Here is a 114,395-nt window from a genome sequence, read left to right as displayed (position 1 = left end):
CCTTCCTGATTAGCGGTGCCACCATCGGCGCGGCCTCCGCCCAGGTTGAAATCGGCCTGAAGGTTTCCCCCTCCATTACCAGTCTGCGTGCCGACTCTCCCACCGCCTATGGCTTCCAGAGCGAGTCGTCTAAACTGGGGTTGGGAGGCGGCCTCATCATTGATTATTTCTTTGGCCAGAACTACGCCTTCAGCACTGGCCTGGAGCTAACGGGAAAAGGCGGCACTATCAGCTACTTCGACCAAACCCTTAACCGCCGCCAGGAGCAAAAAATCGGGCTGCAATACCTGCAGGTGCCCGTTACGGTGAAGCTGTTCACCAACGATGTGGCCACGGACACGAAGCTGTATTTTCAGCTGGGCGGCTCCCTGAATGCCGCTATTGCGGGCCGCGTTAATGGAGACAAGCGCTACGTAGACCCAGCTACAACCCAAGAAACCAAGGCTTCTAAGCACGTCATCATCCCGGATGCGTCGTTGCGGGGTGGCTTCGGGGTGGAGTACCAGCTAGGCCAAAGCACCAAGGTGCTGGCAGGCGTTAGCTACCACCGCGGCTTGTTCAACATCGACAGATATTTCGAGAACGAGCGGGATTTCAAAGAAGTGGAGCTGAAAAACTCTGAATTCGCGTTGGATCTGGGCATCAAGTTTTAACTCAGCTTCCCAGTAACCAGTAAAGGCCCGCGTACAAAAGTGTACGCGGGCCTTTGGTTTGCTGATCGGCTGGTATTGCCAGCCCCGGTTTCTGGCCGGGAGCGGGCACCTACCGGGTGCCGGTAGGCGCTGTCAGTTCCTTGGGTAACTCCTGGAGGGCCCGGCGGATCTGGCTTACTACGTGGCTTACGGCGGTAGTGCTGGCAGCCTCCGGCTGACCCGTGGGCGGAACATGCTGCTCGAGCTGCTGCATAGCGGGTAACACTCCCTGAATGCCCAAGGACTCAACGCTGGGCTTTACGTGGTGAATCAGGGCGGCCACCTGGGGCCAGTTGTTGCTGGCGGCGGCGGCTTCCAACTCAACCAGGCTCGCGGGCATGTTCGTTAGAAACGACTGGATGATTTTGTCCACGAAAGCGGCGCGGCCGCGGGCCATGGCCTGCAGCTTGGTCAGGTCGTAGCTCGCCACAGGGGTAGGAGGAGCGGGCTGCATCAGGGCTTCCAGGTGCCGGTATAAGTCCTGCTCTTCGAAGGGCTTGGTCAGGCAAGCATTCATGCCAGCGGCTAAATACCGGGCATTATCGGCCCGGAAGGCATTGGCCGTTAGGGCCAGAATGGGAATGTTGGCCAGCGCCGGATCGGGTAGTTTACGAATAATAGCGGTAGCCTCCAGCCCGCTCATCCCGGGCATCTGGATGTCCATTAGAACGGCGTCGTAGGTGCGGTGCTGGAGCATTTCGAGGCCAATTTGGCCGTTTTCGGCTTCGTCAACTTCTACTCTCCACTCCTCCAGCAGCATGCGGGCTACGTCGCGGTTGATTTCGTTGTCTTCTACCAGCAGCACGCGCCGCCCACGCAAGGCGCCCGTATCAAAGGCGGAGGGTACGGGGGCTTGCGTTACGGCGGGCGTACGGGGGAAATCCAGCACAAACCGGAAACGGCTACCCTTTCCCAGTTCGCTTTCCACCATTAGGCTACCGCCCAGCTGCTCCACAATGGCGCGGGAAATACTCAACCCCAGCCCCGTGCCCCCGAAGCGCCGGGTAGTATCGGCATACGCCTGGGTGAAGCCTTCAAAAATGCGCGTCTGCTGCTCCGGCGGAATCCCAATTCCGGTGTCGGCCACCACAAACTCCACGGTAAGGGTATCGGCGGTAGAGGCCAGCTGTCGGCTGCTGACGGTAATGTGGCCCCCGGGCTCCGTGAATTTAATGGCGTTGGCTACCAAATTTATCATTACCTGGTTAATGCGGTACGGGTCGGCGCTAACCCAGGGCAGGGGGCACGTGTCGCGCAGGGGCATAGCTGTTACAGTCAGCCCTTTTTCCACGGCTTGCATCACCAGCGGCTGCAACGATTCGCCCAGGGAATCGCAGAGGTTGAAAGCGGTTTGCTCAAACTCCAGCTTCCCCGACGTGATTTTGGCCATGTCCAGCACGTCATTGATAATCATGAGCAGATGCTGGCCTGAGCTGCGGATGATGCGCACGAACTCCTGCTGACGGGCGTCGAGGCGGGTTTTGGCTAGCTGCCCAGCCATACCCAGCACCCCGTTCATGGGCGTGCGAATTTCGTGGCTCATGTTGGCCAAAAAATTCTCCCGGGCACGCACGGCAGCCTCGGCCTCATCTTTGGCCCGGTTCAGCTCCTGCTCTGCCAGGATGCGCTTCGTGATATTAACCAGATACAGGTTGGCGTACCCTTCCTCAGCGAAAGGAGCCACGAAAACGGCATAAAACCCCTCCCCTACGGCTATATCTACCTGCCAAGGCTGGCTGTGCTCCAGGGCGGTAGCCGCCAGCCCCTGGGCTTTGGCCAGCAACCGGTTCTGGTCGGCTTCACTCAGGGATTTGAACAGTGAATTAGCCGCTTGGTTGGTATAAAGCAGTTGTCCCGCTTCATCCAGACGAAAAATAGGATTCGGGTTTTGCCCGGGGATACTAGCCACAGCCCGCAGCCGATCCGTGGCCTGGTGATACTCCGTCACGTCGCGCAACCGAATCAGCACGTTGCTGCCAGTGCCGGTAGCAGCGGGAATGGGCATGAAGTCCCGCTCCAGCACCCGGCCGTCCGCCAGCTCTACGGGGTCGTTGAACACCGGGGCTCCTTGCTGGCGCTTGCTGTGCACGGCTTGCGCAAAGCTCCCAGGGTCCATGGTAAGCGGCATCAGAATGGTAGTCAAATCCTGCCAGGGTCTGCCCAACCAATAGCTGGCGGACTCCTCCAGCTCCCACAGCTCACAGAACCGGTCGTTAATTAACGCTATGTGTCCCGCCTCATCCGTCAGCAGCACCCCTTCCTGGAGGTGACTGACCAGCTGGTCCAGCCGGTGCTGGGCGGCAGCGGCGTCGGCAGCCGCTGTTTGCAAGGCTGCTTCCAGCGCCTGAATTCGCAGTTGAGCCTGTTCCAGATCCAAAGGCGAGTTGGCAGCAGTAGCAGAAGTAGAGAGCATAGCGGAAAAAAGGGCGTCCCCGAAAATACTAGCTACCCCGCTCAACGGTTCTTACCTCTGGCTGAATAGCTGGTTTTACTCTACCAACATCTCCTTAAGGCAAGCGAAGTGCTTTGAACGTAGCTCGTGACTAACCTGCCGTGCTTGCCTACAACCAAAAAGCCCGCGCTGCTTTCCAGCAACACGGGCTTTCCTTCTATCAGGAGGAGTTTTCTCGCAGAAAAAATCCGTCAGTCAGTTATTTCCAATTCCCGGTCCTGCAACCGGCTCATGGCCGCCGCGGCCGAGTGCAGCTCGATTTCCTCGCCGTGCTCGTCCTCGATGCGGTACTCGGTGAGGCCCAGACTCGTGTCCTTCATCACCTTTACCCACTTATAATACTTCAGGTACCATTTCATCTGCCGGCTTACCAAGCCTTTGGTATAGTAAGCATGCAGGAAAGGATGCACCGAAAGTGTAATACCCGACTGGTTTTGAGCTACCAGCAGGTCGTCAATGCTGTTGTCGATTTCGTCCGTCACGAGGATGGAAGCCGAAATCTTGCCCGTGCCACCGCAGGTAGGGCACACCTCACCGGTTACAATGGCTTCGGCCGGCCGCACGCGCTGCCGGGTAATCTGAAGCAGGCCAAACTTGGTAATCGGGAGAATGGTGTAGCGGGCCTTGTCCTGCTTCATGATGCTGTGCACCGCGTCTTCCACCTTTTTTCGGCTCTCGCCCGACTTCATATCAATGAAATCGACGACGATGATGCCGCCCATGTCGCGCAGCCGAAGCTGGCGGGCTACCTCTTTGGCGGCCGCGAGGTTCACGTGCAGGGCCGTGGCCTCCTGGTCGCCTTCCTGGTTGCTCTTGTTGCCGGAGTTTACGTCGATGACGTGCAGGGCCTCCGTGTGTTCAATGACGAGGTAACCGCCGCCGGGCACCGTTACGGTTTTGCCAAACAGCGTTTTCAGCTGCTTTTCAATCCCGTGCTGCTCGAAGACTTTCACCTTGCCGGTGTGCAGCTTCAGGAGCCCCAGCTTGTCAGGCGCAATCTGCTGCAGGTAGCTGCGCATTTCCTCGTACATCGGTGTCGAGTCCACGGTAATGGCATCGAACGACTCGTTGAGCATGTCGCGCAGCATGGAACTCGTGCGGCCCAGCTCGCCCAGTACCTTGTCATTGGGCTTGCCCGTGCGCAGGTTCTGGAAGAGCGTTTCCCACTTGCTCACCATGCTTTGCATATCCTTGTCGAGCTCGGCCACCTCACGGCCTTCGGCCACGGTGCGGATAATCACGCCAAAGTTGTCGGGCTTGATGGAGGCAATGAGCCGCTTGAGCCGCTCCCGCTCCGTCTTGCTGACAATCTTCTTGGATACGCTGATGGTATTCGAAAACGGAACCAGCACTAGGTAGCGGCCGGCCATGGAAATATCCGTGGACAGGCGTGGGCCCTTGGTGGAAATTGGCTCCTTCACAATCTGAACCAGCAGCTGCTGGCCCTTCTTGAGCGTGTTGTCGATTTTACCGACTTTGTCGAGCGTCCCGTCAAACTGGAAGGTTTTCAGGGGGCCAACGGTAATTTTCTGCGATTGTACGCCTTTGCCCCACTTCACCAAGGAAGGAAAATTCTCCCCCAGGTCACCGTAGTGCAGAAAGGCATCTTTTTGGTACCCGATGTCAATGAACGCGGCGTTCAGACCGGGCATAACTTTCTTGACCGTACCCAGGAAAATGTCACCAACCGAGTAGGCGGTGTCGTTGCGGTCGAAATGGTATTCGATGAGCCGCTTGTCCTGTAGCAGGGCAATCCGTTCTCCGTCCTGAGTAGAATTAATGATTAATTCGTTACTCAATGGATTAAGCGGTTAGAGTAGCATCTGAGGGGAGTAGCTGCCCTACCTCCCCGAAACCTGTAAAGGGAAGCCAGTGCATAACAGCACCGGCTTCCCTTCCAAGCCAGGGGGAAAGCAAATAGCTAGCCACTCTCCGAGATACTAAGTGAGAGATAGACGAGGACGTTTTCCGAAGAAATTCCACGCCAGCAAACCCCGGAAGGGCTTACTTCTTCTTGTGACGGTTCTTGCGCAGACGCTTCTTCCGCTTGTGAGTGGCAATCTTATGACGCTTTCTCTTTTTACCGCAGGGCATGAGTTGAGATGGTTAAGGGTTGTAAAAAATACTTAGTTCAGCTTTTGCAGTTGCTCATCCACCGAAGCCGCTAGGGAGGGGTCGGTGCTGAGACTCTTGGCCTTCTGGAAGGCTTTCCGGGCTTCCTCCTTCGCCCCGGTCTGGGCTAACGAGACACCAAGATAGAACTGTCCGTTGACGTTTTCAGCGTTAACGCTGGTCAGCTCCCGAAAACGCTCTACGGCTTTGTCGTACTGGCTGCTCTGAATAGCCAGTAAACCAAGGTTATACAGCGCCTTTTCGTTGCGGGGGTCTGCGGCCAGAACTTCCCGGAGCAGCGTGATACCCTGCACCGGATTGTCGCTGGCCATGTAGGCCATGCCCAAGTTGGTTTTGGCGTCGAGGTTGTCGGGGTTGTTTTTCAACACTTTCCCGTACAGCTCCTGACACTTGGCCCCCAGCAGTTTCTGCCGCTCCTCCGTGGCCGCGAAGCTGTAGGCCTCGAAGTACTCATCGGCGGCCCGCTTCCAGGCTTGCTCCCCAGGTCGTGCTATGGCTACCTGCTCAAAGTAGTAGCCGGCGCTGTCAAACTTCTCGACAGCCTTGTACTTGGCGGCCAATTCCTGAGCCAGCCGCAGCCGGCCCGTGAGGTCGGCTCCCGAGGCCTTGTACTTGGCTAGTAGCCCGTTGATTTCCTGACGCTGGGCAGTGGGCACTGTCATGTGGGGCTGCTCTGGGCCGATGGTCGTTGGCTGCTGGCCCGATGAGGCCACGGCCTTGGAGCCGTTGGTAGCCTGCCCGCCACCGTCGCGGGTGGCAGTCTGGGCCGCATCCTGGGCCAGTTCCCCGCGTCCTTCCTTCGGCTTTACGATTACCTTCGGCAACAAAAACAAACCGGCCACCAGCGCAACCGCCAGGGCCAGAATTAGAAGTTGGTGCTTGGAAGAATTGGTAGTCATCAGCAGGAAAAAAAGCCGGCCGCCGGGGTTCCGAAACTGGAATTCCCGGCGGCTCAGCCGGCAATATTACAACAAGTGCGGGTTAGGCGTTGGCCGTCTCCTTGATCTTCTTGCTGTTTTTGATTTTGCCGATGAAGGTTTTCGACGGCTTGAAGCTCGGAATGAAGTGCTCGTCGATGATGATCGACGTGTTTTTCGAGATGTTACGGGCTACTTTCTTCGCGCGCTTTTTGTTCACGAAGGAGCCAAAGCCGCGCACGTAGATGTTGTTGCCGTCGGCCATGGAATCCTTCACAACTTTAAAGAAGGCTTCTACGGTAGCCGAAACGTCTGCCTTTTCAATGCCAGTTTTGTCGGCAATTTCGGCGATTACTTCTGCTTTAGTCACGCTGGTAAGTGTACTAGGGAGTGAAAAATATTGTGTTGGCAAAATGATGCCGTCCTCAAAACGTAAGCACTTGCCCGGTAAGAGTTTGCCTACGTTTTGAGGGGCACAAAGGTAGCCCCCTTTTTCGGTTTTACAAATGGTTTTCGTGCAATCCGCTCTGCTTCCCCGGTTGCATCCAACTTATTCTTTCTCAAAGCCTTGACATTTTCTTCAACCGCTCCTGATCAAGTATGGTTTGCTGGGGCCCTGTTAAACTGGTACCCGCGCCACCGTCGCGACCTGCCCTGGCGCCACACCCGCGACCCGTACGCCATCTGGTTATCGGAGGTGATTCTGCAGCAAACCCGGGTGAAACAGGGGCTCCCCTACTACCTCGATTTCATCACCAGTTACCCCACCGTGCACGATTTGGCCGCCGCGCCGCAGGATGAGGTGCTGCGCCACTGGCAGGGCTTGGGCTATTACTCCCGGGCCCGCAACATGCACCATACGGCCCAGCAGGTAGTACAGGAGTACGGCGGGCAGTTTCCGGGCTCTTACGCGGAGCTGCTGAAGCTGCGCGGCGTGGGCCAGTACACGGCCGCCGCCATTGCCTCATTTGCTTATGATGAGCAGGTAGCGGTACTTGATGGCAACGTCTACCGGGTTCTGGCCCGGGTGTTTGGCCTCACCCAGGACATTGCCGCGCCGGCCAGTCGGAAGGTGTTTCAGCAACTGGCCGACACACTGATTCCGGCGGAGCACCCGGCGGAATTTAATCAGGCCATTATGGAATTTGGGGCCATTCAGTGTACTCCGCTGAAGCCGGACTGCCTGTTTTGCCCGTTGCAGAGCCAGTGCTACGCCTTCCAGCACGGTATGGTGCAGGAGCTACCCGTAAAAAGTAAGGCCAAAGCAGCCCGGACCCGTTACTTTCACTACCTCGTGCTGCGCCACGAGAATACCCTGTATCTGCGTAAGCGCGGCCCCAAGGACATTTGGGAAGGCCTGTATGACTTTGCTCTGCACGAGGACGATACGGCTGAGCTACCCGCCACGGCGCTAGTGGAAGCGGTAGGAAAGCTGGGCGGTAAGCTGGCTACTAACCGGGCCGAAGAGCCGGTGCGCAGTCTGCGGCACGTGCTGAGCCATCAAAAAGTAGAAGCCAAGTTTCATCCGGTGTGGTTGGCTGAGCCGTTGCCCTCCGCAGCTCTGTCAAGTACGGGTCTGCAGCCTTACCAAGCGGCTGAAATAGAGGAGCTACCCAAACCCATGCTTATAGCTAACTACATTAGCAATATCAGTATTTAACCAGCTAAATTATTTGGAATCATAAATAGTGATTCGTATATTTATAACAGAAAATACATCCTCATTCACATCAATAACCAATTGACTACCAATAGCATGGCAGGCGTAAACAAAGTTATTCTAGTCGGCAACTTAGGCAAAGATCCAGAAGTACGGCACCTAGAAGGCGGTAGCAGCGTGGCCCATTTCACGCTGGCTACCAATGAGTATTATAAGGACAAGCAGGGCAACCGCGTAGAGCGCACTGAGTGGCACAACATTGCCGCGTGGCGGGGCTTGGCGGAGCTAGCGGAGAAGTATCTGCGCAAAGGCCAGCAGGTGTACGTGGAAGGCAAAATCCGGACCCGGCAGTACCAGGACAAGGACAACCAGACGCGCTACATCACGGAAATCATTGCCGATGAAATTTCCATGCTGGGCGGCCGGCCCCAGGGCAGCGAGGGCACCGCACCTCAACCAGCCGCTGCGGAGGCTCCTACTACCTTCCGGCAGGAACCAGAGCTGGATCAGCTGCCGTTCTAACCCCGTGCAGTTTTAACCTTAGCCCAAGCCCCGGTTTCTGCCGGGGCTTTTTTCGTTTCAATGCCAGTACTTTGCCAGAAGCGGAAACGGTGAACTTCTGCGCGGCTTTCTTAGCTACCTTTGATTACTCATTTGCTTTTGCTTCGCATGGCCGTTTATCCAATGCTGCGTGCCGGGGGTGCAGTTCTCGCTTTGCTGGCCCTGGCTGCCGGCTGCACCTCTACCCCTGATTTCACGCCCAAGCCGAAAGGCTACAACCGCATCGACCTGCCCCCGCATGCCTACCAGCAGCTGGGGCCCGGCCACCCGTACCGGTTCGAGTACTCGCGCTACGCCAAGATATTGCGCGACTCCTCCTACCTGGCTCAGCCACACTGGATCAACGTGTACTACCCCTCGTTGCAAGCCAACGTGCAGGTAACTTACGCTAGCCTCACGGGCAAACCCCAACTCTACAGCAAGCTGCTGGAAGATGCCCGCAAGCTTACCAGCAAGCACGAGATTAAGGCCACGGCCATCGACGAGAACGTGCTCAAAACGCCCCACGGCATGCGCGTATCCGTGTTTGAGCTGCAGGGCGAGGTACCCAGCCAGTTTCAGTTTTATACCACCGACAGCACCAAGCACTTTTTCCGGGGCGCCCTCTACTTCCGGACTGCTACCGCCAACGACTCCCTGGCGCCGGTAATCGAGTACGTCAAGCAAGACATTGTGCGCATGCTGAACACGCTGCAATTCACTCAATAAGCCACTAGCGTATAGCTGCTGGCGGTTAGCTTTGTTCTGACAGCGTTTACAGCCACAGGCATCAATAAAAGCTAACAGCTAACGGCCAGCAGCTAACAGCTGATTAGAATGAGCAACTTTTTTCAGACTAAGATTGAATTTCTGCGCGGCGTGGGGCTGCAGCGGGCTCAGCTTCTGCAGAAAGAGCTGGGCTTGTTTACCTACGGCGACCTGATTCAGCGCTACCCCTTCCGTTACCTCGACCGCACCCAGTTCTACAACATCTGCGACCTGCACGATGACCTGCCTTACGTGCAGGTAAAAGGTATTCTGCGCGGCCGGGAGGTAGTAGGCGAAGGGCCAAAAAAGCGCATGGTAGCCAAATTGGCCGACGCCAGCGGCGAGCTGGAGCTGGTGTGGTTCAAGGGCGTGAACTACCTGGAGAAGATTGTCAAGAATCATCAGGAGTACATTGTCTTTGGCAAGCCGACCATGTTCAACGGCCGCCCCCAGATGGCCCATCCTGAGCTGGAGGAAGTTACGGAAGCCAAAGCGGGCCAGAGCTACCTGCAGCCGGTCTACAACACCACCGAAAAGCTCAAGAACTACCACCGCGTTGATAGCAAGGCCATTGCGCGCATGGTGGCCGATCTGCTTAAGCTTGCCCTACCCCAGGTCCACGAAACCTTGTCGCCGGACCTGATTCAGCAATACGGGCTGATGGACAAGGCCATGGCGCTCCAGCAGATTCACTTCCCGCAAAGCACCGAGCTGCTCCAGACGGCCCGGTTTCGGCTCAAGTTTGAGGAGCTATTTTACGTACAGCTGAAGCTGCTGCGCCAGAAGGATCAGCGCAAAGTCACGCTGGCCGGGCAGATTTTTAAAGAGGTGCCGACCCTGGTCCACTTCTACAAAAACGTAATGCCCTTCGACCTGACGGGCGCCCAAAAGCGGGTTATCCACGACATCTACAAGGATTTTTGTTCGGGCCAGCAGATGAACCGCCTGCTGCAGGGCGACGTGGGCTCGGGCAAAACCATTGTGGCCTTTATCAGCATGCTCATGGCCGCCGACAACGGCGCGCAAAGCTGCCTGATGGCGCCTACCGAAATTCTGGCCGACCAGCACTACGTGGGGCTAAAGCACTTTGCCGACATGCTGGGACTGAAAATTGGGAAGCTTACGGGCAGCACCCGCACCGCCGAGCGCCGGGTGCTGCACGAGCAGCTCCGCTCCGGCGAGATGCACATGCTGGTGGGCACCCACGCCCTGCTGGAAGACGTGGTCCAGTTCCGGAACCTGGGCCTGACGGTGATGGACGAGCAGCACCGCTTCGGGGTAGCGCAGCGCTCCAAGCTCTGGCAGAAAAATCCCCACGTAATTCCGCACGTGCTGGTGATGACGGCCACGCCCATTCCCCGCACCCTAGCCATGACCCTGTACGGCGACCTGGACGTGTCGGTGATTGACGAGTTGCCAGCCGGCCGCAAGCCCATTGTCACGGTGCACCGCTTCGACTCCAACCGGCTGAAGGTGTTTGGTTTCCTGCGCGACCAGATCAAGCTGGGCCGCCAGGTGTACATCGTGTATCCGCTGATTGAGGAAAGCGAAACCATGGCCGACTACAAGGACCTGATGGACGGGTACGAGAGTGTAGCGCGCGCCTTCCCGGAGTTCCAGATCAGCATTGTGCACGGGCGCATGAGTGCCGCCGAAAAGGATGCCGAAATGCAGCGCTTCGTGAAAAACGAAACCCAGATTATGGTGGCTACTACCGTAATTGAGGTAGGCGTGAACGTGCCCAACGCCTCCGTAATGGTGATTGAGAGCACCGAGCGGTTCGGCCTTTCCCAACTGCACCAGCTACGAGGCCGGGTGGGCCGCGGCGCCGACCAGAGCTACTGCATTCTGATGAGCGGCTACAAGCTCAGCAAGGATTCGCGCACCCGCATTGAGACGATGGTACGGACCAACAACGGTTTTGAAATTGCCGACATCGACTTGAAGCTGCGCGGCCCCGGCGACCTGATGGGCACCCAGCAAAGCGGCGTGCTGGACTTGCTGATTGCCGATCTGGCCAAGGACGGGCGCATCTTGACCGAAAGCCGGGCGGCGGCTCAGCAGCTCATTAACGAGGATCCTGGCCTGAACAAGCCGGAAAACCTAGCCATCCGCCGCCATATAGAAAGCTTGCCCGCCACGGCCGTTAACTGGAGCCGGATTAGCTAAGTAGAGCGCAGCAGCAACCTAAGAACAAAGAAAAGCCGGGCCGCCTGATGAAGTAGTACTTCATCAGGCGGCCCGGCTTTTTAACGGAACGGGCACAAAAAAAGCGACTTCTAAAAAAGTCGCTTACCGGTAGCTGAACTATTCAAGAGTGTTGGCAGTCGTTGTGGGAGCTGTGGTCTGCCAAAAGCGAGAGCCACCTCCCTGAATCTGTCGCTTGACCAAATTCTGCCCCTCCGACAAGGAAGCATTCTGGACGGGAACCTGCCAGCTGCTGCGCACTGCCTTGGCGGCAACCGGAGCGGTTGACTGCTGGCTTAGTTTGCCGAGGATGACAAGGGAAATCATGAGAGAAAAACGAAGTAAAGATTTCATAGCGTATTGCCGATTTAGAGCGGCCCGAGGACTTACAAACTTCGAGCCAGACTAGCCTGGGTTAAAAGATTTGAGTAGCGAAAGAAAAAACAACTTGCAAGTTAAGCAACTGATCTAGTGGCAGAAACAGCGAGAATTACACAACTTTTGACTCACCGTTTCCACCACGATTTTCGGTTACCCCTACTGGGCTTTTCCGTTATCAGGTGCAAAGATCAACTATTCCCCTGGCTTTTTACTACCCCCCTGGATTAAGCCTACATGAATATTCCAGAATTGAACGAGGCCAGGCTCAGCTGCTACAACATGTGGGAGAGTGCCGCCGAAGTTGGATATCTTTGGAAGATATAATTCTCACTTTTCGCGTTTTCGCTTACCTAATCCCCTTTTCCGTGCGTTTTTCCTTTGTACTCGCAGCTGGGTTTTCACTGGCTAGCCTGCTAACGAATCTGACCCCGGCGGTGGGACAACGGGTGAAATCAGCGCCCTTTAGCTACGTGCCGGAACGCGCTGACGACCGATACAACCAGCGCGTGACCCGCAAAACCCTGGCCCTACCCTCGGGTGGCTTCGTGATACTGGCGCATAAATCAGCCACAGAGTACGCCGTGGAACGCTACGACGCGGACCTGAAGCGTCTCTGGAGCACGTCCCTGCCCCTGGCCGCCGGCGAAGCAATAGATGGATTCGCGCGCAGCAATGGGCAAGCCTTGGTAGTGACGCACGCCACCGGCGCGGCCCAGCAGCTCTCGGCCTACAGCCTGGACCTAAGCAACGGCCAGAAAAGCCCGGTTAAAAAGCTGATTGAAGCCGGCCCGCGCGACCGGCGCCCGGGCGTGGCCTTCTCCCCCGATGGCACCAAGCTAGTGGTGTGGCGCTACCTCACCCGCAACGAACAAATCCGGGCCATTAGCGCAACCGTCTACGATGAGAAGCTGCTGAAACTCAAGGACCGCACTTATGACTTCCATGACCAGGGCGGCTTCTTTTCCACTACCGTGGAGGTCGGCAACGATGGTTCCCAGTTCGTGACCCTTGTCAGTGACGGAATGAAGAAGCTAACCGTCCGCCGCTACCGCAACGATTCGCCGGAAGTCAAGGTAATGTCAGTGTCGGTAGGCGGCACGTTCGGGGGCAAGGAAGTCAACGTTTTCGACTCGCGGTTTTCCCTGCAGCCCGACAATACTCTGTACGCCGCCGCCATTTGCAACGAGCGGGAAAGTGGCTTGTATCATAGCCTGAAAGTGGTGAAGTTTGACTTCTCGGGCGAGGGCGACATGAAATTTGCCCCCGAGGTGAAATTTGGTCCCGAATACCTGACAGAAGCTAACAAAGCCACGGGCACAACAGCCAAGCGCCTGGAAGACATCTACCTCACGGACCTGCTGCTCACCAACGAAAAGCAGCTGGTAGTGGTGGGCGAAAAGAAGTACGAGGAAGGCGGCGACGACTCGCCCGGCCACACCCGGGAGCTGCACCTGTTCGGCTACAACGAGTTCCAAACGCCTTCCTGGCGCCGCATCATCGCCAAAGACCAGGTAGCACCCGCGGCCGAAGGCTTCAGCAGCATCGGTTACCGGGCCACTGTGTTCGGGCCTGATATTCAGGTCGTGACCTGGGAAAAAATCAAAAACAAATCCGACCTGTACTTGCGCCGCGTGAACGCGCAAACGGGCGCCGTACAGGAGCCCAAAGGCCTCGGACTCAACGTGGCGGCCGACCAAAACCCGTCGTACGTGAAGGATTTTACGACTTGGCTAGACGGCAAAACAATTATTGGCGTCAGCCGGCCCAGCAAAAAATCCGCGTCTTTGATGCTAAATAAAATTGCCATCAAGTAGGCGTTACCTCCACGGTAAAAACCCGGTGGCTTCATCACTAAACAGGCCGCTTCCAATACTGGAAGCGGCCTGTTTGGCTTACTTAGGCTGTGTGGATAGCAGAAAATTTTGAGTCAAAATAGCCCGTCATGCAGAGTGCAGCGAAGCATCTCGCTTGGGCTAACTTTTGAATAGTATGGCAGCCTCAGCCCGCAAGATGCTTCGCTGCGCTCTGCATGACGGCCTTCTAATTCACGGTTCACACCGCTTGGCACTGACCGACGGTTACGGGAAGATGCCCAGCGACTGGTAGCTAACTCCAATCTTCTCGATGGCGCTGTAGAAGGCCGCCGTGCGTAAGTCCGCAATGCCGGGCACCTCGTCCATCACTTTGCGGATGTTCTGGTAGGCGGTAATCATGGTGTCCTCCAGGCCGGACCGCACCAAGTCAATTTCGTCGGCTCCGTGCACAATGAGCTGGCGCTCCTCAGGGGTAATAGTTTTACCTGTGGTGCGTTCAATGGTGGCTACCAGGCGGCGCATGGCTCCTTCCTCAGCGCGCTTCCCCATCCGGCCGAAGCGCACGTTAGAAAGGTTTTTCAGCCATTCGAAGTACGACACGGTTACGCCGCCGGCATTGAGGTAAAGGTCAGGCAGAATCACGACGCCGCGCTCCAGCAGGATCTTCTCGGCGCTCTGGGTGGTAGGACCGTTTGCGCCCTCGGCAATAATTTTAGCTTTGATGTTGGCTGCGTTGCCCTCGTGTATCTGGTTTTCTAGGGCCGCCGGCAGCAGCACGTCGCACTCCCGCTCCAGCAAGTCCAGCGAATTTTCTACGTCTTCCGCGCCCGCGAAGCCCAGGATAGAGCCCGTAGCCTCCCGGTGTTTGAACACGGCTGCTACGTCCAGCCCATTGGCGCTAAAAATACCTCCTTCCCGCTCGGCAATACCTGTAATCAAGGCCCCAGCCTCCTGGCAGAAGTGGGCGGCGTAAAACCCCACGTTGCCTAGGCCCTGCACAATGATGCGCTTGCCAGCAATGCCGCTACTCAGCCCTATTTTCTTAAGCATGGGCTCGTCTAGCAGCAGTTCGCGCAGCCCGTAGAACACACCCAGGCCCGTTGCTTCCGTCCGGCCCCGAATGCCACCCTGGCCCACCGGCTTGCCCGTTACGCAGCCTAGGGCGTTGGTGTCGCCGTATTTAAAGGTCATATAGGTATCGGCAATCCAGGCCATTTCGCGGCTACCCGTGCCGTAGTCGGGAGCGGGTACATCCATGCCGGGGCCAATCAGGTTTTTCTTGATTAGCTCACTGGCGTAACGGCGCGTGACGCGTTCCAGGATGTGCACCGGGGTAGTCCGCGGATTGATTTTCACGCCCCCCTTTGCCCCACCAAACGGCACATCAACCAGAGCGCACTTGAAGGTCATCAGGGTAGCCAAGGCCATTACCTCTTCCTCATCTACGTACACGCTGTAGCGGATGCCACCCTTGCTGGGCAGCTTATGGTGGCTGTGCTGCACCCGAATGCCTTCGAATACCTGCACGCGCCCATCTACCTCCACCGGGAAGTTCACCTTGTAGATGCTGTTGCACACCCGAATCTGGGCAATGATACCGGGGTCCAGTTTCGAGAAACTGGCTGCATGGTCATAAAAACGCAGCACACTCTCGTAAAAGTCCTTGCCTTTTACTTGCTCGTTGGCGTTGCTCATAAGAAGTGGGAGGTTAACGGTGGGTAGTGCATCATGCAACGGTTGGGATAAGCCCCGCGTTGCGTCAGGGCAATCCATTCCCAACACCGAGTTGTCTGGCAGGTGAAGTGAACTGGCCAACAAAAAAGCCACCCCCAAAATTGGGAGTGGCTTTTTACGCACCGGGAACCTGGGCCAGAGAGCCGCCTGCCAGCAGCCCTACCCCTTCCGTGTACCCGATAAAGCAGTGGTTTAGTATACGTACTCGTTGGCGGCAATCAGCACGTCGGCGATGCGGCGGCGGGCGTCTTTGGCGTTGTAGAGGTCGGCTTTGGTGAAGCGCTTCAGGCCCATGGCCAGCAGGCGCTGCTCGTCGCCTTCCGTCATGGAGGCAATGGCATCCTTACCGAACTTGTTTACCAGGTCCACCGTGTCGTAGAGGTACACGCGGGCAATGTCAATTTGAGTGGCCAACGCCTCCTCGCCTTTCACGCCCGCTTCTTTCTCCACGCGCAGCAGCGTGCTTTCAGCGGTGTACACCTTGATGGCCATATCGGCAATGTTCATCAGTACCTCCTGCTCTTTGGCCAGGGAGTTCATGTACTTCTGCACGGCCGTGCCCGCTACCATCAGGATGGCCTTCTTCAGCTTCTGGATGGTCTTTTTCTCGGCGGCAAACAGGCCGGTTTCTTCTTCCAGGTTAAAGTCCGGAATGGCCATCAACTCTTGCTGAACCGCTTGGGCCGGGCCCATCAAATCCAGCTCGCCTTTCATGGCCTTTTTCAGGATCATGTCCACGGCCAGCATGCGGTTGATTTCGTTGGTGCCCTCGAAGATGCGGTTGATGCGCGAGTCACGGTAGGCGCGGTCCATGGGGTAGTCGGCCGAGAAGCCGTAGCCGCCGTACACCTGCACGCCTTCGTCCACTACGTAGTCCAGCACCTCGGAGCCTTCTACCTTCAGAATGGCGCACTCCACGGCAAATTCGCGGGCGGCACCCAGCAGGGCCTCGTTGTGGCTCTGGCCTTTGGCCAGCAGCTCCTGCTCCATGCGGGCAATGTCCATGCCGGCGCGGTAAATAGCCGACTCGACGGCGTAGATGCGCACGGCCTGCTGGGCCAGCTTGTACTTAATAGCGCCGAACTTGCTGATGGGCAGCTTGAACTGTACCCGCTCGTTGGCATATTTCACGCTCAGCGTGGCCGCCATTTTGGTAGCGCCCAAGCAAGCCGCCGCCAGCTTAATGCGGCCAATGTTCAGGATGTTGAAAGCAATGAGGTGGCCCTTGCCAATCTCGCCCAGCACGGCCGACTTCGGCACTTTCACATCCGAGAGGAACACCTGACGGGTCGAGGAGCCTTTGATGCCCATCTTGTGCTCCTCGTTGCCGAGGCTCAAGCCGGGCGTGTTGCGCTCTACAATGAAGCCCGTAAACTTGTCGCCGTCTACCTGCGCAAACACAATGAATACGTCGGCAAAACCACCGTTCGTAATCCACATTTTCTGGCCGTTGAGCACGTAATGCTCGCCGTCCTCAGTAGGCATGGCTTTGGTTTTGGCCCCCAGCGCATCGGAACCGGAGCCGGGCTCGGTGAGGCAGTAGGCACCCATCAGCTCCCCGCTAGTCAGGCCGGGCAGATACTTAGCCTTCTGATCCTCGTTACCGAAGTACAGAATAGGTAGCATGGCAATGCCCGTATGGGCCGCGAAGGCCACCGGGAACGAGTGGCCGCCGCCCACGCCTTCCGTCACGCGCAGGGAGGTAGTAAAGTCCATGTCCAGCCCGCCGTACTGCTCCGGAATGCTCACCCCGAACAGGCCCAGCTCGCCGGCTTTTTCCATCAGGCCGCGCATGAGGCCTTCTTCGTGGTTATCGAGGCGCTCCAGCAAAGGCTGCACTTCCTTTTCCACGAAGTCCAGGGCCGTCTGGTGCATCATGTTCTGCTCCTCCGAAAAATCGGCGGGGGTGAATACGTCCTGCGCAGCGGTTTCCTTGATAATGAACTCGCCGCCTTTCACAAGCTTGTTGGTTACTTCCATGGCTAGGATGAGGTATTGATGTGGGAGATTTAAAGTCGAAAACGAAGACAAACTACTCGGCAAGCCGAGTATTATGAGCCAAAGCAGCCCAGTGGTTTGTCGTACGGAAAGATAAGAAAATTTGGTATGCTTGCCGAGTACTTAGCCGAAAGAAAACCCCGACTGCTACGGGGTTTTCTTTCGGCATGCAACGCGCAGTTTCACTTCGCGGCTACGGAGGTTGTAATCGTTCTTGTGGTCTCGAAGTGAAACTGCGCGTTACATTATTTCAGTAGCTCGTAGATGCCGGCTACGCCTTGGCCGCCGCCTACGCAGGCGGTTACCATGCCGTACTTCTTACCCCGCTCGCGCAACTCATGGAACAGCTGAATGCTGAGCTTAGCGCCGGAGCAGCCCAGCGGGTGACCGAGGGCAATGGCGCCGCCGTTCACGTTCAGTTTGCTCTCGTCGATGTTCAGCTCGCGGGTAATGGCAATGGACTGGGAGGCGAAGGCCTCGTTTAGCTCAATCAGGTCAATGTCGTCGAGCTTCATGCCGGCCTGCTTCAGAGCCTTCGGAATGGCCTTGATCGGGCCCATACCCATGATGCGCGGGTCGATGCCCTCGGTGGCGTAGGTAATCATGCGGGCAATGGGCTCCAGGTTCAGCTCCTTCACCATGCGCTCCGACATCACCAGCACGAAAGCCGCACCGTCGGAGGTCTGCGAGGAGTTACCAGCCGTTACGGAGCCATTGGCAGCGAATACCGGACGCAGCTTGGCTAGGGCTTCCAAGGAGGTATCCGCACGGGGACCTTCGTCGGTGTCCACTACGTAGGAGCGGGTTTTCTTTTTGCCGGTGGCCTGGTCGAGGTAGGTTTCCTCTACCGTGATGGGCACAATCTGCTCCTTGAACTTGCCGGCCTGAATGGCCTTGATGGCCTTCTGGTGGGAGTTGTAGGCAAACTGGTCCTGGTCCTCGCGCGACACTTTGTAATCCTGCGCTACGGCTTCGGCCGTGAGGCCCATGCCGAGGTAGTAATCGGGGTGCTGCTGGGCCAGTTTATAATTCGGCACCGTTTTCCAGCCTACGGTGGGCACCATGCTCATGCTCTCGGTGCCACCGGCCACGATGCAGTCGGCCATGCCGGCCGTGATTTTGCTGGCGGCCATGGCAATGGTTTCCACGCCGGAGCCGCAGTAGCGGTTCACAATGAGGCCCGAGACGTTCATGGGCAGAGCCAGGAGCGAAATCAGGCGGCCCATTTGCAGGCCTTGCTCGGCTTCCGGCACGGCGTTGCCCACCATCACATCATCGATGCGCGAAGGGTCGAGGGCAGGCACGGAAGCTACCAGGTGCTTGATAACGTCGGCGGCGAGGTCATCGGGGCGGGTGAAGCGGAAACCGCCGCGGGTGGCTTTGCCCACGGCCGTGCGGTAACCAGCTACGATATATGCGTTCATGTTTTTAGAAGTTAGAGGTGAGAACTTAGAGCTTAGACTCTGGTGGTTAGTTCTCAGGTTGAAGACTTTTTTGAAAGCCGTAGAGCATCTTTTGTAGTTCTACTAACTCACTTACCGCAGCTTGCAGTCGAATTTCATCCAGGTAGCCGAACTCAGCAGCTAATAGAAACTGTGTCTCTAACTCGTAAGCCGAACCGGTGGCAATTGAGAGAAACTGACTGAAATCCTTGGCCGAGCCGCGTCCTGCTCCTTCAGCAATGTTGGAAGGGATAGAAACAGCTGCCCGACGCATCTGCGACGTTAGCCCAAACCGTTCATCGGGCGGAAACATGGCGCAGCATTGGTAAGTGAGCTTGGTAATCAGCATCGCCTTCTGCCAGATTTTTAAATCCCGAAACCGATGCCGACTTACCATACAGAACAACTCTAAGTTCTAAGCTCTCAATTCTCAGTTCTAATTACGAAGCGGTTTGCCAGTGGTGAGAATGCTCTGGATACGCTCCAGTGTTTTTCGCTCGCCGGTGAGGCTGAGGAAAGCTTCGCGCTCCAGGTCCAGCAGGTACTGCTCCGATACTTCGGTGGGGCTGCTCAGGTCGCCGCCGCACATGATGTAGGCCAGTTTGTTGGCAATTTTTACGTCGTGGTCGGAGATATAGCGGCCTTCCTTCATGGCGTGCACGCCGGTCAGGAACATGCCGAGGGCGCCCTTGCCTTGCACCTTGATGTTGGTTTTCTGCACTGGCTGAGTATAGCCATCCTCGGCTAGCTCAATAGCAGCGGCTTTGGCTTGCGCAATCACGCGGTTGCTGTTTACCACTACCTCGTCGCCGCGGCGCAGAAAGCCCAGGTCGAAGGCCTCGGCCGCCGAGGTCGACACCTTGGCCGTGCTGATGGTCATGAAGGTGTTACGGAGCAGGTTGTACTCGGGCTCCCCTTCTTCGTACTTGGCCGCGGTGCGCAAGGTCATTTCCTTGGTGCCGCCGCCGCCTGGAATCAAGCCGACGCCGAATTCTACGAGGCCCATGTAGGTTTCGGCAGCCGCTACTACCCGGTCGCAGTGCAGGTTCAGCTCGCAGCCGCCGCCCAAAGCCAGGCCGTGCGGGGCACCCACCACCGGAATGGAGCTGTAACGCATGCGCATCATGGCCTGCTGGAACTGGGCAATCATCAGGTTCAGCTCGTCGTACTCCTGGTCCAGCGCGAACATATACACCAGGCCCAGGTTGGCCCCGGCCGAGAAGTTCGGTGCGTCGTTGCCAACTACCAGGCCGCGGAAGTCCTTTTCCGCCAGCTCTACGCCTTTCAGCAAGCCCTGAATGACATCGGACCCCAGCGCGTTCATCTTGCTGTGGAACTCCACGTTCAGAATACCGTCGCCGAGGTCCACTACCGAAGCCCCGGCGTTTTTCCACAGCACTTTGCCGGTAGCGCGCAGGTTGTCGAGGATGATGAAGTTCTCTACCCCCGGAATAGCCTTGTAAGCTTTGCTCTCGATGTCGTAGAACTGCTTCACCCCCTGCTCGCTCACCTTGTAGAAGGTAGCGTTGCCAGCGGCCAGCATTTCCTCTACCCAGGGCGCTACTGTCTTACCTTCGGCCTGGGCCAGTTCCAAGCCTTTCTGCACGCCCAGCGCGTCCCAGGTTTCAAACGGACCCATTTCCCAGCCGAAGCCGGCGCGCAGGGCGTCGTCAATCTTGTAGAGCGAGTCGGTGATTTCCGGAATCCGGTTGCTCACGTAGGCAAACAGGCCCGCGAAGGTTTTGCGGTAGAAGTCGGCGGCTTTGTCTTTGCCGGCTACGAGCACCTTGAACCGGTCGGCCAGTTTTTCAATCGGCTTGGTGGTTTCCAGGGTAGCAAACTTCACCTTGGCGCTGGGCTTGTATTCCAACGTAGCGAGGTCAAGCGCCTGGATTTCCGACTTGCCGCCCTCGCCTTTTACTTTCTTGTAGAAACCCTGGCCGGTTTTGTCGCCCAGCCACTTGTTTTCCGCCATCTTCTTGATGAAGTCCGGCAATTGGAACACGGCTTTGGCTTCGTCATTCGGTAGGTTTTGAGCCAGACCGTTAGCAACGTTGATCATCGTATCCAGACCGACCACGTCGGAAGTGCGGAACGTGGCCGACTTGGCGTGGCCGATAACCGGGCCGGTGAGCTTGTCGACTTCCTCCACCGACAGACCCAGCTGGCTCATTACCTGCACCACGTCCATGATGGCGAAAACGCCCACGCGGTTAGCAATGAAGGCGGGCGTGTCCTTGGCCAGCACCGTGGTTTTACCCAGGTACAGGTCGCCGTAGTGCATCAGGAAATCCACTACCGCTTGGTCCGTGTCCGGGCTCGGGATGATTTCGAGCAGCTTCAGGTAGCGCGGCGGGTTGAAGAAGTGAGTGCCGCAGAAAAACTTCTTGAAGTCGTCGGAGCGGCCCTCCGTCATCATATGGATCGGGATACCCGAGGTGTTCGAGGTAATGAGCGTGCCGGGCTTGCGGTACTGCTCTACGCGCTCAAACAGGCTCTTTTTAATATCGAGGCGCTCTACTACTACCTCAATTGTCCAGTCGCAGGTGGCAATGTCCTTGAGGTTGTCGTCGAAGTTGCCGGTTTTGATGCGGCTGGCGTCAGTTTTGCGGTAGAGCGGCGAGGGGTTGCTGGCAATGGCCGCCTGCAAGGAGCTGTTGACAATGCGGTTTTTCACCGCGGGGTTGTCCAGCTTCAGGCCCTTGGCTTCTTCGGCGGGTAGCAATTCCTTGGGCGCGATGTCGAGCAGCAATACCTGCACGCCGATATTGGCGAAGTGGCACGCAATGCGCGAGCCCATCACACCGGAGCCCAGTACGGCTACTTTTTTGATGGTACGATTCATTCGTGGGGTGAATGAGTGGGTGAGAGATAAGTTATTAGGTGTCAGTTGAACGTTGCCGGCCAAGCAGGCAAACTACTCGTCATGCCGAATTTTTAAAACCGCGCACGCCCGACGAGTTGCTGGGCGGCGACAAACTAAGTGCTCCGGGCCGCCCGGCTAAGCCGGCGACTCGGAGCGTAACGGTTTCGGTTTGAAATCCTCGTAAAGAGTTTTGCTCTCAATCATGCCCGTAATCTGGGCTACTACCTTGAAAAACACGTTCAACTCGTTCTGCGGGATTTTCTCCCGGACTTTCAGGTTGAAGTGACGCACGGTTTGGCGGGAAATTTCCTTGCCCCGCAGGCCTTCCTCCGTCAGGAAAATGCGCACGGAGCGCTTGTCCTGGGTGTCAGCCTGCTTGTAGATGAGGCCCTTTTCCTCCATGCTGCGTAGAATGCGCGTCAGGGAACGGGTTTCCAGGCCCAGCAACGGGGCTATCTTGGTAGCGGGCGTGCCGTTTTCCTGATCAATGTTCAGCAGCACAAAGCCGATGCTGGTGGTAATGTCGTGCTTGGCAGCCTGCGTGTTATACATCCGCGAAATGGCGTGCCAGGCAACCTTTATGTTATAATCAACGGTTTCTTCGGGAGTCATGGGGTAGTACGGCAAGTCCGGTAAACATACAGAAATATGTTATGCTTGCATACTAAGTTAACTAAAAAAAGTTTGGGGTTTGACTGAGCGTTATGCCCTTATCAAACCCCAACCTGTTAGCAATTTATAGGTTCTACTTACCTACGGAACGATGAACGCCACCGTGTTAGAGGCTGCGCCCAGACCGGTGTACACGATTCGGCCGGTAGTAGGGTCAGTATATGAACTTGCAGTATTTGGCAAGCCGTACACAACAACATAAGCCGCGCGGCCCGAAGGCAGGCCTGCTGCATTTAGCGCCGCGCGGGTCAAAGCTTGCGACACATAGGAACTGCTTGTACCGTAGGTAGTATTGGCATAGAGCGTTCCGGTTTCAGCGGTTACGTTGGGAGTAGCCCCCACGTACATGTGGTAGCGGTAGAACGAACCCGACGGCATGACTGCATTGGCTAGGGTAAACTGCAGGGTAGCCGTGCCGGAGAGGGAATTGCTCGATACGGTGGGGTTGAGGATGCGGGTTGAAGAAGGCTGGGTAAGGAAAGAAGTGAAGGCAAAAGTGGGCTGGTTGCCCCCAACGTGTCCTACACTCACGCGCCGGTAGGTTCCTAGGTCAGGGCGGGAGTAGGTCAGGTTGTACGTGCCCGCTTTCAGGTTAGCAAATTCATAGCGGCCATTCGCGTCGGTGGTAACGGTAGCGGCGGGGGTTACGCCATCCAAGGTCACCGTCACGCCACTTTTAGCGGCCGGACTGCCTAGCTCGTCTAGTGGGTTAACGAAGCCGTACAGGTTGCCGGTCAGGCTGGGAGTTGCCTCGTCGTCGTCGCTCTTAGTACAACCCGTTAGCAGTGAGGCAGCACAGATGGAGGAGAATAGAAGTGAAGTAAATTTTTGCATAAAGAACTGTTGCGTTTAATACTGCGCTAAAGGTACTGTAGCAGATAGGATTATTCGTTGTAACCTGGAATTAATGCATAAAAAAAGGCCCCGCTACTTGTTGTAGCGGGGCCAGCTGCTTAGTGCTTCTCGGCGTGCTGATAAAGGCTTTCGATTATTGCCTTGTTGTTTTCGGTAATGGCCTTGCGCTTAACTTTCATGGTGGGCGTCATTTCGCCGGTTTCAACGGTCCAGAGCTGGGGTAGCAGCACCACTTTTTTTACCTGCTCCCACTGCGCGAAGTTGGTGTTGTACTTGTGCACGAGGTCCTCGTACATCTTCACCACTTTTTCATTTTTGATCAGTTCCTCGTTGGAGCAGTCGCAGTTCACGTTGTTGCGCTTGCACCAGCCTTTCAGGGCGTCGAAGGAGGGAATCAGCAGGGCCGAGGGAAACTTCTGGCCGTCGCCGACCACCATGCACTGCTCCACAAGCGGCGACTCCTTGAGTTTGCCTTCTATCACCTGCGGGGCAATGTACTTGCCGCCCGAGGTTTTAAACATTTCCTTTTTGCGGTCCGTGATTTTGAGAAACTTGCCTTCAACCAGCTCGCCAATGTCGCCGGTGTGGAACCAGCCGTCCGCGTCAAACTCCTTGGCCGTTAGCTCCGGCTTGTTGTAGTAGCCCTTCATCACCGACTCCGACTTGGTCAGGATTTCGCCATCAGGGGCAATTTTCACTTCGGTGTTGTCAATCACGGGGCCTACGGTGCCAATCATGTTGTTTTCGGGCTCGTAGCCACCCACGGCAATAACTGGGGAGGTTTCCGTTAGGCCGTAGCCTTCCATTACCCGAATGCCGCCGGCCCAGAACACCCGCGCCAGCCGGGGCTGCAGGGCCCCGCCCCCGCTCACAATGCAGCGCAGGTTGCCGCCCAGGGCCTCGCGCCACTTGCTGAAGATGAGCTTATTGGCCAGGGCCAGCTGCGTGTTATACAGGAAGCCGCCATCCTTCTGGTTGTCGTATTTCAACCCCAGGTCCAGGGCCCAGAAGAACAGGCTTTTCTTGACGCCGGTTTGCTCGTGGCCCTTGGCCACAATCTTGTCGTACACCTTTTCCAGCAGGCGCGGCACGGTAGTAAAGATTTCCGGCTTCACCTCGCGCAGGTTGTCGGCAATGGTTTCCATGCTCTCGGCGTAGTAAATGCTCACGCCGTTGATGAGGTAGAGGTGGGTTACCATCCGCTCGAAAATGTGGCAGAGCGGCAGAAAGCTCAGGGCTTTATCGTCCTTGGTTACGGGCACAAAACGCTGGGCATTCCGGCAGTTGCTGAGGATGTTGTTGTGCGTCAGCATAACGCCCTTGGGCTGCCCGGTGGTGCCGGAGGTATAAATCAGGGTGAGCAGGTCATCGGGCTGCACGGCGGCTTTGAGCGGCTCCAGGTCGGCGGGGTTACCCTGCTTGCCTAACTCCAACAGCTCAGAAAAGTGGCGGGCGCCCTCAATTTTGTCGAAGGTGAAGATGTTGTCCGCCGGAATGTTGAGCCCCTGCGTGGCTTCCTGCACCTTGTCGAGCAGCTTTTTATCCGACACAAATACGGCTTTCACCCCGGCATCGGAGAAGATGTACTTATAGTCTTCTACCGTGATGCTCGGGTACATCGGCACGCTGGTAGCACCTAGTTGGGCAATGCCAAAATCGGCGAACATCCACTCGGGGCGGTTCATCGAAATAATGGCAACTTTATCGTCTTTACCAATGCCTAGGCGGCGCAGCCCCAGGCTTACCTGATTGACCTGCTCCACGGCCGCATCGGTGCTGATGGGCGTGTATTGGCCATTTATTTTAACAGCAAAGCAGTCAGGCTTATTGTACTTCTGCTGGAGATGTGGCAGAATATCGAACGTACGGCGAATGTCCATGCGGCGGGAAAGCACTAAGGTGGGGTTAGTGAACAGAAAAGGCTTGCTGCCGACAGCTGCGGTGTCGTCGCAGAAGCCGAACAGGAAAGGCTGCTTAAATAACTACTTTTTTCGCGGGAAAGCTTCTATACTCGACAGAAAGCAGGCAGGCTGTGGCCGGCTTTTGCGTAGCTTTGTCGGAGTCTGCTACGGCGCGCACGATGAATCTGGCCATCTTTTTTGATCCGCTCCCCGAAGAGCTGGCCGGTCCGGCCACAGTCCCGACCACGCTGGCCGCTTATGCTACGCCCTTTCTGGACACGTTTCCCGACTGGCGAGGTGCCGACTTGGCGCTGATTGGCCTGAATGAATGGCGCGGTAGCGCTGCGGGCGCTCCTGCCACCCAGGGCGCGGATGCCGTTCGGCGCCGCTTCTACCAGCTTCAGAAAGGCACCGGGCCGATGCGACTAGTAGACCTAGGAAATCTGCGGCCGGGCCTGACGCTGGAGGATACCTACCAACGGCTGCGAGAAATTATTGCGGCTCTGCTGGAGCAGAACACCGTCCCGATTCTGCTGGGCGGCTCCCATGACCTGGATTACGGGCAGTTCCTGGCCTACGAAACCCTGGACCGGGCCGTCAGCTTTGCCACCGTGGATGCGCGCGTGGACATGGCCGAGGTAGACGGTGCTGCCCCCGAAGACAGCCACCTGCGCCGCATGTTGCTGCACGAGCCGAGCTTCCTGTTCAACTTCGCCCAATTGGCTCACCAGCAGTACCTGGTGGCTCCCGATGTGCTGGCCGCGCTGGAAAAGCTGCACTTTGAAACCCTGCGCCTCGGAGCCATCCACGCCGATGTGCGCCAGGCGGAACCCCTGCTTCGCCAGGCCGATTTCGTTAGCTTTGATGTGGCCGCTCTGCGCTGGAATGACGCGCCGTCCTACTGGCCTGCCAACCCCTTCGGGCTAACCAATGAGGAAGCCGCTCAGCTGGCCTGGTATGCCGGCCACAACGACACGCTGACCTCCTTTGGGCTCTACGGCTACCGCCCGGAGTACGACCCCCACGGCTTGGCCGCCGCTACCCTAGCTACCATGCTGTGGTACTTTGTAGAGGGCTACTACCACCGCCGCCAGGAAACCGATTTTCAAAGCCGCCGCTTCATGCGCTACGCTGTGGGCTTGCCCGGCACGCCCGCCAAGCTGGTGTTCTATAAAAGTAAGCGCACGGAAAAGTGGTGGTTGGAGGTGGAAAGCCTCGCCGACAGCGACGTCAAGCGCATTGTGCCCTGCAGCTACCAGGACTACCTCCGCGCGGCCCAGGGAGACTTGCCGAACCGCTGGATCTTAACCCAGGCCCTGCTAGGGTAGGCTGCCCGGAGTTACTAGGCTGATTACTGAAAAAACTTGAACCTTCCCTATGAGCCTGATTGCTGACCCACATAATACGCTGGCTACCTATACCACGGCGCAGCTAGCCCTGCGCAACGGTCAGGATCGGGACGAAATTTGGGTGGGGTACCAGGGGCTTATTTACGACGTGAGCCGCTCGCGCCTGTGGCGCCGTGGCAACCACTATGAGCACTGGGCCGGCCAGGACCTAACCCGGGAACTGGACAAAGATGCGCCCCACACTCCCAACGTCTTCGACAACTTTCCCGTTGTGGGCAAACTAGCGTAAGCCCCGCCCTGAAGGCAGGGCGGGAGCAGGCGGCGTAGCGCCGTTGCCTACCCGCTACGGCCTGGTATTACTTCTCTTCTCCTTTCCATGAGCACCACCGAAAGCCCCTCCCTGTTCAATAACCTCGAAACCCTTTCCACGCAGGAGCTGCTTGCCGGCCTGAACAGCGTCGACCAAACGGTGCCGCTGGCGGTAGCGAAGGCCTTGCCCCAGATTGAGCGTTTGGTAGAAGCCACCGTGGCTCGTTTGGGGGCCGGGGGGCGGCTGTTTTACATTGGGGCTGGCACCAGCGGGCGGCTGGGCATTCTGGATGCCTCCGAGTGCCCGCCCACCTTCGGGGTCCCGCACGGGGTAGTAGTTGGCCTGATTGCGGGGGGTGATACGGCCATCCGCAAAGCGGTAGAAAACGCGGAAGATGACGCCGAGCAGGCTTGGCAGGACTTGCTGGCCCATGACATTACCAGCCAGGATATTGTGGTAGGTATTGCCGCTTCCGGCCGGACACCCTACGTCATCGGAGGCTTGCAACAGGCTCGCAGCCGCGGCATTGCTACCGGTTGCATTGTGTGTAACGCCGGCTCCGTGGTGGCTGCTACCGCCGAGTTTCCCGTGGAGGTTGTCACGGGGCCGGAATTTGTGACGGGCAGCACCCGGCTGAAAGCAGGCACAGCCCAGAAACTCGTTCTCAACATGCTCACAACGGCCACGTTCATTCGACTGGGTCGGGTGAAGGGCAACAAGATGGTGGACATGCAGCTGTCTAATGCTAAACTAGTAGACCGGGGCGAAAAAATGCTGATGGACGAGCTTAGCATTGACCACAAAGAGGCTGCCGCACTCCTGCACCAGCACGGCTCAGTGCGCGCGGCCCTGGAAGCACATAAAGCGTGAGCTGGCGGTAGGTTCATGTGGTAGACAAACCTGCGGCTGTTTTAGGGCCGGCAGTAGTGCTTGGCTAACTCAGAGCGAACAGACAGCGGGTGTTCCGCGTTAGGGCAATACAAGCCGGCCCGCCTTCTGCCAGATGAGGGACTTGGCGCTAACTCGTCATCAGCATGCACACCATCGAGCCGCATTACGCGTGGTTGGAGCAGTACTCCGCCACTGAAGACCCTCGCTCTCCTCTGTACGAGGCTGAAAATAGCCTCGACGCCTACGTCAATACCATCTACGGGTACTACATCCATCCGCAGTGGGACAGCCTTGACTCGGATACCTTGTATCTGAAGATTCTATTTGTGGATTATGATCAAGGTATCAGCGTCATCGAGTTTATCGGGGAATGGAATGACGCCATCGAAAACGACGTGATGCACCTCAAGCGCAATATCATTGATGTGATGACGCACGAGGGCATCCATAAATTTATTCTCATTGGCGAAAACGTCTTCAACTTCCACGGCTCCGATGACTCGTACTACGAAGAATGGTTCGAGGACGTAGAAGACGGCTGGATTGCGGGCATCAACTTCCAGGAGCATGTCATCCGGGAAATGCGCCAGTACAACCTCGACAGCTACATTAACTTCGGCGGCCAACTAGATGAGCTGCCCTGGCGAACGTACCAGCCGCGCAAGCTCTTTGAGGTGGTAGATGGCCTGCTGCAGCGCCGGCTGGGCTAACCGGAGCCTCTTCTCGGAATACTCTCTCAAAAAAGGCCGCCCCGAGGGGTGGCCTTTTGTTGTTTTTAGCTCGTCAGTTTACTCGGCCTGAACTGAATCGGTCGAGTTTTCCAGGGCGGCCGTTCTGGCGTCAGCGGAGTCACGGACGGCATTTGCTTTTTCCTCCATGGCGTCAAGTTGCGCGTCACCGGAAGACTCTACGTTTTCAACGGACTGCGCAGCACCGGGTTTTTTGTCGTTACAGGCAGCAAACAGCAAAGCAATAGCAGCCAGCGCGAAAAAGGACACTTTTTTCATGGTGGAGTTGGTAAGGAAGAAGTGGAATCAGGACTGGCCTACCCTTTTTATGGCATGCCTGGGCTACAGCAGAGCTGGCAACAAATAAGTTTGCCAACGTACGTACTTCACAACGTATTACGACTTGCTACCACATAAAAAAAGGCCGCCCGGTAGGAGCGGCCTTTTTCTTGGCACCGGTCGGTGCGTCAGCTTACTTAGCGTCGGTCGAGTCAGCAGCGTTTTCGATGGCGTCAGCCTGAGCTTCGGTAGCGTTTTCTACCGAGTCAGCACCAGCCTCGTTGCCAGCGTTTTCCATAGCGTCAGCCTTAGCTTCGCCACCTTCTTCTACTTGCTCAGCCTGAGCTTCAGCAGCGTTTTCAGTTTTGCTGTCGCAAGAAGCGAAAGAGAAAGAAACAGCAGCCAGAGCAAGGAACAGTACTTTTTTCATGGTAAGGGAAAATGAGAAATTGAATTTCAGATGAAGGGTGATTACCCGGTTTCTAGCCGGTAATCGAGGCTTTATATCAGATTCAACCGAAGGTAACCCGACAATGGAAAAAACATTTTACTTTTTTTTCATTTGCCCGAGTACGGCTGTGCTTACTTCTTCCGGAAAACGATACCAATGGGTACCCCCGTAAAGTCGAAGTGTTCCCGCAGGCGGTTTTCGAGGTAGCGGGTGTAGCTTTCTTTTACGTACTGCGGCAGGTTGCAGAAAAAGGCGAATACCGGGTTATGGGTGGGCAGTTGCGTTGCGTACTTAATGCGCACCAGCTTCCCTTTCTGAATGGGCGGCGGGTACTTCTCGATTTCTTTGAGCATTACTTCGTTCAGCTCGGAAGTCGGGATTTTGCGACGCTTGTTCTCGTACACCTGCACGGCGGTTTCAATGGCCTTGTGCACGCGCTGCTTGGTGAGCACCGAAGTGAAAATGATGGGCGGGTAACTGATAGGCGCAATCTTCTCCCTGATTTTCTCCTCGAACTCCTTGGCCGTATTGGTTTCCTTGTTCTCGATTAGGTCCCACTTGTTGACCAGTATCACAATACCCTTGCGGTTTTTGTCGGCCAGGCCAATGATGTTCAGGTCCTGGGCTTCAATGCCGCGGGTAGCGTCCAGAATCACGATGCACACGTCCGATTCCTCCAGGGCCCGCAAGGAGCGGAGCACCGAGTAGAACTCCACGTCTTCGTGCACCTTGGTTTTGCGGCGCAGTCCGGCCGTATCTACCAGAATGAACTCGTGACCAAAGGCATTGTAGCGGGCCTGAATAGAGTCGCGGGTGGTGCCGGCAATGTCCGTTACAATGCTCCGGTCGGTGCCCAGCAGCAGGTTCACAAACGAGGACTTGCCCACGTTCGGGCGACCTACTACGGCAATTTTGGGTACGCCGGCATCGGGCTCTTCTACCCCTTCCTCTTCAAAGTGGCTAATGACAGCATCCAGCAAATCACCGGTGCCCGAGCCGCTCTGGGAGCTGATGGGGTAGATTTCGCCGTCGCCGAGGCCAAGTGAGTAGAACTCGCCGGCGGCGTGGGCGCGGGTGTTGGTGTCGGCCTTGTTAGCGACTACATAAATGGGCTTTTTGCCCTGGTAGCGCCGCAGTACGTTGGCAAATTCTTCGTCGAGGTGGTGCAAACCGGCGTCTACATCCACCATAAACAGCACTACGTCGGCCTCGTCAATAGCCAGCTTTACCTGCTTGTTGATTTCGCCCTCGAAGATATCGTCGGAGTTGTGTACGTACCCACCGGTGTCAATCACGGTGTAGTACTTGCCGGTCCAGTCGCCGTAGCCGTAGTGCCGGTCGCGCGTCACGCCGGACTCGTTGTCCATGATGGCTTTGCGCTGGCCTACTAGGCGGTTAAATAGCGTGGATTTGCCCACGTTTGGGCGGCCCACAATGGCAATGGTATTTTTCATGTTGTCTGACTCCAGCCGCCGGCCCGACCAGTTTCGGCAGTGCCCGGAGTAGTTAAGTGAAGAGTGGTCGGAAGAGGTGAACTGGTGAACTGTGAAATAGTGAGTTCTATGTCCTAACTGCGCAGGCAGAGCTTGCAGAACGACAAACTCACCATTTCACCAACTCACTATTTCGCTACTGCTGGTACCCGAACCGGTTCAGGGCTTTAGGGTCGGTGCGCCAATTTTCGTTGACTTTGACGTGGATTTCGAGGAAAACTTTTTTCTGAAAGAACTTCTCCATTTCCTCGCGGGCCCAGGTGCCCACCTTTTTAAGGGCAATGCCTTGTTGCCCAATGATAATGCCTTTTTGGCTGGCTCGCTCCACATAAATGATGGAACGCATCCGGATGATGTCTTCTTCTTCCTTAAACTCCTCTATTTCTACCTCACAGGAGTAAGGCACTTCTTTTTTGTAGAGCTTGAAGATTTTTTCGCGGATCATCTCGGCGGCGAAAAACCGCTCGGGCTTATCCGTTAGCTCATCCTTAGGGTAGTACGGGGGGTGAACCGGCAAGTAGCCTAAAACCAAATCCAGTAGCTCTCCGGTTCCAAACTTCTCCAGGGCCGAAATGGGTAGCACTCGAGCTGCATTCGGCAGGTGCCCGCGCCAGTACTCTACTTTGGCTTCCACCTCGGTTTGGTCGGCCTGGTCGATTTTGTTAACCAGCAGCAGAATGGGCGTGTCCTGCATTTTGCGCAGGCGCTCCACCACCGGCTCCTCGTCGTGCTTTTCGTAGATGTCCGTTACGAACAGGATAACGTCGGCATCTTCCAAGGATGAGTACACGAACGACATCATGGCGTTGTGCAGCTCGTACTTGGGCTGAATAATGCCCGGCGTATCAGAATACACCAGCTGAAAATCGTCGCCGTTCAGAATGCCCAGAATGCGGTGGCGCGTGGTCTGGGCCTTGCTGGTCACAATGCTGAGCCGCTCACCCATCAGGGCGTTCATGAGCGTGGACTTACCCACGTTGGGCTTGCCGATAATGCTCACAAAGCCAGCGCGGTGCGGAGTTGGTTCGGTATTCACTTCAGAATCTGAAAATTGGCCTGCAAAGGTACAACTTTTAGCCCGCCGGGCCGCCGGCTGGTGAAACATCAGTTACCGGAAGATTGTCTGTAGCTCGAACAGCAAGAACATGCGCTGGTAGTTTTACTTGGCGCACCGTTGTGCGACCTTTGTAGCCGCGAGCCGGTAACTACTTACCGCAACATGTTCTTACGACTCGTCACGTACTAGTATTTTATGCCCTCCACTCCCACCGCATCCAAAGGCCGCATTGGCGTCCTGCTCGTCAACCTTGGCACGCCGGACTCGCCCCAAACCAGCGACGTGCGCCGCTACCTCAACGAATTCCTGACCGACGGCCGCGTGATTGACATGCCGGCCGCCGTGCGTTACCCGCTGTTTCAGGGGCTTATTGTGCCACTACGGGCCCCGAAGTCGGCCAAGATTTACCAGCAGCTCTGGACCGAGCGGGGCTCCCCCCTACTCTACCACGGCCTAGATTTGCAAAAGCTGGTGCAGGAGCAGTTGGGCAAAGACTACCTCGTGGCCTTTGGCATGCGCTACCAAAACCCCAGCATCGAGAGTGCCCTGCAGCAGCTGCGCGACGCGGCCGTGGAGCGCATTATTGTGCTGCCCTTGTTCCCGCAGTACGCGGCGGCCAGCACGGGCTCGGTGCAGGAGAAGGTGATGGAGCTGGTGAGCAAGTGGTGGGTAGTACCTAGCATCAGCTTTATCAGCACTTTCGTTGATGACCCCGGCTTTATCGGCAGCTTTGCTACCCTGGGCAAAGCAGAAATGGCCAAGCATGAGTACGACCACGTAGTATTCAGCTACCACGGCATTCCGGAGCGCCACGTGCTCAAGGGCAGCCACAAGGGCTACTGCAAGCTGGGCAACTGCTGCAACAATTACAACAAGAATAACCGCTACTGCTACCGGGCCCAGTGCTTTGAAACGTCGCGGCAGCTGGCCCAGGCCCTGGGCCTTGCGCCCGAGCGCTACACTACCTCTTTCCAGAGCCGACTGCAAAGCCGCCTGCGCGACCCGTGGCTGCAGCCCTACACCGACGAAGTGCTCAAGGAAATGCCCGCCAAAGGCATCAAAAACGTGCTGGCCTTCTCTCCTGCCTTCGTGGCCGATTGCCTAGAAACCACTATTGAGGTAGGCGAAGAATTCAAGGAAATGTTTGAGGAAGCCGGCGGCAGCCACTGGCAACTGGTTCCCTCGCTCAATTCCAACCCGGAATGGGTACAGGCCGTCACCAACATGATCCGGCGGAACTAGCCAAGGTCAGCTAAGTAGCAGTAAACAGAGCAGGGGCCGTTTTCTTTCAAGAAAACGGCCCCTGCTCTGTTTACTGCTACCGCGGCAATTTATTCCAGCCGGCGGCGCTGGTAAAAGGCGTGGTCATCGTAGCCGGGCTGGCTGTAGAAGTCAGCCGTGGTGGCTTGGGTTAAGGGAAGATTTAGGGCCCGGAGCATGGCTTCTTCATACTGACGGCTGATCTGGATTTCAACGTAGGGCGGATACTCCAGCACCGAGCGGGCCGTGAGTGAGGGCACAAATACATTGTCGGCTTCTTCATCGAGGGCAGCCACGCCAATGGGTAGGAGGATGTGCCGGTCCCGCTCGTTGATGTTCAGCCTTTCGTCCAGCTCTACATCTAAGTAGCGGACTTTGAGGGCATCCGTATCTACTATCAGCTCATGCACCTGACCAAACTGCTGGCCATCGGCGCCACGGACGGCCCACCCCCGCACATCGGGGTTGCCATCTGCCACTTCAAAATCAGACAAGTCATGCAGACGGCGCAGGTGCAGGCCCTGGCCGGAAGGCACAGAATCAGTAATGGGTTCCATAGGAGAATAAGGTACAGTTGGGCTGTTTAACGGGTGGGAGGCTGATGTAATGCCTTGACCACGCTGGCAGCCCGGGTGAGGTAGGCGCGCAGTTGTTCCTGATCCTGAGCCGTAGCCGACCGGCCGCTAAGGGTAGCGGCTTGGCTAGTTAACTGGTTGATTTCAGACTCTAGCTCTGGGTAGCCTTTCCGTTGCATGGCCTGCAACAGCGCCGTAGCGGCCACGTACCCCGGCCGTAAGCTGGTACCCGCTTCGCCGAGCCGAGCCGTGGCGCTGGTCAGTTCGTCGCGCTGGGTGGCAATGGCTGACTCCCGAAAATCGTCCCGGTCAACTAAGTCAACGAGGGCGGCTGTAAGCAGCCGCAGGCCTTCGCGGCCGTACTGGGGCTGGGTGGCATCACTTTGGGCAAAAGAAGCCAGAACTTCCGGCGTAACGGGCGCCGCTTCCGCTGCCATATCGCCCACAGCATCCCGACCAGATGGGCGGGGGCCCGTTTCGGCCCCTGTGCTGCTATCTGGCGGCGCGGGCACTCCAGCCTCTGCTTTGGCCGGCACAGAAGCCGGGGCGGCGGGCGTTGCGGAATCGGCGCGCAATAAGAAGTAGGCGCCCAGGGCCACTACCGCCAGCACCAGCAGGATAAGGAGCCAAGGGCTAGGCGAAGACTTTTTACGCTGAATGTTGATGTCGGCCATAGGGAGGTAAACAGGTTTGGGAGTTCCATACGAAGCAAGCTCCTAATATGATACCCGCCACAGCCTTGCCACCACGCTACGGCTACAGTATTAGGCAAAATTTCGAAATACAAGTAAGCCAACAGCGCTTCCCTACGTATAGTCGATTTTACTACCTACCGCTTATGCACCGGAGTCTCGCGCTTACAGTACCTGCCCCTATTACTGAACCCTTATCCCAAAAGCTACTTGAGATTGAGGATGTTATCAGCGTAAGTGTCCAAATTGGCGCCTCTCGTAAACCAGTCGGCGACATTATTACGGTGCAAGTGCTTAACCGCGGCGCCGATGAAGTGCTGCGCCAAGCCCGGGCAGCCGTAGCTACACCAGAGGAGCTGTCCATCTCAACGGCCGAGCTGAGCAGCATAATTGACCCAGCTCATGGCGAGCAGGTTCTCAACGACCGAGACGAGGCCATTTGGGAAGAAGTGGAAGCCGGGTTACGCCACCAAGGCCGTCCGACTCCTAATTATGCTGCTCTTATGGCCCTAGGCGGCGTTATGGCGGCCGTGGGCCTTGTCTCCGAACCGGTACCGCAGGCAGTAGCCTTTATTGCCGCCAGCATTATTTCACCTGGGTTTGAACCCATTGCTGCCATTCCAATGGGGGTAATACTGCGGCGGTGGCAGGTGGTGGGCCGGGGCTTACGGTCGGTGCTCATTGGCTATTCCCTGTTTATGCTAACGGCCGGACTTACCATGCTTTGGTTGGTAGGAGCTGGGGAAACTACTGCATCAGCCCTCATGAACAATCCGGAGGTGCATAACATTTCCAACCCTTCTCTGAAGGAGCTGCTGGTATCTGCCTGTGGCGCAGCAGCCGGCATTGTTATCATTGCCGCCTATCGTCGGAGCGTTATTGCCGGCGCCCTGATTGCGCTTATTCTGATGCCCGCCGCGGCGTTGGTAGGCTCCGGTATTGCCCTTGGTCAGTCCCATCTGGCACTCGAAGGCCTTACCCGCTTCGGCATTGATGTAGGCTTCGTGCTCGGGCTGGGTCTGCTGATTTTCTACATAAAGCAGCGGGTAGTACACCGCCGCGAGTCGCTGGAGTAGCCTTGTTATCAGCTATAAAAAAGGGGCCGCTGTGCAAGGCAGCGGCCCCTTTTTTATAGCTGATAAACTCAACCTGTGAAATCAGATTTTCAGGGGCTGCCGGCGGTACATTTTGGCGAGTTGCTCCACGGCGTAGTCTACCTCCTCAGCGGTATTGTACTTGCTCATCGAGAAGCGAATCGTGCCCCGGTCCGGGTCGGCGTTGAGGGCGCTGAGTACGTGCGAACCAGCGTTGGCCCCGCTAGTGCAGGCAGATCCGCCCGACACGGACACCTTGTTGATATCGAGGTTAAACAGCAGCATTTCGTTTAGCTCGGAAGGCGGCAGGCTCACGCTCAGCACGGTGTACAGGCTCTTATCCGCCTCGGCGGAGGTGCCGTTGAATTCTACCCCGTCAATTTCCGTCCGCAGCTTTTCAATGAACCGGTCTTTCAGGCCTTGAATGTGGCGCTGATGCGTGGCCATGTCACGGTAGGCAATTTCCAGCGCTTTGGCCAAGCCGATAATGCCGTACACGTTTTCCGTGCCCGCCCGCTGGTTGCGCTCCTGCGAGCCACCATGAATTAGGGCGTCCACCAGCAATCCAGACCGGCGGTACAGAAAGCCAATGCCTTTCGGACCGTGAAATTTATGCGCTGAGCCAACCAAGAAGTTGGCCTTAAGCTGCTGCACATTGTGAGGGTAGTGGCCCATCGTCTGCACCGTATCCGTGTGGAATACGGCATTGTATTGGGCACACAGTTCCCCGATGGCCACAATGTCGTTGAGGTTGCCAATTTCGTTGTTGGCGTGCATTAAGCTTACGAAAGTACGTGGATGGGTAGCTAGAAGCTCCTCCAGATGAGCCAAATCAAACCGGCCTTGCGCATCGTGGCGCACGTAGCTGAGCTGAATGTCACCGGCCTTTTGCAGAGCCTGCAAGGTGTGCAGCACCGCGTGGTGCTCCAGCGGCGAGGTAATGGCGTGCGTAAGCCCCAGCGTCCGGACGCTGCCAAAGGCGGCGTAGTTGTCGGCTTCCGTCCCGCAGGAGGTAAACACGATTTCGGCGGGAGCGGCATTAATGAGGTGGGCAATCGTCTTGCGGGCGTTTTCGATGGCCGCCCGCACCTGCCGGCCGTGCCCATGGATGCTGCTGGGGTTACCAAAATGGTCCCGCATGAAGGGCAGCATGGCATCCAGCACTTCGGGATCTAGCGGCGTGGTCGCGGCATTATCGAAATACACGTTCATGGGCAGGGCAAGCGTAATCGTGGATACTTAGAAAGGAAAGGCCCGGCAAAAATACAGGATTCCGCCGGGGTAGCCGGAATTCTGTACATCGCCTACCCCAGTGTGCCTTCTGCAAGTAATGGAAACAGCCTGCTTCAAACCGCAATTCGGCTTGAAGCAGGCTGTTTCCATGGGCGTAGCAGCTACTGCTTATTTGCTGATGATTTCCTTGATGTCGCCAATGATTTTATTGGCTAAATGATCCGCAGTGGCGTTTGAGTCCGACTCAGCATAGATGCGGATAATCGGCTCGGTGTTCGATTTGCGCAGGTGTACCCACTCTTTGTCGAACTCAATCTTAACCCCGTCAATCGTGTTGATTGGCTGCTTGGCGTAGCGCTCTTCCATGCGCACCAGCACCTCGTCGGTGTTGATTTCCGGCGTCAACTCAATCTTATTTTTTGAAATGAAGTAATTCGGGTAGGAAGCCCGCAGGCGGGTCATGGTCATGCCCGTCTTAGCTAAGTGGCTCAGGAAAAGCGCAATGCCTACCAACGAGTCGCGGCCGTAGTGCAACTCTGGGTAAATGATGCCGCCGTTGCCTTCGCCCCCAATGATGGCGCCGGTTTCCTTCATTTTGTTGACTACGTTCACTTCGCCTACGGCGGCCGCGGCGTAGCTACCGCCCTGCTTTTCGGTTACATCGCGCAGGGCGCGGGTGCTGCTCAGGTTGCTGACGGTGTTGCCGCCCCCACTCTGCTGCAGCACGTAATCGGCTACAGCTACTAAGGTGTACTCCTCCCCGAACATGGTCCCGTCTTCATTCACTAGCGCCAGGCGGTCCACGTCCGGGTCAACCACAATACCGAGGTCAAAAGAGCCTTTTTCGAGCACCCGGGCAATGTCGCGCAGGTTCTCGGGCAAAGGTTCTGGATTATGAGCAAAGTCGCCGGTAGGCTCACAGAACAGCTTTTCGATTACCTCTACCCCCAACTGCTGAAGCAACATAGGCACCGCGAAGCCTCCCGTGGAGTTAACGGCATCCACAACTACCCGGAAATTTTTAGCCTTAATGGCTTGCTTGTCTACCAACGGTAGGGCCAGAATAGCGTTGATGTGTTCCTGCAGGAAGGTATCGTCGGTGGTGTACTTGCCGAGTTTGGTGACCGGGGCAAAATCAAACGCTTCGGTGTCGCCGAGGGCCAGCACTTGCTTGCCATCCTCGTCAGAAATAAACTCACCAGCCGCATTAAGCAATTTCAGCGCGTTCCACTGCTTGGGGTTGTGCGAGGCCGTAAGAATGATACCACCTCCCGCGTTTTTAGCGGGTACGGCCATTTCTACTGTTGGAGTAGTACTTAACCCCAAGTCAATTACGTTAATACCAAGTCCTTGGAGGGTGGCTGATACCAACCGGCTAACCATATCCCCCGACAAGCGGGCGTCGCGGCCGATGACGATGGTGTTATTCTGCGTTTTGCCTAACACCCACGTGCCGAAGGCAGCGGCGTATTTAACCACATCAATGGGAGTGAGACCATCGCCGGCCGCCCCCCCAATGGTTCCTCGTATGCCCGAAATTGATTTAATAAGTGCCACTGTGCTGTCCGTATGTTGAAGTACTCTGTAATCAGAAGGAAGAAGGGGCAAAAGTAGGCAACTGCCCCTGCTTTCCCTACGTGGAAATCAGTCCGACGGGCAATCAGGCACTGTCTGCCAGCCGCGTATGCACAATCGATGATCTTGCTCCTTGTATATTTGACCTAATGGAAGATACTACTGCCGCCCGCCGCTCGGCCCAGCTAGAGGCCTTCGGACGCCTGCTTGATGTACTAGACCGCCTCCGGGCTGAGTGTCCCTGGGATAAAAAGCAGACGCTGGAAAGCTTGCGTCACCTTACTATTGAGGAGACCTACGAACTCAGCGACGCCATTATTCGAGGTGACTTAGCCGACCTGAAGAAGGAATTGGGGGATGTTATGCTTCACCTTACTTTCTACGCAAAAATTGCCAGCGAACAAGGTGCCTTCGACATTGCCGATGTGCTGAATGCACAGTGTGAGAAGCTTATTTTTCGCCATCCCCACATCTACGGCAGCACAAAAGCCGACAGCGAAGAGGAGGTGAAACGGAACTGGGAGCAACTGAAACTGCAGGAAAAAGGGAACTCGTCAGTCCTGGGCGGCGTACCTACCTCACTACCGGCCTTGGTAAAAGCCATGCGCATCCAGGAAAAAGCCAGAGGCGCTGGCTTCGACTGGGAGCGGCCCGAGCAAGTTTGGGAGAAGGTGCAGGAAGAACTGCAGGAGTTTCAGGCAGAGTTTACTACCCCAGAACCCACCCAGGCAAGTCAGGAACGGGCTGCCGCTGAATTCGGCGACTTGTTGTTTTCCCTCATCAACTTTGCCCGCCACGCTGGCATCAACCCCGAAGAAGCGCTTGAACGCACTAACCGTAAGTTCATTACCCGCTTTCAGTTCTTGGAAACGGCAGCGGCTCAGGATGGTCATCAGCTCCGCGACCTAACGCTTACTCAGATGGATAGCTACTGGGAAGAAGCCAAAAAACGACCCGACACTGCCCCCCAAACCCAGCGTTAGAAATAGCCTTTTTTGGGGGCGCGCATTGTTTTAAAGCGTTTAAACCCATTTTTCATTTGGCGACACACAGGTTTTTAATTAGGTTTGCCAAGGCTAGATCTATTTTCGAACCACGCCCCGCACACGAGCAGACCCACGCTATCCAGACTTTTCAAAGTTATGCGTGCGGGTGAGCGGGGTTTCCCCGTCTATAGGCTAGCCACTTATTTCCACTTTTTTTACTCGTACTTCAACCTTTCACCAACAACCCCCTAATTCTCCGGAACAATGGAACAAAAGAATGCCATGAACAAGCCCGCGGCTCGGCCCGCCGCTGCTGCAGCGCCGAAAGGCGAAGCGAAGGGCGGTGGTTCGTCCCTGTTTGCCATTCTCGCCATCGTATTGGCGTTTATTGTAAGCGTGATCATCTACAAATTCGTCCTAGGTGATGCCAGCCACTTCCAAGGTGGTAACAATGAAAACAACCCCATTGGTGGTGACTACTTCGGCGTAGTATACAAAGGTGGTCCTATCGTACCGCTACTGATGACGATGTTCCTGTGCGTAATCATCTTCTCGATTGAGCGGGCACTCACGATCAGCCGCGCTAAAGGCAGCAAGAGCATTGAATCTTTCGTGCGCACTATTCGCCAGAAGCTGAACGTAAACGATATCACCGGTGCTATTGCCGCCTGCGACCAGCAGAAGGGCTCGGTAGCTAACGTGGTAAAAGCTGGCCTGGGCAAATACCAGGAGATGGCTCGTGAGCGTAACTTGGAGAAAGACCAGAAAATCCTGGCTATCCAGAAAGAAATTGAAGAGTCAACGGCTCTGGAGCTGCCCATGCTGGAGAAAAACCTCGTTATTCTATCCACCCTGGCTTCTATTGCCACGCTGGTAGGTCTGCTGGGTACGGTATTCGGTATGATCAAGGCCTTCTCGGCACTGGCTCAAGGTGGTGCTCCTGACGCAGTAGGTCTGGCTAACGGTATCTCGGAAGCTCTGATCAACACGGCTCTGGGTATCGGTACTTCGGCCATTGCCATCGTAGCCTACAACTTCTTCACCAGCAAAATTGACGAGCTGACTTACAGCATCGACGAAGCTGGCTTCAGCATCATTCAGACCTTCGCTGCTCAGCACGGCGAAACCGAACACCACACTGCTTAATTTTAGGGCGGCAACGCACTAAAGCATAGGTTACTTCGTTTCTGAATTACGCTAACTAACAACACCAGCAATGCCCAAAGTAAAGCCTCATAGAACGTCACCGTCGCTGGATATGACCCCGATGGTGGACTTGGCCTTCCTGCTGGTGACTTTCTTCATGCTCACCACCAAGTTTGCCCCGGAAGAGGCAGTGGTGGTAGATACGCCTTCATCCACCTCGGAAATTCGCTTGCCCGAATCGCACGTAATTACAATTGCGGTAGACAAAGACAAGCGCGTATTCTTCGGAGTAGATGATGACGCTATCAAGTCGGATTTGCTGACGCAAGTTGGAGCTAAGTACGGAGTAAGCTTTACTCCTTCTCAGATCCAAGCCTTCAAGGGCGTTGCTTCAAGCTTTGGCACTCCCATCGAAAAACTGCCCGCGCTGCTTAGCTTGGACAGTGAACAACGGAAGTTGGTGAAGCAGGAAGGCATTCCTGCTGACTCCGTCAACAACCAGTTCATCGAGTGGGTACAAACCGCCCAGGCTTTGAGCCGCAAGTCAGCTTATGGTAAGCCTTCCTACGTGGCTATCAAAGGCGACGGCAATGCCGACGTACCGACGGTGAAAAGAGTCATCAAGCTGATGCAGGATAAGAACATTAACCGGTTCAACCTGATTACCGACCTGGAAACCAAACCAGTAGCCGGTAACTAACCCGCACAGACATGGCAGAAATACAACAACAAGCCGACTCCGGTAAAGGAGGTAAGAAGAGAGCCAAGAAAATGTCGACCAAAATCGACATGACCCCAATGGTTGACTTGGCGTTCCTGCTGCTTACCTTCTTTATGCTCACGACTACCTTTAGCAAACCTACTGTTATGGAGGTTGCTATGCCGGTAAAACCCAAACCGGGTGAAGAGCAGCCGCCTATCAAGGCGTCGAATGCACTGACTCTGCTGTTAGGCGAGAACAACAAGCTGTACTATTACGATGGCTTGTTGGATGGTACTACCAAGCCGGAGTTGAAGCTTTCCAACTACGGTGCTGATGGGATTCGCAAGGTGCTGCTTCAGCACAAAAGCAACCCGCAGCTCGTTGTGCTGATCAAGCCGGACGATAAATCGGCTTACAAGAATATGGTTGATATTCTTGACGAGATGAACATCACGGAAACCAAGAAGTATGCTCTGGTGGACATCTCCAAGCCTGATCAAGAACTGATTAAAACTTCTGGATTATGATGGACAACTCGCAATTGGCCAAAGCATCCCTCGATGACATCGTCTTCGAGGGGCGCAATAAGGCCTATGGAGCCTACGTGATCCGGCGGGTGTATGGAAAGCACGTAACCCGGGCAGTTCTCATTGCCGTTGCTCTCTTTGCTCTCATGATTGCCTTCCCCTTGGTGGCACGCATGATGAAGAAAGATGAGGTAGTGGAGGATGAGAAAATGCTGAAGGTAAACGTGCTGGAGGCACCACCGCTGGATGCGACTAAGCCGCCACCGCCACCGCCACCGCCACCAGACGCGCCACCACCGCCGCCACCAAAGCTTTCCACGATTAAGTTTGTGCCCCCCGTCGTAAAGAAAGATGAGGAAGTACAGAAGCAGGAAGAAATTCCGGATCAGGAGGAGCTAAAGGATAAAGTGGTAGCCAACGAAACCGTGAAGGGCAACACCGATAATCCGGCCGACTTGGCTGGTTTGGAACCCGGTGAAGGCACTAAAGCGGTGGAGGAGGTAGTGGAAACCAAGCCTTACACCTACGTTGAACAGATGCCGGTTTTCCCCGGCGGACAAGAAGCGCTACTGCAGTACATTGCCAAGAACATCAAGTATCCGGCAATGGCACTACGCAACCAGGTTGAAGGCCGCGTTTTCATTAAGTTCGTAGTTGGTCCCGACGGAGCCGTTACGAACGCTGAAGTGCAGAAAGGCATTGGTGCTGGTTGCGACGAAGAGTCGCTCCGAGTTATCAAGAACCTGCCGCGCTTTACTCCTGGTAAGCAGAATGGTCGGGCCGTATCCGTGTACTACACGGTTCCCGTGACCTTCGCTATCAAGTAAATTTGGTTGTTACTGGCCTTGCCAGTGCACATAAACCCGAATCAGACTCCGGTCAGATTCGGGTTTTTTGTTTGTATTCACATTCATAAAAATATATAGTCGGCACGCATACTAACCTATCAGCTATGACCGTTGAAAGAGGTGAAAGCCAGGTAGTAGCGTGAGTTGAGGTAATAGATAGTGGCTTGAAAGTTTAGGTGTGTATTAGTCCATTATTCACTTAATTATATATACCATGACCACAGCCCCGCACACCTCCCTCCTATCCCTTGATGACATTGTCTTTGAGGGGCGCAACAAAGCCTACGGTGCTTATGTCTTGCGAAAAGCCTATGGTCGGCACGTGACAACTGCTATTGTTATTGCTACTGCTTTAGCCGCTTTGCTCATTGCCATACCCCTACTGGTGCAGCGGCTATGGCCTGCTGTTACTGAAGGCCCTGTTGACGTTTCCAAGGGCCCGATAATCGATATTTTGCCCCCACCAACCATTTTACAGAAAATCACTCCTCCCCCAGCGGGTGGTGCAGTTACCGTCCGGCCGCCGGCACCGGCTACTCCAACCCGGGTAGTACGCGACGAACTGGTTAAAACTCCTCCCGTTGATGTGGAAGTACAGGCCATAGATGGTCCGGCTATTTCTGGGCCCATTGCTGCGGAAGGCGATGGCACGACTACCATACCTGGCGGGGGTGTTGGTGGTAGTGACACAGTTACGAAGCCGGCAGCTGCGGCTATAACCGAGCCGTTCGTGCACGTAGAGAACATGCCGGAATTCATGGGTGGCGAGGCAGCTTTGGCCAAATACTTTCAGCGCCATCTACGCTACCCCCCGCAGGCGCTGCGTGCTGGCGTAGAAGGCAAGGTGTACATTTCCTTTACGGTGAATTCCGACGGCACCATCACGGATGTATCGGTTCTGAAAGGACTGGGTTATGGAACTGACGAGGAGGCTTCCCGCGTAATCCGGCAAATGCCCGCCTGGAAACCGGGCTATCAGAATCATCGTGCTGTTCCAGTACGCTACAACCTGCCTATCACATTTAAATACGAATAAGTAGCTTCTTGCTATATATTCGTATTTAGATTGACATTTAGACGCCCAAAGTCGCTCGGTTACGTACAAACCGGACGCCTTTGGGCGTTTTTGCCGCTGATTTCATGCTTGGTCAGAGCCCCATCTTTCTCAAAACGAACAAATAAGACTTTGTTTGGCGTTTAGCTGATATACACCGATTTAGTTTCTCATGCTTGACCTGCCCACCACTGAAGAGAGAATAGGTAACCATAAACAACAATCCTGGGTCCGTTACTTCACCTTGTTAATGTCGGTGGTGTACACAGTTCTGGGGCTGTACTTATGGTTTGCTCCTACTGGAGCCCTCACGCTAGGAGACACCCCGCGCCGTTTGTTGGCGGCTGTCTTTGTATTTTACGGAATTATTAGATTTGTCCGCACCTACCAGCAACACTTCAAAAAGAACAAGGATGACGCGCGTTAACTATTGGGTTTTAGGAGTAGCCCTATGCACGAGCATGGGAATGGCCAGCTGCGGTAACGATGCTGGCAGCACCCAGGCTACTGACACTCCCACCAGCGGGTCTATCCGGATTGGGGTTGACGAAACGTTTGAGCCCATTCTAAAGTCTCAGGTAGATACATTCCAGAAGCTGTACACTAACGCCCATATTAACGCAGCTTATCAGCCAGAGCTGGATGTGATGCGGGCCTTTATGGCGGACAGCATTCGACTGGCTGTAGTATCCAGGGAACTGACGGCAGATGAGAAAACAACCCTAAAGCGTCTCAAGCTGGAACCATATTCTGTTCGTATCGGGGTAGATGGGGTAGCCATCATCATGCACCCAAGCAACCGCGACAGTTTGTTAACCACAGCCCAGTTGAAAGGCATCTTTACCGGTCAGTTAGCGCAGTGGAGCCAGATCAGCCCAGGTAACAAACTAGGTGCTATTACGGCCGTATTTGACAATAACAACTCCAGCACCGCCCGCTACGTGCAGGACTCTGTCAATAATGGCGCAGCGTTGGCCAAAGGTGTTTTTGCTTCAAAATCGAACCCAGCACTTATTGATTACGTTGCAACTCATCCGAATGCAATTGGGGTAATTGGCATCAATTGGATCAGTGACCGGGACGACCCTAATGTTCCGAAATTTTTAAAACGGATACGAGTTGCTGGCATAAGCCCCAAAGCCACGGGTTCTACTTCATCAGACTACGTGCAGCCCTATCAAGCGTACTTGGCTCAGAAGCTTTACCCTTTGCGTCGTAATCTGTACGTTATCAGCCGCGAAGCGCGCACCGGACTTGGCACCGGTTTTGCAACCTTTGTAGCAGGTAACAAAGGACAACTTATCATGCTGAAGTCGGGATTGATGCCTGCGAAGGGCCAAATCCGGATGATGGATGTTAAGCCCTCTTTATAGCCCTCCTTGTCTCCTTTCCACCGCATTTTCACTAAACCTTTTGCTCATGAATCTCAAGCCCTGGAAGCTCACGCTCCTCGCTGCTTTGTCTGTTTCGGGTTCTGCTGCCCTAGCCCAATCTTCGGGCGCCCAAAAAGCCATTGAGCTGGAGCGTTACAGCGAAGCCCGCGCCGCTTTGCTGCGGCAAGGCCAATCGAATGAAACGTCGTTCGAACTTGGCCGTTTATATCAATTGCGCGATATGCCCGATTCAGCGGCATATTACTTTAACCGCATTGCCCTGAACCCGAAAGACGCCATGACCCAGATAGCTGCCGGCCGCGCCGCGCTGGCTCAGGGAAAGACGGCCGAAGCGGAGATTCAGTTTGACAATGCTGTGAAGTCCTCGAAGGGCAAAGACCCTAAGGTGTACACAATGATTGCCCAGGCCTACGCCGAGTCGAACGTAAAAGACGTTACTAAAGCTTTGACCTACGTTAGCGCTGGTGAGAAGCTGGGCAAAGGCAAGGACGATCCGGCCCTGATGATTGCTCGTGGCGACTTGTACCTGAAAACGGAGCAAGGCGGTGGTGAGGCCATGAACAGCTACGAGCGTGCTACCCTGGCTGACCCGAACAACGTGAAAGCCTACGTTCGGAAAGGTCAGCTGAACATGCGGGCTCGCACCTACAACGAAGCCAAAACGAACTTCGACAAAGCCATTAGCCTCGATCCGAACTACGCTCCGGCTTACAATGCCCTAGCCGAGACGTATTATTTCGCAGGTCGTTACGATGATGCGCTGGCCCAGTTCCAGAAGTACTCTTCGCTGGCAGAAAAGTCGCCGGACACGGACGCGAAATACGCTTCGTTCCTGTATCTGACCAAGAAGTACCCGGAGGCCCTGGTTGAGGTGGATAAAGTTCTGGCGAAAGACCCGAACAACCTCACCATGAACCGTCTGCGGGCTTACTCTCTGTATGAGACTGGTAAGAATGATGAGGCTTTGGCTGCCATGCAGAAATACATGCAGCTTGCCAGCGCCGGCAACAAAGTAATTACCGAAGACAACGTGTACTACGGTAAGATGCTGATTAAAGGTGGCAAGACTACGGAAGGCGCAGCCATCATCAAGAAGGCAATTGATGCTGACCCGAAGAAAGCTGCTGATCTGCAGAATGAGCTGGCGCAGGCGTACATGGCAGCCAAAGACTACCCCAACGCTATTTCTACGCTCAAGGCGCGAATGGTAGCCAACAAGGGCGGTGAATTGACTGACAAGGTATATCTGGGCCGGGCTTACGAGCTGAACAGCCAGTATGCGCAGGCTGACAGCCTCTACGGCTTGGTGGTAGCAGAACGTCCGAACTACGTTCCGGGCTACCAGATGCGGGCTCGCGCTAACGCTAACATCGACAAAGACTCGAAGCAAGGCTTGGCTAAGCCTTACTACGAGAAGTACATCGAGGTAGCTGGTGCTTCGGCTGATGCGGCCAAGTACAAGAGCGGTCTGCTAGAGGCCAACAAATACCTGGGGTATTACCACTACCAGAAAGGCGACAAGACCACGGCCCTGCCCTACTGGCAGCAGGCCCTGGCCCTGGACCCCAACGACCAGCAGGCCAAAACAGCAATAGCTGAGATTACGAAGCCCAAGACGGCGGCTAAACCCGCAGTAAAGCGCAAATAGTAAGCGCTTATATCAGAAAAGGCTCCTTACCATTGGTAGGGAGCCTTTTCTGTTTTTAGGAATATCCTTCGCGCCCTTGCCCTACCCTGCCGTAGTGGCGTACTCTTCCCATTTCGTCAGCAGCTCTTGAAAGTCGGTGGGCAGTTCAGCCTCGAAGTGTAAGTGCTCGTGCGTGGTTGGATGCTCAAAGCCCAGTGACTTGGCGTGCAGGGCTTGGCGGGGCATCAAGGCCAGCATCTTTTCAGCGAAGACCTTGTAAGCGCCTGTGCGCTGCCCGTACACTATCTTATCCCCACCGTAGGTAGCATCGCCGAACAACGGGTGGCCAATGTGCTTCATATGCGCCCGTATTTGGTGCGTACGGCCGGTTTCCAGGTTGCACTGCAGCAAAGCTACTTTGCCACCAAAGGCCTGCAGCACTTTATAGTGCGTTACGGCGTGCTTGCCATGCTCACCATCGGGGAAAACGGCCTGGACCTTTCGGTCCTTTAGGCTGCGCCCAATATGCCCCCGGATGGTGGCTTCTGCCTCTTTGGGTACGCCCCACACGAGTGCCAAATAAGTGCGCTCAATGGTATGGTGAAAAAACTGGTTGGAAAGGTGGGTCATGGCCCACTCCGTTTTTCCTACCACCAGCAAGCCCGACGTATCCTTGTCAATCCGATGCACGAGACCCGGACGAATTTCGCCGTTGCGGCCCGTTGGTAAGTTCTGGAGGTGATACGCTAGCCCGTTGACCAGAGTACCGTTCCAGTTGCCATACGCCGGATGCACAACTAACCCAGCGGGCTTGTTCACTAGCAGCAGCTCGGCATCCTCGTAGCGGATGTCCAGGTCCATGGGCTCGGGCAGGACCTTGAATTCCCGCGGCGGCTCGGGTAGGGTAATGGTTATAACATCTAGCGGCTTTACGCGGTAGTTCGACTTCACCGGCCGATCATTTACTTGCACCGCTTCGGCCCGAATGGCATTCTGAATGCGGGTTCGGGAAGTACTGGGCAAGCGGTTCAGCAGAAACTTATCTAGCCGGAGCAGCTCCTGCCGGCGGTCGGCCCGGATGCGGTGGTGTTCGTATAGTTCGTCTCCCGCTTCGTCATCCTCCTCGGCTAGTTCGTCCGCGCCCAAAGGCAGGCTGCTGGGGCTATCCTCTGTGTATTCTTCTTCCGGCTCGGGCATCGTAAAAGGCAATGAATTAACGGGTGCTACTGCCTACCCCCTTACGCACTGGGCAGGTAGCCATATAACAACACCGCCGAAGCAGAAGCCCCGGCGGTGTTGTTGGTAAGCCAGTGAAGTACAGGCCTGATACGCCTTACTTCTTCGTCTTGGTTTTCGTCTTGGTAGCAGTGGGAGCCGCCGCCTGGGTAGAAGCAGCAGCCGGCGAAGCTACTTTCGGAGCCGCCGCCGCAGCACCAGGGGTAATCCCCATTTTCTTCAAAATCAGGTCCGATACATCCCCATCCTTCGGGCCGTGCAACAGCAGGGGGCTGTCCCCATCGGAGTTCAGAATGTAGGTGTAACCGTTCTCGTCAGCTACGGCGTCAATGTTCTTCTGGAGCTTGTCCAAAGCTGGCTTCAGTAGAGTCTGCTGCTTTTGCTGCAACGATACTTCGGCATTCTGCTGAAACTCCTGAATCGACTGCTGCAGGTTCTGCAACTCCTTTTCCTTATCGGCCTTTACTACATCCGTCATGGTAGCGCCACCTTTCTGGTAGGCCTCTACCTTGGTGCGGAACTCCGTGCTTTTGGCATCCAGCTGGCTCTTGAGCTGGGTGCTGTAGTCCTTCAACTGGGACTCAATCTGCTTGCTCTCGGGCATCTGGCTCAGTACGTACTGAACGCTGGTGTAACCGATCTTCAGCGGTGCGGCCGTCTGTGCCATCGAAGCCGTAGCCGTAGTGAAGGTAAGGGCGGCAGCAGCCAGTGCAACGCGGAATTTGTTCATGGTGGTCATTAAAAAGAGAAGTGTCAGAGAGTTAGATGCGCAAAGTTAATTTTTTCGGGTTGCCGGCCGTGTAGTAGCTCGGGTCGGCTGTTTGGGCCGAGTAGCAGCGGGTTCTTCCTCCACCGCAGCCTCGCCCGCCGGAGCCTGCGGCGTGGTTACTGACCGCACGGCGCCTTTCTGGCCGGGCTGATTCCGTTCCTCCGAAGCCAGACCTAGTTCCTCCATCACAAACTCCGTGTAATCGTGCACTGGGTTGGTATAGAGCATAGTCAGGTCACCGGATTTATCGAACACAATAGCGAGCTGTTTCTTCTTCGCTACCTTCTCAATGGCCTCAAATACTTGGTCTTGTACCGGTTTGGTAAGCTCCTGCCGCTTTTTGAAGAGCTGCCCCTCGAAACCGAAGATCTTGTTGGAGTAAGCCTTAATGTCCTGCTCCTTCTTCAGAATCTCGTCCTGGCGCTTCTTCTTCATCGGCTCAGTTAGAACGACTTCTTCGGCCTGATAATTCCGATAAAGCTTATCCAGGTCCTTTTTTTGCGTCTCGATATCTTTCTGCCAGTTAGCGGAAAGCGTATTGAGTTCCTGCTGAGCCTGCGCGTAGGCCGGCATCTTGCCCATGATAAACTCGGAGTCGACATAGCCGAATTTCTGAGCCAGCGCTGTTTGAGGCAAGGACCCGACCAACAGGAGTGCGAGGGCCGCTACCCACGAAAACATCTTGTTCATATGGTAAAATAAGATGAAGTGTTGACGGCCGCGCCGCCGGGCTTAGCGGAGCTGCTGGCCGATGATGAAGTGGAACATGCCCTTATCCTGCTTCTGACCGGGAGTATAAATCGGCACTTTGTCGAAGCCCCAACCGTAGTCGAAGCCTAGCAAACCAAATGCCGACATGAAGATGCGGGCCCCTACCCCAGCCGAGCGGTACAACTTATAAGGGTTGTACTCAGAATAGCGTTCAAAAGCATTGCCGGCTTCCGCAAAGCTGAGCACGTACACGGTAGCGGCCGGGTTCAGGCTAACCGGATAACGCATTTCCATAACGAACTTATTATATACCACGCCCCCACTAGAGCCATTTACCCCGCTTATGGAAGTCGGCAAAGGAGAAGTACTGGCATCCCCCGGATCGGCGTAGCCTCTCAGGCCAATGTATTCGGTGCCAGCTATGAAGTTTGCGGACCCACCGTAGCCCAGACCCGAGCCCCCTAGTTTGAAGCGCTCAAAGGGCCCGATTGGGCGGCTGCTGTTGTAGGTACCAATGAAGCCGAAGTGGGCGCGGGTATTGAGAACCAGCTTGCCTACCACCGGCGAAAACCAAGAGGCGTCAAACATCCACTTGTGAAACTCTACCCACTCACCTACACTGGGGCTGGAACCCGGGAACAAGGAGTAAGGCGGCGTCAGGTTCACGCTCAGCGCCAGCGAAGAGCCCCGGCGCGTGAAGGTGGGGTTGTCGATGCTGTTTCGGGAAAGGGTCGTGTTAAACGTGATGTTGTTTGCGTTACCCGTACCGTTCGGGAAGAACTCAGAGCCTAACGCCGTGTAGTTGTTCAGCTTGTACTGGGTAATGGACAAGGCATTGCTCAGCGTAAAATAGTCATCGGGCCAGCGCAAACGGCGGCCCAGGCTTACACTGGCCCCGTTTGTTTTGAGGAAGCTACCCGTTTCGGCATCGAAGCTGGTTCCTAACCGGTAGATGGTTTTAGTCAGGCTTACGGAGAGGGAGTTGGGCTTGCGGCCACCCAACCACGGCTCGGTAAACGAGAAGGAATAGGCTTGGTACTGCAAGCCGTTGGCCTGCACGTTCAGCGACAGGCGCTGGCCGTCACCGGCCGGCACTGGCGTCCAGTTGCGCAAGGTACCGGCTTTGCGCAGGGAGAAGTTGTTGAAAACCAGCCCTACGGTCCCGATAAAGCCAGCGTAACCGCCCCAGCCACCTGAGAGGGTAATCTGGTCGGAAGGCTTTTCCTCCACCGTATAGTTGATGTCTACCGTGCCGTCGGCCTGGTTAGGCACAGGGTTCAAGCCAATCTTTTCCGGGTCAAAATAGCCCAGGGTAGCTATTTCGCGCTGGCTGCGGATGAGCTGTTCCCGGCTGAATTTGTCGCCGGGCAGCGTGTAGAGGGAGCGGCGCACTACGTGGTCGGAAGTTTTTGTGTTTCCGGCAATGTTCACGTCCTTAATGCGCGCTTGCACGCCCTCCGTAAGGCGCATCTCAATATCAATTGAGTCGCCTTCTACTTTGGTTTCTACCGGCTCAATCTGAAAGAACAGGTAGCCATCGTTCATGTAGAGCGAGGTAACATCCTGGCCCGTGGGGTTGTAGTTCAGGCGTTTATCCAGCGTCTCTTTGCTGTACACGCTACCTTCCTTGATGCCCAGTACCGAGGCCAGTGTCTTGTCGTCGTAGAGGTAGTTGCCCTTCCAGGTGATATTGCGGAAGTAGTACTTGGGCCCCTCATCCACTTTGATGGTGAGACGCAGGGCGTCGCCTACCCGCTCCAGCGTATCGGAAACCACTACGGCGTCGCGGTAGCCTTCGCTGTTATAGAATTCCAACAGCTTGGTTTTATCCTCCTCAAACTCCTTGCTCTGAAACTTACCGGAGTTGAAGAGCTTGGGAAACTTCTTCTCCTTGGTTTTTTTGAGTTTTCCCTTCAGCTTGCCATCGGTAAAGGCCGTGTTGCCCTCAAATTGAATATCATTGATTTTGACTTTCGAGCCCTTATCAACTTTAATATTCAATACAACGCTGTTGGACAGGGAGGAATCCGGTACCTGGGTAATGGTAACCTTGCTGTCCAGAAAGCCTTTGTTGGTATAGAACTTCCGGACCTGGGTGCGGGTGTTGCTCAGCAACGCATCCGTTACCACCTTGCCACGGATCAGTTTGATCTTGTTTTTGAGTTCATCAGCTTGGCTTTTGCCGATGCCCGAAAACTCAAACTTGGACAGCCGCGGCCGCTCCTTTAGGTTAAAATCAAGAAAGATGCGGCTGCCCTCCGTGCGCGCAATGCTCACGCTCACGTCGCCCAGAATTCCTTGGTCCCAGAGCCGACGGATAGCTTTGCCAATTTCTTCACCCGGAATCGTAATCGGGTCCCCTATCTTCAACCCAGTCAGGCCAATTAGCGTATTAGGGTCCAGGTAGCGGGCACCGCTCACGGTAATACCACCCAGGGTATAGCGCTGGGGCTGCTCGCCGGCCGAAGCAGCCGGAGCCTGGATTTGGGCAACCGCTGTGCTTACGGGTACTGCACCCAGAGATAAAGCCAGCGCGGCAGCCGGAATAAGTTTATGGTAGGAAGAACTCATGTTCTGTAATTACGAAACGGTTAGCTGCTCACTGGTTTTTCCGAACCGACGTTCGCGCTGCTGGTAGGCCCGCAGCGCATCGTAAAAATGCTCCCGCCGGAAATCAGGCCACAGCAAATCGGTGATAAACAGTTCCGTATAGGCCAGCTGCCACAACAAAAAGTTACTAATGCGCTGCTCGCCACTGGTGCGAATCAGCAACTCAGGATCCGGAATGCCGGCTGTCGAAAGAAAGCTAGCCACCGTTTGCTCTGTAATTTGCTCCGGCTGCAGCCGACCAGCGGCTACTTCTTGCGCCATGCGCCGTGCGGCCTGTGTCAGGTCCCACCGTCCGCTGTAGCTCAAGGCCAGAAGCAAGGTAGTCCGGGAGCCGTCCTTGGTCAGTTCAATGGCCTCGGCCAATTCCTTTTGGCAGGAATTAGGCAAATTCTCAATCTGCCCAATTGCCTGCAGGCGGATGCCGTTCTTCAGCAGCGTAGGAGTTTCCTGCCGAATAGTGTGGACTAGCAACTGCATGAGCGCCATTACCTCGTGCGCCGGCCGCGACCAGTTTTCGGTCGAGAAGGCGTATAGGGTTAAGTAGCGCACCCCTGCTTCCGCGGCCGCCTCTACTGTTTCGCGCACGGCCGTAATGGCGCTCTGGTGCCCGAAAATGCGTAAGCCCCCCTTCTGCTTGGCCCAGCGGCCATTACCATCCATGATGACGGCTACGTGAGCGGGTATATTCTGGGAATCTATCTCGGACCGGACGGCCATCAGTACTTTTTACGTAAAGAGGCTGCAAGTTACGCAAATGGTTGCATTCGCCTCTGTTCAATAACAAGTTGTGCTCAAGGGCTTTCATACGAACAGCCCCCGGCATCTAGTATGTCGGGGGCTGTTCGTATGAATATTACTAGCCGATTGCCGAGCGGCCCGTGGTTAGTCCTTCTTACCCTTTTCCTGGCTGGGGTCAGGGCAACGAATCTTGTAGAAGGTATAGGAAATGCTCAGGCCATTGTAGAAGTACCAGTCCTGATCGTGCGGGTTGCCTATACGATCATCTTGCCCACGGGATTTACCATTGATGTGATCCAGCTCATCCGTAAAGGTTTTGCGCGCTCCAGCTTCTAAGCCCAAGTTCCAGTGATCCGAAAGCGCATACTTGAAGCCCAGGCCCGCCGGAATAGCTACGTTAAGCATACCGGCCTTGCGGTCAAGCTGCGGGTTGGTGCTGCTAGCCGTTTGGGTACTGGCGTAAAACCCGGCCAGCCCAACGAACACGTACGGGGTGAAGTGGACTTTGTCGTGCCGGTCGTGGTAGTCAAAGAAATTATATTCTACTACCCCAGATGCTTCCAGCAAACTACCCTTCATGTTGGCGTTGCGGTACTCGGCTAATGGGGCTACTCTTCTGTTAACCCCTCGCACATTACCATCGTCCGCCCGCAGCAAGCCGGCAGTAAACCCCGCTCGTAACGTTATAGGAGCTGAAACGTCTTTGCGGTAGAAAGCAGTCAGCGCGGGGCGGTTGTTGCGGAACTGATAGTGGGGCGACAATTCACCTTTGTAGGTTAAACCACCCAACCCTACTCCTATTTCGCTGGTATTTTGGGCAGTTGCCGCGTAGGCAAAAAAAACACTCCCTACCGGCAATACGCCCGTAAGGAGTGTTTTAAAGAGCTTCGACTGGGTCATTAGACTGGCTGTTGGTGAAAAGTGACAGCCAGTTTACTGGCTATCGGAATTTGGGGCTTCTTACTCGGGGAGCAAGGATATAGTTTACTGACACGCCCAAAGTGGTGTACCAGTCCTTTTCAGAGCTTTTGCCACGCATTTGGCCACCTTGAATTGCCTCGGTGTACGTGCCAGGAACCTCTTTCGTGATATCCCAACCGAAGTATTGAGCCGCAGGGGAAGAAAGAGCAGCCCGGTTAGCTACGTAGTTGCCGCTTACGTCGTCAAGGTAATCAGTAAACGTTTTACGGAAGCCTAGCTCCAGACCGATGTCGAACTGCTTGTTCAGCTTGTAACGAGCGCCGGCACCGAAAGGAATAACGAATTGACCCAAGGAATAGCCTTCCGACTGTCCTTCAGTTCTCAACGCTTGCAGAGCAACATAATTGCCATCGGCATCCAAACCTTTCGGATTATGACGGATTACGCCAACACCACCAAACACATACGGCACGAAGTCAGGACGCTTGATGTAGTTGTTACGGTTCTCGATCAGATCGAACATGCCTACCGCTGCAAACTCCAGAATGTCGTTGCGGAAGTTCATGTTGCGGTTGAAGCGGTACTTGGCATCACCGTCGTTCTGATCGGCAGCTTTCGAGTCGTCACCGGTGATACGGCCGTAGGCCAACGAGGCGCGGCCCGAGAGGCGCGGGGAGAAACGACGAGTGAACGTCAGACCAAGGTTAGGGCGAGTAGCGCCGGCACGGAAGCTAGGAATGCTAGGCTTAGGGGTAATATCCCCGAAGTAGTTCATGGCATTCAGGCTCACGCCCACGGAGTTGTACTGCTTCCGCTTGCTGAATTGCTGCGCACTTGCTTCCGTCGCTACCAGTGCGAGGACTAGCAGCAAGGCCGTAGTGTAGGTGAAGAGTTGCTTCATATTAAGCGAAGGTTAGAAAATATTCAAGTTCAAGAATGCGGAAATTGTACAAGCATGGTCGCAGTCAGCGACAAAAGTAGAGGATGGCGGGAACTTTAAAAATTATTAGCGGAAAATCTCTATGCTTAAATAGGTATCCCAGCAGGGTTCCGACGGTCCAAACCCCAGTTCAATTTATTGCGCAAGGTACTCAGGAAGTTAACATGGTTAAGCTTTACCAGGCGAGCATTAAAGTTTTCTCGGCGAACAGCAATCTGAATTCCGGCTTCAACGGTTTCGGAGCGGGAGTCGAGCGAAAGCAAAAAATTGTTGCTTCGGCCTTCGATTTCAAAGGAAATCACACTCCGATCCGATACAATTAAGGGCCGTACGTTCAGATTGTGGGGACATACGGGCGCAATAATAAAATTGTTTGTTTGCGGCAGCATAACTGGCCCGCCGCAGCTCAAGGAATACCCGGTGGAGCCGGTGGGGGTAGCGACAATCAGGCCATCTGCCCAATAGGAGTTCAGGTATTCCCCATCGATGTAAGTGTGCACCACAATCATGGAGGAGGTGTCCCGCTTTAGGATACTGAACTCGTTGAGGCCGAAGTTGATAGCACCAAACGTATCCGGGTCCGTGTCCACCCGAATCAGGCTCCGGTCTTCCAGCACGAAGTGCCCTTTGAACAAAGAGTCCAGCGCGGGGCCAATTTTATCGGGAGAAATGGTAGCCAAAAATCCTAGCCGGCCGGTATTGATGCCTAAAATCGGGATTTGCAGGGCCCCGACGTAGGTAACGGTATCCAGCAGGGTACCGTCGCCCCCAATGCTAAGCACGAACCGCATGCCCTGCAGGGAGTCGCCGCGGCGGAACGTGGTGATGCTGCTGGGCAGGTTAACCCGCTCGCTGAGGTAGGCGTGAAACGACTCCAGCACGCATACTTCGGCCTGGCGACGCGTTAGCTCTTCCACCATTTCGCGCATGAAAGGCGTTAGCTCCTCACTGAACGGCTTACCTAGAATGGCAATTTTCATAACAAAAGCTTAACCTGACTTCTCATCGGTAGGAAGATCAGATGGGAAACTGCGTGCGGAAAAAGAAGCCTCCCTCCCGCTCCCGGGTCCGGGCGTATTCCAGCGTGAACACCCAATCGTAGTACGTGACTAAGTGCAAGGCGACGCCGGTGGAAGCCAGCAACTTATTGGGTAACCGATTCGTGGGCCGCGGCACAGGCGTCCGCACATAGCCTACATCGGCAAAAGTATTCAAATAAAACACGAGGGGGATGGTGTTGAACTTAGTAGTGCGCACCCCATTGAGCCGAAGCTGTCCTACATCGAGCAACCGATAGGTAAGCCCTTGCTGCACGAGGCCGTAGTGGCGGCCGTCTATTACGTAGGCATCATAGCCCCGCACTAAGACATCATACCCAAATGCTCGGTTATCGGCGTAGCCAACAGACCGAGCCAGACGCACCTGCGCGGCCGTTCCGATGCTGTAATAAAATGAGCCGCCCAAGGCCAGGTAGCGGGCGTAGCGCCCCCGTAGCGTGAGTATATCCGCGATGCCCGGCGTAAGGAACGTGCGGTAGGTCAGGGCGAGTTGAGCGTACTGCCCGGTTAGCGGGTAGGCAAACGTGTTGCGCTGATTCAGAGTACTGACTAACCCAAGCTCTAGGTATTCCCGACGGGCTCCGTGCAAGTAGTAGGATGGGTTGTAGTAAAGGACTGAGTCGGAAACCTGCTCGCGGTGGTAGGATACATCCAGGGCCGTGAGGTGCTGCACGGTCCGACGCCAGCGCAACCCCAGGCTGGCGTATTGCCGCTCAATGGGAAAGTCATTCTCCTGCCGCAGATTGACGAGCCTGTCCCGCACAGTAGCGTAATCTAGGGAGTGGCTGCGGTAATAGGAAAGCCCTGCTCCCAGCCCAACTCGGCGGCGCCGGCCGTAGCCCGGAGCTTCGTAAAACACCTCATACTTGCGGTTGAATCCTAACTGCACGTTACCCAGCAGCTGCTCGTTGCGGCCCCGGAAGTTACGGCGTACCAGATGCAGACCATAGTCAACGCGCTGCCAGCGGTCCGAGCGGTCGAGCCAGGAGCGGAAGTTTCGGTCGGCGAGGGAAAAGATGGGTACGGGAAAGGTATACCACCGCTCTTGCACACTATAGAGGATGGTAACTTCGCCATCACGGCAGACCGCCTGCACCAACACTTGATGGAAAAGCTGCAGATTAAACACGCGGCGGCGGTTGGCTTCTAATCTTTTGCCGAAAGTAGCAGCCCGCAAGGTGTCTCCCTCCTGGAAGTCTAGTTCGGCCCGCAGTACCGGCTCCTTGGTTACGTTATTGCCGACGAACAGTACGCTGGCAACCCGCAAGGTGGGGTAGCCGGGACACTGCACGCTAACCAAGCTGTCGGTTGCCGCGCGGCGCAGGGAGTCGGGAAGGACTGCGGAAGAGCAGGCGACTGGCGTGGCAGTCGGGGCCGACGGCAGCAGGCCCAGCAGCAACGTCAATACAATAGCCAGCACCTCTCCTACCTGCTCAGATGTTCAGGTAACGCAGCAGGGCATCGTAGCGCTGCTGCTCGTCTTCACTTACTTCCTCCGTACCGCTGAACTGGGCCGTAATGGAATAGCCAAACCGCTCCAGGGTAGCAATAATGCGGGTAATGTTAGGCGTGTTTAGTTTTAGAGTAAGCCGAATCCGGTACGGGTCGTGCTCATCCTGGGCTACGTGGGCGCTGATGATTTTGGCGTTATTCTCCTCTACATACCGGCTGATCTGAGTCAGCGAGTAGTCCCGCTCCTCCATGGCCAGCACAATAATGCCCTGCTGGTTGCTGGCCACCGGCACTTTGCCAAAGGCTGCCAGTGTGTCGCTCACGGTTACTACTCCTAGGTATTCCCGCTGCTCATCGAGCACGGGTACTAGCTGCACCTTGTTTTGAACGGCTAGCTCAATGATGTTATAGAAGTGCTGGTCGCGCTGGACGTGCACATCGGCATAGTTGAGAGCAATATCACTGAGCAGCTGCTTGTCGGCATCCTGGTCCATTAGGTCCGATTCGGTTACTAGCCCGAGGTACAGCCGATTATCGAGCACGGGCAGTTGGCCCACGTGAAATTCCTCTAGCCAACGGGCCGCCTTTTCCATAGAGTCCGTCACCTTCAGGGGCGGAATCATCTGATTCAGTAAATCCTCAGCGATAATGGAGTTCATGGGATGGAACTAGGAACGGAGATATAGGTAGAGGACACTACCAAAGAAAAGGATTCCAGCCATACATACGTACGCGGCTGGCTAAAAGAGCGGTACTACCAGACTAACAGTTGCATTTAGTTGGCGAAAGCTCCCTTACCGAGCTACTGGAACAGCAGTACGAGCTAAAAATTGGTGCAGTAGCTGGTTGAAGGCGTCCGGCCGCTCCATCATGGGAGCGTGACCGCAGTGGTCCAGGAAGCGCAGCTCAGAGCCGCGAATCAAGCGGTTGAACTCGTGCGCTACTACCGGCGGCGTTATCGTATCGTTCAGCCCCCAGACCAGCAGGGTAGGCACGCGAATGTGCTGCAGCTCCTTGGCCAGATTATGCCGCTGAGCCGAGCGGGCAATGCTGATGATGCGCAAGCATTTCGCGTTGGAGTTGGTTACGCTGAACACTTCATCAACCAGTTCTTGGGTAGCAATGGCGGGGTCATAGAAGGTATATCCCACCCGCTCCTGCACGTAGGCATAGTTACCGCGCTTGGGAAACGAGCCGCCCATGCTGTCCTCGAACAGGCCGCTGCTTCCCGTCAAGACCAGCCGGCTCACGCGGCCAGTGTTGCGCAGGGTGTATACCAGGGCAATATGTCCGCCGAGGGAGTTGCCCAGCACCGTGCAGGGCTCGGGCAAATTTACTTCTGCCAGAAAATCCTCGACAAAGCTTACCAGGCCGGGCACACCCGCCTTGGTAAGCGGCATGTCGTAAATCGGCAGAAGCGGAATTACTACGCGGTACTGGGTGCTAAACTCGGCTACTACGTCTTGCCAGTTGCTCAGGGCTCCAAACAGGCCATGCAGCAGCAGCAGCACTTCACCGGTGCCTTCGTCTACGTAATGAAATCCATTCTTTTCCTTGATCTGCAACGCCATCTTCTCAGGGAATATAGTGCCGGGCTCAGGACGCCGGGGCAGGTTGTGCAATGATACAATTCTTGACCCAATTGCCTAGCAGGGCCAGACCATTGGGCGTTAGGAGAGCTTCCGGATGAAACTGCACCCCGTACAAAGGCAGTGTACGGTGGCGCAGGGCCATAATTTCCTGCTCGGTGGTAGTAGTACGGGCCAGCGCCTCCAACGACGGGGGCAGCTGGTCTAGTACGAGGGAATGGTAGCGCGTAACGGGCATCCGGAGCGGGAGCCCGGCGCTCAGCGGGCTTGGGGCCAGCCACGCTACCTCCGATACTTTGCCGTGCATGGGCCGGGCCGCCCGGCTTACCTGAGCCCCGAAAAACTCGCCGAGCGCCTGGTGGCCCAAACACACTCCGAGCATGGGCAGCTGCTGGTGATAGGCCTCGATGACGGCCGGCATTACGCCCGCCGCGGCCGGAGTGCCCGGTCCCGGCGACAAGACGATACCATCGAAAGAAAGGGCTTGCAACTCCGCCAGGGGCACGTTGTTACGCCGTACCAGCACCTCACAGCCCAGCTGCCGCAGGTAATCCAGCAGGTTATAAGTGAAGGAGTCGAAGTTATCGAGCAGCAACAAACGCATGGGCAAAGGTAGGGGTAGGTGTACTAACCAAGCAGCCGGCTAGTAGTTCCGCCCACCGCCTACATTCGGTGCAGAATGGCCCTAAAACACTTCGCGCAGCTTATCCAGCAGAGAGCCGGCAAAGGGTAATACGAAGCCCACAATGCTCAGGGCCAGTGGCGTAGCTTCCCGCACAACGGGCAGCACCTGCGAATCGGCCAGGAGTTGGGGCGAAATCAGCTGCAGACCCGCCATACCCACTCCGTGCAGCAGCAGGCTCAGGCCGAGCACCCATTTTAACATGCCACTCACCGCGCCGCCCAGGCTGTCCAGCACGCCTAGCGGGGTCAGGTGCACGGCGGTCCGGATCACGCCACTCAGCAGGTGCACGCCCCAGCCGATGGCCGCAAACACCAGCACAAACGACACCAGCGGCAGCAGCCCGAACGCCTCGCCTACATAGTGGCGCACCAGCGGAATGGCGTCGCTGAGCAACATCAAACCACCTACTACCCCCAGCACCAGCGCCAGCAACGAGGCTACCTCCAGCAACAACCCGCGCCGGTAACCTTTCACCGCGCCAATGCCAAGCGGGATAAGCAGCAGAATATCAAGGGCGGACATAGGATGGAGGGCTCCAGGACTTAGGGCCCTGGATGAGGCTCTACATCTACAACAGAGTTCTTGTTTGGCAGAACCTCATCCTAGACCCCTAGCCCCCAAGACCACTTACAGGTTCGTGTTGTTGAGCAGGTTGTTTACTACTTGCGAAATCTGGCGGCCATCGGCCTGACCCGCTAGCTCACGGGCTGCCACGCCCATTACCTTGCCCAAGTCAGACGGGCCGGTGGCTCCTACGCGCTGGATAATATCCACGAGCTTTTCTACCAGATCAGCCTCTGACAGCTGCTGGGGCAGGTATTCTTCGATGATGGCTAGCTCCGCCAGCTCAATTTCTTCCAGGTCGGAGCGGAACTGCTTCTGGTACATTTCGGCGGCTTCGCGGCGCTGTTTAGCCGACTTGGTCAGCAGCTTGGTTTCGGCCTCAGCCGTGAGGGCCGCGCCGTGCTGGCCTTCGGCCGTTTCGGCCAGCAGAATCTGGGATTTAATGCTGCGCAGAGCCGTCAGACGAACTTTGTCTTTGGCCAGCATAGCCTTCTTAATATCAGCGTCGATGATTTCTTTCAGAGCCATGGCAAGGAGGGTAAGGAAGATGCAAGATTACGGGTTATTCCCGACAACGGGGGTAGCAAAGGCGTTTTTGGCCAGTACCATGCGGCTGGTCAGGGCGGTAATGAAGGCCGCGGGCTGATCTAAGTACAAGGCCAGGTATTGAGCTTGCCGATGGCTTCCATACGGCCCGCTTAGGGTCATCGGCTCTGTAAACGAAATCCACACGTTAGGCGGTGTGAGCAGGAAGCGGGCACTGTTTAGCATTTGAGGCCCCACTACCACGGGCAACTGCGAAATACTACGGACCTCGGCTACGGCCGATAATGGCACCCGCAGCTGCCAGAGAAACCCTACCCGCACTACCACCTGCTGCTGGCCTGTAAGCAGGGTTGGCCGCAGCCGGATAGCCCGGATGTGACCCAGCAGAAAAAGCAGGCCATATACGTGCAAAACCAGGGCAGGCATGGTCAGGGCCGGCCACCAGTGCGCTAACAGCATGTGCGCGGCTCCCATTTCCAGCACCCATAATAAGCCTATCGTAGCTAGTAGCGCGGTAGTTCCGGAGTCTTGGTAATTCGTGAAAGCCTGATCTGTGGCCCTAGCTTCCGGGGTAGTGCGCCAGCTACACAGCGCGTAATACAGCATGCCTATTTCGGCTACTACGGGGGCTAAGGACCGGCCGAGTACCGTGTTGAATGCAGCCGTAAGCGCTTCTAGGTAATCGGGCTCCGTTGCTCGTCGCCCGCTAAATGCGCGACGGATACGGCTTAGATTGAGCAACAGTACCCCTGCCGTTAGCACTTCCGCGCCGGCTAGTGCGTAGCTGGTCCAGCCCAAATAGTGCTGCTGCGCGCTGGGCAGCAAGGCGTAAGCCAAGGCTACGGCCGCACTGAAAGCAGCCACTACGGTGCCCTTGGGCAACTGGTAGGGGCGTACCACCTGCCAGTAGAACAGTAGGGGAAGCATCGTCAGCAAATCAAAGCAGACTGCCGCTGGCAGCGCGGGGCGCAGGCTGAAGTCGGGGCGGCGGATGATGAGTATTTCTACCCCAATCAGGGTCAGGCTTAGCCCGCCAAACAGCAGGGCGGGGCGGTAACGAAACGTTGGAGTTAGCAGCATGACCGGAAACGGAAAGCGAGGTGGGCTGTTTGCGGTTGTATCTTTGACCACGTACTTCCCGTCCAGCCTACCCTATTATGACGAAGCTCAGCGTAAACATAAATAAAATAGCCACCCTGCGGAACGCCCGCGGCCACAACCGCCCAGACCTGCTGCAGGTAGCCCGCGACTGTGAGCGGTTTGGGGCCCAGGGAATTACGGTGCACCCGCGGCCGGATGAGCGTCACATTCGCTACCAGGATGTGCACGACCTGAAGCCCCTGGTTACCACGGAGTTGAACGTGGAAGGCAACCCCACACCAGACTTTCTGGCCCTGGTGCGCGCCGTGCGCCCAGAGCAGGTGACGCTGGTACCGGACGCGCCCGATGCCATTACTTCCAACGCCGGCTGGGATACGGTCCGGCACCAGGAATATCTGCAGGATGTGGTAGCGGAGCTCAAGAGCTTCGGGGCCCGCGTCAGCATCTTCCTGGACCCCGTAGTGGAGCTAGTGCACGCGGCAGCCAGCACGGGCACCGACCGGATTGAGTTGTACACCGAAGACTACGCCCGCCGCTACCACACCGACCGGGAAGCCGCTATTCGCCCTTACCGCGAAGCGGCCGAAGCGGCCCGGCAACTCGGCCTCGGCCTCAATGCCGGCCACGACCTGGACCTTGACAACCTGGCCTACCTGCACCAGAACCTGCCGGGCCTGGCGGAGGTAAGCATCGGTCACGCCCTGATCTGCGACGCGCTATACTTGGGCCTGGAGAATACCATTCAGCTCTACCGGCGCCAGTTGGTATAAGCACTGGACGAGTGCGAATGCGGCTTTGAAGAACCTAATCTGTTTCCCATTGCCCGCTGCCGCGCTGGTCAACTCCTGGTCCGTGTCGGCAGAAACACCTTTTGTACTGTCCTTCCGAGCGGAGCAAAGAATCCGGGTTATGCTCCGGCGGCTTAATCCAGATTCTTCGCTCCGCGCGGAATGCCAACTGGCTGTTTTCGGTTTTGCTGGCACAGCGTAACTCTTCCGCTTTAATTCAATACCATGCCCCGTTTGTCCCTGTCCGACTTCCTGCAAGGCCCAGCTGAAGCACCTATTCTTGATGTGCGCGCGCCGGTGGAGTACGCCCAGGGCCACATTCCCGGGGCCGTGAGCTTTCCACTGTTTTCGGATGAGGAGCGGGCCCGCATTGGTACTACCTATAAGCAGATGAGCCAGGAAAAGGCCGTGCTGCTGGGCCTCGACTTCTTCGGTCCCCGCATGAGCCACATGGTTCGGCTGGCCCAAAAGCTTGCGCCCCACAAGCAGGTGCGCGTGCACTGCTGGCGTGGGGGCATGCGCAGCGGAGCGGTGCAGTGGCTGCTGGAGTTGGCCGGGTTTCAGGTTCAGCTGCTGAACAAGGGGTACAAAGACTACCGGCACTGGGCCCTGGCTGAGTTCGGGCAGCCGCGGTCCTTGCTAGTACTCGGCGGCCTGACTGGTTCGGGCAAGACCGATGTGCTGCAGGCCCTGGCCGCTGCTGAGCAGCCCGTGCTCGATCTGGAAGGACTGGCCAGCCACAAGGGGTCGGCTTTCGGCAGCATCGGGCAGCCGCCCCAGCCCACTCAGGAGCAGTTCGAGAATGAGTTGGCGGCGGTGCTGGCTACCCTGCCGGCCCAGGTTCCTACTTGGGTCGAGGACGAAAGCCGCACCATTGGCAGCATGCACGTGCCCCCCCCCCTGTTCGCCCAACTGCGCACGGCCCCGCTGATTCTGCTGGAAATTCCCCGCGACGTACGGGTGCGCAAGCTGGCTGAGGAGTACGGCCGCCACGACCCGGCGGCCCTGGCCACCAGCATCCTCCGCATCCGGAAGCGCCTGGGCGGCCTGGCGACCAAAGAAGCCCTGGCCGCCATTGGCGAAGACGACATGGAAAAAATGGTGAGCCTGGTGCTCGACTACTACGACCGGACCTATACTCACGGGCTGGCCGACCGCCCACTGGTGCGAGTAGTTTCCGATACCTGCGACCCGGCCGTGAATGCCGACCTGGTGCAGCGAGCCGCCCAGGAAGCCGGTTTTCTGCCTACCCTCCGGCCCGCCCCCCATGGTGCCTAAGCTGCGCGTGGCCCGCCCTACCGATCAGCTGGCCGCCGTCGTACGATTTTACCGCGACGGGCTAGGTTTGCAGGAGCTGGGCTCATTTACGGGCCACAATGGCTTTGATGGGGTAATGCTGGGGCAGCCGCAGGCACCTTACCACCTTGAGTTTACTTCTCGGCCGGGGCAGCTTGTTGGGCGGGCCCCAACAACGGACCATCTGCTGGTTTTTTACCTGCCCGACCGGCTGGAATGGCAAACAGCCGTTGACCGGCTGCTAGCCCATGGCTACCCATCGGTTCCGGCCGATAACCCGTACTGGGACAAGCTCGGGCTTACCTTCGAAGACCCGGATGGGTACCGGGTCGTTTTACAGCAAGCCGCCTGGAGTTATTAATCACGCGCCTCATACCAACCTTATGTCCTCTGCCTCCGAAACCACCGACCTCATTCGCCTGACGCAATACAGCCACGGGGCGGGCTGCGGCTGCAAAATTGCCCCCAAGGTGCTAGACCAGATTCTGCACACCAGCATTCCGCAACCCCACAACGACAAGTTGCTGGTGGGCAACTCCTCCCGCGACGACGCGGCCGTCTACGATATTGGGGGCGGGCAGGCCCTGATCAGCACCACTGACTTTTTCATGCCCATCGTCGATGACGCCTACGATTTTGGGCGCATTGCCTCGGCCAACGCCATCAGCGACGTGTACGCCATGGGCGGGCGGCCCGTCATGGCCATTGCCGTGCTGGGCTGGCCCATTGATAAGCTGGCGCCCGAGGTTGCTAGGCGCGTCATTGAAGGTAGCCGCAGCATTTGCGCCGAAGCGGGCATTCCGCTGGCCGGCGGCCACAGCATCGACTCGCCGGAGCCCATTTTCGGGTTGGCCGTTACGGGTCTGCTCGACATCAGCAACCTAAAGCAAAACGATACGGCCACGGCCGGCTGCGAGCTATACCTGACCAAGCCGCTGGGGGTAGGTATGCTCACTACGGCCCAGAAGCGCGGCATCCTGCGGCCGGAGCACGAGCAGATTGCGCCCCAAAGCATGATGCAGCTCAACAAAATCGGGGAGCCCTTGGGCAAGCTGGCGGCCGTGCGCGCCATGACGGATGTAACGGGTTTCGGGCTGCTCGGGCACCTTTCCGAAGTATGCGAGGGTAGTAACCTGACGGCTGAGGTGGACTTCAGCAAAGTACCCCTGCTACCGGAGGCCGAGCAGTACCGCGCCCAAAAGTCGATTCCTGGTGGTACTATCCGGAACTGGGACTCCTATGGCCACAAAATCGGGAAGCTTACCGAGGAGCAGCGCCAGTGGCTCTGCGACCCACAAACTTCCGGCGGCTTGCTCGTGTGCGTGGAGCCCGCGGGCCGGGCGGCGGTGCAGGCCGTATTTGCGGCGCACGGCCTGGCGCTGGAGCCCTTTGGTCGGCTGCGCGAGCACGCGGCCGGGGAGCCCTGGATTTTGGTGCGCTAAGTTAGCCGCATGAAACTGTTGCCTTTTCTGCGGCCGCTGCTGGAGGCGGCCGCCGCCGTTACCCTGATGGTTGTTGGGCTGCGGGTCATTACCAGTTTTTTCACGCGCAAAAGCCGGGTATATCGTCCCACGTTTCTGCGGCAGTTCGCCCTGCTGTTTTGGCCCCTGCTGTGCCTGGGCGTGGGCTTGCCGTTTCTGGGCACCTTTTTTTACGCCGGCACACTCTCGGGCTACGAGCTGATTCTGCTCACGGCCCTGGCCGCCGTGGTGCTGGGGTTTTCCATGCCGGCCTTCGTGCTGCACAGCCAGTACTACGCGCGCAACCTGCACACTACCCTCGTTTTCGACCCCAAGCAAAACGTGCTGGAAGTCTACGAAGGCCGGGTTCGGATTCCGTTTGGCAAGAAGGACATTGCGCGGGTAGAGCGGGTTACGTGTCAGTCGGAGCGGCTTTTCTGGAGCAACTACACCTACCTGAAGCTCTACCTGCAAACCGGCGAAGTACTTACCCTGACCTCGCTGCTGACCAACCTGGAGCCCGTCACGGAGTTTCTGCGCAACACGCCCCTGGAGAAAAAACAGCGCTGGTTTTGCTGGGCCTGAGGCAGGAATAATTTACCCAGACTGCCGCTCGTTTTCTTTGCTCGAAACAAGCTAAACTGTGGTGATATAAGGCGGTTACCGGCTTTCTATTTGATAGCAACTCCTCTATATTACGCAACCCAACCCCTGCCTACCCGGAGTCCATCAGGAGCCCGGCCATCTTATTGCCTCCCGTTGCTGATGCAGCGCCTGTTATTCCTCTGTTTTTTATTCTGTATTGCCGGTAAGGTAGCCGTAGCCCAAACTACGGAGGCTGCGTTGCTGCGGAAGCTTCGTGCCCAACCCGCCGATACGGGCCGGGTGCGGCTGCTCAATGCCCTCTGCTACGAGCTGCACGACAACGCGCCCACCCGCGCCCTCGCCTACGGGGAACAGGGCCGGGCGCTGGCCCGCCGCCTTCAGGACCAGCCCGGCCTGTTGCAGGCCCTGCTTAACCTGGGGGGCTGCTACGCCAACCTAGCCGACGGCCCGCATGCCTTGCAGCTGCAGCAGCAGGCCCTGCACCTGGCCCGGCGCCTAAACAACGTTGACGGCATTGTACGCAGCTACGCGGGCATGGGCGGCGTCTACCATGAGCGCAACGATACGGCCGCGGCCCTGCTGAACTACCGCCGGGCCCTGGAGCGCGCCTACGAGCCTCGCGTGAGCGTACGAACCCAGCTTATGCTCTTCGGCAACCTGGGCAATCTGTATTTCTACCTGGGGCGCCGCCAGGAAGGGCTGGTGTTTACCCGCCGGGCCCTGCAACTGGCCCGCCGCACCGGCGACCGGGCCGGAGAGTCGCTGTACCTGGCCGACCTGGGCTCCTTTTACCTGCAAATGGATCAGCTGGAGACGGCGGAAGGCTTGCTGCGCCAATCGGTGATGCTGGTAGAACCCCTGAACAGCCCCCGATTTGAAGCGGGTCACCTGGAACTGCTGGCTACGGCGCTGCTGCTCAAGTCGGAGTTAGAGGAAGCGGAGGAGCTTACCCGCCGGGCCCTGGCCCTTTCCCGCCGCATCGACTATAAAGAGCGGGTGCTGGATGCCTACAGCTTGCTGGCCGAAATCAACGCCAGCCGGCGCGATTTTGAAGAGGCGTTTGCCTGGCAAAACCGGTTCCGGGACCTGAACGACAGCCTGAACAGCCGCTCCCGGGTCCAGACCCTGACGGCCCTGCAAACCCGCTACGAAACGGCCGAAAAAGAAAGCCAGATCCGCCGACTTACGGAACGCGGCGCAGCCTCCCAGCAGCGCAACCGGGCCCTTTGGGGCACTATTGCGGCCTTGGTGCTGGGCCTGGGGGGCATGGGCTTGCTGTACTTTAAGCTGCGACGCAGCCGGGAGGCCCTGGCCGTTAACCATCGGTTTCTGGAAGAAACTACCCAAGAGCTGCGGCAGGTAGCCGCCTCCAAGGACCGCCTGTACGCCATTGTAGCCCACGACCTGCGCGGACCCGTTACTTCGTTTGCGGGCGTTACCGAGCTGATTGATTTCTACCTCAAGCAGGGCGACGAGCAAGGCCTGCGACGCTTGCCTGACCTCGTGCGCCAGTCGGCCCATCAGCTCAACCACCTGCTGGATAACCTACTCAACTGGGCCGTTAACCAAACCGGTGAGCTGGCCTTCCGCCCCGAGCGCCTACCCGTGGCCGAGCTGCTTAACCAGGCCTTGCAGCTCTACGCTAACACCGCTGAGGCCAAGCAGATCAAGCTCCAGCTGATAGCGCCCCCCGATATGGCCGTGTGGGCAGATTCGCACATGACCCAGACGGTGCTGCGCAACCTGGTGGGCAACGCCCTCAAATTTACGCCCAGCGGCGGCACCATTCAGCTCAGGGCGGAAGTACTGCCCGGCTCCGGCGTGCGGCTAAGCGTGGCCGATACCGGCTCCGGCATGGACCAAAACCAAGTGAAGGCACTGCTAACCGACGCGGGCCCCACCAACCATCCTATGCGCGGGCCTCGTTCGGGCACGGGGCTGGGCTTGCTGCTGTGCCGGGCCTTTATGCAGCGCCAGGGCGGCAGCCTCGATATACAGAGTATGCCGGGCCGGGGAACCACCGTATCCATTACCTTACCTGCTGCCCGGGCCTAAGGCCGGCTGGGGGGCGTTGCTACGGCCAAAGTTTCCATCTTTGCAGGGTTATGCTGCAACTTCACTTCCGCGAAATGGGGCAGGGCGCCCCGCTGGTAATTCTGCACGGCCTGTTTGGCACCCTTGATAACTGGCAAACGCTGGCCCGGCGCTGGGCGGAGGCGGGTCACCGCGTTATTGTGGTGGATTTGCGCAACCACGGCCGCTCCCCACACGCCCCGGAGCACACCTACGCCCTAATGAGCGAGGATGTGCTGGGCCTTTTCACTCAGCTTCAGCTCGGCCCCGATACTACCCTGATGGGCCACAGCATGGGCGGCAAGGTAGCCATGCGCTTTGCCCTCGACCACCCCACGCGCCTGGGAAAGTTGGTGGTAGTAGACATTGCCCCGCGCTTTTCCGATATGCGCCACCAGGACGATATCTTGGCGGGTTTGCACGCCGTGCCGCTGGCCGCCCTGGAAAACCGGCAGCAGGCCGACGAAGCCCTGGCCCGCTATATCCGCCAGGTAGATGTGCGCCAGTTCTTGCTGAAAAACCTGTACCGCCGCGAGGACAACTCTTTTGCCTGGCGCCCCAACCTGGCGGCATTAACCGCCGAAATGGACGACATCGGGGCCGAAATAACGGCCGAGCAACCCTTCGTGAAGCCAACCCTGTTTATCCGCGGCGGCAAGTCAGACTACGTAACCACGGAGGACAAGCTCTACAGCATCCCGGTGCTGTTTCCGAATTCCCAGGTAGAAACCGTAGTGGACGCGGGCCATTGGGTGCACGCCGAGAAACCCGAGGAAGTGTTCGGGCTGGTAAAGGCCTTTGTTGAACAGTAATTGCCCACTGTACCGTGAAAGGCACTCTTTACCTCATTCCCACCGTGCTGGCCGAGGACACGGCCACCCAGGTGCTGCCCCCGCAGGTAGCCGCTCAGGTAGCGGGGCTGTCTTATTTCCTGGTGGAAAATGCCCGCACGGCCCGGCGCTTTATTAAGGGAGTAGCCCCGCAGCAGGTTATTGAGGAACTGCGCATCAGCGTCATCGACAAGGACAGCACCGAGGCCCAGATTCAGGCAGCCCTGGCTCCGGTGGCGGCCGGCCAGAATGCGGGCGTACTTTCCGAGGCCGGCTGCCCCGGTATTGCCGACCCCGGCGCCGAGCTAGCCCGCCGGGCCCACCAGCTCGGCATTCGGGTGGTGCCGTTGGTGGGTCCTTCTTCCCTGCTGTTGGCCTTGATGGCCTCGGGTATGAACGGGCAGAGCTTTGCCTTTCACGGCTACCTACCTATTGAGCGGGCCAAGCGCGTGGCAGCCATCAAAAAGCTGGAGCAGCAGGCCCTACAGCAGCACCAGACCCAACTCTTCATCGAAACCCCCTACCGCAACCTGCCCCTACTGGAAGACCTGCTCCAGACCCTGCACCCCGGCACCCGCCTGTGCGTAGCCGCCAGCCTCACGGATGCAAATGAGCTAATACGGACCGATACCGTAGCGGGCTGGAAAAAGACTGGGCCGCCGGACATCCACAAGCAACCGGCCGTGTTTCTGATTGGGCACTAAAGATAGAAGGCCCGCGAAATTCGGTTTCGCGGGCCTTCTTACTAGGAAAGGATTTTCTACTTCAACAGCTGATAGACTACCAGGGACGACACGTAGGCCAGGCCCGTCATGTAGAGCATTTGCAGAATGGGCCACTTCCAGCCCTTGGTTTCGCGGTAGGTAGCGGCCAGCGTGCTCATGCACTGCATGGCAAACACGTAGAACACGAGCAGCGAAAATGCCCGGGCCGGCGTAAAGAACGGCTGCCCGTTCTCGTCTTTCTCGGCAGCCAGCTTCTGCTGCACCGTTTGCTGATCGGCATCCTGGCCCACGCTGTAGATGGTAGACATAGTGCCAACGAACACTTCCCGGGCGGCAAACGAGGTAATCAACGAAATACCAACCTTCCAGTCGAAGCCCAGGGGTCGAATGCCCGGCTCGATGAAGTGGCCGAAAATGCCGGCGTAGGAGCTTTCCAGCTTTTCAGAAGCTACCCGAGACTCAATTTCCGCCGTGCTTAGTCCTTGGGCCCGCCCTTCAGTAGTAGCCCGGCGTTCGGCCTGCTCCAGCGCATCGCCCGGACCGTAGGAGGCCAGCACCCAGAGCAGGATGGAAATGGCCAGAATAACCTTACCCGCCTGAAAGACAAAGGCTTTCACCTTCTCCACGATGGTAATGCCTACGTTTTTCCAGCGGGGCCAGCGGTACACCGGAAACTCCATGATGAAGTAGCTGCGTTCCGTGGTTTTGAGCAGGAGCTTCATGGCCCAGGCCGAAAGAATGGCCGCAAAGAACCCCAGCAAATACAGCCCCATCAGGGCAATGCCCCGCAGGTTGAAAATGCCCAGTACCGGCTCGTCGGGCACCACCAGGCCAATCAGCACGGTATAGACCGGAATCCGGGCCGAGCACGACATAAGCGGCGTCACGAAGATGGTAATGAGCCGATCCTTGCGGTTTTCAATGGTGCGGGCGCTCATAATGGCCGGCACGGCGCAGGCTACCCCCGAAATCAGGGGCACAATGCTTTTTCCGTTCAGCCCGAATCGGCGCATGATCCGGTCCATCATAAAGGTCACGCGGGCCATGTATCCGGTTTCCTCCAGCACCGCAATAAAGGCGAAGAGCAGGGCAATCTGGGGAATGAAAATCAGTACCCCGCCCAACCCGGCCAGCACGCCTTCGGTCAATAGGTTAATCAGCGGCCCGTCGAAATTGCTCTGGATAAACCCGTTAATCCAGGCCACGCCCTGGTCAATAAGCTCCATGGGGTAGCTGGCCCAGGCAAATACGGCCTGAAACATCAGGAACAGCACCCCGAAGAAAATCAGGTAGCCCCAGACCTTATGGGTCAGCACCCTATCAAGGCGGTTGCTATAGGGTTCGTTCTGCTCAGTGCGCGTTACCGATACGCAGTTGAGCAGAATTTCATTGATGCGCTGGTACCGGTCGATGGTTTCCTGGGCCTGCCGAGCCGTCGGCTCAAACCCGTACTGCTCCGTCAGCTCCTGAATGTAGGCCCGGTCGTCGGCCGTCAGGAAGCTGATGTGGCGGTACTGGTGGGCGTAATGCAGGGCCAGGTAATCGTTATGCAGATTGAAGTAGTAGCGAATCTGCCGGATCATGGGCAGCAACTCTTCCTCGGGCTCGTAAAAATGGGCCTTCGGCGCGCCCAACGTCTGGGCCATCACAATCTTGAGGGCCGCAATGCCCACGCCCTTGCGGGCATTCATCGGAATGATTGGCACGCCTAGCTCTTCCTGCAGCGCGGCCACATCAATCCGGACGCCGTGCTGCTCGGCCACGTCCATCATGTTAAGCGCCAGCACGGTGGGTAGGCCCATGTCGGCCAGCTGCGTAAACAGGAGCAGGTTGCGGCGTAGGTTGCTGGCGTCGGCCGTTACCACCACAAAGTCGGGGTATTGGGCGCTGGTCTGGTCGTAGAAAAGGTCGGTAATGACCTTCTCATCTAAACTCTTAGGGTAAAGCGAATAGGTGCCCGGCAGGTCAATGATTTCGGCGCGGTGCTGAGACGTGAGCTGGCTCGTGCCGGTTTTGCGGTCGACAGTTACGCCGGGAAAATTACCGACCTTCTGGTTGAGGCCGGTGAGCTGGTTAAACAGCGAGGATTTGCCGGAATTGGGGTTACCAACCAGCGCAATGCGCGTCAGCGGGCCCGGGTGGCGCAAGGCATTCACGTCCGGCGAAGCACCTGCTACCCCCACGCCGGCCCGACCGGAAAGTAATTGCCCGCCTACCATGTACTGAGGTTATTTCAGAAGAATAGTTGCCGCTTCACTTACCCGCAACGACAACGTGTAATCGGCCATATCGCCCACCACCAACGTAATGGGGCAGCCCAGCGGCGCCCGGCTGTTGAGCCGTACCTGCGTGCCCGGAATGCAGCCCATCTCTAACAGCTTCAAAGCCATCTCCGGATCTTTCAGACAACAAATAGTGCCGCTCTCCCCCAGCTGGAGGTCTTTCACGCTGCGAGGCGCGGCCGGCGTAGGGGTTTGAGGTTGGCGCTTGGACACGGGTGGGTTATTTAGATTTACTTCAAACAAAGGTACCACCCTTTTAGGTTTCGGCCAAAATCAGGTTTTTCCCAGATTCTGCCTCCTTGTAACTCGGTGCTATTCCTTAACTGATTGATTTGTAATTATTCCGCAGACAAATTGCATTGGTATAAATATTCTCAGAACACTTGCATTTAGTGCCCGGATTCATTGTAATTTTGGGATATCATATACTGTCTGCATATGCTCCAACGCGTACTTTCTCTTCTCTTTTTTGCTTTGCTTCTTCCAGCACTGAGTTTTGCTCAGGAGAACAAAATTTCGGGCCGCGTCGTCGATGAAAAGACCAAGGAGCCCATTCCATTTGCCTCTATTGGTCTGAAGGAAGAGCAAACCGGTGCCCTCACCAACGAGTACGGTTATTTCCAGATAGCCATGCCCGAGAAAAACCCTCAGGACTCGCTGGTGGTAGTAGCCCTGGGCTACTTCCATAAGGCTGTCCTGATTAAGCCGGGCATCAAGATTCAGGACATGATTATTGAGGTTCCCAAGCGCGCTATCGAGCTGAAGGAAGTGAAAGTAATTAGCAGCGCCAAAATCAAGAACCTCGACCTGGGCTCGAAGTCGAATACGCCGGGCGAGGGCATGATTCAGGGCATGCCGGGCAGCCAGTACGCTTTCTTCGTGAAAAACGACAAAGGCAAGAAGCTGGGTAACGTGCGCTCCGTATCTTTTTACATCGGTGAAAACGGCTTTCCGCGGGAACCGTTCCGCGTGCGCCTCTACAAAGCCGACGGTAACTACAACTCGCCCAACACCGACCTGCTAACCGAGAACATCGTGGTATCGGCTCCCAAAGGCGGCGAGTGGTATACCATCGACCTGACGCAGTACAACATTGAGGCGCCGGTAGAAGGATTTTTCGTGGCCATGGAGTGGATTGTGAGCGGCGACAAGTTCTACACCACCAACTTCATGGATAACTACACCCCCTACGGGCAGATCCTGCGGCCAACGTTCGAATTCAAGGAAAGCCGCACCTGGAACTACACCATCGGGCGGGGCTGGAGCCTGATTACGCTCGCCAACAACGGCATGCGCTACAACGCCATGATTCGGGCCGAGGTAGACCAGATCAAAGACTAATCACGGATTTAGACGGATTCGTCGGATTTCACGAATTCTTTAGCTGCCTGTTCAAGTCAGCCAGAACCAACAAGAAAGGCTTGCCAGATGGCAAGCCTTTCTTGTTATAAAGCAGGAAAGCAAAACAGTCCGCCTCGAAATCCGTGAAATCCGACGAATCCGTCTAAATCCGTGATCCTACTTGCGCACGGCAATTTCAACCCGGCGGTTTTCCTGGCGGCCGGCGGCAGTAGCGTTGCTGGCCACGGGAGCAGCTTCGCCCATGGGCTCAAGGCTTACTTTGTCGGCGGCTACTTGGCCGTTTTTCACCAGCCAGTCGCGGACGGCAGCGGCACGCTGGGCGCTTAGTTCGCGGTTGTAGTTTTTGTCGCCGCGTGAGTCAGCGAAGCCCATTACCTGAATATCCTTGCCGCGGTGGCGGCGGGCAATGGAAGCGCTGATTTCGGAAAGAGCCCGGGTAGCGGTAGGCTTAATAGTGGCTTTATCCGTGTCAAACAGTACTTTTTCTTCCAGGGCGTATACGTTGTACTGGTCGTCGCCGCGAACGGTAACTTCCGGCAGGTCAATTTCTTCCAGCTTTACATCGGCCAGCTTGGCTTTGGTCATGTCCCAAGCGTTGCTTACGGCGTTACCGGCTTTGTCGGCGGCATTTTCGGTGGTAGCGGCAGCAGAGGCAGCAGCATCACCAGCCGTCTGGCCGTCGCGGTATACTACGGCAGTATCGGCGGTAGCTTCCTGGGGTTGGTCTTTTTCTTCCGGTTTTTTCAGATCGGAGCAGGAGGCGAGCAGCGTGGTGGCGGCCAGCAAAGAGAGCAGGTGCTTTTTCATGGATAGGGGGAGTGATTGTATATCGGTCGAATTACGGAGAAAGGCGGCTAATGTTGGGCCAAGGGCTACTACTCGGCCACAAATACGCGCTTTACCCGCTCGCTCACGTTGGTTAGCAGCTCGTAGGGAATGGTGCCGATGCGGGCCGCCAGCTCCGTCAGGGGTAGCTCTTCCCCGAAAATCACAGCCGAGTCGCCGGCTTGGGCTTCGGGAATAGCGGTTACATCTACCATGCACATGTCCATGCACACGTTGCCGATTAGAGGAGCCCGACGCCCCCGAATGACGACTTCCCCTACCCCATTGCCAAAGCGCCGGTCGTAGCCATCAGCGTAGCCAATGGCCAGGGTAGCAATACGCCGCTCATGGTCGGCGGCCTGGCCGCGCCGGCCGTAGCCGACGGTAGCGCCGGCAGGCAAGGTTTTAATCTGCGAAATGGTGGTACGTAACGTGCTGACGGGCCGCAGCGCGTCCGGCTCCTGGCCGCTGGCTTCAACCCCGTACAAGCCGATTCCCAACCGAACCATGCTGTGCTGGGCCTCCGGAAAGCGCACAATACCAGCCGAATTCAGGGCGTGCTGCAGAATCGGGTAGCCCAGGGTAGCTTCGAGCTGGGGCGTCATGCGGTGGAAAGCCGCCAGTTGCTGGCGGGAAAAATCGTTGTGCTGGGCTTCGTCGGCGCCGGCCAGGTGGGTAAGGGCGCTGGCCACGCGCAGATGGGCGGCGTTGTCGCGCAGGAGTTGGCAGAGCTGGGGCAGATCTTCTTCGGCAAAGCCCAGGCGGCGCATCCCAGTATCGAGCTTGAGGTGGATGGCCGGCAGGGCCTGCTCCCGGGCTGCGGCCAGGTAGTCGTGCAGGCGCTCAAACGAGTATATTTCCGGCTCCAGGTGATACTGCCGCAGCTTCTGGAAGGCATCGGGCGAGGGATTCATCACCATCACCGGCAGACTGATGCCGTGCTGCCGCAGCTCCACGCCTTCGTCGGCGTAGGCCACGGCCAGGTAGTCGGCGCGGTGGAACTGGAGCAGGTTGGCTACCTCGTAGGAGCCGCTACCATAGGCAAAAGCCTTGACCATCACCATCAGCTTCACATTGGGCTGCAGGCGGCGGCGGTAAAAGTTCAGGTTGTGCACCAGGGCATCGAGGTTGACTTCCAGCACCGTGCCGTGGAGTTTCTGCTGAAACGCGGCCACAATCCGCTCAAAGCCATAGCGGCGGGCGCCCTTCACCAGAATAGTCTCGTGCCGAAACTGCTCGGGCTGAAACTCTAGTAGGAAAGCTTCCGTGTCGGGGTAGAACGCGGTGCTCAGGCCCTGAAAAACGGCGCTATGCTGGCTGATATCCGGCCCAATACCCACGAGACGGTCGACGCCGTGGGCAGGCAGCAGGGCAGCGGCGCGGGCGTAGAGCTCAGCCCCGCCCAGGCCCGACTCCAGCACATCGGACAGAATCAGGGTGCGGCGGCCCCGGCGGGGCTGACGGGTCAGGGCATCCAGGGCCAGGCGCAAGCCGGCCAGGTCGTTATTATAGGTGTCGTCGAGGACGTAGCAGTCGTTGAGGGCCTGCTTCATTTCCAGGCGCATGGCCACGGGCTGCAGCCGGTCGAGGCGGCGCTGAATTTCTGCGGGTGCCACCTGGCGCCAGAGCAGCACGGCCAGGCCGTGCAGGGCGTTTTCTACCGAAGGCTCATCGGCGAAAGGCAAGGTAAACGTATGCTCCTGGGGCCGCGGCCGGGCCCGCTCCACGCGTACCACCGTGCGGTCGGCGGAGGCTTCATGGATGGTAACCAGCAAGTCGGCTTCCTGGGCGTCGAAGCGGGTCCGCTGGCGGGTCCAGGCGCTGAGCACCGTGCGCGCGGGGTCAAGCTGCTGGCGGGCGGCGGCGTGCACCAAGGCATGGTCGGCGCAATAGAACAGCGTGTCCACGCCTTCGAAAAGGCTCATTTTCTCGGCTACTTTCTCCTTGGCCGAAGCGAAGCCGGCATCGTGGGCCGTGCCCAGGTTGGTGAAGATGCCGAGGGTAGGCTGGATAATGCGGGCCAGCCGACTCATTTCGCCGGGCTCGGAAATACCGGCTTCGAAGATGCCCAGCGTGTGCGTCTCGTTCAGCTCCCACACGCTCAGGGGCACCCCCACCTGGGAATTATAAGAACGGGGGCTTTTGCAGATCAGCTCGTCGGGGCTCAGCAGCTGGGCCAGCCACTCCTTTACAATGGTCTTGCCATTGGAGCCCGTAATGCCGAAAACCGGCAGGTGAAACCGGCGCCGGTGGTCGGCGGCCGTAGCTTGCAGGGCCGCTAATGAGTCAGGGACTTGCAGCAACCCGGCTTCGGGGTAAGCGCCTACCCCGCCCGGCACGGCCGCTACTGCTTCGATGATAAACAGCCGCACGCCTGCCTGGTACAATTCGCGTAGGTAGCGGTGGCCGTCGTGCTGGGGGCCGCGCAGGGCAAAGAACACGCTGCCGGCCGGGGTAGTCACCTGCCGACTGTCCAGGAGCAGGCGGTGCACCGGGGCGGGTAGGGCGGGTAGTTGCAGCAGGGTGCCGCCAGTAAGCGCAGGAAGGTCGGAGAACTGAAGCATAGCGGCGCAAAGGTACGGCAGCAGCGCGCAGAGCCGGCAGCGCGTATCTTTGGGTCTTACTCAGTGCTCCGTGTCTCTTTCTCGTCATCACCTGGCTGCCTTAGCGGCCTTCCTGATCTGGGGGTTCTTCCCGATTCCGTTGCGCTGGCTGGCCGGCTACCCCAGCGGACAAATTCTCTTCTTCCGGATTCTGCTGTCCTTGCTGCTCTTGCTGCTGATTCACGGCTTGGGTCGGCGGGCCACGGTGCGCCGGGTTTGGGCGCAGTGGCAGGCTGCCCCGCAAGCTGAGCGGCGGCGGGTGGCACTGAGCACGGGCGTGGGCGGCTTGCTGCTCACTTCCAACTGGCTGCTCTTCATTTACGTGGTAAACCAAGTAAGCGTACAGGCGGGCTCGTTTGCCTACCTCATTTGTCCTATTCTCACGGCACTACTAGGCTTTGTGATGCTAGGTGAAAAGCTGCGGGTTAATCAATGGGTAGCCATTAGCCTGAGTGCACTGAGTTGCGCGCTGCTGGGAGTTGGCGAACTGCATACGCTACTAATGAGCCTGGTGGTAGCCTCCACTTACGCCGCCTACCTCATCAGCCAGCGCAGCCTGCAGGGCTACGACCGGCTGGTGCTACTGACGGTGCAGCTGCTGCTGGCGGCCTTTCTTATTCTGCCCCTGGCGCCGCTGCTGGGCGCCCAGCCCCTGGCCGGCCTGCACGATGCGCACCTACTGCTGGTAACCGGCTTGCTCAGCGTGGGTTTCACCGTGGTGCCGCTTTTCCTGAACCTGTTTGCCCTGAACGTGCTGCCGTCGGGGGCGGTGGGCATCATGATGTACCTGAATCCGCTGGTCAGCTTTGCCCTGGCGTTTCTGTATTTCGGGGAGCGGGCTTCCACCACGCAGCTGGTTGCCTACGGGGTAATTTTGCTGTCGGTGGTGCTGTACAATCTGTCTTTCCCGCGCCGGCCACAGTCAATAAACAGGTAAAAACGGGTACCTTCGGGCTGCCTGGCCGGGCCGTGGGGCCCTGGCAGGCAGTTTTCCGACTCGTAGTAAGCCGAATGACAACTCCTTTCCGTCCGGCCACCGCGCCGCTCTGGCGCCGGGTGCTGCCGCACCTGCTGGCCGTCCTGTTTTTCCTGGTGCTGGCCGCCGTGTACTTCTCCCCCATCCTGTTTGAGGGCAAGACCCTGGCCCAGCACGACATCGTGCAGTTTAACGGCGGGGCCCACGAGGCTGCCCAGTACCGGGAGCAAACCGGGCAGGAGGCCCTCTGGACCAACTCCATGTTTTCGGGGATGCCGACCTACCTCATCAGCACCCGCTTTCCCGGCGACCTGAGCGTGTACCTGCACAAGCTGTTTACGCTGGGCCTGCCGGCGGTGGTAGCCAACCTGTTTCTGGCTCTGGTGTGCGGCTACGCCCTGTGCGTGGCCCTGGGCCTCTCGCCGCTGGTGAGCGTAGTCGGGGCCGTGGCCCTGGGCTTTACGAGCTACAACCTGATTATTCTGGCGGCCGGCCACAACACCAAGAGTCTGGCCCTGGCCTACGCCCCGCTGGTGCTGGCCGGTTTGCTGGTGGCGTTCCGGCGCAACAAGTGGCTGGGCACGGCCTTGTTTGCCCTGGGCCTGGCCATGAACGTGCGCTCCAACCACCTCCAGATAACCTACTACCTGCTTTTGCTGGTGCTGGTGTTTGGGGTGGTAGAACTGATTTTCGCGGCCCGCGAGAAGCGTCTGCCCGACTTCTTCACCCGCACGGCCCTGCTGGCCGTGGCCGCCTTGCTGGCCGTGGGCGTGAGCTTCGGCCGCCTCTACACCACCCTGGAATACAGCAAGTACAGCATCCGGGGCAAGTCGGAGCTGACGACGGCAGCCCCCACGGCTCCGGGCCAGGCTGCTACCCCCGCCGATGACAGCGAGGGCTCGGGCCTGGGCAAGGAGTACGCCTTCAGCTACAGCTACGGCATCGGCGAAACGGCTACTCTGCTCATTCCCAACTTCTACGGTGGCGCTTCGCAGATGAAGCTCAGCGACAACTCGGAAACCGGCAAGGCCCTGGCCGCGGCCGGTGTGCCGCCCGTGCAGCTCGCCGACTACCTGGCCCAAATGCCTACCTACTGGGGCGACCAGCCCATTACCAGCGGCCCGGTGTACGTGGGCGCCGTGGTGTTCTTCCTGTTCATGCTGGGGCTGATGGTAGCTGACCGCCGCACCCGCATCTGGCTGCTAGCCGGCACCTTGCTGTCGGTGCTGCTGGCCTGGGGTAAGAACTTCGAGACGTTTAACTACCTGATGTTCGACTTCTTCCCGGGCTATAACAAGTTCCGGGCCGTGAGCATGGCCCTGGTTATTGCCCAGCTGGCCATGCCGGTGCTGGCCGTGCTGGCCCTGGCCCGCGTACTGCGCGGCCGCCCAGTTCCCGCGGCTGCTACGGCTGCCCCCAGCACCCACCCCAGCCTGGCGGCCCTAGCGGGCAAGCCCACGGATGACGCCGACACGGCCGCGCTGAAAAAGTACGTGCTGCGGGCCCTGGCCATTACCGCCGGGCTGTGCGCCCTGGCGTTCTTGGTGGGGCTAGTGTCCGACTTTGCCGCGCCTATTGATGCCCAACTGCAGCAGCAGGGTTTCCCGCTGGATGCCCTCCGCGCCGACCGCGCCTCCCTGCTCCGCACCGACGTATTCCGCTCCCTGTTCTTCGTGGCCGCTGCCGGTGGGGTGCTCTGGTTTTTCCTGCAGCGCAAGCTCTCGGCCGGCCTGGCGGCCACCCTGGTGGGGGTGCTGACCCTCGTTGACCTCTGGGGCGTGGATAAGCGCTACCTCAACGACGGCAACTTCCAGCAGGAAACCATTGCCGAGCAGTTCGTGCCCTCGCCCGCCGACCAGCAAATTCTGCAGGATAAGGACCCCAACTACCGGGTGCTTAACGTGCAGAATCCCTTCAACGAGGCTCAAACTTCTTACTTCCACAAGAGCATTGGCGGCTACCACGGGGCCAAGCTGCGCCGCTACCAGGATTTGATTGAGCGCCAGATTTCGCAGAACAACACGCAGGTGCTCAACATGTTGAATACGCGCTACGTCATCGTGCCGGGCCAGCAGGGCCAGCCCCAGCAGGTGCAGCGCAACCCCGGCGCCCTGGGCAACGCCTGGTTTGTAGGCCAAGTACAGAAGGTGCAGAACCCGGACCAGGAAATCAGCGCCCTAACCAGCCTGAACGCCGCTACCACGGCCGTCGTGGATGCCTCGAAGTTTCCGCAGGTAAAGACTTCCTACCCTACCGCTGGCGCCAGCATCGGCCTCACCAAGTACTCGCCTAACGAGCTGACGTACCGCTCCAATGCGCCCCAGGAAGGCCTGGCCGTCTTCTCGGAGATTTACTACCAGGATGGCTGGAATGCTTACATCGACGGCAAGCTTGTGCCCCACTTGCGGGTCAACTACGTGCTGCGGGCCCTGCCCATACCCGCTGGTTCCCACACCATTGAGTTCAAGTTCGAGCCTACCGAGTACGCCATCGGCAACACAGTTTCCATGGTTTCCTCCGTGCTGCTGATTGCTGCTCTGCTAGGAGCCCTGTTCTACGCCCTTAAGCGCCGCCCCGAGCCCCATTCTGTTCAGGATACCATGCTGGCGTAGTGGCGAAGTGGTGAGGTTGTGTCATGGCGAGGCGGTAACCGAAACCATCCGTCCTCTCTGACCAACCTGCAAACATGATAAGCCCTTACTTTCAGCGTGGAGGTAAGGGCTTGTCTTTTTTCAGAGGGGTAGCGCGCTGGTCAGGACGGGTGGCGCCGGGACACTTCATAACCTCACAATCTTAACACTTCACCATGGCCCCGCCCATGCTTCTTCAGCCGCTACGTGAGCCGGCCGCCGAACGCGCGGGGGTCCAGCTGCTCTTGCTGCGCGAGGATCTGAACCATCCGGAGCTGCCCGGTAATAAATGGCGTAAGCTGAAGTATAACCTGCTGGAAGCGCGGCGGCTGGGGCATGATACCCTACTCACGTTCGGGGGCGCGTACTCCAACCACCTGGCAGCCGTCGCTGCGGCGGGCCGCCTGACGGGGCTACGCACTATTGGCGTTGTGCGGGGCGAGGAGTTGAGTAGCCGGCCACTGAATCCTACCCTGGCCCAGGCCCGGGCCGATGGCATGGAGCTGCATTTTCTGGACCGCGCTACCTACCGCCGTAAGCAAGAACCCGAGGTTGAGGCTGCCTTGCTCCAGAAGACGGGTCCGGCCTACGTGCTGCCCGAAGGCGGCTCCAACCTCCTGGCCCTACCGGGCTGCGCCGAGTTAGTGCCGGAGCTTGCGGCCCTCACTGCGTTTGACGCGCTGTGCGTAGCCTGCGGCACCGGCGGCACCCTGGCTGGCCTGCTAACGGGCCTGGCCGGACAGCGCGAGGCCTTAGGTTTCGCGGCGCTCAAGGGGGCCGATTTCCTGCGGGCCGACGTTGATGCGCTAACCCGGCAGGCAAGCGGGCTCAGCTATGCTAACTGGACGTTGCTCACGCAGTACCACGGCGGCGGGTACGCCCGTCTGAGCCCGGAATTGCGCAGTTTCATTCAAGAGTTTCAGCACCGCCACGGCGTTCTGCTCGACCCGATTTACACCAGCAAAATGTTGGTGGGCGTTCTGGATTTGCTGAACCGGGGCTATTTCCGGCGGGGCAGTACGGTAGTGGCCATTCATACTGGCGGTTTGCAGGCCTGGGCGGGGTTTGGCGATAATCCGACCTAAGCTTTTAGTTACTTCCTGTCTGCCTGACACCAAGCATCAAGCCGCTGGTTTTCTCCAGCCACTGCTGCGCCCGTCGCCATAAGGGTAGCGCCCCCAGCGCAGCCAGGGCAAAGACGTAAGGCAGCACGGGACCAGAAAACCGAATGTCGTAATCCTCAACGGTGAGCGTGATGATGCCGGCCTGCACTACAAATCCGGCCGCCAAGAACACCCGCATGGCTCGCGCCACAAAGCGGTACGCCAGCCCGCGCATGGCTAGCCAGTAAAGCATCGGCAACAGGGTAAGCTGCCAGAGAATATGTAAGGCAGAAAAATACGGCTTGGGAAAGCCCATGAAGAAGGCCAGCTTCCAGATGGCTAACTGCCCGAAGTAGCGCGGATTGTGCAGGATAAAATACGCCAGCCGCCCCACCGGCGTAGCATCCGGCGCGGGCAGGTCCAGCGGCCCGGACGGGTGCATCAGGATGCCATCGTACATGAAAATGATCATGCCTTCTTGGTAAGTCTTGATCAGTTTAAACGTGAGCAGCAGCTGGTTGAGGGCCGTCCAGGCCACGGGTAGCAGCAGCAACGCCGCTCCGAGCGTCAGCCACTTGAGCCAGCGCGGGCCCTGCTGCTGAATCAGAACTACCAGCGCCAGGGCTGCTGCCACCAGGGCCACAAACCCGTTGGGCCGCACGCTTACAGTAGCCACCAGCACCACTAAGGCCAGGGCCCCGCTGCCAACCGTGCGCACCCGTCCTACCGCCCAAAAAGACAGCAACAGCAGGCTGGTAAACAACGATTCCGTCAGCAGAAAGGCGTTAAATCGTTGAATATCCGACCACCCGATATAGAGTAGCGTGGCCAGAAAGGCAGGCTCCCAGGTCCCACGGCCCAGGCGCCGCACAGCCCGGTAGAAGGCCACGGTGGCCACTCCTGCCACCGCATATTGCCCCAAGGCCATGGCTGCGCGCCCCAGTCCCAACTTCAGAAAGGCACTCAGAAACAACGGGTAGCCAATGTAGCGGGTGTAGTGCACCTTCACAAAGTTGCCCTGTTCGGCTATCTGGTGGGCGTAATCGAGGTAGTGGACACTGTCGCCGTAAGAGTGGGGGCTGTGGTTTACGTGCCAGCTTACTACCTGAACTCCCAGCCAGCCTAGCACCAGCATGGGCACATGGTAACGGGCCAGCCGATGCAGGCCGCGCAAAGCCAGCACACGAACGCGGGAAGCTAGAAAACCAGAGGCAGCGGCCATTAACGGAAGAGTATACACCCCAAAGCTAGGCGGCCAGGCCGGAACTGCGCGCCGGGGCCGCCCTCCCGCCGGTGGCTTACGTATACGGGGCCACTACTGCTCCGCTTCTGTATGCCTTTACCGCGTTTGCTACGCCGCTTACTACCCCTGGCTTTTCTGCTGGGTCTGGGCTGGTTTCTTTGGTTGAAAGTTCGCCCGGTGTTGTCTGCTTTCGACAACCCGCTCAACCCCGCCCCGCGCATCACCGTGACGCATAACACCGTGCTGCAGAAGGTAGAAAACCTGGGCCGGCTGGAGTTGGTACGCTACCAGTTCAAAGATGTAGTAGAGTACAGGAAGAGCACCTACCGCTTTCTGCCCGACGCCAAAGTAGCCCTCATTGTGGCCGGCAATGCCGTAGGCTGCCTCGATTTGCGCAAAGTGCGGCCCCAGGACGTCGTGCTGGAAGGCGACTCGGTGCTTCGCCTAGCGTTGCCGGCGCCGGAATTGTGCACTTGGCAGGTCGACCACAGCAAAAGCAAGGTGTACAGCGTGGAAAACGGCTTTTTTCAGGACGCGGAACTAGTGGATGCTGGCTACAAGTACGCCGAAGCCAACGTACGCACCGCCGCCCTGCAATCTGGGATTCTGGCCCAGACTACGCAGAATGCTGAGCAAGTGCTGCGGCCCATGCTCGAGACGATGACGGGCCGCCGGGTGGTGCTGGTGCCGCGGCTGGAAAATCCGCTCCTGCCCGCCCGCCGGTAAACACTTTTACCGTTCCAAAACCAGGAAGCCGGAGCACCACTTGTGGGCCCCGGCTTCCTGGTTCTACTGGCAACCACCAGGCTGGCTTACTCCTCTTCTTCGGGCGTTTTGCCGAGGTCATCCAACGCCATTTTAATCAGGTCCTGCTCGTAGCCTTTGCCCATGAGGTAGAGCTGGATTTTCTGGCGGCGCTTGCCCGGGTGGCTTTCCTTTTCCTGGCGGTCCTTTTTCTCCAGTACATCCACTAGGTTTTGGTAGTACTCGTCGCCGTCGATTTCCTTCATGCCGGCCTTGATGCAGTACTCCGACAGTCCCTTTTGTTTAAGCTCCTGCTGAATCCGGCGGCGGCCCCACTTTTTCTGGCGTACGTGGCCCCGCACGAAGCTTTTGGCGTAGCGCTCCTCGTCCAGCAGGTTTTCCCGGCTCAGCCGGATCATGATTTCTCCGGCCTCCTCCTCGTCCAGGCCGTATTCGCGCAGCTTGCTTTCGGTTTCCTTGAACGTGCGCTCCTGGTAGGTGCAAAAGGCGGCAATTTTTTGCAGGGCCTCGGCGGGGGTATAGAATTTCTTCTTGGGCTGATTTATCATAGGAAATGAAATGCTGCGTAGCGCGGCAGAAAGGCGGTAAACAACCCAACACGACCCAGCCTTCCTTGATTCCGCAGGAAAGCATGAGCAAGGAAGTTTAGGCAACCCAGGTGTACTCAGTTGGCTTAGCGTAGGTGGGGAGGTGCGGCCGCTTGTGGTGCACCGGGCAAGGTAGCAGAATATCAATTTTCGGCCTCAGCCAACCATTGCCGGCGCTATTTCCTCTATCTTGATACCACTTGTGATTTTTCCGCTGATGCCCCGCTACTTCCTGATTTTACTTCTGCTGCTAAGCGGCGTTGCCCCCGCCACTGCCGGCATCGTCCGGGGCCGTATTACTGACGCAAAGGGAGAAGGCCTAGCTTTTGCCAACGTGGCCGTGCGCGCCAGCACCACTAGCACTGCCTCCAACGAGCAGGGCAATTACCAGCTGCGCCTGCCCGCCGGCCGCTACGAACTGGTGTTTCAGTACGTGGGCTTTAAGCCCCGGCTCGAAACCGTGCGCGTGGCCGGCGGCGACACGGCCACGGTGCTCAACATTACGCTCAGTCCGGAAAACTACCAGCTGCGCGAAGTCATTGTGCGCTCCACCGACAAGGACCCGGCGTATACCATTGTGCAGCAGGCTATGCAGTGGCGGCGCTACCACCAGCGCGAGGTAGCGGCCTTCAAGGCTCGCACCTACATCAAAACCCTGGGCCGCTTTACCGATGTACCGGGCAAAATTCTGGGCTTGGTGAAAGTAGGCCCTGATATCAAACCCGGCATTTTCTACCTCTCCGAAACGGTATCGGAAATGAGCTTCCGCCAGCCCAATGTGGTGCAGGAGCGCATGATTTCCTCCCGGGTCAGCGGCGACACCAAGGGCATCAGCTTTAACCGAGCCAGCGCTGGCCGGGGCTTGAATTTCTACCAGAACGTCTTGAAAAGCGGCTTTTCGGAGCGGGGCTTCGTCTCGCCCATTGCCGCCAACGCCCCGCTGTTTTACCGCTACGAGCTGGAGGGTAGCACCCGCCAGGGCGCACTGCTGATTCACAAAATCAAAGTAACGCCGCGCCGCCGCACCGACCCCGTATTTGCGGGCCACATCTACATTGTGGATGGCACCTGGCGGCTGCATTCCGTGGCCCTGGACCTGAGCAAGGACGCCCAGCTCGATTACGTAGACAACTTGCACATTGAGCAGATTTTCGCGCCCGCCCCCGGCCCGTCGGATGTGTGGGTGATGCAGTCGCAAAAGGTGACGGTAGGCTTCACGGCCTTTGGCTTCAAGGGTAACGGCTACATCACGGCCATCCTCTCCAACTACAAGGTCACGCCCACGTTCCCTAATCGGCCCGCTCCTACTACCCCAGTGCCCGCCCCCGATGCACCCGATGCGCCCGACGAGGCCCCGGCGGTAACCCGCGAAACAGTGGCCCAGGTGAAAAAGCAGAAACCCAAGCTCGACGGCCTTAACCGCACCATGCGCCGCCAGAGCCGGCAGGTAGCCAGTACCCGCGACACGAGCAGCCTGGCCCTGGGCCAGCTAAAGCGCGGGGAGGTGATGCTGGTGGAAAAAGGCGTGAATGAGCGGGACACCAGCTACTGGGCTTCCATTCGGCCCGTGCCGCTCACGGAAGAAGAGCAGAAAGACTACCAGGTAAAGGACAGCACCGAGGTTATCCGCAACTCCCGCCCCTACCAGGACTCCCTGGACCGCAAGCGCAACGAGCTTAGCCCGAGCAAGTTTCTGCTAACTGGCTACGTGTACAGCAACAGCTTCCGCAAGCGCCAGTGGTACGTGGCGCCGGTGTTCAACATTGTAAACTACAATACGGTAGAAGGCCTGGTAATTAATCCCCAGGCTACCTATACCCAGCGCACCGACGACCGCCGAACCTGGTCCGTGACGCCATCTTTGCGCTACGGCTTTAGCAACGAGCTGCTGAGCCCCAGCGTGGCAGCTTCCTGGCAGCTTGACGCCGTAAAGCTCGCCCGCGTAAGCCTGGTGGCGGGCCGTACCATTGAGAATTTTGACCCCAGCAGCCAGCTCACGCCCTTTATCAACACGTATTATACGCTGCTGCAAAACCGCAACTACGCCAAGCTCTACCGCCGCGACGGGCTGCAACTGGGCTACCAGTGGGAACCCTTTAATGGCCTGACCGTGCAGACGACGGCCGGCTATTTTACCCGTCGCGAGCTGCAGAACACCACCTTCAAGCTGCTGACTGACCACGAGGACCGCACCTTCACCCCGAACGAACCCGTGAATGCGGAGCGGCCCGATGGCACCCGTTTCGGCCGCAGTCAGGCGCTTACCACCGAAATTACGGCTTCCTTCCGACCCGGCCAGCGCTACATCACCCGCCCCGACGGCAAGTTCAACCTCGGCTCCAAATACCCTACTTTTTCCTTAACCTGGCGGCAGGGCATCAGTGGTATTCTGGGCTCTGATGTGCGCTACACCCTGCTGGAAGCCGGCGTGCGTCATTCCGTTAGCCTGGGGTTGCTGGGCACCAGCAACTACCGGGTAGCGACGGGCTTTTTCCCGGGCTCCCCCCGGCTGGCGTTCATGGACTTTCGCCACTTCAGCGGCAACCGCACCTACCTCACCGAAGACTTCGCCAAGTTCCAGCTGCTGGATTACTACCGCTTCAGCACCGCCGACAAGTTTTTGGAAGCCCACTACAACCACCACTTCAATGGCTTCCTGCTCAACAAAATTCCGTTGCTCCGGCGGCTGCACTGGCAAGAGGTGGCCTCGCTTAACTACCTCACTACGCCTACCGCCAACCACTACCTGGAGCTGGGCGTAGGCGTGGAGCACGTATTTAAGATCCTGCGCGCCGACTTCTACACCAGCCTGCAATCTGGGCAGCGGGCCGGGACGGGCGTACGGATAGGAATCGGGTTTTAACCCAAAAGAAAGGGAGTGAAGCTCAACTGCTTCACTCCCTTTCTTTTGGTAGAATACTCATTTAACGTCCTCGAAATCCACGTAGTCGCCGCCTTTAAACTCTTTGGGCTTCTGCGGTTTCTGGCGGGGTGGCACGTAGTCGACGTGCACTTGGCCGGAGTCGGGGCGGGTAGGCCGGGGCTCGGGGCGGGGCGCTTCGAAAGGGGCACCGCCAAATTGCTGCCCAAAGCGTTGGGCTTGCTTTTTAACCACCTTGCCGACTACCAACCGGAGCACCAGCGGCATAACAAAGCGCATGATAAGCCAAAGAATCAGCAGAACGAGCAGGAATTTTACCATTAGCGAAGTTCCGGGGCGGGAGCTGGGGAAACGGGTTGAAAGTAGAAATCAGCCGTGACGGCGCTGCTTAGCTGCGCTTCGGTGCACGGAACAAGCTCAAAACGCTCGGACAAGATAAATGGTTTATAGCCCAGTCCGGCTAGCAGGTTAGCTACCGCGCGCCGGTTTTCCAGCCCATTCAGCTCGGTTTGGATAAGGGGCTGAAAGCGGCGCAGGGTGCCCTGCATGTGGCGGAACACTTCGTACTCGAAGCCTTCTACGTCGCACTTCACGAAATCAAGGCGGGGCAGGTTCCGGAACAGCTCATCGGGCACGCGCATAGGTACCTCATAGGTGCGCGCGTAGTGTTCCTGGGGGTTGCTGGCGGCCACTTTCGTCATGCCATGATGCAAGAGGCCGTCGCGCTCCGGGGTGCCCATTTGCACCGTTTTCTGTTCGCCACCCAAAGCGTAAGGTAGCAGCGTCAGGTTCTGGTAGCCGCTCAGGCGCACATTATCCTGCCAGATGGCCTGAAAATCGGGAATGGGCTCCACAGCCAGCACCTGCCCCTGCGGCCCCACCAGCCGGGAGAGGGCCACGGAGTAGTAGCCCAGGTTGGCCCCAATGTCGATACACACAAAGCCGGGCTTCACTAGCTGCTCCAAAAAGAACAGCTCCGGGTATTTCTGCCGGCCCCAGCCCGCTTCCACCAGGCGCAAGTACACGCGGCTAACCAGCCGAATGTAACGCTCAAAACCCAGCGTGCGGACCAGTAGCTTGCGCAGTTGTTTCATCATAGCAACGCAAAGATGCCGGAAAGCCGGGAATCCTGGCTGCCGCGCCCGGCTTTCTTGCTAGTCCCGCTCGGCTTTTGCCTGGCTCCACCACGCCGAAGTTCCGGCTGCTACCAGTCCGCCCAGCAGGTACCAAGCCACGGTCATGGCTTTGGTTTGCGGGGTGCGGTTGCTCGGACCGTCGCCGAGGCCCAGGGGCCCGGGTAGCACCACGCCCCCTACCCCAGCGGCCAGGCCCAACGCCACGCCACGCCACCACACGCCCCGGCCCGTACCTACCAGGCTGTAATACAGTCCGTTGCTGGCAATATCACCTAGCAGCGTAAGTCCGTAGGCGGTATTCTCGTCGGGCTGCGGGGCATTGGCTTTACACAACAGCTTGCGCAAGCCCCGCTCGCCCAGAATGTCCATGCGCGGGGCGTCCACGGGGCGCAGCTGCCGCACCGACTCGTGCACGATGTTCAAGACCAGGGCGCCAGCCAGGCCACTGCCTACGGCCTGCAGAAAAGAAGGGGAAGTGGACTTCATACGGTAGAGCAGCCAGCGGCTAGTAGGTGGTGGGGTTGTAAAAATTTACGACAAGTGCTTGCGCGTTGTTCGCTGGGCTTTCTATCTTTGCTGCCCCTGACGGATACGCCGCCTCGGAAATGCCTCTTTAGCTCAGTTGGTAGAGCAGCTCATTCGTAATGAGCAGGTCGTTGGTTCGAGTCCAATAAGAGGCTCAGCAGTTTAGAAGGTCCGCCCATTCTCTCGCACCACGCGAGGAGTAGGCGGACCTTCTGCATTTACGCTTGTTTTGCTTGGTAACTACGCCAAAAGCGCAGCTTTCAAATCTTGCCCAGGCCGTGCATGTACTCTTTTACAACGGGTAGTAGCAGAGGAACGGCAGCCTCCACGTAGTCCCGTTCGGCGGCAGTCCAGTGGCGGGGGTGCCCAAACACGCAGGGTTGCAGAATCCCCCAGAGCTGACTGTTATCGGTAATGTGGGCGTGTACTAGGGCCCGGTGCCCGAAGGTGCGGCGCTCAAACTCCTGGTTAAGCACCTTGGGGCCCGCTTCCTGCACATCGTCTACATAAACCGAAGGACGGGCGGCCAGGGCCGCCCGGAACAAGGGGTCCTGCTCCGGCAGCTCGCCCGTATCGTTTTGCCAGTCGTGGCGCGGGTCGGGCACGGCCTCATCCAGCCGCCAAACCAGCGCAATGCGGCCGCGGGCCTGGGCCGGGTCGCGGACGTAAAGAAAACAACGGTCGGCACGTAGGTGGGGTCCAATCAGGTCGAGGGCTCGTTGCAAGGCTTCGGCCGGGGGAGTTTCGGCAGCTAGCACGGCCGTAAGTTCAGCTAACGGTGATAAGCTCATCGGTTTTTGCAGCGAAATAGTTGGCCTTGCTGTTCGTAGCCAATTGGCAGCCTACGCCTGATACGCGGAAGCTGCGGGCAGTTGCTACGTCGAGCTGGCTGTTCATGCAGTTGGTACCCTATTCGAAAAAACCCGGCCCGTGAGAAAAGTCTCACGGGCCGGGTTCTTATCTAGTTGTCAGCCATAGCTAACCAGGCGGTTGCTTACAAATCGGAAGCGTAGTCGTCTTCGCCGTAGCTACGGGTAGCGCCGCGGTACACGGAATCGTTAGCGCTATCCCACTTCGAGGACGAGGCGTTCGACTTGTTCGACTTATCGGAAGAGCCGCGGTACGAGCGGTAGGTTTCGCCTTTGGCGCTGCTGCTGCTCTTCGAGCGCAGGGCCAGCCAGCTCAGGCCGCCTACCAACAGGGCACCACCCATTACTTTCTGGCGGGGCGTCAGCTTATTTACTTGGTCCAGGGCTTTCGTGCCGAAGTCCTTGATCTGATTTACATCGATGTTCTTCAGCCACTGCTGCTGATCCAGCCACGACTGCTGCTGACCCGACTGGCCCGAGGCCGAAGACTGGCCTTTGGCGGAGCTAGCCTTGCTGGGCTCGTTGTAGGCGGAGGAAGCGGAGCTATCTGCGCCTTCGGCCGAATTGGAAGCCTCCTGCGAGGTTTCGCTGGCGGGCGTAAAGGTTACGTGCTTATGGGCGGGAGCGCCGGGCTGGTTGGACTTTTGCGTGCTCATAGTGGAAAGGGTTGGGATGAATCTAACCTGAACCAGACCGGAGGTCAGTTCCCTCCCCTATTCGTGAAAAGCCAGCGGAAGGTTATAGCCACCGCTAAAAATTATCCTGCTCAGGGCCAGGCATAACCTTCCGGACCCGATGCTAGTAACAACAGCGTTTTCCCTACCTGGTCGTTAGCTCACCTACTCACGTTTAACCGCCCGTCACATGCCCTTTTCGCCCCTTACCGACCCCGCCCGCCGCTTTCAGGATAAGGTTTGCTTGGTGACGGGCGCTACCTCCGGCATTGGGCAGGCCGTGGCCGTTCGGCTGGGCCGGGAGGGGGGCCGCGTGGCTGTGCTCGGGCGCGATGCGAAAGAAGGACAGCAGACCGTACAGCTTATTCAGCAGAGTGGAGGGGTGGCCTTGTTTATCCGCACCGACGTCGGCAAAGACGGCCACCTGGTGCACGCTGTGGAGCGCACGGTCAAGGAGTGGGGCCGGATTGATGTGCTGATTAACGATGCCGGAATGATGACGTTTGAGCCCATCCTGAAGCTCGCCCCTAAGGCCTGGGACCAGCTCATGCAAGTAAACCTACGGCCCCTGTTCCGACTAACTCAGCTTTGCTTGCCCCACATGAAGTACGGGGCCATTGTGGCCGTTAGCTCCGTGCATGCCCAGCAGACCACGGCCAACGTAGTGCCCTACGCTACCAGCAAAGGTGCCATCGAAGCTTTCGTGCGCGGCCTCAGCCAGGAAATTTCGCACACCCAGGCCCGCATTAATGCCGTAGCCCCCGGCGCCGTGGATACGCCCATGCTCCGGGAAAACCCGAACGTTAAGAGTGGCAAGGAGAAAATTACCGGCCAGGTAGGCACTCCGGAAGAACTGGCCGCCGCCATCTGCTTTATCGCCTCCCCCGAAGCCAGCTTTATCAACGGCACCACCTTGGTAGCCGACGGTGGCCGCCTGGCCGCGCTGTAGAAACGGTGATTCAGACGATAAGCTAATTGGTCGGCTGATTAGAAAGCACCCGTAAACTGCCAGTCATCCCGAGCCCAGCGAAGAGCCTTATCGCAGTAGCACGACGTCGTAACGACGACTCGTTTTAGCCTGATAAGGTCCTTCGCTCCCGCTCCGGATGACCGGCGGTGTTAGCGTTACTGTCCTTACTGAATCACTAAATCACCTACTCACCGTTTCGCCTTGGGGGTAGAATGGCGTTCAGCTTCTCCGGGTAGGGGTAGGCCTTGGGCGTACAGGTGGGCTTTCAGCTCGGCGGCTTCGCGGGCGGCTACCTCGAAGGGAATGTTGTAGTAGCCGTAGCGCACCCAGTCGCGGAGGTAGCGCGCCAGGAAGCCGAGCCGCCCGTACTGCTGAAACTGTTGGATATGCTCCATCTCGTGGGCCACCCAAAAAGGGTCGCGCAGGAACTGTTCACGACTAACCCCGCTCAGGTGAATACTAGCGCCCAGCACCATGGCCACGTTAGGGGCTCCGAGCTTCAAGCGGGCCAGGCGTGCGAGGGGTGAATTCTCGACAATACGGGGGAGCTTCATAGGCAGGAAAAAGGCGGCCGGATTATACGGAGACTATTCCGAAGCGGTTGGTAAATTCAACATGATTTTTTCTAGAACACGCTGTGCTATAAGAAGATTTTTACCCTAATTCGGGGGGCAAACTTGGTAGTTCAGAATTTTTGGGCCTAGCTTTAACCAATAGCCGTCGAACCAGGCGCTGGTTTCGGCGACTAAAAAGTCCCTTTTCGTCTCCCTTTTGCTTGCCGGTTTTCCCGGTTGCTTATCGAAAAAAAGAAGCACGCTTACGCTGCTCGGCTGACCCCGACAGCGCCCTTACCACCTCCCGACGGACAATGAAAAACAGCATTCTGTATTGCCTCGCCGCGGCCTCGATGGTCCTCTCTTTTTTCTTCGACAGCTCCACTGCCCGCTCTGCTGCCTCAGCAGTGCCAGCCCCCCAGGAAGCTTCCTTTATCAGCACTCTACTCTCCGGCTCGGAGGAGCCCCGCCTGCTCACTGCCTCCGATTCCGTTGCCTACAACAAAGCAGCTCACCAGCTAGGCATTGAGGCCACCTATACGGCCGATCAATCGTTGCTGGAAACGGTAGTATCCTGGTTGGGTACTCCTTACCGCTACGGCAGCAACAGCAAAAGCGGCACCGACTGCTCGGGCTTTGTCACTCGCGTCTTCAAAGAAGCCTACGGCATTACCCTGCAGCGCAGCTCCCGCTCCATGTTCAGCAGCGTGAAGCACGTGCAGAAAGACGAGATGCAAACCGGCGACCTGGTATTCTTTCGTCGGGGCCCCGGCCAGCCGATTTACCACGTGGGCATTTACCTGAAAGATGGCAAGTTTGTGCACTCCGCTACCAACGGCGGCGTGATGGTAAGCTCCCTGAACCAGGCCTACTACAGCCGCAATTTTTACGCCGCTGGCCGCGTAGAGCACTAAGCGTCCTTCGTACTTGGCTTTTCCGACGCCCCATTCTGTTGAGTGGGGCGTTTTTGTTTTTGCCCGCTCTTCCGGCCCAAAACCATTTTACATCAACGGAGTATAGCACACCGCTAGGGCACCAACCCGCTGCTCCTTTCCCACTCTTCTTCTCTCCTTACGCTCTATGGACAAGCAAACCCCTAACGGCGAAAATATTGCCTCTTCGCCCCTCTTCAAAAAATTCGTTGGCAAGGCTGAAGAGTACATCAAGAAGCCTACGCGCATGAAGCAGCTGCTGAATGACGCCTACCAGAAAGCCAGCGAAAAGAACGACGTGGGCTCTATAGCCCATGAGGCCTGGGATACGCTCCAAACCCTGTTCCGCCTGATTCGCACCTCGGTTTCGGGAGAGTACACGGGCCTGCCTACTACTACCGTAATAGCGGCCGTAGCAGTTACCATTTACTTTCTAAGCCCCATTGATGTCATCCCAGACTTCATTCCGGTACTGGGCCTGCTGGATGACGTGGCTTTGGTAGCTTGGTTCAGCACTACCATTAAGGAAGAAATGGACAAGTTTCTGGAGTGGGAAAGAACCCGCCCTTCCTTGGTTTCTGACGCCGTAATTGTTGAGGACAAAGTAGCGGCCTCGCCTTCGATGCCGCCGGTAGAAGCCCCTCCAATTGGCACTACCTCGTCCGCCAACACCGATTCCGGTATTAGCTCACCCGACAGCAGCAAGCCCGCGCCGGCCAGCATCACCGACGCTACCCCGGCAACCAACGTTACTCCCCACGCCGATACGGCCGCCAACACCACCGATAGCAGCCGGGAGCCTCACCTGAGCGCCAGCTCCGGCCGCGCCAGTGGCGGCGACCCGGGCGGAAACGTTCGGTAACGGTTTCAACCGGCACCACAGAAAAGCCCTAGCGGGGCGGCAACTCCTGAGAGCTGCCGCCCCGCTAGGGCTTTTCTGCGCTTACGAAATCCTGTTAGGTTCGTGGCATAATCACAGGCGCAGGCCAGCTAACTGACACTGGTATTCCGGCTTGGTATTGCCAAAGCTAGGCTGCCTTGGCGTGCGAGGCTACATAATCCACGAAATCCCCAACGGTAGCCAGGGGCACTTCATCGGGAATGGTGATGTGGAAGTTACGCTCTAGCTCCAGGATAATATCGACAACGTCGACGGTATCGAAGCCCAGTTCCTGGCTGAGGCTGCTACCGATACGCAGGCGACGGGCCTTAATGGCCTTCCGCTTGCTGATAATGCGCAGTACTTGCTGCTGAATGGACTTGGGGGCGGTAGTCGTTGAGGTGAACATACGGGGGAAACGACAGGGTAAAATGGGTCTTGCAAACAGCGCTTGGGGGGAGGCCGGCCGCTCCCCGCCCGTTTGGGCGAAGGAGGCCGGAGCCCTGCTGAATGGTTGCAAGCACCACCAGAAAAATCAGGGAATATGGCTAGCGAGCGGCTGGTCATCGGCCCCGGCCCAGAACTGCGCGTTGGGTGCAACGGCACAATAATCCGGACCGGGGCTGGTGCCAGCCCGCTACCCTAGTACTCGGCCAGCACCGGAGGGCGGGCAGCCGCTACCTCCTCGTCGGAGGCAGGGGTTTCGGGCGTTTTGTTGAGGCGCAGCTTCAGGCTTTCCGTGAGCAGATACATCACGGGCACTACCAGCAGCGTGATGCCCGTAGCAAAAACCAGCCCGAAGATGATGGTCCAGGCCAGGGGCCCCCAGAACGTTACCGACTCGCCCCCGATAAAGAAGTTGGCGTGGCCGGAGTTGAACAGCTCGTAGAAGTCGATGTTCAGGCCGATGGCCAGCGGAATCAGGCCCAGCGTGGCGGCCGTGGCCGTCAGAATTACCGGGTTCAGGCGGGTCCGGCCGGCCAGCACAATGGCCTCGCGCAGGGGCATACCCTGGCTGCGCAGAATGTCGGTGAATTCAACCAGCAGAATACCGTTTTTCACCACAATACCGGCCAAGGCAATGATGCCTACCCCCGTCATTACAATGCTGATGTTCATGCCCGTGATGGCCAGGCCCAGCATTACCCCAATCACGGAGAAGATGATTTCCGTCAGAATTAGGATGGGCTTGCTTACCGAGTTGAACTGCATTACCAGCACCAGGAAGATGAGGGCAATGGCCCCAATGGCGGCCACGCCCAGGAAGGAGCTGGTTTCCTCCTGATCTTCCTGCGCCCCACCCATCTTGATGGTGTAGCCGGGAGGCGTGGGGTAGGATTGCAGGGCCGTTTCAATCTGGCGCACCACGTCGGGGCCGGTGAAGCCGCCGAGCACGTTAGAGGAAATGGTAATCACGCGCTTCACGTCCTTGCGCTTGATGCCGCCGTAGGTGGTGCCGTAGTTCACGTCGGCCACCGAGGAAATTGGAACCTGACGCACGGCACCGGTAACGTCGCGGAAGGTCAGGGGCGAATTCAGGATGGCGTCGATGTCCTCGCGGTAGGGCTTGGCGTAGCGCACCTGAATCGGGTACTCATCGTCGGGGGTCTTGAATTTGCTGGCTTCAGCGCCGTAGATGGCCGTGCGCACTTCCACCCCAATCTGGGCGGTGCTGATGCCTTCCCGGTTGGCCCGGATCCGGTCGATGTTCACAGCAATTTCCGGGTTGCGGTCCTCCAGGTTGGAGCGCAGCTGCTCAATACCACCAATCTTGAGTGAATCGATGTAGCGGGTGACTTTCTTGGAGAGCTTGGCCAGGGTCTGGTAGTCGTCGCCGGCTACTTCAATGGCAATGGGCTTACCCGTGGGCGGGCCGCTGGACTCCTGATCGACGGAGATTTCGGCGCCGGGAATACCTTTCACTACCTCCCGGATTTTGTCCATGTAGGTAGAGGTAGCCGGACCGGTCCGCTCGCTCATCTCTTTGAAGGCCACGGCCACTTTCGCCAGGTTCGACTGCGAGGTACCGGAAGCCGAAGCCTCGCTGGGGTCGCCGGCACCGATGGCCACGTTGGTGATAATCGATTCGACGTCGGGGTTTTTGTTGCCTACTACCCCATAGATGCGCTTTTCCAGCACGCGGGCCACTGAGTCGGTTACGTCAACCCGCGTGCCTACCGGCATTTTGAGGTAGGTGTACACGAATTTAGGGTCGCCCTTGGGGAAGAAGTCCACTTTGGGGCTGCGGGCGGCCACGGCAAAAATCGACACGAAGAACAGCACCACCATGCTGATCATTACCAGGGCCGGGTGGCTGATTGCCCAGTTTACCAAGCGGGCGTAGCCGTTCTGGAAGCGGGGTAGCACCTTGGTCTGGAAGCCGGCAATCCACTTATAAAAGACAAACTTATCGAGGAAGCAGAACAGGATGATGAACAGCGTCAGGTTGCCGACGAAGGTCGAGCCGAAGGCGTAGCCAATCACGGCAATGAGCGTGAGCACGCCCATGGCTATGAGGAAGTTTTTGGTCAGCTGGGGCTTCTCGCCGCTGTGGTGGTCTTCGCGCTCCATGAACGAGACGGCAAACACCGGGTTCATGATAAAGGCCACTACCAACGACGACATCAGCGTCAGGATCAGGGTAACGGGCAGGTAGAACATGAAGCTACCTACTATTCCGGGCCAGAACATGAGCGGCACGAAGGGCGCCACGGTGGTTAGCGTACCGGCCAGTACCGGAATAAATACTTCGCCGGCGGCGTACTTGGCGGCCTGGGCCGTCGTCAGGTTGGGGTGCTCGTGCAGGAGGCGGTGGGTGTTTTCGATAACCACAATGGCGTCATCGACCACAATACCCAGGGCCAGCAGGAAGGCGAAAAGCACAATCATGTTCAGGGCAAACCCGAAACCGGGCAAGAGCACGAAGGCCAGGAACATGGAAATCGGCACCGAGAGTCCCACGAACAGGGCGTTGGTAGTGCCCATGAAGAACATCAGAATCAGCGTTACCAGGATAAAGCCGATGATGATGGTGTTAATCAAATCGTGCAGGGTAACGCGGGTATCGTTGGACGTGTCGCCGGTTACGGTGATGGTTAGCTCCCGGGGCAGGGTTTGCTTCGACTCGTCAATGATCTGCTTGATCTTGTCGGAGGCGTCAATCAGGTTTTCGCCCTGGCGTTTGATTACGTTCAGGGTTACGGCCGTTTTGCCATCAAGGCGGGCGTAGGACTCCCGGTCTTTGAAGGCGTCGGTTACGGTAGCAATGTCGCCGAGGCGCACGGCCGCGCCGTTCAGGTTTTTCACCTGAATGTTGGCAATGTCGGCGGCGCGCACGTACTGGCCCGCCACCCGCACGGCCCGCTTCTGGCTGCCCACGTCAATGGAGCCGCCCGAAATGGTAATGTTCTCGCGGCCAATGGCGGCCGAAATATCCGAGAAGCTCAGGCGGGAAGCGCGCAGGCGGTTCAGGTCCACGTCCACGTTTACCTGCTGGTCCAGGGCCCCGATGATGTCGACGCGGGTAATTTCGGGCAGGGCCTCAATCTTATCCTGGAAGTCGTCGGCGTACTTTTTCAACTGGCTCACGGGCAGATTGCCGGCCAGGTTGACGTTCATAATCGGCAGCTCCGACAGGTTTACTTCCTGCACGGTCGGCGGCGAGGGCAAGTCGTTGGGCAGCTCGTTCTGGGCCTTGTCTACGGCGTCCTTGATGAGCTGCTTGGCGTACTGCACGTCCACGCCGGAGGTAAACTCCACGTCCACGATGCAGTAGTCCTGGTTGGAGGTAGAAGAAATCTTCTTCACCCCGTTCACCGACTTGATTTCCTTTTCCAGCTGGCGCGTCACCAGGTTTTCAATGTCCGTCGGCGAGGTGCCCGGGTACACCGTGGCCACGATAATGCGCGGAATCACGATGTCGGGAAACTTCTCCTTACCTAGCTTGATGTAGGAAAAGATACCCGCCACGCACAGCAGCAGGGTAATAATATAAATACTCGTTTTATTGTCAATCGACCACGAGGTCGGCTTGAACTCTTTTTCTAAATCCTGCATGAGTTCTGGTTTTGACGTTCTGGTATTTACCTCGCTCCTGCCCTATTGATTGGGCACAACTAGAGCGTAGGCAACTACAAACTCACCACTTGGCCTTCGTTCAGGTTCTGGTAACCGGCCGAAATGACCTGGTCGCCGGACTGGAGGCCGCCGGTTACTTCTACCTTGCCGTTGTAGGTGTTGCCCGTCTGGATGATGCGCTTGGCGGCCACTTTCTGCCCGCCTTTGTCGCTGACTACCAGCACGTAGCTGTTTTGTTCATCCTTCTGCACCAAATCTACGGGGAGCACCGTGGCGTTCGGGCGGTCGTAGTTCTGAATGCGCACGTTGGCCACCATGTTGGGGCGCAGCTGGCCGGCTTTGTTGCTGTTCAGGCGCAGCTCCGTGGTGAAGGTGCGGCTGGTGGGGTTGATGGTGCTAGTGACTACCCGCACGGTGGCCGGCAACTCTTCCGCGCCCAGGTCCGGAATGGTTACCAGGGCTTTGTCGCCGGCCTTGATGCGCGCGGCATAGGCTTCCGACACGTCCACCACGATTTTACCCGTGCCGCTGCTGCTGAGCAGCTTTACTACCGGCGAGCCAGGCGCTACGGTTTCACCCAGTTTCGGCAGCACATCATCCACGGTACCACTGAAGGGCGCTACCACGCTGTACAAGGCGCGCTGCTGGTTCAGGGTGGAGAGGTTGCGCTGCAGGGCCTGGTAGTTGTTTTTGGCTTGCAGGTACTGAATTTCCGTCCCGATTTCCTGCTTCCAAAGGCGTTCCTGCTTTTCGTACACTACGCGGGCCAGGTCCATGCGGGTGCGCAGCTCGGCAATGCTGGCGTCGAGGACCGAGGCGTCGATAGTAGCCAAGGTCTGGCCTTTGCTTACCCGGTCGCCGCGCTGCACGCGCAGGCTGGTGAGGGTACCAGCCGAGCGGGCCGCTACGGTAGCGTTCTGGTCGAAATCTACGCGCCCCTGCACTTCGAGGTAGCTCTTGAAGCTTTCGGGAGCGACTTTAATAATAGAAACCGGGGTAGCCTGCAGCGGAGCTTTCTCGCCGGTGGCGCCGGCTTTGGCCTCCAACTCGGCAATTTTGGCTTGGTTGGCGGCTTGTTCTTTCTTCAGCTCGGCCAACTCTGCTTTCGGGTCTTTCTGACCGCCGCAAGCAGTCAGCAGGCCCAAGGTTAACAGGAAGGCAGAAGTAGTGTATTTCATGTCAGGGAGAAGCTAGTAGCTGGAGGTTAGGCGCTAGAAGGATGATGAAACGGCTGGGTCAGAAGCTTCTAGCTCCTGGCTTCTGACTCCTAGCTCCTTATTGCTTGGCTTGGTTATACAGCTCGCCGGTCGCTTTGTCGCGGTCCACTTTGGCCACCAGCACGTCGTAGAGGGCGGCGTAGTAGTTGGTTTGGGCTTCGCGCAGAGACGTTTCGGCGGTAACTACTTCCAGGTTGGAGCCTACCCCTTCCTTGAACTTGATGCGCGATACGCGGGCTACCTCGTCGGCCAGCTCCAGGTTGGCTTTCTGGTTGTCCAGCACGTCCAGGGCGTTGATGAGGGTCGTGCGGCTCTGAGCGTCCTGCAGGTCAATGCTTTGGCGCAGGGTTTCGAAGCCGCGCTCAATGGTTTGCTGGGCAATGCGCGCCTGCTGCACCTGGAACTTGCGGCGGAAGCCATCAAACACCGGAATCTGCAAACTCAGGCCCACGTTGCCGAAGCCAAACCAGTTCTGGTTCGGAAAGCCATTAGCCGCCCGCGAATCAGGCCCGCGGAAAGCAAACAGCTCACCGGCAGTATTCGCCGAGCCCGTGAAACCATAGGCAGCCGTAGCCAGCAAACGGGGGTAGGCGCCGGCCCGGCGGTTGGCCAGATCAAGGCCCGCCAGCGCCTGCTGGGTTTCCAGCGTGCTGAACTCGATGCGGTTATTGTAGTTGAAGGCGGCGGCCAGCTGGCCGGTGCGCGCCCCGCTCAGGGCCGTTTGCTGGTCCTGCCGGTTTTGCGCATCGGTGTTGCCGGTAGCGGGAGCCGGCGCGTTCGGCACCCCAGCCAGGCCACTCACGCCCCCGCCCGTGGTCGGGCTGGCTACCCCGAGGCGCTGGCGCAGGGCCCCGGCATCTACTACGGCCGCGCCAAGCGAGTCCGTAAGTTGCACGGTTTGGTCCTGGGGTAGGCCCATCTGGAACTTCAGCAGGGCTACGCTCAGGTCGGTAAGACGGGCCGCTTTCTGCTGCTCTACTACCAGGTTGTTGCGCTGCACTTGCAGGCGCTGCACGTCCAGCTTCTCGGCAAAACCGGCCTTGAACGTCTGGTTGGTTTGGTAGAGAATAGTGTCGAGGCGCTGCACGTTGCGAGCCAGCAGTTGCAGCCGCTCCCGGGCTACCAGGGTACTGTAGTACGCCTTGCTCACCTGCTCTACCACGTCGATTTCCGCCTGCTGGGTCTGCTTTTTGGCGAGCTGCTCATACACCTTCGCCGCGCGCAGGCCAATGAGGTAGGAACCATCGAACAGCAGCTGCGACACCGAAGCGCTGGTATTGCCGGCCCACTGCAGGCCGAACGCTATAGCCTGGGGCGGTGTCGGCTCGGAGGGTAGCACTACCGTCGACAGATTGACGGTTTGCCCGCCTTGCGCCGCGGCAATATCCGTGGGCCTTAGTTGCGTAGCGCTGGAGCCGCCGGCGAAGGCGCCGAAATCTACCAAGCTCTTCTGCAGCTTGAAATTGTCGGCCAGGTTGGCCGCCACGTTTACCTGGGGCAAGCCCGCCGATTTAATTTCGCCGACCCGCGCCCGGGCCGTCTGCTCGCCCAAGCGCGTCGCCAAGAGCGACGACTTGTTCTTTATAGCGTAATCGACGGCCTGTTGCAGAGATAAGGCCATGTCGCCCAGGGGCGCCGACTGGCCGGACACGGCCGGCCGGGATGCCGGCGCCTGTGCCAGCGCGGCGCCGGCGGGAGCCAGCAGCCCCGGCCCGGCGGCCAGCAACAAAACGCGGAGGTTATTCTTCATATCGGAAAGCAGGTGATGGAGCTTATTCTTCTTCCGTCACGTGACGGTACTCGTTAATGAGCTTGTGACCTTTCAAGGTCACCATGCCCAGCAGGAAATGCTCGTTGCAGGCTACCTGCACGCGGGGCTGATCAAACTGGGCATGGGGAAATATTTCGGGGTCAAACAGAATGTCAATCTGGGCCAGGCGCAGGCGCGACAGCACTTCGATGTCGAGGTCAGCGCGGTAGAGGCCTTCCTGCACGCCCCGGCGCAGGTTGGCCTGAATCTGGCTCAGGATGTACTTGTTTTTGTGGGCGTGAAACAGGCTCCAGGCCGCCGGGTAATACTTGCGTAAGTCGTGAATGGCGTTGGGGTTCATGTTGGCAAACTGCCGCTTGGCCCAGTCCATCATCTGCACCATCTCGTCCACGGCATTTTGCGCCTGCCCAATGATGCCCTCGCACTCGCCCTGCACCCCGCCCAAATGGTTCGTGATGACGGCGGATACGATTTGGTCCTTGTTTTCAAACCACTTGTACAGGGTCTTCTTCGAGATACCCAAGTGGGTAGCAATATCATCCATCGACACGCTCTTAATCCCGTTGCGGGTAAAGAGGCCCATGGCTGCTTGTAAGATTCGGTCTTTGATTTCCATGACTACGGGTGCAAAGATACAACGGAAACTTTTAACGAGTTCGTAGTTTCCATTAATTTTCTGCTATTCTTTTTACCTCGTAGCGGGGGGGTCTCTCACTCTGACGGGTGAGGCCAACTTTTACTTTGCCGGTCGCCATATTTTTTTGCCGAAGCGCAACGGCTCCGTTGCCGTACCTTGCTACTCCATTTCCTACTCTCCTGCCCCTATGAAAATCCGGACTGGCTTCGGCTACGACGTTCACCAACTCCAGGAAGGCCTGCCCTTCTGGCTCGGCGGCATTCAGGTGCCCCACACCCACGGCGCCCTCGGCCACTCCGATGCCGACGTGCTCATCCACGTTATCTGCGACGCGCTGCTGGGCGCGGCCAACCTGCGCGACATCGGCTTTCACTTCCCCGACACTGACCCCCAGTACAAAGGCATCGACAGCAAGCGGCTGCTCGCGGAGGTAGTGCGCCTGCTTCAGGAGCGCGGCTACAGCATCTCCAACATCGATTCCACCATCTGCCTCGAAGCGCCTAAGGTTAATCCGCACATTCCGCAGATGCAGCGGGTACTGGCCGAGGTAATGGGCATTGAACTCGACGACATCAGCATCAAGGCCACCACCACCGAAAAGCTCGGCTTCGTGGGCCGCCGCGAAGGCGTAGCCGCCTACGCGTCCGTGCTTATCATGCAACCTTAAGCGGTAATATGGTGAACTTGTAAGAAGGTGAGCACACCTCCTAGCTACCCTTTTCCCTACCCAACCTCTTCCTTCTAATGCAAAAACACTCCTTTCTGGCCTTCTTGCTGGCAGCGGGCGTAGCTACCTCCGCGGTAGCCCAGCAAGCACCCGAAAAAACCAAGGTCAAGGTTAAGCGCAAAAACAAAACCGAAGCACCCGCTGCTACGGCCGAAACCGCACCTGCCCAAGCTGCTCCGGCCGCTACCGCCGACTTCGCCCGTACCTACGCCGAGAGCATCACCCAGGCCGATTTGCGCCAGCACCTCACCGTGCTGGCCTCTGATACCTACGAGGGCCGCGAAACCGGCGAGAAAGGCCAGAAAATGGCCGCCGAGTACATTGCCAACCGCTTCAAAGAGCTGGGCCTGCAAGGTCCGGTGCAGGGCTCCGATAACCCCTACCTGCAGCACTTCACCATGGTGCGCAGCACCTGGGCCGACGGCGCTACCCTGAAAGTAGGCGGCCAAACTTACAAGTGGCTGACCGATTTCTACGCCGCTGGCAGCACCGGCTTTGCCCAGGAAACAGCCATTCAGCCGGTATTTGCCGGCTACGGTATTGAGCAAGATGGCTACTCCGACTACGCCGCCCTCGGCGACGTGAGGGGCAAAGACTTGCTGATTCTGATTGGGGAGCCCCAGAATAGCAAAGGCACCGCCTTGCTGGGCAAAGACGGGCAGGGTAGCAAATGGGGCCAGGACTACCGGGCTAAGCTGCAGATGGCCAGCCAGAAAGGGGCCCGCTCGGTTTTCTTCGTGGATTTCAACCCCAACAGCAACTTCGAGAAAATGGCGGCGCGCATGACGCCCTACATCAGCCGCCCCAGCATCGCCTTTAAAGATGCGGCTCCTGGCACTGGCCGCGCCACGGCGTTTTTCGTGTCGCCGGCGGTAGGCTACAAGATGCTCGGCGCCACGGCTCCGGCCGTCACCAAGTACACCACCAGCGTAAACACCGCCGGCAAGCCGGTAGCCGGCCCGTTCAAGCCGGCTAAAATTTCAGTGAAGGCCGCTAAAAAGACGGAGGACTTCACCACCGAAAACGTGCTGGGCTATCTGGAGGGCACCGACAAGAAGGACGAAATCATGGTTCTGTCGGCGCACTTTGACCACATCGGCATCATCAACGGGGAGGTGCACAACGGCGCCGACGACGACGGCTCGGGTACGGTAACGGTGCTGGAAATGGCCGAAGCCTTCACCAAAGCCAAAGCCGAAGGCCGCGGGCCACGCCGTAGCGTGCTGTTCCTGACGGTGACGGGCGAGGAAAAAGGCCTGCTCGGCTCGGAGTACTACACTGACCACCCCATCTTCCCGCTGGAAAAGACCATGGTCGACCTGAACACCGACATGGTGGGCCGCACCGATAAGGACCACGAGGGCAAGGGCGACTACGTGTACGTGATTGGCTCGGACAAGCTCAGCTCCCAGCTGCACCAGGTGCTGCTGGACCAGAACCAGAAATACACCCAAATGGACCTGGACTTCCGCTTCAATGACCCCGAGGACCCGAACCGCTTCTACTACCGCTCCGACCACTACAACTTCGCCAAGCACCGCATTCCAGTAGCTTTCTTCTTCAACGGCGTGCACGACGACTACCACGGCCCGGGAGACGAAGTAGAGAAAATCGAGTTTCCGAAGATGGAGAAGCGCGCCCGTCTGGTGTTTTATACCGCCTGGGACCTGGCCAACCGCGACCAGCGCATCATCGTCGACTCGAATAAGAAATAGGTAACTTATTATTCGTTTCTTCCTACCTTCCAAAACCCGTCGGCCCAAGTGGGACGGCGGGTTTTATCTTTGCGGACCATTTGGTCAACTTGCTGCCTGCCATGAACCCGACGACGACCACTCCCCTCGCCCCTACCAAAGCCCGCCAGTTTCTTACCGATTCCGACCGCAAGGCCTTCGACCTGGAGCACCGGCGCAAGATTCGCTTCAACATTGGTAAGTACAACGCGGCGGTGCAAACGGGCCTGGGCTTCTACCAGGACCACGAGTTGGCGCGGGCCCGGGCTTCCTACCTCAAGACACAGGTAATCAACCGCCTGGACGAGTACCTGTTGCAATTTGAGGAGAAGTTCACGGCCAAAGGGGGCAAGGTTATCTGGGCCCAGAGCGCGGAGGAGGCCTTGTTTGAAGTCGGCAAGATTATGGAGCGCCGCAAGGCCCGCACGGTGGTGAAGGCCAAGAGTATGACCACCGAGGAAATTCACTTGAACAAGTACCTCGAGAAGCGCGGTATTGAGTCGGTGGAAACGGACTTGGGCGAGTTTATTGTGCAACTAAATGGGGAGCGGCCCTACCACATCGTGACGCCGGCCATGCACCTGAGCAAGCTCGATATTGCTGACATCTTTGTCAAGCACCTTGGCATTGAGTACACCGACGACGCCCAGAAGCTGGTGCTCACGGCCCGCCACCTGCTCCGTGACAAGTACACCGCGGCTGAGGTGGGCATTACGGGCGGCAACTTCCTGGTGGCCGATACGGGCGCGGTGTGCGTCACGGAAAACGAAGGCAATGCCCGCCTCTCGGCTACCTTCCCGAAAACCCACATTGCCATTGTGGGCATTGAGAAGGTGATTCCGAGGCTGCAGGACCTGGATTTGTTCTGGCCCCTGCTCAGCACCAGCGGCACCGGGCAGCAGGTGACGGTGTACAATACCATCTACACCGGCCCGCGCCAGCCCCTGGAAAAGGACGGCCCGGAGGAAATGTTCGTGATTCTGCTCGACAACGGCCGCACCAACCTGCTGGCCCAGCCCGACAAGCGCGAGGCCCTGAACTGCATTCGGTGCGGGGCCTGCCTGAATATCTGCCCGGTGTACAAGAACATTGGCGGCCACACTTACGAGGCTACCTACTCCGGCCCCATTGGTTCGGTTATCACGCCCCACCTCTCGGGCATGGCCGAAAACAAGCACCTGAGCTACGCCAGCAGTTTGTGCGGGGCCTGCACCTCCGTCTGTCCGGTCAAGATTCCGATTCACAACATCCTGCTCAAAAACCGCCAGCAAAGCGTGCAGGAAGGCTTCACGGATAAGGAGGAACGGCGGGCCATTTCGCTGTGGTTACACGGCATGAAGCACCGCTGGGTGTGGGACCTGGCTCCGGCCTCGGCCAAAAACTGGGTGCTCAGCCGCCTGCTCGGCGAGGTAGGCTGGAGCAAGCGCCGCGACGCCGTGCAGGTAGCCCCCAAAACGTTCCGGCAGCTCTGGAAGGAGCGCAAGTAAGAACCCAGCCCCACTGGGGCCACCCATCGCCGCGCGGATGCTGGGCGGGCGACTGCGCGGCTAAGCTGAATGGTTTCTCAACCTCAGGCAGGCCATCGTAGTAGAAGGCCGTGAGCCCGCTGCCTGGGCCCTTCCACTACGTGCCCCTATGGTTGTTGATCTGGTGCTGCAAACCCTGGCTTTCCTGGCCGGAATATTTTTGGTTATCGTTACCCTATCGGCGGCTATTCGCTCGTTTGTGCTGCCCCGCAACGAAACGGTGCTGCTCAACGCGCTGGTGTTTCGGGGGGTACGCTTCTTTTTTGATTTGGCCGCCGGACTCTCGCGCACTTACAGCCGCCGCGACCGGATAGAGGCCCACTATGCCCCGGTGGCCCTGGTGGCGCTGCCGGTGGTGTGGCTGGGCGTAATCTGCGCGGGCTTCACCCTGATTTACTGGGGCCTGGGCGAGCGGGACTGGCTCGACTGCTACCAGCTCAGCGGCAGTTCATTGCTTACGCTGGGCACGCACAAAACCCGCGGCGCCCTCATCACAGTCTTCACCTTTGCTGAAGCTACGCTGGGCCTGCTGCTCATGACCCTATTGATTTCCTACCTGCCTACTATCTACCAGGCCTTTGCCCGGCGCGAGCTGGTGGTGGCTCGCCTGGAGCTACGGGCAGGTGCGCCGGCCTCGGCCTACACCCTGCTCACGTGGCTAAACCGCAGCGGCTCCCTACTCGACGATGACGACCAGTGGGAGCGGTGGGAGGAGTGGTTTATGGAAATCGAGGAAAGCCACACCTCCCTGCCCATTATTTCTTTTTTCCGGTCGCCGCAGCCGGGGCGCTCTTGGGTGACGGCTGCGGGCCTGATTCTGGATACGGCCGCCCTGATGTTTAGCGTGGTAGAGGGGCCACGTAGTCGGCAGGCCGAGCTGACGTTTAAGGCTGGCTGCATTTCCGTCAACCGGGTGTTCCGTTTTTTTGATCAACGCGCCCGCACGGCCCCTTCCTCCCTGATTGATGAAAATGACCCCGTAGAAGACCCCACCCGCGCCGGCTTCGAGCAGGTATACGACGAGCTGCTGGCCGAAGGAATGCTCCTGCGCCCCAACCGCGACGAGGCCTGGGAGCAATATCATACCCTGCGCGGCCGCTACCACGAGGCCATCGACTTTCTGGCCAAGCTCACCGTGTCGCCGGAAATGAAGCCGGTGTAAGCGGCTGGCCAGCTCTCAGGCCAGCCCCTACTGCGCGTCCTCGTCCGGCAGAATCTGCACGTCCTGCACCAGTACCATCTTTTCAATTTCCCGGCCCCGGGTGGTGTTGGCCAAGCCGCCGAGGGCCGTTTCCTTGTAGCGGGTTTCCATGCTCTGCCCAACCTCGCCGAGGGCCGCCACGCACTGGTCCACGGGAATCACCGGGTCAACGCCAGCAATGGCAATTTGGGCCGAGCTGAAGGCAATGGCCGCCGCCGAGGCGTTGCGCACCACGCAGGGCACTTCCACGAGGCCGGCCACCGGGTCGCAGACCAAACCCAGCATGCACTGAATGGTAATAGCCACGGCGGCAAATGTTTCCTCTATGGAGCCACCCAGGCAGTACACAATGGCCCCGCTGCCCATGGCCGCCGCCGAGCCGGTTTCGGCCTGGCAGCCGCCCACGGCGCCGGCCAGGGAAGCATTCTGCTCAATGATCAGCGCAATGCCGGCCGCAACCAGCAGCCCTTCCAGAATGGCGCGGTCGTCGAGCTGGTGCAAATCCTGGAGCGTAACGAGCACGCCGGGCAGAATGCCGGAGGCCCCGGCCGTAGGGGCCGCTACTACCCGCCCCATGCACGAGTTAACTTCCTTGGCCCCCAACGCCCGGGTAACCAGCTGCTTAAACTCCGGCGACAAAACCGTTACCGGTGAGGCGGCAATTTTCTTGGCTCCGTTGTTCACCATGCCCGAGCGGGAGGTCATGTTCTGGGTCAGGCCCGTGTGCACGGCGTCGCGCATCACGTCATAAGCCCGCTGCAAGCCGCTCCATATTTCCTCTTCCGTGCGGCCTTTCTGCTCTACTTCGTAGGCTAAAACGGGCTGGTGAAGCGGTTCGCCGGTAGCCGCGCAGTGGGCCTGCCAGCTGGCAAAGTCGTTAAAGAGAAGGGACATGGGGCGGGTAGGAAAAAAGGGTGGGAAAGACTGGGAACAACGCCTGTTCCGGCTCAGTTCGGGCAAACGGGCCACGAAAATCGGTATAAAATCAACAGCCTCACTACGGGCGCTGTCCACTCCGCCGTTGACGCTCGGGGCGGCGCTTGCTTGTTTACCAAAAAGGCCCCTCTGCGCGAAGCAAGGGGCCTTTTTCAGGGAAGCGGGGCGTAAGCGGCTAGCTTACTTTTTCGTTGGCGCTAACCAGCTTCACGGCCGCCGAGTTGATGCACAGGCGCAGGCCGCTGGGGGCCGGTCCGTCGGGGAAGACGTGGCCCTGGTGGGCGTCGCAGACGTTGCAAAGCACTTCCACGCGGGTCATGCCGTAGCTGGTGTCCTTCTTGTAGCGGATAGCGTTTTCCTTTACGGGCTGGGTAAAGCTGGGCCAGCCCGTTCCCGACTCAAACTTGGTGCGCGAGTCGTAAAGCGGGGTGCCGCAGCACACGCAGGCGTACAGGCCGGCTTCGTGGGCCTCGCAGTACTCGCCGGTGAAGGCGCGCTCCGTGCCGTGCTGGCGGGTTACGTGGTACTGCTCGGGCGTGAGTTGGGCGCGCCACTCGGCGTCAGTTTTTTCTACTCGTTTATCGGGAGCCGGGCTGCCGTGGTTGGCGAGCCGGATTACATCGTTCCAGGTTTGCATGGTCCAGAATACTTAGTTCGAGGGGTTGACAGGTAGGAAACGCGCCGGACCGGGCGGAAGTTTTCCCCGGCTCTGCTTCGGCCGGGTTTGGTAGCTGCTGGGGCTTGCCGGTGCTACTGCCGAGACGAGGAAACGGGCGGGCGGCCCGGCTACGGTGGAGCCAGGGAAGGCAACGCATCGAATACGCTAGCGCCGCGTATGCAGCAAATCCAGTTCTCCTCAGTATCGGTGCCCCATGAAAATCCTTACTGCTGCCCAAACCCGCCAGGCCGATGCGGCTACTCTGCAAGCCGAAGGCATTACTTCCGCCGAGCTGATGGAACGGGCGGCTACGGCCTTCTGCGAATGGCTGCTTAACCGCCTACCGCTCCCCGGCCAGCGGCCCATTTACATCTTCTGCGGCCCTGGCAACAATGGGGGCGACGGGCTGGCCGTTGCGCGCCAGCTCCACGAGGCCGGCTACCAACCTCAGGTATGGGGTTTGCCCGCCGCCCGGCCATCGGCTGATTTCACGCTCAACCGCCGGCGCCTGCCCACGGAAGTGCCCTACCAGGAAGTCGACGCCAAGAAGCTGCCTCCGCTTCCCGCCCACGCCCTGGTGATTGACGCCCTGTTTGGTACCGGCCTGAGCCGGCCCCTGACTGGGGCCGCAGCAACGCTAGTGCAGCATTTAAATCAGTCGGGAGCGGCTATTGTGGCCGTGGACCTACCATCTGGCTTATTTGCTGATGCACCCCAGAGCCCAGACAGCCCGGTAGTACGGGCACACCATACCGTCAGCTTTGAGCTACCCAAGCTGGCGTTTCTGCTCCCTCAAAATGCGGAGTTTGTTGGCGAGTGGGAGGTGCTGCCCATCCACCTTGACTCCGCATTTATCCACAATACATCTGTGGATAACTACTTCGTGGATGATAACGTTATCCGGGGCCGCCTACCTGCCCGAAGCAAATTCAGCCACAAAGGCACTTTCGGGCATGTCCTGCTGCTGGCAGGCAGCCGCGGTAAAATCGGCGCGTCGGTACTGGCGGCCCGGGCGTGTCTGCGGGGTGGAGTAGGGCTGCTGACCGTGCGCATTCCGGCGGTAGGCTACCACATCATGCAAACCTCGGCCCCGGAGGCCATGACCCTAGCGGACCCAGCCACCGATTTCGTGACCGAGCTGCCGGACCTGAAACCCTACGCTGCCATCGGCATCGGGCCGGGGCTGGGGCAGGAACACGCCACCTGTGAGGTGCTGCGTCAGCTGCTGCGCAAAGCCAACGTGCCACTGGTGCTGGACGCCGATGCCCTGAACCTGCTCGGGGCCAACCCTGGCCTGCTCCCGCTCCTACCCCGGGAATCGTTGCTTACTCCGCACCCCAAGGAGTTTGAGCGGCTGGTGGGCAAACCCGCCCGCGACGACTACCACCGCCTGGAGCAGCTCCGAACCTTTGCGCGGGAGTACAAGTGCTACTGCGTGTTGAAAGGTGCCTACACGACCCTGGCTGCCCCGGATGGCACGCTCTACTTTAACAGCACCGGCAACCCCGGCATGGCCACCGGTGGCAGCGGCGACGTGCTGACGGGCTTACTGCTGGCCCTGCGCGCCGATAAACGCCTGTCGCCTCTGGATGCTGCCTTGCTGGGCCTGTATGCCCACGGCCGGGCCGGCGACCGGGCCGCCCAGCAAACCGGCGAAGCGGGTCTGGTAGCCGGCGACCTTGTCCGCTTTATTGGCCCCGTGTTGCAGGAGCTGACTGCTACCCCGCCCAGGCTCTGACAACTACTGCCCCCACCCGTGCCTTGAGCTTACGCATCAGCGCGTGGGGCAGGAATCCTCAGAGTAACCCAACTGCCGTTCCCCGGCTCGCCCACCATACCGCCAGGAACTGCACTAGCATCACTCCGTCAGTCAGCAAGGCAAAGTAGTAATCCGGCCTCGACTCCTCGGCAAACCAGATAACGGCCGCGGCGGCCAGCAGGGGCACTGCAAGCACGAAGTCGTGGCCGGCCGGGGTGCCCGGCGGAACGAGCAGAGCCGCCGTGGTTAGCGCAGTTAGGGCCAGAATCTTGGTAGTCTGAATCCCGAAGGCACCCGGGAAGGTCAGGGTGCCCGTCAGGCGGTCCTTGGTGTAGTCCCGGATGTCGAACACAAACGCCAGCGCCAGAATAAACAGGAACCGCCGCGCAAACAGAATCAGCACAACCGGCTCCTGCAGGCTGCGCCCCAGGTAGAGGGCGGGAATCCAGACCGTAACGGCCGCCCAGACGTAGCCAATCAGAAATACTTTCAGCAAGGGTAAGTCGCGCAGGGCCCACCAGCGCCGGCCCTGCCTTACCAGGGGCATGGAGTACAGCACCGAAATACCCCCCAGGTGGGCCAGAAACAACGTACCACTCAGGCGGGCATCGGTCAGAAATAAGCCAGCCGCCACTATGCCAGCTACTGCCGCCAGCAGCAGTAGCTCCCGCCGGTGCCCGCGCATCCATTGCTTGCGCTTGGAGAGCCCCGGCTGCTGCCCGTGTTTATAAGGCAGTACGCTGTCGAGGTTATACAAAAAGAGGGTAGCGGTAAAAATCAGAGCGCCCAGCCGCAGCGGAATGTGCACTTGCCAATACAGGAAGGTAGCCCACATCAGCCCCAGCGCCGCCAACGACAGCCAGATGCTACTGTACAGTACGGCGTCCGTTAGCCGTCTGAGGCGCTGAACAAGGGCACGAGCAGACGGGAGCAATAAACGAACGGAGGGCATACGCGGCTAACTCAGCGTGGCGCGGCACCCGCCTTCACCACCCACGAATATACTGGGGCGGCTTACTTTCCGGTCTCGGTGTGGGCCGCGTCTACTTGCTTGGACTCAGGTGAGCCATGCTGGCGCAAAAAGATGGACAGCCCCACAATAGACACGATGGACAAAAACTCACTCTGCCAGTTCTGAAACGACTCAAACCAGAACCGACTGGTAGTCATATAACTCAGGGTATCGACGGCGGGCTTGCCACTCTGTACCTGCTCAATGCTGTAAACCTCGGCCCCACCCTTGGCATGCAGCCAGAAAGCCCCGAAAAACAGCACAAAAAACGCAATGCTTAATGACCGGCGGTACAGGGCCAGCTGCCAGCCCCCGCGCTTCACGGGACCGGGAGCGTCCTCCTTGCTTGGGTCGGGCTCCTGGTCCACTTCCTCTTCTTCGTAGAGCTTCTTCGATTCGGAGGAGCCCCGCTGCCGCAGCCAGATAGTTAGTACTACGTACAGACCCATCTGCAGAAACTCGCTTTCCCAGTTCTCAAACGTAGCCTCCAGAAAATGCCCCGATTGCGCGTAGGCACCCAGGGTAAGGGGTAGCAGCCCCATATCTTCCAGTTCCGAGTTGTAGTCGTGCCAACCTGTAAAGAACTGCCCAACCAGGGTAAGCAGCACCAGCCCCACCCCGACCAGCAACAAGCTGTTTTCGTAGAGAAATTTTAGAACGTTGGATTTTGGGGGCTGAGTCGGCATACCCTGCCTCATACGCTAGCTAAAGCGTAAAAGGATACGACAAGTGTGCTTATCGCACGTTCCTGGCCTCCCAAACGCAGCAGCGCCCGACGGTCAGGTAGACCATCGGGCGCTGCTGGGGGTGTAGAGAGGTTGTGTATTCAGATTAGCTCAGGGCCTCTTGTACGTCAACTTGGTTCTGGGGGTTGCCTTTGGGGAAGGTTTCCTCGTATAATTTGATGCTGTCCTCAATGATGCGGTAGGCATCTTCGCGGCCCATGAAGCGCTCTACGCTTACTTGCTTGTGCTCCAGGGCTTTATAGTCCTCGAAGAAGCGCTGCATTTCCAGCAGGGTGTGGGGCGGCAGGTCGGCAATATCGTTATAGTGGTTAACCGACACGTCGTTGGCAGCCACGGCAATGATTTTGTCGTCTTCCTCATCCTGGTCAATCATCTGCATCACGCCAATTACTTTGGCGTCTACCAGGCACATCGGCACAATGTCAACGGAGCAAAGCACCAGAATATCCAGCGGGTCTTTGTCGTCGCAGTAGGTTTTCGGGATGAAGCCGTAGGCAGCCGGGTAGTGCACGGCCGAGAACAACACCCGATCCAGCTTGAGCAGGCCGCTGTCTTTGTCCAGCTCATACTTGCCTTTCGAGCCTTTCGGGATTTCGATAATGCCGTTTACAACTTTGGGAGCGTCTTCGCCACGCTCTACGTCGTGCCAGGGGTTAAAATGGGCCATGTGAGAGAAATATCGGAACGGGGAATGCCCCCGTTCGCTGGTCGTTGTAAATGAACGTTTGTGCTGTTTAAACGGCAAGCCGCCAGTTTAGATACCTACCGGTAAAGTAGTTATCAAACTGGCTGACTTCCGCTACCAACCCAGGACTTCTGGCAGCGGTTGGCCGGTGCACCCGTCGGGCTCCTGAATGTGAAGCCAGCGGGCCAATGTGGGCGCAATATCGGTAATCTTTGCCGGAGCCGATGACTGTCCGTGCTTTACGTGCCAGCCCCAGAATACTACGGGCACGTGGGTATCATACGAGCCCGAGGAGCCGTGGGTGGTGCCTTTGTTGATGGGGTACTGGTAGGATTCCAGCCAGCCGGGCTCCAGAATCACCATCACGTCGCCGGAGCGCTTGGGGAAGTAGCCGTTTTCCAGGTACATCAGCATCCCGCTTTCCCAGTGCGACTTCTGCACGTCCTCGGCGGCCAGGGCCCGCGTAACGCCCGCGTAACCTAGCATAATACCGGCTACCTCGCGCTGCATCTGGTAGAGGTCGAGTTTTTTCTCCTGCAGCAGCGGGCGGTTCAGGTATACCTGTTGGTTTTCGTAGCTCAGCACCCACTTGCCGGGCCCGTGCAGGCGCACCAGCTGCTGCTGCAAGGAGTCGCGCATCAGGCCCGGGCCCACGGAGCCGGCCGGAATTTTCTTGTCGATGAGGAAATTAGGCGAGTGGGCTGCCCCATGATCGGCGCTTAGGAATACCAACGCCTGCTTTTTGCCTACCGTTTTATCGAGGTAGGCAAACAGGCGCTCCAAGTCCTGATCCAGGCGCAGGTAGGTGTCTTCGGCTTCGATGGAGTTCGGCCCAAATTGGTGGCCGACGTAGTCGGTGCTGCTAAAGCTCAGGGCCAGAAAATCGGTTTGGCCGCGCTGCCCCAACTGCTCGGCCCGCATGGCTTCCAGAGCAAAGTCCAGGGTCAGGGAGTTGCCGAAGGGCGTGGAGCGAATCAGGTCCAGGTTACGAGGGGTAGCAGTAGGGGCTTTTTCGCCGGCCGCTTCCATGTTGCCTTTTACCGCAGTGGTGGGCGCCGCGCTCAGGGCTGGCAAATCGTGCGGAAACACGGGCTTGGCTTCCCCCTTGAAGGCGCCCTCCCAGGTCACATCGTCGGGCGAGCTTTCCGTGTACTGGGCAATGGGTAGCAGCGTGGTCCAGGCCTGATCCAGGTACTTGGCGGCCCGGTTTTCGGCATTGAACTTTGCTACCCACGCCGGCAGCTGCTGGGTGTAAAAGGTGCTGGTGATAAAGGCCCCGTTGCCCCCGTCGTACCAATAGGCGGCGTTGGCCGCGTGGCCAGCCGGCAGAATGGAGCCCCGGTCCTTGATGCACACGCCAATAACCTTGCTCTGAAAGTTAGTGGCCAGCCGCAACTCATCGGTGATGGTGGTAGTGAGCATGTGGCGCGGCGACTGTTGCCCGGACGCCGCCGAGCCCCCCACCGCCTGCACCGTTTTGTCTTCGGTCACATATGTGCCCTTACCTTCCTCGCGCACCAGCCAGTTGTTGCCCACGATGCCGTGCACCGATGGGGTAGTACCCGTGTAGATGCTGGCGTGGCCCGGCCCGGTGTAAGTCGGGACGTAGTTATAATGGGCATTTTCGTAACTGAAGCCTTCCCCCAGCAGGCGGCGAAACCCACCGCGGCCGTACTTATTCCAGTAACGGTAGAGGTAGTCGTAGCGCATCTGGTCCACCACAATCCCTACCACTAGCTTGGGGCGGTCCAGGGGTTTACCAGGTTTCTGCGCGAGGGTGGGCAGGGCCAGCGCGGCGGCCAGCAAGAAGCTCAGGCTTTTTTTCTTCAAAGCGGAAAGGAGGTTGTGCCCCAGCCCGGCGGGCAACGGCAGATTCGGCGGGCGCAAAGATAACCCGACTGGCCGGGGAATCAGCTCGTCCGCAGCCAAAACCGCCCCAGCCGCGTAGGCAACACTAAGCATTCCAACGACATCCCGCCTGATTACCGGCTAACACCTTACCCCTAACCGGCCAGCCCTACCCCTCCCCTCTCCTTATGACTTCCAGCTCCCAGCCCTACGCCCTCATCTTCGACATGGACGGCGTCCTTATCAATAATACGCCTACCCAGGCCAAGGCTTTCCAGCTACTGTTTCGCGACTTAGGCCTGACTACCAACGCCCGCCGCCTGCTGGACCGCCTCAACGGTATGCCCGCCAGCAAAATTCTGGAAACCGTTTTTACCAACCCCGTGCCCGAAAAACAGCTAAAGGAGTACGCCGCCCAACGCGAGTTCCTTTACCGGGTGCTGTACTGGGATAAGCGTAAGGAAACACCGGGCCTGAGCCGGTTTTTGCAAGATGCCCGGGAGGCCGGCTTTAAAATCGGGCTGGGCACCGGCTCCGCTTCCGACACCATCAGCTACATCATCGACCACTTGGAGTTGCGCCGCTTCTTCGACGTGGTAGTGGGCAAGGACGACGTGGAGCGCGGCAAACCCCACGCCGACACCTACACTGCCACCTCGCGGCAGCTGGGCATTCCGCCCGAGCGCTGCCTGGTCTTTGAGGACGCCCTTATGGGCGAGCAGGCCGCCTATAAAGCCGGGATGCGCTGCATTGCCCTCAGCACCACCCTCAAGCCCGAGCAGTTCCAGGCTCCGCTCCGCGTCATCAAAGACTTCACCGAAATAACTCCCCAGCACATTTTGGAGCTGCTGGAGCAAAACCCGCCTACCCCCAAGCCTAGCAAGGAACTGGCCAAGCGGCAGTACATGAAGCTGTAGCAGCTTAACCACACCCACGCAGCCAAGCACACAAGAAAAAAGCCCGCCTCCTTTCAGAAGCGGGCTTTTTGGGTAATGTAAAAGCAGTATCCTTACCGGCTGGCAGCCAAGGCCTCAGCCCCACCTACGATTTCGAGAATCTCGGTGGTAATGGCGGCCTGACGGG

At 57.9% G+C, this 114,395-nt stretch carries 103 protein-coding genes, 1 tRNA gene and 1 pseudogene (2 of these 105 cut by a window edge); 45 read left to right on the top strand and 60 right to left on the bottom strand.

Translation table 11 applies throughout. The annotated features are described in order from the left end of the window. A protein-coding gene (locus tag IEW18_RS11740) for a porin family protein (protein ID WP_188558038.1) crosses the window boundary here: on the top strand, positions 1-653 show its 3' portion. It extends 19 nt beyond the left edge of the window; only the last 653 of its 672 coding nucleotides appear in the window; its start codon lies off the left edge, out of view; it ends in the stop codon at positions 651-653. A gap of 109 nt (positions 654-762) precedes the next feature. On the opposite strand, the gene IEW18_RS11735 is transcribed toward IEW18_RS11740, so the two are convergent. The 4 genes from IEW18_RS11735 to IEW18_RS11720 form a co-directional block, all read right to left on the bottom strand. Further along, positions 763-3,105 carry a hybrid sensor histidine kinase/response regulator gene (locus IEW18_RS11735; protein ID WP_188558037.1) on the bottom strand — a complete coding sequence of 781 codons (2,343 nt, stop codon included), beginning with the start codon at positions 3,103-3,105 and terminating at the stop codon, positions 763-765. 230 nt (positions 3,106-3,335) lie between these two features. Next, positions 3,336-4,943 carry an Rne/Rng family ribonuclease gene (locus tag IEW18_RS11730; RefSeq protein WP_188558036.1) on the bottom strand — a complete coding sequence of 536 codons (1,608 nt, stop codon included), beginning with the start codon at positions 4,941-4,943 and terminating at the stop codon, positions 3,336-3,338. Between the two features lie 327 nt (positions 4,944-5,270). Next, positions 5,271-6,176: a tetratricopeptide repeat protein gene (locus IEW18_RS11725; RefSeq protein WP_188558035.1), complete on the bottom strand. Its 906-nt coding sequence runs from the start codon at positions 6,174-6,176 to the stop codon at positions 5,271-5,273. Positions 6,177-6,258: 82 nt separating this feature from the next. Continuing rightward, positions 6,259-6,564, bottom strand: a complete 306-nt coding sequence (locus tag IEW18_RS11720) for an HU family DNA-binding protein (protein WP_045690055.1) — start codon at positions 6,562-6,564, stop codon at positions 6,259-6,261. A gap of 198 nt (positions 6,565-6,762) precedes the next feature. Between IEW18_RS11720 and mutY the strand changes: the two genes are divergently transcribed. The 4 genes from mutY to recG all read left to right on the top strand — a co-directional run bounded on the left by mutY (position 6,763) and on the right by recG (position 11,331). After that, complete coding sequence (gene mutY, locus IEW18_RS11715; protein WP_188558034.1) at positions 6,763-7,854, top strand: A/G-specific adenine glycosylase; 1,092 nt, start codon at positions 6,763-6,765, stop codon at positions 7,852-7,854. 96 nt (positions 7,855-7,950) lie between these two features. Beyond that, the gene (locus IEW18_RS11710) at positions 7,951-8,376 is read left to right on the top strand and encodes a single-stranded DNA-binding protein (RefSeq protein ID WP_188558033.1); all 426 of its coding nucleotides are present in this window, start codon (positions 7,951-7,953) and stop codon (positions 8,374-8,376) included. A gap of 162 nt (positions 8,377-8,538) precedes the next feature. Continuing rightward, positions 8,539-9,123, top strand: a complete 585-nt coding sequence (gene gldD / locus IEW18_RS11705) for a gliding motility lipoprotein GldD (RefSeq protein WP_444542865.1) — start codon at positions 8,539-8,541, stop codon at positions 9,121-9,123. 108 nt (positions 9,124-9,231) lie between these two features. Next, a complete protein-coding gene (recG, locus tag IEW18_RS11700) occupies positions 9,232-11,331 on the top strand; it encodes an ATP-dependent DNA helicase RecG (RefSeq protein WP_188558031.1) in 2,100 nt (699 codons plus the stop codon). A 138-nt stretch (positions 11,332-11,469) separates the two neighbouring features. Here the strand turns inward: recG and IEW18_RS11695 are convergent, their stop codons facing one another. Next, complete coding sequence (locus IEW18_RS11695; protein WP_188558030.1) at positions 11,470-11,676, bottom strand: hypothetical protein; 207 nt, start codon at positions 11,674-11,676, stop codon at positions 11,470-11,472. Between the two features lie 419 nt (positions 11,677-12,095). On the opposite strand from IEW18_RS11695, the gene IEW18_RS11690 reads away from it, so the two are divergent. Continuing rightward, positions 12,096-13,544, top strand: coding sequence for a hypothetical protein (locus tag IEW18_RS11690; protein ID WP_188558029.1), 1,449 nt, complete (start codon positions 12,096-12,098; stop codon positions 13,542-13,544). 264 nt (positions 13,545-13,808) lie between these two features. Here IEW18_RS11690 and IEW18_RS11685 read toward each other — a convergent pair whose 3' ends face one another. The 8 genes from IEW18_RS11685 to IEW18_RS11650 all read right to left on the bottom strand — a co-directional run bounded on the left by IEW18_RS11685 (position 13,809) and on the right by IEW18_RS11650 (position 24,991). Further along, complete coding sequence (locus IEW18_RS11685; protein WP_188558028.1) at positions 13,809-15,239, bottom strand: Glu/Leu/Phe/Val family dehydrogenase; 1,431 nt, start codon at positions 15,237-15,239, stop codon at positions 13,809-13,811. A gap of 231 nt (positions 15,240-15,470) precedes the next feature. After that, on the bottom strand, positions 15,471-17,258 hold the full coding sequence (locus IEW18_RS11680; RefSeq protein WP_188558027.1) for an acyl-CoA dehydrogenase FadE: 1,788 nt from the start codon (positions 17,256-17,258) through the stop codon (positions 15,471-15,473). 263 nt (positions 17,259-17,521) lie between these two features. Continuing rightward, the gene (locus IEW18_RS11675; RefSeq protein ID WP_188558026.1) at positions 17,522-18,700 is read right to left on the bottom strand and encodes an acetyl-CoA C-acyltransferase; all 1,179 of its coding nucleotides are present in this window, start codon (positions 18,698-18,700) and stop codon (positions 17,522-17,524) included. A 46-nt stretch (positions 18,701-18,746) separates the two neighbouring features. After that, positions 18,747-19,115 carry a four helix bundle protein gene (locus IEW18_RS11670; RefSeq protein ID WP_188558025.1) on the bottom strand — a complete coding sequence of 123 codons (369 nt, stop codon included), beginning with the start codon at positions 19,113-19,115 and terminating at the stop codon, positions 18,747-18,749. A gap of 39 nt (positions 19,116-19,154) precedes the next feature. Then, positions 19,155-21,563 carry a 3-hydroxyacyl-CoA dehydrogenase/enoyl-CoA hydratase family protein gene (locus IEW18_RS11665; protein ID WP_188558024.1) on the bottom strand — a complete coding sequence of 803 codons (2,409 nt, stop codon included), beginning with the start codon at positions 21,561-21,563 and terminating at the stop codon, positions 19,155-19,157. Between the two features lie 156 nt (positions 21,564-21,719). Next, positions 21,720-22,196 carry a MarR family winged helix-turn-helix transcriptional regulator gene (locus tag IEW18_RS11660; protein ID WP_188558023.1) on the bottom strand — a complete coding sequence of 159 codons (477 nt, stop codon included), beginning with the start codon at positions 22,194-22,196 and terminating at the stop codon, positions 21,720-21,722. Positions 22,197-22,337: 141 nt separating this feature from the next. Beyond that, complete coding sequence (locus IEW18_RS11655) at positions 22,338-23,090, bottom strand: carboxypeptidase-like regulatory domain-containing protein (RefSeq protein WP_188558022.1); 753 nt, start codon at positions 23,088-23,090, stop codon at positions 22,338-22,340. A 119-nt stretch (positions 23,091-23,209) separates the two neighbouring features. Further along, the gene (locus IEW18_RS11650) at positions 23,210-24,991 is read right to left on the bottom strand and encodes an AMP-dependent synthetase/ligase (protein WP_188558021.1); all 1,782 of its coding nucleotides are present in this window, start codon (positions 24,989-24,991) and stop codon (positions 23,210-23,212) included. 200 nt (positions 24,992-25,191) lie between these two features. On the opposite strand from IEW18_RS11650, the gene IEW18_RS11645 reads away from it, so the two are divergent. The 4 genes from IEW18_RS11645 (at position 25,192) to IEW18_RS11630 (ending at position 28,272) form a co-directional block, all read left to right on the top strand. Next, on the top strand, positions 25,192-26,340 hold the full coding sequence (locus tag IEW18_RS11645; RefSeq protein WP_188558020.1) for a formimidoylglutamase: 1,149 nt from the start codon (positions 25,192-25,194) through the stop codon (positions 26,338-26,340). Between the two features lie 49 nt (positions 26,341-26,389). Further along, positions 26,390-26,650, top strand: a complete 261-nt coding sequence (locus IEW18_RS11640) for a cytochrome b5 domain-containing protein (protein WP_188558019.1) — start codon at positions 26,390-26,392, stop codon at positions 26,648-26,650. Positions 26,651-26,737: 87 nt separating this feature from the next. Beyond that, positions 26,738-27,541 carry an N-acetylmuramic acid 6-phosphate etherase gene (gene murQ, locus IEW18_RS11635; RefSeq protein WP_188558018.1) on the top strand — a complete coding sequence of 268 codons (804 nt, stop codon included), beginning with the start codon at positions 26,738-26,740 and terminating at the stop codon, positions 27,539-27,541. 164 nt (positions 27,542-27,705) lie between these two features. Then, the gene (locus tag IEW18_RS11630; RefSeq protein WP_188558017.1) at positions 27,706-28,272 is read left to right on the top strand and encodes a hypothetical protein; all 567 of its coding nucleotides are present in this window, start codon (positions 27,706-27,708) and stop codon (positions 28,270-28,272) included. 78 nt (positions 28,273-28,350) lie between these two features. Here the strand turns inward: IEW18_RS11630 and IEW18_RS11625 are convergent, their stop codons facing one another. The 4 genes from IEW18_RS11625 to era form a co-directional block, all read right to left on the bottom strand. Then, on the bottom strand, positions 28,351-28,569 hold the full coding sequence (locus IEW18_RS11625) for a hypothetical protein (RefSeq protein ID WP_188558016.1): 219 nt from the start codon (positions 28,567-28,569) through the stop codon (positions 28,351-28,353). Between the two features lie 193 nt (positions 28,570-28,762). Next, on the bottom strand, positions 28,763-28,999 hold the full coding sequence (locus tag IEW18_RS11620) for a hypothetical protein (protein WP_188558015.1): 237 nt from the start codon (positions 28,997-28,999) through the stop codon (positions 28,763-28,765). A gap of 152 nt (positions 29,000-29,151) precedes the next feature. Further along, positions 29,152-30,474 (bottom strand): ribosome biogenesis GTPase Der, encoded by a 1,323-nt coding sequence (gene der / locus IEW18_RS11615; RefSeq protein ID WP_188558014.1) that lies wholly within the window; start codon positions 30,472-30,474, stop codon positions 29,152-29,154. 175 nt (positions 30,475-30,649) lie between these two features. Continuing rightward, a complete protein-coding gene (gene era / locus IEW18_RS11610; protein WP_188558013.1) occupies positions 30,650-31,549 on the bottom strand; it encodes a GTPase Era in 900 nt (299 codons plus the stop codon). A gap of 216 nt (positions 31,550-31,765) precedes the next feature. Between era and hemH the strand changes: the two genes are divergently transcribed. After that, the gene (gene hemH / locus IEW18_RS11605; protein ID WP_188558012.1) at positions 31,766-32,812 is read left to right on the top strand and encodes a ferrochelatase; all 1,047 of its coding nucleotides are present in this window, start codon (positions 31,766-31,768) and stop codon (positions 32,810-32,812) included. A gap of 89 nt (positions 32,813-32,901) precedes the next feature. On the opposite strand, the gene IEW18_RS11600 is transcribed toward hemH, so the two are convergent. Beyond that, the gene (locus IEW18_RS11600; protein ID WP_188558011.1) at positions 32,902-33,387 is read right to left on the bottom strand and encodes a PRC-barrel domain-containing protein; all 486 of its coding nucleotides are present in this window, start codon (positions 33,385-33,387) and stop codon (positions 32,902-32,904) included. Between the two features lie 26 nt (positions 33,388-33,413). Then, positions 33,414-34,079, bottom strand: coding sequence for a hypothetical protein (locus IEW18_RS11595; RefSeq protein ID WP_188558010.1), 666 nt, complete (start codon positions 34,077-34,079; stop codon positions 33,414-33,416). 164 nt (positions 34,080-34,243) lie between these two features. Between IEW18_RS11595 and IEW18_RS11590 the strand changes: the two genes are divergently transcribed. Then, positions 34,244-35,173, top strand: coding sequence for a DUF389 domain-containing protein (locus IEW18_RS11590; protein ID WP_188558009.1), 930 nt, complete (start codon positions 34,244-34,246; stop codon positions 35,171-35,173). An 81-nt stretch (positions 35,174-35,254) separates the two neighbouring features. Here IEW18_RS11590 and IEW18_RS11585 read toward each other — a convergent pair whose 3' ends face one another. Both IEW18_RS11585 and glmM read right to left on the bottom strand, forming a co-directional pair. Next, on the bottom strand, positions 35,255-36,403 hold the full coding sequence (locus IEW18_RS11585) for a cysteine desulfurase family protein (protein ID WP_188558008.1): 1,149 nt from the start codon (positions 36,401-36,403) through the stop codon (positions 35,255-35,257). 189 nt (positions 36,404-36,592) lie between these two features. Beyond that, on the bottom strand, positions 36,593-37,981 hold the full coding sequence (glmM, locus tag IEW18_RS11580; protein WP_188558007.1) for a phosphoglucosamine mutase: 1,389 nt from the start codon (positions 37,979-37,981) through the stop codon (positions 36,593-36,595). A gap of 167 nt (positions 37,982-38,148) precedes the next feature. Here glmM and mazG point away from each other — a divergent pair, with 167 nt between their 5' ends. From mazG to IEW18_RS11535, 9 genes are all read left to right on the top strand, one after another. Further along, the gene (gene mazG / locus IEW18_RS11575) at positions 38,149-38,982 is read left to right on the top strand and encodes a nucleoside triphosphate pyrophosphohydrolase (RefSeq protein WP_188558006.1); all 834 of its coding nucleotides are present in this window, start codon (positions 38,149-38,151) and stop codon (positions 38,980-38,982) included. Positions 38,983-39,267: 285 nt separating this feature from the next. Beyond that, positions 39,268-40,131, top strand: coding sequence for a MotA/TolQ/ExbB proton channel family protein (locus IEW18_RS11570; protein ID WP_188558102.1), 864 nt, complete (start codon positions 39,268-39,270; stop codon positions 40,129-40,131). Between the two features lie 70 nt (positions 40,132-40,201). After that, positions 40,202-40,831 (top strand): ExbD/TolR family protein, encoded by a 630-nt coding sequence (locus tag IEW18_RS11565; RefSeq protein ID WP_188558005.1) that lies wholly within the window; start codon positions 40,202-40,204, stop codon positions 40,829-40,831. A gap of 11 nt (positions 40,832-40,842) precedes the next feature. After that, positions 40,843-41,361, top strand: coding sequence for an ExbD/TolR family protein (locus IEW18_RS11560; RefSeq protein ID WP_188558004.1), 519 nt, complete (start codon positions 40,843-40,845; stop codon positions 41,359-41,361). Further along, positions 41,358-42,188, top strand: a complete 831-nt coding sequence (locus IEW18_RS11555; protein WP_229728709.1) for an energy transducer TonB — start codon at positions 41,358-41,360, stop codon at positions 42,186-42,188. Before IEW18_RS11560 ends, IEW18_RS11555 begins: the two co-directional genes overlap by 4 nt. A 235-nt stretch (positions 42,189-42,423) precedes the next feature. Beyond that, positions 42,424-43,245, top strand: a complete 822-nt coding sequence (locus IEW18_RS11550; RefSeq protein WP_188558003.1) for an energy transducer TonB — start codon at positions 42,424-42,426, stop codon at positions 43,243-43,245. Positions 43,246-43,435: 190 nt separating this feature from the next. After that, positions 43,436-43,690, top strand: coding sequence for a hypothetical protein (locus tag IEW18_RS11545; protein ID WP_188558002.1), 255 nt, complete (start codon positions 43,436-43,438; stop codon positions 43,688-43,690). Continuing rightward, a complete protein-coding gene (locus IEW18_RS11540; RefSeq protein ID WP_188558001.1) occupies positions 43,677-44,636 on the top strand; it encodes a PstS family phosphate ABC transporter substrate-binding protein in 960 nt (319 codons plus the stop codon). The genes IEW18_RS11545 and IEW18_RS11540 overlap by 14 nt, the downstream gene beginning before the upstream one ends. 46 nt (positions 44,637-44,682) lie before the next feature. Further along, the gene (locus tag IEW18_RS11535; RefSeq protein WP_188558000.1) at positions 44,683-46,305 is read left to right on the top strand and encodes a tetratricopeptide repeat protein; all 1,623 of its coding nucleotides are present in this window, start codon (positions 44,683-44,685) and stop codon (positions 46,303-46,305) included. Between the two features lie 81 nt (positions 46,306-46,386). Here the strand turns inward: IEW18_RS11535 and IEW18_RS11530 are convergent, their stop codons facing one another. The 15 genes from IEW18_RS11530 to IEW18_RS11460 all read right to left on the bottom strand — a co-directional run bounded on the left by IEW18_RS11530 (position 46,387) and on the right by IEW18_RS11460 (position 61,183). Beyond that, positions 46,387-47,481: an RluA family pseudouridine synthase gene (locus tag IEW18_RS11530; RefSeq protein WP_188557999.1), complete on the bottom strand. Its 1,095-nt coding sequence runs from the start codon at positions 47,479-47,481 to the stop codon at positions 46,387-46,389. A gap of 136 nt (positions 47,482-47,617) precedes the next feature. After that, positions 47,618-48,250 (bottom strand): OmpH/Skp family outer membrane protein, encoded by a 633-nt coding sequence (locus IEW18_RS11525; protein WP_229728708.1) that lies wholly within the window; start codon positions 48,248-48,250, stop codon positions 47,618-47,620. A gap of 45 nt (positions 48,251-48,295) precedes the next feature. Continuing rightward, on the bottom strand, positions 48,296-48,979 hold the full coding sequence (locus IEW18_RS11520; RefSeq protein WP_188557997.1) for an OmpH/Skp family outer membrane protein: 684 nt from the start codon (positions 48,977-48,979) through the stop codon (positions 48,296-48,298). 42 nt (positions 48,980-49,021) lie between these two features. Further along, entirely contained in the window at positions 49,022-51,571 is a 2,550-nt protein-coding gene (bamA, locus tag IEW18_RS11515; protein ID WP_188557996.1) for an outer membrane protein assembly factor BamA, read from the bottom strand. A 9-nt stretch (positions 51,572-51,580) separates the two neighbouring features. Further along, positions 51,581-52,327, bottom strand: coding sequence for an undecaprenyl pyrophosphate synthase (uppS, locus tag IEW18_RS11510; protein ID WP_188557995.1), 747 nt, complete (start codon positions 52,325-52,327; stop codon positions 51,581-51,583). 165 nt (positions 52,328-52,492) lie between these two features. After that, the gene (gene porG / locus IEW18_RS11505; RefSeq protein ID WP_188557994.1) at positions 52,493-53,248 is read right to left on the bottom strand and encodes a type IX secretion system protein PorG; all 756 of its coding nucleotides are present in this window, start codon (positions 53,246-53,248) and stop codon (positions 52,493-52,495) included. A gap of 40 nt (positions 53,249-53,288) precedes the next feature. Then, the gene (locus IEW18_RS11500) at positions 53,289-54,170 is read right to left on the bottom strand and encodes a DUF6089 family protein (RefSeq protein WP_188557993.1); all 882 of its coding nucleotides are present in this window, start codon (positions 54,168-54,170) and stop codon (positions 53,289-53,291) included. A 125-nt stretch (positions 54,171-54,295) separates the two neighbouring features. Continuing rightward, the gene (locus IEW18_RS11495) at positions 54,296-55,189 is read right to left on the bottom strand and encodes an NAD kinase (protein ID WP_188557992.1); all 894 of its coding nucleotides are present in this window, start codon (positions 55,187-55,189) and stop codon (positions 54,296-54,298) included. A 37-nt stretch (positions 55,190-55,226) separates the two neighbouring features. Continuing rightward, positions 55,227-56,687: a POTRA domain-containing protein gene (locus tag IEW18_RS11490; protein ID WP_188557991.1), complete on the bottom strand. Its 1,461-nt coding sequence runs from the start codon at positions 56,685-56,687 to the stop codon at positions 55,227-55,229. Between the two features lie 13 nt (positions 56,688-56,700). Next, on the bottom strand, positions 56,701-57,378 hold the full coding sequence (locus IEW18_RS11485) for a CBS domain-containing protein (RefSeq protein ID WP_188557990.1): 678 nt from the start codon (positions 57,376-57,378) through the stop codon (positions 56,701-56,703). Between the two features lie 135 nt (positions 57,379-57,513). Further along, the gene (locus IEW18_RS11480; RefSeq protein ID WP_188557989.1) at positions 57,514-58,290 is read right to left on the bottom strand and encodes an alpha/beta fold hydrolase; all 777 of its coding nucleotides are present in this window, start codon (positions 58,288-58,290) and stop codon (positions 57,514-57,516) included. 25 nt (positions 58,291-58,315) lie between these two features. Beyond that, a complete protein-coding gene (locus tag IEW18_RS11475) occupies positions 58,316-58,912 on the bottom strand; it encodes an anthranilate synthase component II (protein ID WP_188557988.1) in 597 nt (198 codons plus the stop codon). Positions 58,913-58,993: 81 nt separating this feature from the next. Beyond that, positions 58,994-59,515 (bottom strand): CvpA family protein, encoded by a 522-nt coding sequence (locus IEW18_RS11470; RefSeq protein ID WP_188557987.1) that lies wholly within the window; start codon positions 59,513-59,515, stop codon positions 58,994-58,996. A gap of 105 nt (positions 59,516-59,620) precedes the next feature. Then, positions 59,621-60,085, bottom strand: a complete 465-nt coding sequence (locus tag IEW18_RS11465; RefSeq protein WP_188557986.1) for a GatB/YqeY domain-containing protein — start codon at positions 60,083-60,085, stop codon at positions 59,621-59,623. 27 nt (positions 60,086-60,112) lie between these two features. Beyond that, positions 60,113-61,183: a hypothetical protein gene (locus IEW18_RS11460; protein WP_188557985.1), complete on the bottom strand. Its 1,071-nt coding sequence runs from the start codon at positions 61,181-61,183 to the stop codon at positions 60,113-60,115. Between the two features lie 77 nt (positions 61,184-61,260). Between IEW18_RS11460 and IEW18_RS11455 the strand changes: the two genes are divergently transcribed. From IEW18_RS11455 to IEW18_RS11420, 8 genes are all read left to right on the top strand, one after another. Further along, positions 61,261-61,974: a pyridoxine 5'-phosphate synthase gene (locus IEW18_RS11455; protein ID WP_188557984.1), complete on the top strand. Its 714-nt coding sequence runs from the start codon at positions 61,261-61,263 to the stop codon at positions 61,972-61,974. A gap of 243 nt (positions 61,975-62,217) precedes the next feature. Continuing rightward, complete coding sequence (mnmH, locus tag IEW18_RS11450; protein ID WP_188557983.1) at positions 62,218-63,270, top strand: tRNA 2-selenouridine(34) synthase MnmH; 1,053 nt, start codon at positions 62,218-62,220, stop codon at positions 63,268-63,270. Continuing rightward, positions 63,260-63,649, top strand: coding sequence for a VOC family protein (locus IEW18_RS11445; protein ID WP_188557982.1), 390 nt, complete (start codon positions 63,260-63,262; stop codon positions 63,647-63,649). Before mnmH ends, IEW18_RS11445 begins: the two co-directional genes overlap by 11 nt. A gap of 22 nt (positions 63,650-63,671) precedes the next feature. Further along, complete coding sequence (gene selD / locus IEW18_RS11440; RefSeq protein ID WP_188557981.1) at positions 63,672-64,730, top strand: selenide, water dikinase SelD; 1,059 nt, start codon at positions 63,672-63,674, stop codon at positions 64,728-64,730. Between the two features lie 9 nt (positions 64,731-64,739). Further along, positions 64,740-65,333 (top strand): PH domain-containing protein, encoded by a 594-nt coding sequence (locus IEW18_RS11435; protein WP_188557980.1) that lies wholly within the window; start codon positions 64,740-64,742, stop codon positions 65,331-65,333. 180 nt (positions 65,334-65,513) lie between these two features. Further along, the gene (locus IEW18_RS11430) at positions 65,514-67,409 is read left to right on the top strand and encodes an ATP-binding protein (protein WP_188557979.1); all 1,896 of its coding nucleotides are present in this window, start codon (positions 65,514-65,516) and stop codon (positions 67,407-67,409) included. Positions 67,410-67,459: 50 nt separating this feature from the next. Next, complete coding sequence (locus tag IEW18_RS11425; RefSeq protein WP_188557978.1) at positions 67,460-68,239, top strand: alpha/beta fold hydrolase; 780 nt, start codon at positions 67,460-67,462, stop codon at positions 68,237-68,239. A gap of 14 nt (positions 68,240-68,253) precedes the next feature. Beyond that, complete coding sequence (locus tag IEW18_RS11420; protein ID WP_188557977.1) at positions 68,254-68,961, top strand: SAM-dependent methyltransferase; 708 nt, start codon at positions 68,254-68,256, stop codon at positions 68,959-68,961. A 56-nt stretch (positions 68,962-69,017) separates the two neighbouring features. Here IEW18_RS11420 and feoB read toward each other — a convergent pair whose 3' ends face one another. Continuing rightward, positions 69,018-71,201 (bottom strand): ferrous iron transport protein B, encoded by a 2,184-nt coding sequence (gene feoB, locus IEW18_RS11415; RefSeq protein WP_188557976.1) that lies wholly within the window; start codon positions 71,199-71,201, stop codon positions 69,018-69,020. Positions 71,202-71,210: 9 nt separating this feature from the next. Continuing rightward, positions 71,211-71,477, bottom strand: coding sequence for a FeoA family protein (locus IEW18_RS11410; RefSeq protein WP_188557975.1), 267 nt, complete (start codon positions 71,475-71,477; stop codon positions 71,211-71,213). A gap of 261 nt (positions 71,478-71,738) precedes the next feature. Between IEW18_RS11410 and IEW18_RS11405 the strand changes: the two genes are divergently transcribed. After that, complete coding sequence (locus IEW18_RS11405; protein ID WP_188557974.1) at positions 71,739-72,605, top strand: carboxypeptidase-like regulatory domain-containing protein; 867 nt, start codon at positions 71,739-71,741, stop codon at positions 72,603-72,605. Between the two features lie 177 nt (positions 72,606-72,782). Here the strand turns inward: IEW18_RS11405 and IEW18_RS11400 are convergent, their stop codons facing one another. Together IEW18_RS11400 and IEW18_RS11395 are read right to left on the bottom strand one after the other, a co-directional pair. Beyond that, the gene (locus IEW18_RS11400; protein WP_188557973.1) at positions 72,783-73,433 is read right to left on the bottom strand and encodes an OmpA family protein; all 651 of its coding nucleotides are present in this window, start codon (positions 73,431-73,433) and stop codon (positions 72,783-72,785) included. Positions 73,434-73,501: 68 nt separating this feature from the next. Beyond that, on the bottom strand, positions 73,502-76,015 hold the full coding sequence (locus IEW18_RS11395; protein ID WP_188557972.1) for a bifunctional UDP-N-acetylmuramoyl-tripeptide:D-alanyl-D-alanine ligase/alanine racemase: 2,514 nt from the start codon (positions 76,013-76,015) through the stop codon (positions 73,502-73,504). Positions 76,016-76,085: 70 nt separating this feature from the next. Between IEW18_RS11395 and IEW18_RS11390 the strand changes: the two genes are divergently transcribed. The 3 genes from IEW18_RS11390 (at position 76,086) to IEW18_RS11380 (ending at position 80,745) form a co-directional block, all read left to right on the top strand. Beyond that, positions 76,086-76,991, top strand: coding sequence for an EamA family transporter (locus IEW18_RS11390; RefSeq protein ID WP_188557971.1), 906 nt, complete (start codon positions 76,086-76,088; stop codon positions 76,989-76,991). Between the two features lie 74 nt (positions 76,992-77,065). Then, entirely contained in the window at positions 77,066-79,642 is a 2,577-nt protein-coding gene (locus IEW18_RS11385; RefSeq protein ID WP_188557970.1) for a YfhO family protein, read from the top strand. Between the two features lie 206 nt (positions 79,643-79,848). Then, a complete protein-coding gene (locus tag IEW18_RS11380) occupies positions 79,849-80,745 on the top strand; it encodes a 1-aminocyclopropane-1-carboxylate deaminase/D-cysteine desulfhydrase (protein WP_229728707.1) in 897 nt (298 codons plus the stop codon). 4 nt (positions 80,746-80,749) lie between these two features. Here IEW18_RS11380 and IEW18_RS11375 read toward each other — a convergent pair whose 3' ends face one another. After that, on the bottom strand, positions 80,750-81,985 hold the full coding sequence (locus IEW18_RS11375) for a hypothetical protein (RefSeq protein WP_188557968.1): 1,236 nt from the start codon (positions 81,983-81,985) through the stop codon (positions 80,750-80,752). A 111-nt stretch (positions 81,986-82,096) separates the two neighbouring features. Here IEW18_RS11375 and IEW18_RS11370 point away from each other — a divergent pair, with 111 nt between their 5' ends. Then, positions 82,097-82,732, top strand: coding sequence for a DUF4230 domain-containing protein (locus IEW18_RS11370; protein WP_188557967.1), 636 nt, complete (start codon positions 82,097-82,099; stop codon positions 82,730-82,732). 86 nt (positions 82,733-82,818) lie between these two features. On the opposite strand, the gene IEW18_RS11365 is transcribed toward IEW18_RS11370, so the two are convergent. Beyond that, a complete protein-coding gene (locus IEW18_RS11365; protein WP_188557966.1) occupies positions 82,819-83,319 on the bottom strand; it encodes a regulatory protein RecX in 501 nt (166 codons plus the stop codon). 241 nt (positions 83,320-83,560) lie between these two features. On the opposite strand from IEW18_RS11365, the gene IEW18_RS11360 reads away from it, so the two are divergent. Next, the gene (locus IEW18_RS11360) at positions 83,561-86,221 is read left to right on the top strand and encodes a DUF5686 and carboxypeptidase regulatory-like domain-containing protein (RefSeq protein ID WP_188557965.1); all 2,661 of its coding nucleotides are present in this window, start codon (positions 83,561-83,563) and stop codon (positions 86,219-86,221) included. Between the two features lie 57 nt (positions 86,222-86,278). Here IEW18_RS11360 and IEW18_RS11355 read toward each other — a convergent pair whose 3' ends face one another. The 3 genes from IEW18_RS11355 to IEW18_RS11345 are packed head-to-tail and all read right to left on the bottom strand — an operon-like array spanning position 86,279 to position 87,861. Next, a complete protein-coding gene (locus IEW18_RS11355) occupies positions 86,279-86,560 on the bottom strand; it encodes a DUF4834 family protein (protein WP_262891892.1) in 282 nt (93 codons plus the stop codon). Beyond that, entirely contained in the window at positions 86,560-87,336 is a 777-nt protein-coding gene (locus IEW18_RS11350) for an FkbM family methyltransferase (RefSeq protein WP_188557963.1), read from the bottom strand. Before IEW18_RS11350 ends, IEW18_RS11355 begins: the two co-directional genes overlap by 1 nt. 57 nt (positions 87,337-87,393) lie before the next feature. Next, positions 87,394-87,861, bottom strand: coding sequence for a hypothetical protein (locus IEW18_RS11345; RefSeq protein ID WP_188557962.1), 468 nt, complete (start codon positions 87,859-87,861; stop codon positions 87,394-87,396). Between the two features lie 121 nt (positions 87,862-87,982). On the opposite strand from IEW18_RS11345, the gene IEW18_RS11340 reads away from it, so the two are divergent. Then, positions 87,983-88,055 (top strand) — tRNA-Thr (locus IEW18_RS11340). Positions 88,056-88,160: 105 nt separating this feature from the next. On the opposite strand, the gene IEW18_RS11335 is transcribed toward IEW18_RS11340, so the two are convergent. Together IEW18_RS11335 and IEW18_RS11330 are read right to left on the bottom strand one after the other, a co-directional pair. Further along, positions 88,161-88,658 carry a GAF domain-containing protein gene (locus IEW18_RS11335; RefSeq protein WP_229728706.1) on the bottom strand — a complete coding sequence of 166 codons (498 nt, stop codon included), beginning with the start codon at positions 88,656-88,658 and terminating at the stop codon, positions 88,161-88,163. Positions 88,659-88,894: 236 nt separating this feature from the next. Further along, positions 88,895-89,425, bottom strand: a complete 531-nt coding sequence (locus IEW18_RS11330; RefSeq protein ID WP_188557960.1) for a hypothetical protein — start codon at positions 89,423-89,425, stop codon at positions 88,895-88,897. Between the two features lie 208 nt (positions 89,426-89,633). Between IEW18_RS11330 and IEW18_RS11325 the strand changes: the two genes are divergently transcribed. Further along, the gene (locus IEW18_RS11325) at positions 89,634-90,392 is read left to right on the top strand and encodes an SDR family NAD(P)-dependent oxidoreductase (RefSeq protein WP_188557959.1); all 759 of its coding nucleotides are present in this window, start codon (positions 89,634-89,636) and stop codon (positions 90,390-90,392) included. Positions 90,393-90,601: 209 nt separating this feature from the next. Here IEW18_RS11325 and IEW18_RS11320 read toward each other — a convergent pair whose 3' ends face one another. Then, positions 90,602-90,967 carry a hypothetical protein gene (locus IEW18_RS11320; protein WP_188557958.1) on the bottom strand — a complete coding sequence of 122 codons (366 nt, stop codon included), beginning with the start codon at positions 90,965-90,967 and terminating at the stop codon, positions 90,602-90,604. Positions 90,968-91,281: 314 nt separating this feature from the next. Between IEW18_RS11320 and IEW18_RS11315 the strand changes: the two genes are divergently transcribed. Together IEW18_RS11315 and IEW18_RS21870 are read left to right on the top strand one after the other, a co-directional pair. After that, positions 91,282-91,881: a C40 family peptidase gene (locus tag IEW18_RS11315; protein WP_188557957.1), complete on the top strand. Its 600-nt coding sequence runs from the start codon at positions 91,282-91,284 to the stop codon at positions 91,879-91,881. 166 nt (positions 91,882-92,047) lie between these two features. Beyond that, a pseudogene (locus IEW18_RS21870) lies at positions 92,048-92,401 on the top strand (YkvA family protein); the annotation flags it as partial. A 526-nt stretch (positions 92,402-92,927) separates the two neighbouring features. Here IEW18_RS21870 and IEW18_RS11305 read toward each other — a convergent pair. From IEW18_RS11305 to IEW18_RS11285, 5 genes are all read right to left on the bottom strand, one after another. Next, positions 92,928-93,188, bottom strand: coding sequence for an acyl carrier protein (locus IEW18_RS11305; RefSeq protein WP_188557956.1), 261 nt, complete (start codon positions 93,186-93,188; stop codon positions 92,928-92,930). 233 nt (positions 93,189-93,421) lie between these two features. After that, complete coding sequence (locus tag IEW18_RS11300; protein ID WP_188557955.1) at positions 93,422-96,835, bottom strand: efflux RND transporter permease subunit; 3,414 nt, start codon at positions 96,833-96,835, stop codon at positions 93,422-93,424. A 74-nt stretch (positions 96,836-96,909) separates the two neighbouring features. Next, complete coding sequence (locus IEW18_RS11295; RefSeq protein WP_188557954.1) at positions 96,910-98,034, bottom strand: efflux RND transporter periplasmic adaptor subunit; 1,125 nt, start codon at positions 98,032-98,034, stop codon at positions 96,910-96,912. Positions 98,035-98,131: 97 nt separating this feature from the next. Then, entirely contained in the window at positions 98,132-99,823 is a 1,692-nt protein-coding gene (locus IEW18_RS11290; RefSeq protein WP_188557953.1) for a TolC family protein, read from the bottom strand. A gap of 22 nt (positions 99,824-99,845) precedes the next feature. Continuing rightward, positions 99,846-100,460, bottom strand: a complete 615-nt coding sequence (locus IEW18_RS11285; RefSeq protein ID WP_188557952.1) for a TetR/AcrR family transcriptional regulator — start codon at positions 100,458-100,460, stop codon at positions 99,846-99,848. 208 nt (positions 100,461-100,668) lie between these two features. Between IEW18_RS11285 and ispF the strand changes: the two genes are divergently transcribed. The 4 genes from ispF to IEW18_RS11265 all read left to right on the top strand — a co-directional run bounded on the left by ispF (position 100,669) and on the right by IEW18_RS11265 (position 105,629). After that, positions 100,669-101,148: a 2-C-methyl-D-erythritol 2,4-cyclodiphosphate synthase gene (gene ispF, locus IEW18_RS11280; protein ID WP_188557951.1), complete on the top strand. Its 480-nt coding sequence runs from the start codon at positions 100,669-100,671 to the stop codon at positions 101,146-101,148. A 77-nt stretch (positions 101,149-101,225) separates the two neighbouring features. Then, positions 101,226-102,923 (top strand): M28 family peptidase, encoded by a 1,698-nt coding sequence (locus IEW18_RS11275; protein WP_188557950.1) that lies wholly within the window; start codon positions 101,226-101,228, stop codon positions 102,921-102,923. A 101-nt stretch (positions 102,924-103,024) separates the two neighbouring features. Continuing rightward, entirely contained in the window at positions 103,025-104,428 is a 1,404-nt protein-coding gene (locus IEW18_RS11270; protein ID WP_188557949.1) for a LutB/LldF family L-lactate oxidation iron-sulfur protein, read from the top strand. A 148-nt stretch (positions 104,429-104,576) separates the two neighbouring features. Beyond that, a complete protein-coding gene (locus tag IEW18_RS11265) occupies positions 104,577-105,629 on the top strand; it encodes a hypothetical protein (RefSeq protein ID WP_188557948.1) in 1,053 nt (350 codons plus the stop codon). 27 nt (positions 105,630-105,656) lie between these two features. On the opposite strand, the gene sdaAA is transcribed toward IEW18_RS11265, so the two are convergent. Together sdaAA and msrB are read right to left on the bottom strand one after the other, a co-directional pair. Further along, positions 105,657-106,562, bottom strand: coding sequence for an L-serine ammonia-lyase, iron-sulfur-dependent, subunit alpha (sdaAA, locus tag IEW18_RS11260; protein WP_188557947.1), 906 nt, complete (start codon positions 106,560-106,562; stop codon positions 105,657-105,659). Positions 106,563-106,779: 217 nt separating this feature from the next. After that, positions 106,780-107,241, bottom strand: a complete 462-nt coding sequence (gene msrB / locus IEW18_RS11255) for a peptide-methionine (R)-S-oxide reductase MsrB (RefSeq protein ID WP_188557946.1) — start codon at positions 107,239-107,241, stop codon at positions 106,780-106,782. A gap of 235 nt (positions 107,242-107,476) precedes the next feature. On the opposite strand from msrB, the gene IEW18_RS11250 reads away from it, so the two are divergent. Further along, positions 107,477-109,000: an NAD(P)H-hydrate dehydratase gene (locus IEW18_RS11250; RefSeq protein WP_188557945.1), complete on the top strand. Its 1,524-nt coding sequence runs from the start codon at positions 107,477-107,479 to the stop codon at positions 108,998-109,000. Between the two features lie 58 nt (positions 109,001-109,058). Here IEW18_RS11250 and IEW18_RS11245 read toward each other — a convergent pair whose 3' ends face one another. The 4 genes from IEW18_RS11245 to pafA all read right to left on the bottom strand — a co-directional run bounded on the left by IEW18_RS11245 (position 109,059) and on the right by pafA (position 113,294). Then, entirely contained in the window at positions 109,059-109,973 is a 915-nt protein-coding gene (locus tag IEW18_RS11245) for a UbiA family prenyltransferase (RefSeq protein ID WP_188557944.1), read from the bottom strand. A gap of 62 nt (positions 109,974-110,035) precedes the next feature. Further along, positions 110,036-110,719, bottom strand: a complete 684-nt coding sequence (locus tag IEW18_RS11240) for a DUF6766 family protein (protein WP_188557943.1) — start codon at positions 110,717-110,719, stop codon at positions 110,036-110,038. Positions 110,720-110,864: 145 nt separating this feature from the next. Further along, positions 110,865-111,446: an inorganic diphosphatase gene (locus IEW18_RS11235; RefSeq protein ID WP_188557942.1), complete on the bottom strand. Its 582-nt coding sequence runs from the start codon at positions 111,444-111,446 to the stop codon at positions 110,865-110,867. A 132-nt stretch (positions 111,447-111,578) separates the two neighbouring features. Next, complete coding sequence (pafA, locus tag IEW18_RS11230) at positions 111,579-113,294, bottom strand: alkaline phosphatase PafA (protein WP_229728704.1); 1,716 nt, start codon at positions 113,292-113,294, stop codon at positions 111,579-111,581. Positions 113,295-113,500: 206 nt separating this feature from the next. On the opposite strand from pafA, the gene IEW18_RS11225 reads away from it, so the two are divergent. Continuing rightward, positions 113,501-114,229 carry an HAD family hydrolase gene (locus IEW18_RS11225; RefSeq protein WP_188557940.1) on the top strand — a complete coding sequence of 243 codons (729 nt, stop codon included), beginning with the start codon at positions 113,501-113,503 and terminating at the stop codon, positions 114,227-114,229. A gap of 92 nt (positions 114,230-114,321) precedes the next feature. On the opposite strand, the gene atpG is transcribed toward IEW18_RS11225, so the two are convergent. Next, on the bottom strand, positions 114,322-114,395 hold the final stretch of the coding sequence (gene atpG / locus IEW18_RS11220) for an ATP synthase F1 subunit gamma (RefSeq protein WP_188557939.1). It continues 817 nt past the right edge of the window; the window shows 74 of its 891 coding nt (coding positions 818-891); its start codon lies beyond the right edge, outside the window; the stop codon is at positions 114,322-114,324.

Origin of the sequence: Hymenobacter glacieicola (assembly GCF_014640315.1) — a bacterium.
GTDB lineage: Bacteria > Bacteroidota > Bacteroidia > Cytophagales > Hymenobacteraceae > Hymenobacter > Hymenobacter glacieicola.
The sequence above is the reverse complement of the archived record's forward strand: the minus strand, read 5'-3'. Positions and strand labels throughout refer to the sequence as shown.

Excerpts from the sequence above, each read along its gene's own strand:
- IEW18_RS11285 (WP_188557952.1), bottom strand. The coding sequence starts at position 100,460 with ATGGAAATCAAAGACCGAATCTTACAAGCAGCCATGGGCCTCTTTACC.
- IEW18_RS11465 (WP_188557986.1), bottom strand. The coding sequence starts at position 60,085 with ATGGCTCTGAAAGAAATCATCGACGCTGATATTAAGAAGGCTATGCTG.
- IEW18_RS11305 (WP_188557956.1), bottom strand. The coding sequence starts at position 93,188 with ATGTTCACCTCAACGACTACCGCCCCCAAGTCCATTCAGCAGCAAGTA.
- IEW18_RS11225 (WP_188557940.1), top strand. The coding sequence starts at position 113,501 with ATGACTTCCAGCTCCCAGCCCTACGCCCTCATCTTCGACATGGACGGC.
- IEW18_RS11445 (WP_188557982.1), top strand. The coding sequence starts at position 63,260 with ATGGTGCCTAAGCTGCGCGTGGCCCGCCCTACCGATCAGCTGGCCGCC.
- IEW18_RS11625 (WP_188558016.1), bottom strand. The coding sequence starts at position 28,569 with ATGAAAAAAGTGTCCTTTTTCGCGCTGGCTGCTATTGCTTTGCTGTTT.
- IEW18_RS11685 (WP_188558028.1), bottom strand. The coding sequence starts at position 15,239 with ATGAGCAACGCCAACGAGCAAGTAAAAGGCAAGGACTTTTACGAGAGT.
- IEW18_RS11670 (WP_188558025.1), bottom strand. The coding sequence starts at position 19,115 with ATGGTAAGTCGGCATCGGTTTCGGGATTTAAAAATCTGGCAGAAGGCG.
- IEW18_RS11240 (WP_188557943.1), bottom strand. The coding sequence starts at position 110,719 with ATGCCGACTCAGCCCCCAAAATCCAACGTTCTAAAATTTCTCTACGAA.
- IEW18_RS11265 (WP_188557948.1), top strand. The coding sequence starts at position 104,577 with ATGGTTGTTGATCTGGTGCTGCAAACCCTGGCTTTCCTGGCCGGAATA.
- IEW18_RS11630 (WP_188558017.1), top strand. The coding sequence starts at position 27,706 with ATGCACACCATCGAGCCGCATTACGCGTGGTTGGAGCAGTACTCCGCC.
- IEW18_RS11595 (WP_188558010.1), bottom strand. The coding sequence starts at position 34,079 with ATGGCCGACATCAACATTCAGCGTAAAAAGTCTTCGCCTAGCCCTTGG.
- IEW18_RS11320 (WP_188557958.1), bottom strand. The coding sequence starts at position 90,967 with ATGAAGCTCCCCCGTATTGTCGAGAATTCACCCCTCGCACGCCTGGCC.
- IEW18_RS11710 (WP_188558033.1), top strand. The coding sequence starts at position 7,951 with ATGGCAGGCGTAAACAAAGTTATTCTAGTCGGCAACTTAGGCAAAGAT.
- sdaAA (WP_188557947.1), bottom strand. The coding sequence starts at position 106,562 with ATGTCCCTTCTCTTTAACGACTTTGCCAGCTGGCAGGCCCACTGCGCG.
- IEW18_RS11425 (WP_188557978.1), top strand. The coding sequence starts at position 67,460 with ATGCTGCAACTTCACTTCCGCGAAATGGGGCAGGGCGCCCCGCTGGTA.
- recG (WP_188558031.1), top strand. The coding sequence starts at position 9,232 with ATGAGCAACTTTTTTCAGACTAAGATTGAATTTCTGCGCGGCGTGGGG.
- murQ (WP_188558018.1), top strand. The coding sequence starts at position 26,738 with ATGAGCACCACCGAAAGCCCCTCCCTGTTCAATAACCTCGAAACCCTT.
- uppS (WP_188557995.1), bottom strand. The coding sequence starts at position 52,327 with ATGGCCGTCCGGTCCGAGATAGATTCCCAGAATATACCCGCTCACGTA.
- IEW18_RS11385 (WP_188557970.1), top strand. The coding sequence starts at position 77,066 with ATGACAACTCCTTTCCGTCCGGCCACCGCGCCGCTCTGGCGCCGGGTG.
- bamA (WP_188557996.1), bottom strand. The coding sequence starts at position 51,571 with ATGAGTTCTTCCTACCATAAACTTATTCCGGCTGCCGCGCTGGCTTTA.
- IEW18_RS11395 (WP_188557972.1), bottom strand. The coding sequence starts at position 76,015 with ATGCTTCAGTTCTCCGACCTTCCTGCGCTTACTGGCGGCACCCTGCTG.
- IEW18_RS11640 (WP_188558019.1), top strand. The coding sequence starts at position 26,390 with ATGAGCCTGATTGCTGACCCACATAATACGCTGGCTACCTATACCACG.
- IEW18_RS11735 (WP_188558037.1), bottom strand. The coding sequence starts at position 3,105 with ATGCTCTCTACTTCTGCTACTGCTGCCAACTCGCCTTTGGATCTGGAA.
- IEW18_RS11325 (WP_188557959.1), top strand. The coding sequence starts at position 89,634 with ATGCCCTTTTCGCCCCTTACCGACCCCGCCCGCCGCTTTCAGGATAAG.
- IEW18_RS11585 (WP_188558008.1), bottom strand. The coding sequence starts at position 36,403 with ATGAACGTGTATTTCGATAATGCCGCGACCACGCCGCTAGATCCCGAA.
- IEW18_RS11375 (WP_188557968.1), bottom strand. The coding sequence starts at position 81,985 with ATGGCCGCTGCCTCTGGTTTTCTAGCTTCCCGCGTTCGTGTGCTGGCT.
- IEW18_RS11570 (WP_188558102.1), top strand. The coding sequence starts at position 39,268 with ATGAACAAGCCCGCGGCTCGGCCCGCCGCTGCTGCAGCGCCGAAAGGC.
- IEW18_RS11295 (WP_188557954.1), bottom strand. The coding sequence starts at position 98,034 with ATGAAATACACTACTTCTGCCTTCCTGTTAACCTTGGGCCTGCTGACT.
- IEW18_RS11665 (WP_188558024.1), bottom strand. The coding sequence starts at position 21,563 with ATGAATCGTACCATCAAAAAAGTAGCCGTACTGGGCTCCGGTGTGATG.
- IEW18_RS11370 (WP_188557967.1), top strand. The coding sequence starts at position 82,097 with ATGCCTTTACCGCGTTTGCTACGCCGCTTACTACCCCTGGCTTTTCTG.
- IEW18_RS11550 (WP_188558003.1), top strand. The coding sequence starts at position 42,424 with ATGACCACAGCCCCGCACACCTCCCTCCTATCCCTTGATGACATTGTC.
- mazG (WP_188558006.1), top strand. The coding sequence starts at position 38,149 with ATGGAAGATACTACTGCCGCCCGCCGCTCGGCCCAGCTAGAGGCCTTC.
- IEW18_RS11600 (WP_188558011.1), bottom strand. The coding sequence starts at position 33,387 with ATGGAACCCATTACTGATTCTGTGCCTTCCGGCCAGGGCCTGCACCTG.
- IEW18_RS11315 (WP_188557957.1), top strand. The coding sequence starts at position 91,282 with ATGAAAAACAGCATTCTGTATTGCCTCGCCGCGGCCTCGATGGTCCTC.
- IEW18_RS11545 (WP_188558002.1), top strand. The coding sequence starts at position 43,436 with ATGCTTGACCTGCCCACCACTGAAGAGAGAATAGGTAACCATAAACAA.
- IEW18_RS11485 (WP_188557990.1), bottom strand. The coding sequence starts at position 57,378 with ATGAACTCCATTATCGCTGAGGATTTACTGAATCAGATGATTCCGCCC.
- IEW18_RS11555 (WP_229728709.1), top strand. The coding sequence starts at position 41,358 with ATGATGGACAACTCGCAATTGGCCAAAGCATCCCTCGATGACATCGTC.
- IEW18_RS11590 (WP_188558009.1), top strand. The coding sequence starts at position 34,244 with ATGCACCGGAGTCTCGCGCTTACAGTACCTGCCCCTATTACTGAACCC.
- IEW18_RS11650 (WP_188558021.1), bottom strand. The coding sequence starts at position 24,991 with ATGGACATTCGCCGTACGTTCGATATTCTGCCACATCTCCAGCAGAAG.
- IEW18_RS11365 (WP_188557966.1), bottom strand. The coding sequence starts at position 83,319 with ATGATAAATCAGCCCAAGAAGAAATTCTATACCCCCGCCGAGGCCCTG.
- IEW18_RS11695 (WP_188558030.1), bottom strand. The coding sequence starts at position 11,676 with ATGATTTCCCTTGTCATCCTCGGCAAACTAAGCCAGCAGTCAACCGCT.
- IEW18_RS11645 (WP_188558020.1), top strand. The coding sequence starts at position 25,192 with ATGAATCTGGCCATCTTTTTTGATCCGCTCCCCGAAGAGCTGGCCGGT.
- IEW18_RS11275 (WP_188557950.1), top strand. The coding sequence starts at position 101,226 with ATGCAAAAACACTCCTTTCTGGCCTTCTTGCTGGCAGCGGGCGTAGCT.
- IEW18_RS11480 (WP_188557989.1), bottom strand. The coding sequence starts at position 58,290 with ATGGCGTTGCAGATCAAGGAAAAGAATGGATTTCATTACGTAGACGAA.
- IEW18_RS11660 (WP_188558023.1), bottom strand. The coding sequence starts at position 22,196 with ATGACTCCCGAAGAAACCGTTGATTATAACATAAAGGTTGCCTGGCAC.
- IEW18_RS11455 (WP_188557984.1), top strand. The coding sequence starts at position 61,261 with ATGACGAAGCTCAGCGTAAACATAAATAAAATAGCCACCCTGCGGAAC.
- porG (WP_188557994.1), bottom strand. The coding sequence starts at position 53,248 with ATGACCCAGTCGAAGCTCTTTAAAACACTCCTTACGGGCGTATTGCCG.
- feoB (WP_188557976.1), bottom strand. The coding sequence starts at position 71,201 with ATGGTAGGCGGGCAATTACTTTCCGGTCGGGCCGGCGTGGGGGTAGCA.
- IEW18_RS11470 (WP_188557987.1), bottom strand. The coding sequence starts at position 59,515 with ATGTCCGCCCTTGATATTCTGCTGCTTATCCCGCTTGGCATTGGCGCG.
- IEW18_RS11435 (WP_188557980.1), top strand. The coding sequence starts at position 64,740 with ATGAAACTGTTGCCTTTTCTGCGGCCGCTGCTGGAGGCGGCCGCCGCC.
- IEW18_RS11235 (WP_188557942.1), bottom strand. The coding sequence starts at position 111,446 with ATGGCCCATTTTAACCCCTGGCACGACGTAGAGCGTGGCGAAGACGCT.
- IEW18_RS11350 (WP_188557963.1), bottom strand. The coding sequence starts at position 87,336 with ATGATGAAACAACTGCGCAAGCTACTGGTCCGCACGCTGGGTTTTGAG.
- ispF (WP_188557951.1), top strand. The coding sequence starts at position 100,669 with ATGAAAATCCGGACTGGCTTCGGCTACGACGTTCACCAACTCCAGGAA.
- IEW18_RS11355 (WP_262891892.1), bottom strand. The coding sequence starts at position 86,560 with ATGGTAAAATTCCTGCTCGTTCTGCTGATTCTTTGGCTTATCATGCGC.
- gldD (WP_444542865.1), top strand. The coding sequence starts at position 8,539 with ATGCTGCGTGCCGGGGGTGCAGTTCTCGCTTTGCTGGCCCTGGCTGCC.
- IEW18_RS11520 (WP_188557997.1), bottom strand. The coding sequence starts at position 48,979 with ATGAACAAGATGTTTTCGTGGGTAGCGGCCCTCGCACTCCTGTTGGTC.
- IEW18_RS11675 (WP_188558026.1), bottom strand. The coding sequence starts at position 18,700 with ATGAACGCATATATCGTAGCTGGTTACCGCACGGCCGTGGGCAAAGCC.
- IEW18_RS11400 (WP_188557973.1), bottom strand. The coding sequence starts at position 73,433 with ATGAAAAAGCACCTGCTCTCTTTGCTGGCCGCCACCACGCTGCTCGCC.
- IEW18_RS11460 (WP_188557985.1), bottom strand. The coding sequence starts at position 61,183 with ATGCTGCTAACTCCAACGTTTCGTTACCGCCCCGCCCTGCTGTTTGGC.
- IEW18_RS11250 (WP_188557945.1), top strand. The coding sequence starts at position 107,477 with ATGAAAATCCTTACTGCTGCCCAAACCCGCCAGGCCGATGCGGCTACT.
- IEW18_RS11290 (WP_188557953.1), bottom strand. The coding sequence starts at position 99,823 with ATGAAGAATAACCTCCGCGTTTTGTTGCTGGCCGCCGGGCCGGGGCTG.
- IEW18_RS11680 (WP_188558027.1), bottom strand. The coding sequence starts at position 17,258 with ATGGAAGTAACCAACAAGCTTGTGAAAGGCGGCGAGTTCATTATCAAG.
- mnmH (WP_188557983.1), top strand. The coding sequence starts at position 62,218 with ATGCCCCGTTTGTCCCTGTCCGACTTCCTGCAAGGCCCAGCTGAAGCA.
- hemH (WP_188558012.1), top strand. The coding sequence starts at position 31,766 with ATGCCCTCCACTCCCACCGCATCCAAAGGCCGCATTGGCGTCCTGCTC.
- IEW18_RS11380 (WP_229728707.1), top strand. The coding sequence starts at position 79,849 with ATGCTTCTTCAGCCGCTACGTGAGCCGGCCGCCGAACGCGCGGGGGTC.
- IEW18_RS11495 (WP_188557992.1), bottom strand. The coding sequence starts at position 55,189 with ATGAAAATTGCCATTCTAGGTAAGCCGTTCAGTGAGGAGCTAACGCCT.
- IEW18_RS11565 (WP_188558005.1), top strand. The coding sequence starts at position 40,202 with ATGCCCAAAGTAAAGCCTCATAGAACGTCACCGTCGCTGGATATGACC.
- der (WP_188558014.1), bottom strand. The coding sequence starts at position 30,474 with ATGAAAAATACCATTGCCATTGTGGGCCGCCCAAACGTGGGCAAATCC.
- IEW18_RS11270 (WP_188557949.1), top strand. The coding sequence starts at position 103,025 with ATGAACCCGACGACGACCACTCCCCTCGCCCCTACCAAAGCCCGCCAG.
- IEW18_RS11345 (WP_188557962.1), bottom strand. The coding sequence starts at position 87,861 with ATGAAGTCCACTTCCCCTTCTTTTCTGCAGGCCGTAGGCAGTGGCCTG.
- IEW18_RS11430 (WP_188557979.1), top strand. The coding sequence starts at position 65,514 with ATGCAGCGCCTGTTATTCCTCTGTTTTTTATTCTGTATTGCCGGTAAG.
- IEW18_RS11530 (WP_188557999.1), bottom strand. The coding sequence starts at position 47,481 with ATGCCCGAGCCGGAAGAAGAATACACAGAGGATAGCCCCAGCAGCCTG.
- IEW18_RS11560 (WP_188558004.1), top strand. The coding sequence starts at position 40,843 with ATGGCAGAAATACAACAACAAGCCGACTCCGGTAAAGGAGGTAAGAAG.
- IEW18_RS11655 (WP_188558022.1), bottom strand. The coding sequence starts at position 23,090 with ATGCAAAAATTTACTTCACTTCTATTCTCCTCCATCTGTGCTGCCTCA.
- IEW18_RS11500 (WP_188557993.1), bottom strand. The coding sequence starts at position 54,170 with ATGAAGCAACTCTTCACCTACACTACGGCCTTGCTGCTAGTCCTCGCA.
- IEW18_RS11620 (WP_188558015.1), bottom strand. The coding sequence starts at position 28,999 with ATGAAAAAAGTACTGTTCCTTGCTCTGGCTGCTGTTTCTTTCTCTTTC.
- msrB (WP_188557946.1), bottom strand. The coding sequence starts at position 107,241 with ATGCAAACCTGGAACGATGTAATCCGGCTCGCCAACCACGGCAGCCCG.
- selD (WP_188557981.1), top strand. The coding sequence starts at position 63,672 with ATGTCCTCTGCCTCCGAAACCACCGACCTCATTCGCCTGACGCAATAC.
- IEW18_RS11330 (WP_188557960.1), bottom strand. The coding sequence starts at position 89,425 with ATGAGCACGCAAAAGTCCAACCAGCCCGGCGCTCCCGCCCATAAGCAC.
- IEW18_RS11725 (WP_188558035.1), bottom strand. The coding sequence starts at position 6,176 with ATGACTACCAATTCTTCCAAGCACCAACTTCTAATTCTGGCCCTGGCG.
- IEW18_RS11245 (WP_188557944.1), bottom strand. The coding sequence starts at position 109,973 with ATGCCCTCCGTTCGTTTATTGCTCCCGTCTGCTCGTGCCCTTGTTCAG.
- IEW18_RS11525 (WP_229728708.1), bottom strand. The coding sequence starts at position 48,250 with ATGAACAAATTCCGCGTTGCACTGGCTGCTGCCGCCCTTACCTTCACT.
- IEW18_RS11535 (WP_188558000.1), top strand. The coding sequence starts at position 44,683 with ATGAATCTCAAGCCCTGGAAGCTCACGCTCCTCGCTGCTTTGTCTGTT.
- IEW18_RS11300 (WP_188557955.1), bottom strand. The coding sequence starts at position 96,835 with ATGCAGGATTTAGAAAAAGAGTTCAAGCCGACCTCGTGGTCGATTGAC.
- IEW18_RS11540 (WP_188558001.1), top strand. The coding sequence starts at position 43,677 with ATGACGCGCGTTAACTATTGGGTTTTAGGAGTAGCCCTATGCACGAGC.
- IEW18_RS11475 (WP_188557988.1), bottom strand. The coding sequence starts at position 58,912 with ATGCGTTTGTTGCTGCTCGATAACTTCGACTCCTTCACTTATAACCTG.